107 protein-coding genes, 3 tRNA genes and 2 pseudogenes (2 of these 112 cut by a window edge) are annotated in these 115,343 nt (G+C 41.4%); 43 read left to right on the top strand and 69 right to left on the bottom strand.

The genetic code is table 11. The annotated features are described in order from the left end of the window. The 3 genes from FCN25_RS13395 to slyA form a co-directional block, all read right to left on the bottom strand. Positions 1–335, bottom strand: the 5' portion of a protein-coding gene (locus tag FCN25_RS13395) for a DUF2955 domain-containing protein (RefSeq protein ID WP_137225581.1). It extends 694 nt beyond the left edge of the window; the window shows 335 of its 1,029 coding nt (coding positions 1–335); its start codon is at positions 333–335; its stop codon lies beyond the left edge, outside the window. 170 nt (positions 336–505) lie between these two features. Continuing rightward, positions 506–1,564 (bottom strand): HlyD family secretion protein, encoded by a 1,059-nt coding sequence (locus FCN25_RS13390; protein WP_137225579.1) that lies wholly within the window; start codon positions 1,562–1,564, stop codon positions 506–508. Positions 1,565–1,572: 8 nt separating this feature from the next. Further along, positions 1,573–2,058 carry a transcriptional regulator SlyA gene (gene slyA / locus FCN25_RS13385; RefSeq protein WP_137225577.1) on the bottom strand — a complete coding sequence of 162 codons (486 nt, stop codon included), beginning with the start codon at positions 2,056–2,058 and terminating at the stop codon, positions 1,573–1,575. 468 nt (positions 2,059–2,526) lie between these two features. On the opposite strand from slyA, the gene FCN25_RS13380 reads away from it, so the two are divergent. From FCN25_RS13380 to FCN25_RS13370, 3 genes are all read left to right on the top strand, one after another. Further along, positions 2,527–4,809: a nitric-oxide reductase large subunit gene (locus FCN25_RS13380; protein ID WP_137225575.1), complete on the top strand. Its 2,283-nt coding sequence runs from the start codon at positions 2,527–2,529 to the stop codon at positions 4,807–4,809. A 139-nt stretch (positions 4,810–4,948) separates the two neighbouring features. Then, positions 4,949–6,499 (top strand): nitric oxide reductase transcriptional regulator NorR, encoded by a 1,551-nt coding sequence (gene norR / locus FCN25_RS13375; protein ID WP_137225573.1) that lies wholly within the window; start codon positions 4,949–4,951, stop codon positions 6,497–6,499. Between the two features lie 167 nt (positions 6,500–6,666). Beyond that, positions 6,667–7,581: a L,D-transpeptidase family protein gene (locus FCN25_RS13370; protein ID WP_167496116.1), complete on the top strand. Its 915-nt coding sequence runs from the start codon at positions 6,667–6,669 to the stop codon at positions 7,579–7,581. A gap of 144 nt (positions 7,582–7,725) precedes the next feature. Here the strand turns inward: FCN25_RS13370 and FCN25_RS13365 are convergent, their stop codons facing one another. Further along, positions 7,726–8,484 (bottom strand): polymer-forming cytoskeletal protein, encoded by a 759-nt coding sequence (locus tag FCN25_RS13365; RefSeq protein ID WP_137225569.1) that lies wholly within the window; start codon positions 8,482–8,484, stop codon positions 7,726–7,728. A 99-nt stretch (positions 8,485–8,583) separates the two neighbouring features. On the opposite strand from FCN25_RS13365, the gene zapE reads away from it, so the two are divergent. After that, positions 8,584–9,783, top strand: coding sequence for a cell division protein ZapE (zapE, locus tag FCN25_RS13360; protein ID WP_137225567.1), 1,200 nt, complete (start codon positions 8,584–8,586; stop codon positions 9,781–9,783). A gap of 61 nt (positions 9,784–9,844) precedes the next feature. On the opposite strand, the gene FCN25_RS13355 is transcribed toward zapE, so the two are convergent. Further along, entirely contained in the window at positions 9,845–10,138 is a 294-nt protein-coding gene (locus FCN25_RS13355; protein ID WP_137225565.1) for a DUF3081 family protein, read from the bottom strand. A 191-nt stretch (positions 10,139–10,329) separates the two neighbouring features. Here FCN25_RS13355 and FCN25_RS13350 point away from each other — a divergent pair. After that, positions 10,330–11,282, top strand: a pseudogene (locus tag FCN25_RS13350) (sodium-dependent bicarbonate transport family permease). Positions 11,283–11,418: 136 nt separating this feature from the next. Here the strand turns inward: FCN25_RS13350 and glnE are convergent. After that, positions 11,419–14,268 (bottom strand): bifunctional [glutamate--ammonia ligase]-adenylyl-L-tyrosine phosphorylase/[glutamate--ammonia-ligase] adenylyltransferase, encoded by a 2,850-nt coding sequence (gene glnE / locus FCN25_RS13345; RefSeq protein WP_175405869.1) that lies wholly within the window; start codon positions 14,266–14,268, stop codon positions 11,419–11,421. A 163-nt stretch (positions 14,269–14,431) separates the two neighbouring features. Here glnE and FCN25_RS13340 point away from each other — a divergent pair, with 163 nt between their 5' ends. From FCN25_RS13340 to FCN25_RS13305, 8 genes are all read left to right on the top strand, one after another. After that, entirely contained in the window at positions 14,432–15,394 is a 963-nt protein-coding gene (locus tag FCN25_RS13340; RefSeq protein WP_137227408.1) for a hypothetical protein, read from the top strand. 13 nt (positions 15,395–15,407) lie between these two features. Further along, entirely contained in the window at positions 15,408–16,307 is a 900-nt protein-coding gene (locus FCN25_RS13335) for a DUF350 domain-containing protein (protein ID WP_137225561.1), read from the top strand. Positions 16,308–16,310: 3 nt separating this feature from the next. Further along, positions 16,311–18,071 carry a polyamine aminopropyltransferase gene (locus tag FCN25_RS13330; protein ID WP_137225559.1) on the top strand — a complete coding sequence of 587 codons (1,761 nt, stop codon included), beginning with the start codon at positions 16,311–16,313 and terminating at the stop codon, positions 18,069–18,071. 79 nt (positions 18,072–18,150) lie between these two features. Next, complete coding sequence (locus tag FCN25_RS13325) at positions 18,151–18,564, top strand: YjfI family protein (RefSeq protein ID WP_137225556.1); 414 nt, start codon at positions 18,151–18,153, stop codon at positions 18,562–18,564. Positions 18,565–18,574: 10 nt separating this feature from the next. Then, entirely contained in the window at positions 18,575–19,264 is a 690-nt protein-coding gene (locus tag FCN25_RS13320; protein WP_137225554.1) for a PspA/IM30 family protein, read from the top strand. Positions 19,265–19,270: 6 nt separating this feature from the next. Continuing rightward, entirely contained in the window at positions 19,271–19,924 is a 654-nt protein-coding gene (locus tag FCN25_RS13315) for a hypothetical protein (RefSeq protein ID WP_137225552.1), read from the top strand. Positions 19,925–19,947: 23 nt separating this feature from the next. Further along, positions 19,948–20,283, top strand: coding sequence for a hypothetical protein (locus FCN25_RS13310; RefSeq protein ID WP_137225550.1), 336 nt, complete (start codon positions 19,948–19,950; stop codon positions 20,281–20,283). A 128-nt stretch (positions 20,284–20,411) separates the two neighbouring features. Continuing rightward, a complete protein-coding gene (locus FCN25_RS13305) occupies positions 20,412–21,236 on the top strand; it encodes an ion transporter (protein ID WP_137225548.1) in 825 nt (274 codons plus the stop codon). Between the two features lie 80 nt (positions 21,237–21,316). Here the strand turns inward: FCN25_RS13305 and mrcB are convergent, their stop codons facing one another. The 3 genes from mrcB to FCN25_RS13290 all read right to left on the bottom strand — a co-directional run bounded on the left by mrcB (position 21,317) and on the right by FCN25_RS13290 (position 28,669). Then, complete coding sequence (gene mrcB, locus FCN25_RS13300; RefSeq protein ID WP_137225546.1) at positions 21,317–23,626, bottom strand: penicillin-binding protein 1B; 2,310 nt, start codon at positions 23,624–23,626, stop codon at positions 21,317–21,319. Between the two features lie 68 nt (positions 23,627–23,694). Beyond that, on the bottom strand, positions 23,695–26,241 hold the full coding sequence (gene hrpB, locus FCN25_RS13295; RefSeq protein WP_137227407.1) for an ATP-dependent helicase HrpB: 2,547 nt from the start codon (positions 26,239–26,241) through the stop codon (positions 23,695–23,697). A gap of 166 nt (positions 26,242–26,407) precedes the next feature. Next, positions 26,408–28,669 carry a bifunctional diguanylate cyclase/phosphodiesterase gene (locus FCN25_RS13290; RefSeq protein WP_137225544.1) on the bottom strand — a complete coding sequence of 754 codons (2,262 nt, stop codon included), beginning with the start codon at positions 28,667–28,669 and terminating at the stop codon, positions 26,408–26,410. A gap of 192 nt (positions 28,670–28,861) precedes the next feature. On the opposite strand from FCN25_RS13290, the gene thpR reads away from it, so the two are divergent. After that, positions 28,862–29,410, top strand: a complete 549-nt coding sequence (gene thpR / locus FCN25_RS13285) for an RNA 2',3'-cyclic phosphodiesterase (RefSeq protein ID WP_137225542.1) — start codon at positions 28,862–28,864, stop codon at positions 29,408–29,410. A gap of 53 nt (positions 29,411–29,463) precedes the next feature. On the opposite strand, the gene pepB is transcribed toward thpR, so the two are convergent. Then, complete coding sequence (gene pepB, locus FCN25_RS13280) at positions 29,464–30,738, bottom strand: aminopeptidase PepB (RefSeq protein WP_137225540.1); 1,275 nt, start codon at positions 30,736–30,738, stop codon at positions 29,464–29,466. A gap of 144 nt (positions 30,739–30,882) precedes the next feature. Between pepB and sfsA the strand changes: the two genes are divergently transcribed. The 8 genes from sfsA to FCN25_RS13240 all read left to right on the top strand — a co-directional run bounded on the left by sfsA (position 30,883) and on the right by FCN25_RS13240 (position 37,782). Further along, positions 30,883–31,587 (top strand): DNA/RNA nuclease SfsA, encoded by a 705-nt coding sequence (gene sfsA, locus FCN25_RS13275; RefSeq protein ID WP_137225538.1) that lies wholly within the window; start codon positions 30,883–30,885, stop codon positions 31,585–31,587. A gap of 119 nt (positions 31,588–31,706) precedes the next feature. Next, positions 31,707–32,150 (top strand): RNA polymerase-binding protein DksA, encoded by a 444-nt coding sequence (gene dksA / locus FCN25_RS13270; protein WP_137225536.1) that lies wholly within the window; start codon positions 31,707–31,709, stop codon positions 32,148–32,150. Between the two features lie 139 nt (positions 32,151–32,289). After that, positions 32,290–33,171, top strand: a complete 882-nt coding sequence (gene gluQRS, locus FCN25_RS13265) for a tRNA glutamyl-Q(34) synthetase GluQRS (RefSeq protein ID WP_137225534.1) — start codon at positions 32,290–32,292, stop codon at positions 33,169–33,171. Between the two features lie 240 nt (positions 33,172–33,411). Then, positions 33,412–34,719, top strand: coding sequence for a polynucleotide adenylyltransferase PcnB (gene pcnB, locus FCN25_RS13260; RefSeq protein ID WP_167496117.1), 1,308 nt, complete (start codon positions 33,412–33,414; stop codon positions 34,717–34,719). 2 nt (positions 34,720–34,721) lie between these two features. Continuing rightward, the gene (gene folK, locus FCN25_RS13255; RefSeq protein ID WP_137225530.1) at positions 34,722–35,216 is read left to right on the top strand and encodes a 2-amino-4-hydroxy-6-hydroxymethyldihydropteridine diphosphokinase; all 495 of its coding nucleotides are present in this window, start codon (positions 34,722–34,724) and stop codon (positions 35,214–35,216) included. A gap of 62 nt (positions 35,217–35,278) precedes the next feature. After that, positions 35,279–36,073 (top strand): 3-methyl-2-oxobutanoate hydroxymethyltransferase, encoded by a 795-nt coding sequence (panB, locus tag FCN25_RS13250; RefSeq protein ID WP_137225528.1) that lies wholly within the window; start codon positions 35,279–35,281, stop codon positions 36,071–36,073. 62 nt (positions 36,074–36,135) lie between these two features. Beyond that, positions 36,136–36,990 carry a pantoate--beta-alanine ligase gene (panC, locus tag FCN25_RS13245; RefSeq protein WP_137225526.1) on the top strand — a complete coding sequence of 285 codons (855 nt, stop codon included), beginning with the start codon at positions 36,136–36,138 and terminating at the stop codon, positions 36,988–36,990. 273 nt (positions 36,991–37,263) lie between these two features. Beyond that, complete coding sequence (locus FCN25_RS13240; protein WP_137225524.1) at positions 37,264–37,782, top strand: DUF4124 domain-containing protein; 519 nt, start codon at positions 37,264–37,266, stop codon at positions 37,780–37,782. A gap of 45 nt (positions 37,783–37,827) precedes the next feature. Here FCN25_RS13240 and FCN25_RS13235 read toward each other — a convergent pair whose 3' ends face one another. Then, positions 37,828–38,025 (bottom strand): YheV family putative zinc ribbon protein, encoded by a 198-nt coding sequence (locus FCN25_RS13235; RefSeq protein WP_137225522.1) that lies wholly within the window; start codon positions 38,023–38,025, stop codon positions 37,828–37,830. 177 nt (positions 38,026–38,202) lie between these two features. Between FCN25_RS13235 and FCN25_RS13230 the strand changes: the two genes are divergently transcribed. After that, positions 38,203–40,113 carry an ABC transporter ATP-binding protein gene (locus FCN25_RS13230; protein ID WP_137225520.1) on the top strand — a complete coding sequence of 637 codons (1,911 nt, stop codon included), beginning with the start codon at positions 38,203–38,205 and terminating at the stop codon, positions 40,111–40,113. Between the two features lie 72 nt (positions 40,114–40,185). Continuing rightward, positions 40,186–40,668 carry a TIGR02444 family protein gene (locus tag FCN25_RS13225; protein ID WP_137225518.1) on the top strand — a complete coding sequence of 161 codons (483 nt, stop codon included), beginning with the start codon at positions 40,186–40,188 and terminating at the stop codon, positions 40,666–40,668. A 350-nt stretch (positions 40,669–41,018) separates the two neighbouring features. On the opposite strand, the gene FCN25_RS13220 is transcribed toward FCN25_RS13225, so the two are convergent. Together FCN25_RS13220 and FCN25_RS13215 are read right to left on the bottom strand one after the other, a co-directional pair. Beyond that, entirely contained in the window at positions 41,019–42,608 is a 1,590-nt protein-coding gene (locus tag FCN25_RS13220) for a GMC family oxidoreductase (protein ID WP_137225516.1), read from the bottom strand. Positions 42,609–42,631: 23 nt separating this feature from the next. After that, positions 42,632–43,144: a TAT leader-containing periplasmic protein gene (locus tag FCN25_RS13215; protein ID WP_137225514.1), complete on the bottom strand. Its 513-nt coding sequence runs from the start codon at positions 43,142–43,144 to the stop codon at positions 42,632–42,634. 111 nt (positions 43,145–43,255) lie between these two features. Here FCN25_RS13215 and FCN25_RS13210 point away from each other — a divergent pair, with 111 nt between their 5' ends. The 3 genes from FCN25_RS13210 to FCN25_RS13200 all read left to right on the top strand — a co-directional run bounded on the left by FCN25_RS13210 (position 43,256) and on the right by FCN25_RS13200 (position 45,560). Then, positions 43,256–44,269 (top strand): hydrolase, encoded by a 1,014-nt coding sequence (locus FCN25_RS13210; RefSeq protein ID WP_137225512.1) that lies wholly within the window; start codon positions 43,256–43,258, stop codon positions 44,267–44,269. Between the two features lie 12 nt (positions 44,270–44,281). Continuing rightward, positions 44,282–44,530: a YheU family protein gene (locus FCN25_RS13205; protein WP_137225510.1), complete on the top strand. Its 249-nt coding sequence runs from the start codon at positions 44,282–44,284 to the stop codon at positions 44,528–44,530. Positions 44,531–44,663: 133 nt separating this feature from the next. Beyond that, a complete protein-coding gene (locus FCN25_RS13200) occupies positions 44,664–45,560 on the top strand; it encodes a phosphoribulokinase (protein WP_137225508.1) in 897 nt (298 codons plus the stop codon). Between the two features lie 196 nt (positions 45,561–45,756). On the opposite strand, the gene FCN25_RS13195 is transcribed toward FCN25_RS13200, so the two are convergent. Then, complete coding sequence (locus FCN25_RS13195; RefSeq protein ID WP_137225506.1) at positions 45,757–46,536, bottom strand: tetratricopeptide repeat protein; 780 nt, start codon at positions 46,534–46,536, stop codon at positions 45,757–45,759. Between the two features lie 296 nt (positions 46,537–46,832). Between FCN25_RS13195 and crp the strand changes: the two genes are divergently transcribed. From crp to FCN25_RS13175, 4 genes are all read left to right on the top strand, one after another. Continuing rightward, positions 46,833–47,468: a cAMP-activated global transcriptional regulator CRP gene (gene crp / locus FCN25_RS13190; RefSeq protein ID WP_137225504.1), complete on the top strand. Its 636-nt coding sequence runs from the start codon at positions 46,833–46,835 to the stop codon at positions 47,466–47,468. 117 nt (positions 47,469–47,585) lie between these two features. Then, entirely contained in the window at positions 47,586–47,942 is a 357-nt protein-coding gene (locus FCN25_RS13185; RefSeq protein WP_137225502.1) for a PepSY domain-containing protein, read from the top strand. Beyond that, positions 47,923–48,597, top strand: a complete 675-nt coding sequence (locus tag FCN25_RS13180) for a response regulator transcription factor (protein ID WP_137225500.1) — start codon at positions 47,923–47,925, stop codon at positions 48,595–48,597. The genes FCN25_RS13185 and FCN25_RS13180 overlap by 20 nt, the downstream gene beginning before the upstream one ends. Further along, positions 48,594–49,928: an ATP-binding protein gene (locus FCN25_RS13175; protein ID WP_137225498.1), complete on the top strand. Its 1,335-nt coding sequence runs from the start codon at positions 48,594–48,596 to the stop codon at positions 49,926–49,928. Before FCN25_RS13180 ends, FCN25_RS13175 begins: the two co-directional genes overlap by 4 nt. 70 nt (positions 49,929–49,998) lie before the next feature. On the opposite strand, the gene FCN25_RS13170 is transcribed toward FCN25_RS13175, so the two are convergent. The 25 genes from FCN25_RS13170 to orn all read right to left on the bottom strand — a co-directional run bounded on the left by FCN25_RS13170 (position 49,999) and on the right by orn (position 74,082). Further along, the gene (locus tag FCN25_RS13170) at positions 49,999–50,799 is read right to left on the bottom strand and encodes a DUF1338 domain-containing protein (protein ID WP_137225496.1); all 801 of its coding nucleotides are present in this window, start codon (positions 50,797–50,799) and stop codon (positions 49,999–50,001) included. A 68-nt stretch (positions 50,800–50,867) separates the two neighbouring features. Beyond that, complete coding sequence (gene astD, locus FCN25_RS13165; RefSeq protein ID WP_137225494.1) at positions 50,868–52,328, bottom strand: succinylglutamate-semialdehyde dehydrogenase; 1,461 nt, start codon at positions 52,326–52,328, stop codon at positions 50,868–50,870. Positions 52,329–52,337: 9 nt separating this feature from the next. Continuing rightward, positions 52,338–53,357, bottom strand: a complete 1,020-nt coding sequence (astA, locus tag FCN25_RS13160; protein WP_137225492.1) for an arginine N-succinyltransferase — start codon at positions 53,355–53,357, stop codon at positions 52,338–52,340. A gap of 115 nt (positions 53,358–53,472) precedes the next feature. Continuing rightward, positions 53,473–54,690: an aspartate aminotransferase family protein gene (locus FCN25_RS13155; protein WP_137225490.1), complete on the bottom strand. Its 1,218-nt coding sequence runs from the start codon at positions 54,688–54,690 to the stop codon at positions 53,473–53,475. A gap of 334 nt (positions 54,691–55,024) precedes the next feature. After that, complete coding sequence (locus FCN25_RS13150; protein WP_137225488.1) at positions 55,025–56,167, bottom strand: HDOD domain-containing protein; 1,143 nt, start codon at positions 56,165–56,167, stop codon at positions 55,025–55,027. Between the two features lie 94 nt (positions 56,168–56,261). Continuing rightward, positions 56,262–58,751 (bottom strand): prolyl oligopeptidase family serine peptidase, encoded by a 2,490-nt coding sequence (locus FCN25_RS13145; protein ID WP_137225486.1) that lies wholly within the window; start codon positions 58,749–58,751, stop codon positions 56,262–56,264. A gap of 127 nt (positions 58,752–58,878) precedes the next feature. Beyond that, positions 58,879–59,448, bottom strand: coding sequence for an aminodeoxychorismate/anthranilate synthase component II (locus FCN25_RS13140; protein ID WP_137225484.1), 570 nt, complete (start codon positions 59,446–59,448; stop codon positions 58,879–58,881). 97 nt (positions 59,449–59,545) lie between these two features. Next, entirely contained in the window at positions 59,546–60,016 is a 471-nt protein-coding gene (locus FCN25_RS13135; RefSeq protein ID WP_137225482.1) for a ClpXP protease specificity-enhancing factor, read from the bottom strand. Then, complete coding sequence (gene sspA / locus FCN25_RS13130) at positions 60,016–60,645, bottom strand: stringent starvation protein SspA (protein ID WP_137225480.1); 630 nt, start codon at positions 60,643–60,645, stop codon at positions 60,016–60,018. Before sspA ends, FCN25_RS13135 begins: the two co-directional genes overlap by 1 nt. Positions 60,646–60,741: 96 nt before the next feature. Then, the gene (locus FCN25_RS13125) at positions 60,742–61,440 is read right to left on the bottom strand and encodes a cytochrome c1 (protein WP_137225478.1); all 699 of its coding nucleotides are present in this window, start codon (positions 61,438–61,440) and stop codon (positions 60,742–60,744) included. After that, positions 61,440–62,654 (bottom strand): cytochrome bc complex cytochrome b subunit, encoded by a 1,215-nt coding sequence (locus FCN25_RS13120; protein ID WP_137225476.1) that lies wholly within the window; start codon positions 62,652–62,654, stop codon positions 61,440–61,442. Before FCN25_RS13120 ends, FCN25_RS13125 begins: the two co-directional genes overlap by 1 nt. Beyond that, positions 62,654–63,244, bottom strand: a complete 591-nt coding sequence (gene petA / locus FCN25_RS13115; protein WP_137225474.1) for a ubiquinol-cytochrome c reductase iron-sulfur subunit — start codon at positions 63,242–63,244, stop codon at positions 62,654–62,656. Before petA ends, FCN25_RS13120 begins: the two co-directional genes overlap by 1 nt. Before the next feature lie 409 nt (positions 63,245–63,653). Then, a complete protein-coding gene (gene hflC, locus FCN25_RS13110) occupies positions 63,654–64,538 on the bottom strand; it encodes a protease modulator HflC (RefSeq protein WP_137225472.1) in 885 nt (294 codons plus the stop codon). 2 nt (positions 64,539–64,540) lie between these two features. Continuing rightward, positions 64,541–65,701, bottom strand: a complete 1,161-nt coding sequence (gene hflK, locus FCN25_RS13105) for an FtsH protease activity modulator HflK (protein WP_137225470.1) — start codon at positions 65,699–65,701, stop codon at positions 64,541–64,543. A 33-nt stretch (positions 65,702–65,734) separates the two neighbouring features. Further along, a complete protein-coding gene (gene hflX / locus FCN25_RS13100) occupies positions 65,735–67,042 on the bottom strand; it encodes a ribosome rescue GTPase HflX (protein ID WP_137225468.1) in 1,308 nt (435 codons plus the stop codon). A 20-nt stretch (positions 67,043–67,062) separates the two neighbouring features. Further along, entirely contained in the window at positions 67,063–67,320 is a 258-nt protein-coding gene (gene hfq, locus FCN25_RS13095) for an RNA chaperone Hfq (RefSeq protein ID WP_137225466.1), read from the bottom strand. An 83-nt stretch (positions 67,321–67,403) separates the two neighbouring features. Next, positions 67,404–68,330, bottom strand: coding sequence for a tRNA (adenosine(37)-N6)-dimethylallyltransferase MiaA (gene miaA / locus FCN25_RS13090; protein ID WP_137225464.1), 927 nt, complete (start codon positions 68,328–68,330; stop codon positions 67,404–67,406). Between the two features lies 1 nt (position 68,331). Beyond that, a complete protein-coding gene (mutL, locus tag FCN25_RS13085) occupies positions 68,332–70,179 on the bottom strand; it encodes a DNA mismatch repair endonuclease MutL (protein ID WP_137225462.1) in 1,848 nt (615 codons plus the stop codon). A 1-nt stretch (position 70,180) separates the two neighbouring features. Continuing rightward, on the bottom strand, positions 70,181–71,512 hold the full coding sequence (locus tag FCN25_RS13080) for an N-acetylmuramoyl-L-alanine amidase (protein ID WP_137225460.1): 1,332 nt from the start codon (positions 71,510–71,512) through the stop codon (positions 70,181–70,183). A gap of 7 nt (positions 71,513–71,519) precedes the next feature. After that, positions 71,520–71,978 carry a tRNA (adenosine(37)-N6)-threonylcarbamoyltransferase complex ATPase subunit type 1 TsaE gene (tsaE, locus tag FCN25_RS13075; RefSeq protein WP_137225458.1) on the bottom strand — a complete coding sequence of 153 codons (459 nt, stop codon included), beginning with the start codon at positions 71,976–71,978 and terminating at the stop codon, positions 71,520–71,522. A 172-nt stretch (positions 71,979–72,150) separates the two neighbouring features. Further along, the gene (locus tag FCN25_RS13070) at positions 72,151–72,606 is read right to left on the bottom strand and encodes a hypothetical protein (protein WP_137225456.1); all 456 of its coding nucleotides are present in this window, start codon (positions 72,604–72,606) and stop codon (positions 72,151–72,153) included. Positions 72,607–73,137: 531 nt separating this feature from the next. Next, positions 73,138–73,213: transfer RNA gene (locus tag FCN25_RS13065), tRNA-Gly, on the bottom strand. Positions 73,214–73,236: 23 nt separating this feature from the next. Beyond that, positions 73,237–73,312, bottom strand: a tRNA-Gly gene (locus FCN25_RS13060). Between the two features lie 22 nt (positions 73,313–73,334). Then, positions 73,335–73,410, bottom strand: a tRNA-Gly gene (locus tag FCN25_RS13055). Between the two features lie 126 nt (positions 73,411–73,536). Further along, positions 73,537–74,082 (bottom strand): oligoribonuclease, encoded by a 546-nt coding sequence (gene orn / locus FCN25_RS13050; RefSeq protein ID WP_137225454.1) that lies wholly within the window; start codon positions 74,080–74,082, stop codon positions 73,537–73,539. 112 nt (positions 74,083–74,194) lie between these two features. Between orn and rsgA the strand changes: the two genes are divergently transcribed. The 6 genes and pseudogenes from rsgA (at position 74,195) to FCN25_RS13020 (ending at position 81,587) form a co-directional block, all read left to right on the top strand. Beyond that, positions 74,195–75,256 (top strand): small ribosomal subunit biogenesis GTPase RsgA, encoded by a 1,062-nt coding sequence (gene rsgA / locus FCN25_RS13045; RefSeq protein ID WP_137225452.1) that lies wholly within the window; start codon positions 74,195–74,197, stop codon positions 75,254–75,256. A 79-nt stretch (positions 75,257–75,335) separates the two neighbouring features. Continuing rightward, positions 75,336–76,202 carry an archaetidylserine decarboxylase gene (gene asd, locus FCN25_RS13040; RefSeq protein WP_137225450.1) on the top strand — a complete coding sequence of 289 codons (867 nt, stop codon included), beginning with the start codon at positions 75,336–75,338 and terminating at the stop codon, positions 76,200–76,202. Between the two features lie 5 nt (positions 76,203–76,207). Then, positions 76,208–77,081: pseudogene (locus tag FCN25_RS13035) on the top strand (DMT family transporter). Between the two features lie 48 nt (positions 77,082–77,129). Next, positions 77,130–80,339: a mechanosensitive ion channel domain-containing protein gene (locus FCN25_RS13030; protein ID WP_254693779.1), complete on the top strand. Its 3,210-nt coding sequence runs from the start codon at positions 77,130–77,132 to the stop codon at positions 80,337–80,339. 25 nt (positions 80,340–80,364) lie between these two features. Then, on the top strand, positions 80,365–81,099 hold the full coding sequence (locus FCN25_RS13025) for a glycerophosphodiester phosphodiesterase (protein ID WP_137225446.1): 735 nt from the start codon (positions 80,365–80,367) through the stop codon (positions 81,097–81,099). A gap of 296 nt (positions 81,100–81,395) precedes the next feature. Further along, positions 81,396–81,587, top strand: coding sequence for a bacterioferritin-associated ferredoxin (locus tag FCN25_RS13020; protein WP_137225444.1), 192 nt, complete (start codon positions 81,396–81,398; stop codon positions 81,585–81,587). A 185-nt stretch (positions 81,588–81,772) separates the two neighbouring features. Here the strand turns inward: FCN25_RS13020 and parC are convergent, their stop codons facing one another. The 7 genes from parC to nudF all read right to left on the bottom strand — a co-directional run bounded on the left by parC (position 81,773) and on the right by nudF (position 89,847). Beyond that, complete coding sequence (gene parC, locus FCN25_RS13015) at positions 81,773–84,076, bottom strand: DNA topoisomerase IV subunit A (protein ID WP_137225442.1); 2,304 nt, start codon at positions 84,074–84,076, stop codon at positions 81,773–81,775. Then, positions 84,076–85,170 (bottom strand): sorbosone dehydrogenase family protein, encoded by a 1,095-nt coding sequence (locus FCN25_RS13010; protein ID WP_254693778.1) that lies wholly within the window; start codon positions 85,168–85,170, stop codon positions 84,076–84,078. The genes parC and FCN25_RS13010 overlap by 1 nt, the downstream gene beginning before the upstream one ends. Positions 85,171–85,276: 106 nt before the next feature. Further along, positions 85,277–87,163: a DNA topoisomerase IV subunit B gene (gene parE / locus FCN25_RS13005; RefSeq protein ID WP_137225437.1), complete on the bottom strand. Its 1,887-nt coding sequence runs from the start codon at positions 87,161–87,163 to the stop codon at positions 85,277–85,279. A 70-nt stretch (positions 87,164–87,233) separates the two neighbouring features. After that, positions 87,234–87,806, bottom strand: a complete 573-nt coding sequence (locus FCN25_RS13000) for a YqiA/YcfP family alpha/beta fold hydrolase (RefSeq protein WP_137225435.1) — start codon at positions 87,804–87,806, stop codon at positions 87,234–87,236. A 63-nt stretch (positions 87,807–87,869) separates the two neighbouring features. Then, positions 87,870–88,709, bottom strand: coding sequence for a 3',5'-cyclic-AMP phosphodiesterase (gene cpdA, locus FCN25_RS12995; RefSeq protein WP_137225433.1), 840 nt, complete (start codon positions 88,707–88,709; stop codon positions 87,870–87,872). Positions 88,710–88,744: 35 nt separating this feature from the next. Further along, complete coding sequence (locus FCN25_RS12990; RefSeq protein WP_137225431.1) at positions 88,745–89,182, bottom strand: DUF1249 domain-containing protein; 438 nt, start codon at positions 89,180–89,182, stop codon at positions 88,745–88,747. A gap of 38 nt (positions 89,183–89,220) precedes the next feature. Further along, entirely contained in the window at positions 89,221–89,847 is a 627-nt protein-coding gene (gene nudF / locus FCN25_RS12985) for an ADP-ribose diphosphatase (RefSeq protein WP_137225429.1), read from the bottom strand. A gap of 455 nt (positions 89,848–90,302) precedes the next feature. On the opposite strand from nudF, the gene tolC reads away from it, so the two are divergent. Next, a complete protein-coding gene (tolC, locus tag FCN25_RS12980; protein WP_137225427.1) occupies positions 90,303–91,601 on the top strand; it encodes an outer membrane channel protein TolC in 1,299 nt (432 codons plus the stop codon). 60 nt (positions 91,602–91,661) lie between these two features. On the opposite strand, the gene FCN25_RS12975 is transcribed toward tolC, so the two are convergent. The 3 genes from FCN25_RS12975 to FCN25_RS12965 are packed head-to-tail and all read right to left on the bottom strand — an operon-like array spanning position 91,662 to position 93,871. Next, on the bottom strand, positions 91,662–92,396 hold the full coding sequence (locus tag FCN25_RS12975) for a TIGR04219 family outer membrane beta-barrel protein (protein WP_137227406.1): 735 nt from the start codon (positions 92,394–92,396) through the stop codon (positions 91,662–91,664). 2 nt (positions 92,397–92,398) lie between these two features. Continuing rightward, positions 92,399–93,370: a DUF2333 family protein gene (locus FCN25_RS12970; protein WP_137225425.1), complete on the bottom strand. Its 972-nt coding sequence runs from the start codon at positions 93,368–93,370 to the stop codon at positions 92,399–92,401. Positions 93,371–93,382: 12 nt separating this feature from the next. After that, the gene (locus FCN25_RS12965; RefSeq protein ID WP_137225423.1) at positions 93,383–93,871 is read right to left on the bottom strand and encodes a copper chaperone PCu(A)C; all 489 of its coding nucleotides are present in this window, start codon (positions 93,869–93,871) and stop codon (positions 93,383–93,385) included. Positions 93,872–93,906: 35 nt separating this feature from the next. Here FCN25_RS12965 and FCN25_RS12960 point away from each other — a divergent pair, with 35 nt between their 5' ends. Continuing rightward, complete coding sequence (locus tag FCN25_RS12960) at positions 93,907–94,644, top strand: enoyl-CoA hydratase-related protein (RefSeq protein ID WP_137225421.1); 738 nt, start codon at positions 93,907–93,909, stop codon at positions 94,642–94,644. Positions 94,645–94,714: 70 nt separating this feature from the next. On the opposite strand, the gene FCN25_RS12955 is transcribed toward FCN25_RS12960, so the two are convergent. From FCN25_RS12955 to dusA, 3 genes are all read right to left on the bottom strand, one after another. After that, the gene (locus tag FCN25_RS12955; RefSeq protein ID WP_137225419.1) at positions 94,715–94,915 is read right to left on the bottom strand and encodes a PspC domain-containing protein; all 201 of its coding nucleotides are present in this window, start codon (positions 94,913–94,915) and stop codon (positions 94,715–94,717) included. Between the two features lie 185 nt (positions 94,916–95,100). Then, the gene (locus tag FCN25_RS12950; protein WP_137225417.1) at positions 95,101–95,406 is read right to left on the bottom strand and encodes a hypothetical protein; all 306 of its coding nucleotides are present in this window, start codon (positions 95,404–95,406) and stop codon (positions 95,101–95,103) included. Positions 95,407–95,920: 514 nt separating this feature from the next. Next, positions 95,921–96,955 (bottom strand): tRNA dihydrouridine(20/20a) synthase DusA, encoded by a 1,035-nt coding sequence (gene dusA / locus FCN25_RS12945; protein WP_137225415.1) that lies wholly within the window; start codon positions 96,953–96,955, stop codon positions 95,921–95,923. A 111-nt stretch (positions 96,956–97,066) separates the two neighbouring features. On the opposite strand from dusA, the gene FCN25_RS12940 reads away from it, so the two are divergent. From FCN25_RS12940 to FCN25_RS12930, 3 genes are all read left to right on the top strand, one after another. Beyond that, on the top strand, positions 97,067–98,131 hold the full coding sequence (locus FCN25_RS12940) for a site-specific integrase (protein ID WP_137225413.1): 1,065 nt from the start codon (positions 97,067–97,069) through the stop codon (positions 98,129–98,131). A 141-nt stretch (positions 98,132–98,272) separates the two neighbouring features. Beyond that, entirely contained in the window at positions 98,273–98,566 is a 294-nt protein-coding gene (locus FCN25_RS12935; RefSeq protein WP_137225411.1) for a DUF4258 domain-containing protein, read from the top strand. Positions 98,567–98,645: 79 nt separating this feature from the next. Beyond that, positions 98,646–98,984: a hypothetical protein gene (locus tag FCN25_RS12930; protein WP_217495311.1), complete on the top strand. Its 339-nt coding sequence runs from the start codon at positions 98,646–98,648 to the stop codon at positions 98,982–98,984. Between the two features lie 101 nt (positions 98,985–99,085). On the opposite strand, the gene FCN25_RS12925 is transcribed toward FCN25_RS12930, so the two are convergent. From FCN25_RS12925 to umuD, 3 genes are read right to left on the bottom strand one after another with little or no spacing between them, the layout of a single operon-like run. Then, positions 99,086–99,499 carry a hypothetical protein gene (locus FCN25_RS12925; RefSeq protein ID WP_137225409.1) on the bottom strand — a complete coding sequence of 138 codons (414 nt, stop codon included), beginning with the start codon at positions 99,497–99,499 and terminating at the stop codon, positions 99,086–99,088. Positions 99,500–99,501: 2 nt separating this feature from the next. Continuing rightward, entirely contained in the window at positions 99,502–99,759 is a 258-nt protein-coding gene (locus FCN25_RS12920; protein ID WP_137225407.1) for a hypothetical protein, read from the bottom strand. Positions 99,760–99,802: 43 nt separating this feature from the next. Next, the gene (gene umuD / locus FCN25_RS12915) at positions 99,803–100,210 is read right to left on the bottom strand and encodes a translesion error-prone DNA polymerase V autoproteolytic subunit (protein WP_137225405.1); all 408 of its coding nucleotides are present in this window, start codon (positions 100,208–100,210) and stop codon (positions 99,803–99,805) included. Between the two features lie 150 nt (positions 100,211–100,360). Between umuD and FCN25_RS12910 the strand changes: the two genes are divergently transcribed. Beyond that, a complete protein-coding gene (locus tag FCN25_RS12910; RefSeq protein WP_137225403.1) occupies positions 100,361–101,470 on the top strand; it encodes a hypothetical protein in 1,110 nt (369 codons plus the stop codon). Here FCN25_RS12910 and FCN25_RS12905 read toward each other — a convergent pair. From FCN25_RS12905 to FCN25_RS21170, 14 genes are all read right to left on the bottom strand, one after another. Then, positions 101,467–101,679 (bottom strand): hypothetical protein, encoded by a 213-nt coding sequence (locus FCN25_RS12905; protein ID WP_137225401.1) that lies wholly within the window; start codon positions 101,677–101,679, stop codon positions 101,467–101,469. The genes FCN25_RS12910 and FCN25_RS12905 overlap by 4 nt on opposite strands. A 33-nt stretch (positions 101,680–101,712) precedes the next feature. After that, complete coding sequence (locus tag FCN25_RS12900) at positions 101,713–103,566, bottom strand: hypothetical protein (protein WP_254693642.1); 1,854 nt, start codon at positions 103,564–103,566, stop codon at positions 101,713–101,715. Beyond that, the gene (locus tag FCN25_RS12895; RefSeq protein WP_137225399.1) at positions 103,566–103,874 is read right to left on the bottom strand and encodes a hypothetical protein; all 309 of its coding nucleotides are present in this window, start codon (positions 103,872–103,874) and stop codon (positions 103,566–103,568) included. The genes FCN25_RS12900 and FCN25_RS12895 overlap by 1 nt, the downstream gene beginning before the upstream one ends. 1 nt (position 103,875) lies before the next feature. Then, positions 103,876–104,868, bottom strand: coding sequence for a hypothetical protein (locus FCN25_RS12890; protein ID WP_137225397.1), 993 nt, complete (start codon positions 104,866–104,868; stop codon positions 103,876–103,878). A gap of 78 nt (positions 104,869–104,946) precedes the next feature. After that, positions 104,947–107,385: a hypothetical protein gene (locus FCN25_RS12885; protein WP_137225395.1), complete on the bottom strand. Its 2,439-nt coding sequence runs from the start codon at positions 107,383–107,385 to the stop codon at positions 104,947–104,949. A 34-nt stretch (positions 107,386–107,419) separates the two neighbouring features. After that, a complete protein-coding gene (locus FCN25_RS12880) occupies positions 107,420–107,797 on the bottom strand; it encodes a hypothetical protein (RefSeq protein WP_137225393.1) in 378 nt (125 codons plus the stop codon). A gap of 43 nt (positions 107,798–107,840) precedes the next feature. After that, positions 107,841–111,320, bottom strand: a complete 3,480-nt coding sequence (locus FCN25_RS12875; protein WP_137225391.1) for a tape measure protein — start codon at positions 111,318–111,320, stop codon at positions 107,841–107,843. An 83-nt stretch (positions 111,321–111,403) separates the two neighbouring features. Then, a complete protein-coding gene (locus tag FCN25_RS12870; protein WP_137225389.1) occupies positions 111,404–112,123 on the bottom strand; it encodes a hypothetical protein in 720 nt (239 codons plus the stop codon). Further along, positions 112,120–112,545, bottom strand: coding sequence for a hypothetical protein (locus tag FCN25_RS12865; protein ID WP_137225387.1), 426 nt, complete (start codon positions 112,543–112,545; stop codon positions 112,120–112,122). Before FCN25_RS12865 ends, FCN25_RS12870 begins: the two co-directional genes overlap by 4 nt. 25 nt (positions 112,546–112,570) lie before the next feature. Further along, positions 112,571–113,122: a hypothetical protein gene (locus FCN25_RS12860; RefSeq protein ID WP_137225385.1), complete on the bottom strand. Its 552-nt coding sequence runs from the start codon at positions 113,120–113,122 to the stop codon at positions 112,571–112,573. Between the two features lie 8 nt (positions 113,123–113,130). Next, positions 113,131–113,457 (bottom strand): hypothetical protein, encoded by a 327-nt coding sequence (locus tag FCN25_RS12855; RefSeq protein WP_137225383.1) that lies wholly within the window; start codon positions 113,455–113,457, stop codon positions 113,131–113,133. Continuing rightward, positions 113,450–113,770 carry a DUF2190 family protein gene (locus tag FCN25_RS12850; protein WP_137225381.1) on the bottom strand — a complete coding sequence of 107 codons (321 nt, stop codon included), beginning with the start codon at positions 113,768–113,770 and terminating at the stop codon, positions 113,450–113,452. The genes FCN25_RS12855 and FCN25_RS12850 overlap by 8 nt, the downstream gene beginning before the upstream one ends. 113 nt (positions 113,771–113,883) lie before the next feature. Beyond that, positions 113,884–115,008: a ClpP-like prohead protease/major capsid protein fusion protein gene (locus tag FCN25_RS21175; RefSeq protein WP_368074072.1), complete on the bottom strand. Its 1,125-nt coding sequence runs from the start codon at positions 115,006–115,008 to the stop codon at positions 113,884–113,886. A gap of 59 nt (positions 115,009–115,067) precedes the next feature. Then, a protein-coding gene (locus tag FCN25_RS21170) for a head maturation protease, ClpP-related (RefSeq protein ID WP_254693640.1) crosses the window boundary here: on the bottom strand, positions 115,068–115,343 show its end. The gene runs 600 nt beyond the window's last position; the window shows 276 of its 876 coding nt (coding positions 601–876); the start codon falls outside the window, past its right edge; the stop codon is at positions 115,068–115,070.

The following is a 115,343-nucleotide window of genomic DNA, read 5'->3' as shown; positions in this document are numbered from 1 at the left end:
CCGAATAGAAATAAATTGCCACGCGACATTGCCGCAAACCGATACAAAAAAAGTGCAAAAACAATGGGTAATATCATTCCTGGATGAGAGCCAAATAAACCACCAACAATACCGACTTCAATGCCTGCCATTACTGCCGATGCCAACAATTGTCGCATAGCATGGGCATTCATTACAGGCACCAAACCCAATAACAACATTGGCGTTACGGTAAAAAAGACTCCATTGCTCAAGTCGAAAAACTTACATATTGCAAACCCTAGCGTTGCGCCCGTTGCAATGCGTAAACATTGACGAAAATCATTTGCTGTCAAAGGGCTATGACGTAATAACATCTAAAATACCTACGGCGTTGGAGAAAAAACACACAAAACTAATATTAATATTTTGCTATAGAAGCAGATAAACAACAAAAAGGAAGTCATACATTATTACGGATTGGCAAAATGGTATTTAAATTTAATACCAATTAATCAACAACTAAACGCATATATTAATCATTCATTTAGTATATATAATGCAACACACTCACAGCCTTGATTTGCAGCTTTGCAAGCAAACCAAGCAGAATACTATTTGGCACTAATTGCACGGTTGCACGCGCCCCAGCAGGCAATGTATTGATGGCTTGTTGATCAAGTTCAAGGTGTAAACGTAATCGCTGAGCATCACGCACCCAACGGACAGAATCCTGTGGTGAAGCTAAACGACCGTTAGCTTCAAATTGCCCAGCGCTAACGCCAGCATCTACGGTACTGACTTTAGCAGGATATAAACGCCCAGGTTGACCATCAAAGGTAATATAAGCCGTTGATTGCGGCTTTATGCCTCTTAGGCTTTTTTCTCTAAAGTCAGCAATAATATCCACTTTCTCTGATACTACGGCCAATAACGGCTGGCCAATTGTCGCAAAACTACCGACTTTTAGCTGTAAGTTAGTTACCACACCACTTTGATCTGCACGAATTTGGGTATAAGACAGGTTTAACTCAGCTTGAGCTAAGTGGTTTTGAGCTTGGCGCACTTTTAAATTATCTTTACCATCACGTCCACGACTTACGGTTAATTTAACTAACCGGGCTTTAGCGGCAAGTAAATTTGCCTCCGCTGTTGCTGCATTACTTTCAGTTTGATCTTTTAACTGCTGAGATACGCCCCTAGTAGCATAAAGCGTATCGATACGGGTTGCTTCGCTGCGCTTTTGTTGGGAACTGCTTAGGTTAGCTTTTATATCTGCCTGAGCAGCTACAATGGCAGCATCCAGTTCCGCATTATCTTGTTCTGCCTGTTCTAAGGCTAATGTAGCTTGTTCAACGGCCAGCTCATATGAGGCTGAATCGATTTTAAATAACACATCCCCCTTAGCAACCACTTGGTTATTTTCAACCTCAATCGAAGCAATTTTACCGCTAACTTGTGGGGTTACTTTCGTCACCATTCGTGTCGCCATAGCTTGAGGCGTCATAGGGATAACGGCGTCGGCAAACATAAAATAACCAAATACCAGTACAAACATAAAAATGGATATTTTAACGAGTCGAGCAAATTGTTGGTCTGGAGTCATATTATTTCTCATTCAGGGATTTTGTGGTCTGATTCAGTGTTCTTATGCAGCGCCGAGAGGGCGTTATCACTGATCAGACTAATGATACGTTCAAACTCACTTAATTCTTGGGTGCTAATGCCCGCCAATAAATCACGACGAACTGACATAATGCGACCTTCCATTTGTTTAAGCATGCCGAGACCTTCTGGGGTTAAACACACAATACGGGCACGCTTATCGGTCTCGCAGCAGCGGCGTTGTACATATCCTTGCTCTTCTAGCTGACTAAGGGTGCGCATTAGCGAAGGCAGTTCAATCTCTAAAGCATGAGCAAGCACCTTTTGGCTTACGTTGTCACCTAAACGTAATAGCTTCCATAATGCAGTCCAACGAGGATGAGTGAGACCAAGGGGGATTAATTCTGCATCCGCTGCAGTGCGCCATAAACGATGCAATCGCCCTAAGTTCTCTGCAAGAGAAAGTTCTTTTAATCGTTCTAATTCTTTATTCATAATGGATTGCCACTTACTTAGCATGCTAAGCATTATAACTACTTAGCACGCTAAGTAAATAGTCGAAGCGTGTAAACTTAACCATAAGCCGCAAATTAAACCAACTGCTTAATCGTTAACCCATGAAAAATCCTATAAATAAACTCCATATCAATTGCATAATTCGCTGTAAAAAAATCTTGAAAGATCAACACCCCTTAATACTTAATAGTCGTGATAAACAACCATCGATATAAATGGCCAAGCCTATTATTTAATCAAATGTGATCAACATCACGATAATAGATTGTTATTATGACAACACAGTCTAAATGACAATACTAACACACTGTCATTTTGACTCTGAAATTTAAAAAGAAAAATAAATAACCCTTTAAATAATAATAACTTAAATATTTAAAAATAGTTGGCACGACTTATGTATTGTCAGATTAACTGTATCAAAATGACTTTGCGCTAAGAGGACTCATGAGCAAAAACAAACTTATCGGCATTGCACTACTCATCGTGCTAGTTGCTTCCTTCACTGTATTACTCAGTTTAGGCAGCGGCATATATCGAGAAAAACCGCCTATTCCAACGGCTTTTACTGACACCAGTGGCCAACCTATATTTACCAAAAATGATATTGAACAAGGTCAACTCGTTTGGCGTTCAATGGGTGGTCATCAGTTAGGATCAATTTGGGGACATGGTTCTTATGTTGCACCAGACTGGACCGCTGATTGGTTACATCGTGAAGCTCAAGCTTGGTTGTCGATCACCGCAAACGATCGCTATAACCGCGATTTCACTGAACTCGATTCAGAACAGCAAGCCGGTTTAGAGAAAGGCTTGAGAGATGATATTCGCCATAACACAGTGGTCAAAGGTCCTGGGGATGAAACTCACGTCACACTGTCAAATACCCGAATTGCGGCAATCAATGAAGTGACTAAGCACTATTTATCCTTATTTGGTGATGATCCAGCATTGAGTTCATTACGTGAACAATATGCAATGAAGGAAGGCACGATTACTGATGCTGAACATCGTGAGTTGTTAAATGCTTTCCTCTTTTGGGGAGCTTGGGCTGCGGTAACTGAACGCCCTGGTTATGATTATACTTACACCAATAACTGGCCATACGATCCACAAATCGGCAACGTACCCACTTCTGATAATATTGTTTGGTCAGTATTAAGTCTTGTATCATTGCTTCTTGGTATTGGTATGTTAGCTTGGCATCACGCCACCTGCAAAGAAGAACCATTGCCAGAACCAGCTAAAGGTGACCCATTATTTTTTACTAAACCTACGCCATCACAAAAAGCGGTCGGAAAGTATTTTGTTACAGCAATAGGACTGTTTTTACTGCAAATATTAGTGGGTGGAATTACAGCGCATTACGCGGTTGAAGGCCAAGAGTTTTATGGTTTACCATTATCTGAAATTCTGCCTTATTCAGTTACCCGAACTTGGCATACTCAGCTAGCCGTATTTTGGATTGCCACAGCATGGTTAGGCACAGGATTATATATTGCCCCAGCACTATCAGGGTACGAACCTAAGTATCAACGCTTAGGTGTAAACGTTCTTTGGGTTGCGTTAGTTGTTATCGTTCTGGGTTCTATGGCTGGTGAATGGATTGGGGTACAGCAATACTTTGACCTAGACATGAACTATTTATTCGGACATCAAGGATATGAGTACATTGATTTAGGACGTGTTTGGCAAATATTATTGTTTGTAGGCCTATTAATATGGACAGGGTTAATTACTGCAGCTATGCGCCCAGCATTAAAAGTTAATAGCGACATATTACCGGCAATTTGGATCCTGTATGCCTCGTGTGTGGCTATCGGTCTATTTTATGGTGCAGGCCTATTTATGGGTAAACACTCAAACCTCGCTATAGCTGAATACTGGCGCTGGTGGGTAGTGCACTTATGGGTAGAAGGCTTCTTTGAAACATTTGCAACTGCCGTTATCGCATTAATGTTAGTTCGTTTAGGCCTCATCCGTGCACGCAGTGCCAACGGAGCGGTATTGTTCACAACCGTGGTATTTTTAACTGGCGGCTTAATTGGCACTCTACATCACTTATACTTTACCGGTACCCAAACCTCAGTCATTGCTTGGGGAGCAATATTCTCAGCACTTGAAGTTGTGCCATTAGCATTAATTGGTTTTGAAGCAGTGGAAACCTATCGTTTACGTAAAGCAAGTCCGTGGATGGAGCGTTATCACTGGGTCATTATGTTCTTTGTGGCCACATCTTTCTGGAACTTAATTGGTGCAGGTGTATTAGGTTTCTTAATTAACCCACCAATATCGCTCTATTTTATCCAAGGGTTAAACACTACAGCGACACATTCTCATGGTGCATTTATGGGCGTGTACGGTATGTTAGGCATAGGGCTAATGCTATTCTGTCTGCGTGGCTTAACAGGCGATATGCAATGGAACCATAAATACCTTAAAGGGGCATTCTGGACCTTAAATATTGGCTTAGCCGCAATGCTGTTTATGTCATTACTACCTGTTGGTATCGTGCAGTTTTTTGCGGTCATCGACCACGGTTATTGGTATGCCCGTTCTCCTGCAGTGATCCACAGCGACTTAGTAGAAAGCCTTGTATGGACGCGAATGTTTGGTGACATTATCTTCAGTATCGGTGGGTTGTTGATGGCGTTGTTCTTATTTGACATCATCAAAAAAGCCATTGTTAGCAAAAGCGTTAAAGCAAAACAAGCCACAGCACTAGCGTAATCTAATCGATAAACATGTTTAGATGAATATCACAAAGGGGCCTTCTGGCCCCTTTTGTGCAAACAATTTATCCTTTACCCTTGTTGTTATATTTACACTTGTCATAATGACACCACCTTGTTGTTAATTGGAGTTTGACATGCCATTAAGTCAAGCAGACTTAACTCGTATCGCACTTGATATCACCGCTAATTTATCTAATCGCGATCGCTTTTCGCGCTTATTAACCACGGTAAGAGAAAACCTCCATTGTGATGCTGCTGCTCTATTATCATTTCAAGGTCATCAATTTACCCCTTTGGCGATTGATGGATTGAGTGCTGATGTATTAGGACGCCGCTTTATACTGAGTGAACATCCGCGACTCGAAACCATTGCCCGAGCGGGTGATATTGTCCGTTTCCCTTCCGATAGCGAATTACCCGACCCTTACGATGGTTTAATCCCGAATGTAGATGGTGACTTAAAAGTGCATGCCTGCATCGGCTTACCGTTGTTCGCTAACGAGCAACTCATTGGTGCACTCACCATCGATGCGCTCGATCCACACAAGTTTGATCAATTTACTAATAGTGAACTACGCAGCTTTAGTGCCATTGCCGCTGCGTCATTAAACAATGCGTTACTGATTGATAAGCTTGAAAAACAAGCCAGCAACTTTAACATTCCAGGGACAAAAACATCAGGACTACTGGACCACGAAACAGAAATCATCGGTCAGGCCGATAATTTTTTAGCTCTGCTTAATGAAGTGAATGTGGTTGCGGCAACTGAACTCAATGTATTAATTTTAGGCGAAACAGGTACAGGTAAAGAACTCATTGCCAAAGAAATCCACCTGCATTCTGTCAGAGCAAAAAAGCCGTTGGTTTATTTAAATTGTGCTGCGTTGGCTGAATCTGTAGCTGAAAGTGAGCTCTTTGGTCATGTTAAAGGAGCTTTTACTGGGGCAATTAGCCACCGTAGTGGCAAATTTGAAATGGCAGATAAAGGCACCTTGTTTTTAGATGAGATTGGTGAACTCGCACTTAACTTACAAGCCAAGTTACTGCGAGTGTTGCAATACGGAGATTTACAGAAAGTCGGTGATGATCGCAGCTTAAAAGTCGATGTGCGCATTATTGCCGCAACCAATAAAGATCTCAAAAGCGAAGTATTAGCCGGACGATTTAGAGCCGATTTATACCATCGCTTAAGCGTGTTCCCCATTGTTGTACCACCATTGAGAGAACGCCGAGAAGATATTCATTTGTTAGCAGGCTTCTTTATCGAACGCTATCGTCAACAGTTGCACTTAACGCATTTAGCACTAGAGCCTTCATCACTGCAATTGCTTGAACAATATGATTGGCCTGGTAACGTACGAGAACTAGAACATGCCATCCATCGAGCTGCTGTATTAGCTAAATCACAAACCTCAAAAGAGGGTATGTGTCTGATAAAAAATAGCCATTTTGAATTTGCGCAGACCACAGACACCGTTGCCAGACAAAACAAAAAACCAACGATGAAACAATCTGCAACGTCTTTGCCACAAACAAGCTTACGCGATGCAACCGAGCATTTTCAAAGCCAGTTTATTCAACAAGCATTAGCCCAAACAGATGGTAATTGGGCCGCAACCGCACGTTATCTGCAAATCGACCCGGGTAATTTACATCGGCTTGCTAAACGCTTGGGATTAAAATAGCTAAAGTAAAAAAATTAGTTGAAATATTAGGCGCAATAAGTAACGATGCGCCCTAACCATCTGTACAAATAATCTGTACTAATTATCTGTACAAAATAGTCAAGTTTGGCAAGATATTGTAAGCTGACTAACATAACGCCTGTTTTAGGAATGATATAACCCTCATGATAAATTCGTTACGCTCTACTTTTATTGCAGCGACCGCTATTGTATTAAGTTTTTCGAGTGCTGCTGTTGAATATCGTCTACCTGCTGAAGGCAGTAATTTAGTTGGTGAAAACCAATATTACGTGGTTCCAGAAGGGAAACTCACCTTAGAACAAATTGCATCACAGTTTCAGCTCGGGTTGACTAATTTATTAGAAGCTAACCCTGGTGTTGACCCATTTTTGCCAAAATCAGGTAGCACTTTATTGATCCCTCACCAGTTAATTTTACCGGATACTAAGCGTGAAGGCGTGGTGATTAACTCGGCTGAAATGCGTTTGTATTATTATCCAAAGGGTAAAAATATTGTCGAAGTATTGCCTATTGGTATTGGCCAAATAGGAAAAGACACCCCAGAAAATTGGGTGACTCAAGTATATCGTAAACGCGCAAATCCAACGTGGACACCTACAGTTAACATTCGCAAATCTTACGCGGCTAAAGGGATAACATTACCAGCCGTATGGCCAGCTGGTGCTGATAACCCTATGGGTTTGTTCGCACTTTATGTAGGCAATTTATACGCTGTTCATGGTACTAACGCCACGTTCGGCATAGGGTTACGAGTAAGTTCTGGTTGTGTTCGTTTACGGGATGAAGATATCAAACATTTATTTGAGACCGTACCAGTTGGCACTCGAGTTGAGTTTATCAATAAACCTATCAAGGCCACTGAAGAACCTGATGGCAACCGTTATTTAGAAGTCCATGAGCCACTCTCACGCAACCAAGCAGAATTTGAATCAACAGAGCCAGTGCCATTATCATTCGATAAAAACACCACTCGTTTTGTTGCTCACCCAGACACTGATTCATTTACATTAAAGCGCTTGCTTGAACAACGTTCTGGCATGCCAACTCGCATTAATCCATAACAATATTGTAATGCTTGGATTGCTTCAAACATAACAAAAATGGCTTGGTTAATTAAGTAAATACTGTAATTAACCAAGCCATTTTTTTGATCTGATTTTATCAATAAATTAATGTTTACCCGGCGTCGCGTTCGTCAACTGATTCTATTCAACATCATCACTTATATTCTGGTTATCACCCAAAACTTCACTGGTTTGTGCTAATGCATCTAAATCTTCCATCGCCACGTTAACATCACTTTGACCTGCATTAAGTAATTCTTCGGCTTGCTCTGCAAATGAAGCCTGTTGATCCATTTCCTGCAATAATGCGGCAGCATTTTTTTCAGTCACACTTAATGTTGATTGTGGTAATTGTTGGGCGTTTGCTTGAGTTATATCAGCAAACGTTGGTTGACCGTGATTTAGCATGGAGAGGATTGTCGGTTGCATAAAGATTGCGGTTATAATCACGATAGCAGCTACAGCTACCAAGCTAAATTTACCCCTAGATATTGGCGTTTTCTTATCCGACATTGAAAGAGTTTGATTGTGTTCGGATAAACGTTCGCTATCAACTTGGGGTAACCCAGACGGGTCAGGTCCTTTAGTGCGCATACCGATAAATTGACCGCCATCATAAATTTCCATTTGATGGCTAGATACTTCCCCTTCTACAATACCAGAACTGACAATAGTGAGTTTATTGCAATGTAACTTGCCTTTAAATAAACCAGATACTCGCAACTCTTGACAAAAAACCTCACCTTCAACCACACCACTAGGTTCAATTTTTATTTGATCGGTTGAACTGATTTTACCCTTAGTTTGGCCTGCTATCATTGCTGGACCTTGGATACGCATATCACCATCCAACGCCATATCAACACCAATATAGGTCATGCCCTTATTTTTATTATTCATTTTGGGTCCTTGTTAAGATTAACTCTCAGGGTTAATAGATTGTTATTTTTTATCACAAGAGCTTAAAGGAAATACGTATCATAATAAAGTAAGTCGTTAATGGTATACTACTCAGATCAACAATTTACACTAAGTGCTATGTCACCATTAAAAGCTTACCAACAATGTACTCAACAAAATATTGTTGACGACCCAGCGCAAAAGCAAGCAATACTTGCTCTTGACTCGCTTTATCAGCAATATATATCGGCTAATAAGAATCCTCGAGGCTTATATTTATGGGGAGATGTAGGCCGAGGGAAAACCTTTTTGATGGACTTGTTCTATCAAAGCTTGTGTGGCCAGAGCATATATAGCGCACAGCCTCAAACGGATAAAACCGTATTACGTCTGCACTTTCACCGTTTTATGGCCATGATCCACCAGCAATTAAATCAAACATCGGGGATACGTGATCCTTTAACTCACATTGGTAAGCAGATTGCAGCTAAATATTCTGTTATTTGTTTTGATGAATTTTTTGTTACTGACATCGGTGATGCCATCTTACTTGGGCGATTATTTGACACTTTATTTAAGTCCAATGTTACCTTAGTCGCAACCTCAAATGTACCTATTATCGACTTGTATAAAAACGGTTTACAACGCGATCGTTTTTTACCTACTATCGATCTGCTTCAGCAATATACTCAAACCATTCATTTGAATGGCCAGATTGATCACCGTTTACTCGCTAATACTACAAACTTAACGACAACAGCACCTAGGCCTTGGCTAAAACTACCTTCATCAATAACACCTAAAGCAGTATTTGAACTATTATGTCAACAATACCCGCAGAAAAAGTCGAATATAATAAATCAATCTAATTCGATAGAGATTTGTCAGCGTGATGTTGCCATTGAAAGTCAATATGGTCAGCTTGCTTGGTTTGAATTTTCAGCCCTATGCCAAGGACCTCGTTCAGCGTTAGATTATATCGAACTTGCAGGACAGTTTAGTCATATATTACTCAGTAATGTGCCGACTTTAGGCGGTGAAGTTCGCAGTTGGATTAAAGCTAGAGGTACTGAGGATGGCGCAATAGCCACTACGACTGGTGAACGACAACTGGCATATGCAAGTGAAGACGATCCTACCCGACGCTTTATTAGTTTAGTGGATGAGCTATACGACCAAAAAGTGATGTTAATTCTCAACAGCCAGTGCCGTTTAGAAGAGTTGTATATTGATGGGGCATTACAATTTGAGTTTAGGCGTACTTATAGTCGCCTTGTTGAAATGCAACAATGGGCGTAAACAAGCCTGCAGCACTGAGGTGATCGGCACTGATCAGGCTAATATAAGTATAAGCGTAAATTTACTGAGCTTGATAATTTTCAATATCATTAAAACGACGTAAAAAATTGTCTAGCGCGTCATTGGTCGGATATTCAAACTGATACTTGTTGTGAAAAAATACCGTTAAGCTAGCCTGAGCATCAGACAAGCTAATGGTATAACCGTCATGATCGGTTTGCGCACTCATACCGCACAGCCAATAATCATGATCCAAATGGCCGTCATCATCACTTTCTATGGCGCGCTTCTCGCCATATTGAGTGATTTTATTAAACACTTTTAACGCCCGGTGAATATCAATTTCATTTTTCATATCATGATGCTCTACTATTAATATTTTATGTGTTCATCCAAAGATACTATACGCCGATTGCACTTAATAGATCAGCATAATATTCCTCAATAAAATAATACCGTATTACAGTCTATTTCACTTAAATAATTTCCCTTTGTTAACACAACAAGGCAAAATCGCGATACTTTATAACAGACAGAAGCTATAACATGCCTGATATTGTCATTGCCTTTTTTGCTCTTGGTTTGCTTGCCGGATTGATTAAATCAGATTTAAAAGTTCCTAAAGCCACCTACGAAACCTTGTCTATTTTACTCATGTTGACACTAGGACTTAAAGGCGGAATGGCACTCCATGGTGAAACCAGTCATTTAGCTATCACAGAATTGTTGTCTGTTATCGCACTGGGATTTATTATTCCACTGAGTTTGTACCCACTACTGCGTAAACTCATCAAACTCCCCCAAAAGGAAGCTATTAGTATTGCAGCCCATTATGGCTCAGTCAGTGCGGGCACATTTGCGGTAGTGATGACGATGGTAGAACAGTCTCAATGGCCTTTGCGACCTGAAACAACCTTGTATTTAGTGTTACTCGAACTACCCGCTATTATTATCATGTTGTGGCTACATCGTTACCTTCAAGCAAAAGTCACTGGCAATAGTGAGCACGCTTCAACTGGCAGCGTGTTACACGAGGCTCTAACAAGTCGCGGTGTAGTGTTACTCAGTGGTGGGCTATCATAGGTTGGCTTTATGGCACCAGTGGCATGGCACCATTAACCCCCATGTTACTAGGCGGTTTTAAAACCTTGTTAGCATTGTTCTTATTAGAAATGGGTATCAGTACCGCAAAAGTTTGTTTCCCTATCCCATACAAACAGTGGCGATTATTGTTATTTGCAGCACTCATTCCATTTGTACTGGCTTGGACGGGTATTGGTTTGGGAATATTACTTGATTTACCCTCTGGCAGCATTTTAGTGCTTGCGGGACTCACTGCGAGTGCATCTTATATCGCAGCACCTGCAGCAATTAAAGCCGCTATTCCAGATGCAAATATCGGTTTGGCCATGTTGGCGTCACTCGGAATAACATTTCCGATTAACGTATTAATTGGTTTACCAATATATCAGTGGTGGATAGAGCAAATACTCAGCTAAATAGTGAATAATCATCTTGAAAATAGATAACATACATCGAATCTCAGATCGGACTTAACCTACTGATGTGTTGAATTAAATAAATTCAACACATCAGTAAACATTTCACTAACTAACAGTGTTTAAATGAACCCAGTTAAACCGCTAAAATCTCATTATAAATTTCAATAACGCTATCAGTTTTTGGTTGCACACTTTGTACCGGTAATTTGCTGGGCAACTGTTGTAATGTCAACTCATGGCTCTCGTCTCGCAGCCAACAGTAAGTTTGGGTTAAATGTTGGGCCTGCATTATTGGCAACAATTCTAATTCGGCTAACACTTCAAAAATACGCACGTTATCAGACCAAATGGTTAACTCATGATATTCATGGGCATAAGCTAACACTAAATATTGTGCAATAAATTCAATATCAGCAATCCCACCGGCACTCTGTTTTAAATCAAATAGTCCTGAGTTTACATTCAGTAAATGTTCACGCATTTTAATCCGCATGTCTCTGACATCTTTGGCGAGTTCGACTTTATTACGTTCTTTTTGCAATATTTGCGCACGTAATTCACTAAAACGTCCTGCCAGCGAATAATCACCAAATACAAAACGAGCACGCACTAAAGCTTGATGTTCCCACGTCCACGCTTCTTGTTGTAAATAGGTGCCAAAGTGTTCAATTTCACTCACCAACAAACCAGAAGCTCCGGACGGACGTAAACGCATGTCCACTTCATATAACTCACCAGACGTTGTACGGGTGGCAAATAAATGCACCACACGCTGAGCAAGCTTCAAATAAAAATGACTATTATCGATAGGGCGTTCACCATCGGTGGTACCTGAGCCTGTATGCCCGTGTAAAAAAACCAAATCTAAATCAGAACCATACCCCAGCTCAATACCACCAAGTTTACCGTAACCAATTACCGCAAACCCCATATTGCTAGGACTCGTCCCCTCAGGAATACCATGGCGAGATGCAGTCTGATGCCAAGCTTGTAGCACCACTTGTTCGATAATGGCTTCGGCTAAAAAGGTTAAATGATCACTTACCTGCATCACAGGTAACACGCCCGTCACATCTGCAGCAGCAATCTTAAGCTGCTGAGATAATTTAAACTGCCGCAGTGCTTCCATTTGCTGTTCCATGTCATCTTCTGGCACGCGTAATAAGTACTGGCGTAGTTCACTAGGGTAATCATCAATAGAAGTAATGTCATACAGCTGCGATGGATCAATTAACTCATCCAACAACATCGGAAAGTTTGCCAGTTCACGGGCAATCCATGGACTTGCACAACATAAACTGACTAATTGTTGCCTCGCGCCCGGATTTTCACATAAAAGCTCTAAATAAGTTGTTCGAGTTAAGATTTTATCCAGTACTTTAGCAACAGGCCTAAACGCTTGGCTTGGTTTGGTTTGGCTAACAAGCTCTTCGAGGAGTTTAGGCATTAACTTATCTAAAGTTTCACGCCCTCGTGGCCCAATAGAACGTTTTGATACAGTTTTATGCCACTCACTTAATAGCGGCCATAATTCGATATCATCGATTTGTTGCTCTTGCAGTAATGCGTTAGCGTCTTCATCTTGCTGCACATTCCAAAATAAAGATGTCCAATGATCATTGTTTTCATGGCTATCATCACCACCAACAGTGTCATTAAAGTGACCATGAATAGTGGCCATTGCCGAATTGATTCTGTCGCGAAGTTCAGCTTCGTTGTCAACGTCTAATGGATAACATAAACGTTGCCAATCAAGTTCATTGTTAGGCAAGGTTTGTGTTTGTTTATCGTCAATGGCTTGTAATAAATTTTCAACTCGACGCAATAGAATGTAACTGTGCTTAAGTTCATCAACGGCTAAATATTCCAATTGACCTAAGCTGTACAAGGTATCAATGGCACCGAATAAACTCTGCTGACGCAATGCAGGCTCTCGTCCACCACGAATAAGCTGAAAACTTTGCACCACGAATTCGACTTCGCGGATCCCGCCAGCGCCAAGTTTAATATTGTCCGTTAAATGCCGACGCCTAACCTCTTGCGCGATCAGTTGCTTCATTTTACGCAGTGATTCAATGGCAGAAAAATCAATATAACGACGATAAACAAACGGCCGTAATAGATCATGTAATTCGTCACAATAGCCAGACCAAGGGCCAAGCACACGCGCCTTGACCATGGCATAACGTTCCCAATCACGACCTTGCTCTTGGTAATAGTCTTCTAAACCACTAAAGCTGACCACCAAAGGACCACTTTCACCATATGGACGTAAGCGCATGTCAACACGGAATACAAATCCATCAACCGTCACTTGGTCGAGTAAATTAACCAAACGCTGACCCATGCGAATAAAGAATTGTTGGTTGTCTTGAGTTCGTCGACCGCCGACGGTTTCACCATGCTCAGGAAAGGTAAAAATCAAATCAATATCAGATGAAAAATTAAGTTCACGTCCGCCTAACTTTCCCATACCTAAAATCAATAAAGGTTGTGGCTTACCTTCAGCGCTCGTCGGTGTGCCGTATTGCTGACTCATGTCTTGATATAACCAATCTCGCCCAGCAATCACTAATGCTTCAGCCAATGCAGATAAGTCGAGCAGAGATTCTTCAACTGGGGTGTAATTTAAAAAATCCCGCCACGCTAAACGCACCATTTGCAGATTACGATAACGTCTTAAAGCTGATTTAACTTGCTCTTCTTGAGTCAACTCTTGCAATAATGCATGTAACTCAAGGTCAAACTCACTGCGCACCACATCATCCAACAAGCCATTAAATAGCTGAACAATCCATTCAGGATGCCGACAAAGTTGCTCGCCCATGTAATAACTCAAGCTAAACACGATCTTTAACTCTTGTTGTTGCATGACTGTCAGTGCCGTTGTAGCTTCCGGCCAAACGTCACAGAGTCTTAACCAGTAACGATCTGCGCTGTCTAGCATGGCTACAGATAATACCTTGTCACCTTGGTTTTGCATGGCAATAATGACCCCTAAAGAAAATGAGTGTTGGACATATTATGTCAAGAGTGATATATCTATCGATTAGTCTAATGATCAGATTAATATCATTGACACTAAGATTACTATAACCTGTGTCATATTGAATTAGCACATGAAAAATCTACATTTTGGAGAAAACATGGTAGGTCACCTCCCCCGTGTACTCACATTGATGACGGTATTGATTGTCGCACTAACCCTTAGCGGTTGTGGTGACGAGAGGCCGGAACAAATTGCTCAGTACCAACAACTGACCCAACAACGCCTTAATCTGTTGGCTAGTTCGCTCAACGATAACCAGTTACGTAATGCCACTTTACTCAAACAATACACCAGTATTTTGGCTAAACGCCAACCTGACTTAACGCCATTATTGGAAGAGTTGGCTAAAGATGCCAGCACTGAAGGTCCAATGTTTCAGTCGTTAACTCGTCGTTATAAAGACTTAAGTAACAGCGCGAACTTTATTGATTTAGATCAGCAATTAGCCGAAGCACAGAATGTGTATCAAGCGGCTGACACCAGTTTATATAACGATATGTTATCTGATCCAGTTAACGTAGTTGCAGACATGTCTAAAGGGCAACTTGCTCGTGTTAACGCTATTAGCCGTGAAGCTGAAGCGCTAGCAAATGGTACTGATGGCAGTGGCGCCGGTAGCCAGCTTGTGGGTAATCCGGCATATGGTAGCTGGCAAAATAACTCAAGCGGTACGTCCATCTGGGCTTGGTATGGCATGTATGCGATGTTTTCTAATTTCACCCGCCCTATAGGGTACGACCGTTGGTCTGGAAACCGTGGTTACAGTTATTATAATGATGTGGGACGTTATCGTTACACTTCACCAAAGCAAGCAACTTCGCAAGCCAAAACCTTTGAACAAACCAAGAAACGTTTTAACAGCCAAGGGAAACGTTTTGATAGCCCTTATGCTAAAACACGAACCGGTTCGACTAGCTTATCACGTCAAAGTGCGAGTACTCCCAAAGCCAGCAGTACCACTCAGAGCGCGAGTCGAAAATTCCGTTCGAGCTATTCAAAAGACAGCAGTTTCCGTAACTCAAGCAGCCGCACTAGTCGCGGTGTTCGCCGTGGAAAATAGGTAAGGACTCACTATGACATTTTTTCAAGAATATGGGTTAACTCAAGATCTGGCGATTATTCTAGCCATTGATTTAACCATCGCTATCGTTTTACTGGCGCTAATGCGTTACTTGCAGGGCTGGAGCATTAAAGTCAACAGCAGTGCAGAGCTCGCTGAGCGTGACAATTTTGCATTTGGTATTAGTACCGCTGGTGCTGTTGCGGCATTAGGTATTGTGCTCACGGGTGCTATTACCGGCGAAGCAGCACCATCGTATTTAACCGAAGCTATCGGTATGTCGGCTTACGGCTTATTTGGTTTAGTGTTAATCAAATTAGGCCGATTTTTGCATGATAAAATCGCCTTAAATGAATTTGCTAAAAACGCTGAAATCCTTAAAGGTAATGTGTCTGTTGCCGTAGTAGATGCCGCAGCAGCTATAGCCACAGCCATTATTATCCGCGCTGTATTAATGTGGGCCGAAGATATTACCCTAGATACCTTTATTGCCATTTTTAGTGCCTTTCTAATCTCACAACTCATGCTAGTGATACTCACTCGATTACGAGAAAAACGTTATGCTCAACGTAATCAAGGTGCCTCAATGCAACAAGCATTAACCCAAGGTCAAACGGCATTAGCATTACGTCACAGTGGTTACATGATAGCCATGGCGTTAAGTTTTAATGCAGCAAGTCATTTCATTGTTTATAACCCAACCGCCCATCTAAGCAACATTCTTGGTTGGTGTGTATTTTCATTGATCATGTTGGCAGTGTTATCGTTATTAATCACTTTAGTGAAAAAACTGGTGTTGGCGGGTATTAATCTTGCTGACGAAGTTGAAAAACAACAAAACATTGGTATTGCAGCCGTAGAAATGGCGATTAGTATTGCCGTTGCCCTTATTCTCACGGCGTTAATGGCTTAATTTATGACAACACCTTTGCTCGATGAAGTTCCTACTAGCACAACGCAGGGGGACTCGCAGCAAAGTCCTCTCACATCCCGTCAAGTATCGTGGTTTGATGATGCCTTATTACTCGGCATCATGGCCTCGCTGGCGGGATGTGGTCTTATTTATGAATACTTATTATCTCACTATGCAGGCCGAATTCTCGGCGCGCTAGAAGCTGCCATTTACACCATGATTGGTTTAATGATTGTGTCAATGGGTGTGGGGGCATTTGCCGCCCGAAAAATAAAATGCGCATTCACCGGCTTTGCCATGCTCGAATTAACCGTGGCACTGTGTGGCTCATTTGCCATTATTGTTACCGCTGCTGTGATTGGGTTTGGTCAACAACTGCCATTAGCCATCGCCAATACACTGGGCCTGCCACCCGATCATTTACCTAATGGTGGCTTTATTGCTAGCCTGCAAACCCTGAGTGAATACTTGCCTTACGTTTGGGGAGTATTACTTGGGTTAATGATTGGTATGGAAATTCCGCTTATCGCCCGCGTTCGGCAATCCTTATCTGAAGCGCACTTACTGCATAATGCCGGCACCATATATGGTGCCGATTACATTGGTGCAGGTATAGGTGCCGCTATCTGGGTCGGTTTTATGCTGGCCATAGATATTCAATTAGCGGCCGCACTCACCGCCAGTGTTAACTTGCTCGCTGGACTGGTATTTATTTGGCGTTTTTGGTCAAAAATAAACCATGTCAAATTGTTGTTGATTGGCCATATTATTGCCAGTGTAGTCATTGGTGTTTTAGCGGTTAAAGGCCCTAGCTGGGAACAGCATTTTAATAACCTATTGTATAAAGATCATGTGGTCTATGCCAAAGCGACACGTTTCCAGCAGCTCAACTTTACTGAGCGATTACGTGGTGGCGGGCTACCTCCTGTTTATAATTTATATATCAACGGTCGTTTGCAATTTTCTAGCAACGACGAGCATATCTATCACAGCTTTTTAGTTCATCCAACATTGGCTGCCAGCGCACGTCACGATAACGTGTTAATCATTGGCGGAGGTGATGGTCTAGGGCTAAAGCAAGTACTCAAATGGCAACCTAAAACCGTTACCTTAATGGATTTAGATCAAGATTTGTTGGCATTATTTAAATCGCCACCGGCTGATATGCCACAACGTTTAAGCGATGCATTACTGGCGTTAAACGGCGATGCCTTGAATGACCCACGCTTAACCTTAATGGTCGACGATGCATTTAACGGCGTCGATAAACTTATTAAAACGGGCCAAATGTTTGATGCCATCATTGTGGATTTGCCCGACCCAAGCCACCCAGATTTAAACAAACTGTATTCAGATTTATTTTATCGCAAACTCAATGAATTACTCAGTGCAGATGGGGTGATCACGGTGCAATCAACCTCTCCTTATCATGCCAAAAAAGCATTTATCTCGGTTGGCAAAACACTCGCTGCTGCAGGTTTTAATGTCAAACAGTATCACCATAATGTCCCTAGCTTTGGTGAGTGGGGTTGGAGTATCGGCAGTAAAATGGGTAAAAACCCACAACAACGATTGGCCGCTATTGATCAAATGCCAGTACCAGATGACTGGCTTACACCAGGGCTTATCCACGCTTCATTTGAGTTTCCAAAGAATTTTTATACCGATATAGACAAGATTAAGGTGAACGAAATTGGTTCATTACAGCTGTATTACTACCACTTAGCTGCTTGGTCAGAAAATGAAGTCATTAATCTTTTTTAATTGGATTAATTAGCACTTGACATAATATGTCTAAATGCTATCTTTACTCACAGACATAATATGTCAATTAAGGGCACATATGAATATCCATACCATTGCAAATCACCTCAACGGACAATGCGATCAAAGCAAAACCGGTTTTCAGTTTGATTGTTATCTGATTGATGGTGACGTTGAAGTGTTGCAAGTCAATATTGTCGGCCGAGAAGAAATTCCGGTATTTGTATCAGTAACTGACAACCAAATATTGTGTATCAGTTATCTGTGGGGCGAAAACGAAGTAAACCAAGATCGCCGCGCTGAAATGTTTGAGACCATGTTAGAGCTCAACATTCCCATGCCATTATCATCATTTGCAAAAATTGATGATAAATACGTGGTTTACGGTGCATTGTCTGTGCTGTCAAGCATGGAAGAGATTGAACAAGAATTAGCCGTACTGTCAGACAACTGTCTGGAAGTTATCGATGAACTCGTCGAATTTTTAAACTAAGGAGCCAATTATGGGCATTCTAAACAAGATTCTTACCGCGTTTCGTGGTGGTGCAACAGAAGTTGGCCAAAATATTGTTGATGCAAACTCAACTCGAATTTTTGAGCAAGAAATTCGTGATGCAGAAAAACATTTAACTAAAGCCAAGCGTGAACTAACTGACGTGATGGCTAAAGAAATGCAAGCTAGCCGCGAAATTGATCGCTTAAAACGCAGTGTTGCTGAGCACGAAGGTTATGTGACCCAAGCGCTAGATAAAGGTAATGAAGCATTAGCTATCGAAATTGCTGAAAAAATTGCCCAGTTAGATGAAGAGTTAGCCGAGCAACAAACTGCCAATGACAGCTTTAGTTCACATGCTGTGCGTTTAAAAGATTTAGTGAAAAAGACCGAGCGTCAGTTAAATGATTATCAACGTCAATTAACTATGGTCAAAACCACTGAAAGCGTACAAAAAGCCACTGCGACTATCACAGACTCATTTGCGTCAAGCAACTCAAAACTGCTTAATGCTAAAGATTCACTTGAGCGTATTAAAGCCCGTCAACAGCAATTTGATGATCGCTTAAAAGCGTCAGAGACTTTAGCTGAAGAAAACAGTGATAAGTCATTACATGCCAAACTTGCTGAAGCAGGTATTGGTGAGCAAAAGTCGAACGCTAATGCCGTGTTAGATCGCATTAAAGCACGTAAAGGCTAAGCGGTTATGGGATTTCTTAGCGGCCTATTCGGCAAAAAAGAGGCCCCGAAGCGCCAGCTTGACCATCCTAACAAACTGCTCAAGGGTGATATGATCACCCTTGATGACAGTTTTGCTTTGCCTACGCAATTGCGTGGGCAACAGCTTAAGGTTGAAGCTGTTCATACTTATGAATACCAGCGCTCGCAGCTTTGTGAATTCTTATTACGTGGCCATAGCGGCACCGCAATCTACTTATCCTACGTGCAAGAAGACGAATCTTACCTCAGTATTTCAATGAAAATTAATCGCGCTGTGGTTGAACAATTGTTTGATCTTGACGCATTTGCTGAAATATTTGAAGAGCCTGGCAAAGCCACACTCTCAGTGAAAGCCCTTCCAAGTGAATTAAGCACAGAATTGGATAAATGGCTTAGTGATGAATATCATCAAGTCGAATTTGCAAGTTTTGGCTACTTCCATCGTCAAGATTTTCGAGGCTTAACACCTCCGCAAAATGACGATGATGCACATGGCGAAGGCTTTGAAGGTTATAGTTTGGTGAATGCTGATGACTCTCACGCTGTGGATATAGAAGTTTATGAAAGTGGCGACACTGAAGTAATGCTAACGTTATATCGTCCATTGACCGATATTAGAGAGTACTGGCCAGCAAGCTGATACAGGTAGGAGATAATTTTCTAATGAGCTCAGGCAAACCATTACCAGAGACATGGCTTAAAAACCAACAAGCGGCAAAAGCGACTCAAGTGGCTTTTGATTTGGATGAGAAACTTCAATACTCTATCCGCAAAGCCGCATTAGATAAAGGTGTTAGCCCTTCAGACCAAATCCGAACCATACTCGGATTGTCAGTATCTAAACGCCCTAAGCGCCCCCGTTTGACCGTATCGTTAAATGCTGAAGATTACGTCATTTTAGCGCAAAAATACGGCTTAGAAAGTGAATCTCAGCTGGAAATCAAAAAGCGTGTTCTAGATGATTTAGTTAATTTCGTAGACACTAAATTAACCAAATAAATATGCTTAACGATTCATTTCAGTAATTAAAAAACGCACTAGGCTCCTGTCTTGTGCGTTTTTTGTTATGATAAAGTTCATCATTTAATAAAGCCTATTGGCTAACCAACGTAAGCGGACTTAACTACATGCTCGAATCAAAACGTTGGTCTATCAAAAACGTCGAAGCCCCTAGCCCATTTGAACTTGCGATGATGGTACTATCGTTAGTCTCTGTGGTAATTGTTCTTACTATGACTTTCGGCCATTTCGATACCGAAACCAACAAGATTTTACTGTATATCGACAGCTCGATATGCGTCATTTTCATGATCAATTTTTTTTATGGCTTATTCAAAGCTCGCAATAAAACCTATTACTTAAGACATCATTGGATTGATTTTGTTGCCAGCATCCCAGCCATTGAAGCACTACGTATAGCACGGGTATTTCAAATATTAAGAGTGATCCGCCTTATCCGCATGAGCCGGTCATTAATAATCCCATTATTACGCCAACGAAAACAGACTACATTAGCCAGTTTATTGGTGGCAATGGTGCTCATTCTTGCGGCTGCTTCAGTACTTATTTTATTAGTAGAAAGCGCAGAGCCTAACGCCAATATCCAAACCGCTGAACAAGCTATTTGGTGGGCTCTCGTCACTATCTCAACTGTCGGTTACGGTGACTTCTATCCCGTCAGTACTATCGGTCATGTCATTGGTGGTTTGGTCATTATCAGTGGTGTCAGCTTTTTTGGGGTTATTTCGGGTTATATGGCTTCAGTATTTGTGGCGCCAGATGAACAAGAACGTAGTGAAGCACAAGAGGCTCAAGCGGCACATAAAGAACACATTAATAATCAGCTGACTCAAGCACTCGAACAAATGCAGCAAAACCAGCTTAAAATGGAACAAAACCAACAACAAATGCTGGATGAAATTGCCAAATTAAGACAACAACAAGATAAATAATCATCAAACTAAACCGAAAAACAGCTCAATAAAAAGCCCAAGATAATCTATATCTTGGGCTTTTTATTAGCATCCATTAACTAATTACCCACTAACTTTTGCCACCAAGACAAAGATTCACCGCAATTTTTTGCGGGTCTATAGCTGCTATCTAGCGCTGGCAGACCAATGATATTGTCACAATTGCCTTGCTTAGCCGCACCAGTGGTGCGATCAAAATAACCATTAATAACTCCATTAACAGGGATCATACGTAAACTCAGTGGTGGGCGTTGTTGCAAAAATGCTTGATACACAGCCATTGCTCCACTACTACCGTACAAACCCGTTTTACTATTATCATCTTGGCCTACCCAAATGGCCGCTACGTTACGTTCATCAAAACCGGCAAACCATGAATCACGACTGTCATTACTGGTACCCGTTTTACCCGCCAAACGCACCCCAGGAAAAGCGGCACCTAAACGCTTAGCTGTGCCATTACGTACCACTTGATTCATCGCATATTGGATTAAATAATCTGTCGCAGGATTGATCGCTTGGGATCCAGCCGCACGACTCACATCCAAAGCTTGATTTTTACTATCCAACACAGCGGTAATAGAGGTTAATTTACGGTAACGACCTCCATCAGCCAAAGTTTGGTAAACCTGCGCTACCATCAATGGCGAACCATTCACGGCACCTAGCAACATAGATGGATAAGGTGAAATATCATCAGCCCAACCCGATTTTTGTAGTGTAGAAGCAACATTACTAACACCAACGGCTAAACCGACATTAACTGTGGGGACATTCATCGAATCTTTAAATGCAGTAAGCAGAGGCACTTGACCACTGAATTTCTTGTCAAAGTTCTTTGGTGACCATGTTTTACCTTGTTCATTTTTTAATGTTATCGGCTTATCTTCAACAGGTGTAGCCAAGGTGAATTTATCACTTTGGTTTAATGCGCTGGCATATACAAAAGGTTTAATTAAAGAACCGATTGGGCGACGAATTTCAACGGCACGGTTAAATCCTTCATAACCGGGTACTTTATCGCCAACCATGGCCGCAATACCACCGCTGTACTTGTCGGTAACAACCATACCAACCTGAATATTTTTAGCGCGTTTATTTAACGAAGCCATCGTAGATGTCACCGCTTTTTCTGCTGCTTCCTGGGCCATAGGATCTAGCGTGGTATACACCTTAACGCCCGATTGTTGCAGTAACGAATCTCCATAACGATCACGGAGCTCTTGTTTCACAACAGCAAAAAATGCGGGTAATTTTTGATGCACTGATTTTTTTGCACTACGTAAGCCGATAGGCGACTCTGCAGCGGCCTTATATTGCGCAACAGTAAGCTTATCATTTTCCATTAATATGCGTAAAACGAGGTCTCGTCGTTCTTGAGCTCGTTCAGGGTAGCGCCACGGATTGTAATAAGATGGCCCTTTAATTACCGCCACCAAAAGGGCTTGCTGCGATACCGTTAACTCACCCACAGGACGGCCAAAATAAAACTGTGAGGCTAAGCCCATGCCGTGTACACCACGAGACTTATCTTGCCCCATGTACACTTCATTTAGGTAAGCTTCTAAAATCTCATCCTTGCTGTAACGAAAATCAATAATCAGCGCCATTAATGCTTCGCGTACTTTGCGAACAATAGAGCGCTCACTGCTTAAAAAGAAGTTTTTAGCTAATTGCTGGGTCAACGTTGAACCACCCTGCACAGTACGGCCAGCAGTAATATTGACCATTGCCGCGCGGGCAATGGCTAAGGGATTAACCCCAAAATGGTCATAAAAACTACGATCTTCCACTAAAATGAGTGCATCCATAATAATGGCTGGGATCTCAGGACTTGGAACAAATAAACGATCTTCTCCGTCGCCAGCAACAATGCGGTCGAGTAATACAGGCTCTAGATGGAATACCGCCAATTCACGCTTATCAGACATGCGAGTCACTGAACTCACCCCTTCAGAGTCAAAGCTAATCATTACGCGTTGCTCAGCTTGATTGCCTTCGGGATGTAAAAAAGGACGACGCCATAATTCAATACGAGTACTTGAAGCCGAAAACTCGCCAACTTGCCTTGGGTTAGCCACTTTTCGGTAACCAAGCAGTTTCAACTCTGCCATTAATTGAGGATGGTTAATTGCCGCACCTGGGTATAGCGCCATTGAACGACTAAACACTTGAGCAGGTAAATGCCACTTTTGACCTTCAAATTTTTGCGCAATAATTTGGTCTAAATAAATCGCATAAAAACTGACCACGGCGGCACCCACAATGGCTAATTTCCACGTGAGTGACCAGATTTTACGCCACAATGATGAACCACGCTTTTTTGCTGTGGCCGAAGACTTTTTAGTTTTTCTGGTTTTTTTTGTCATAACTGATTGATTCGTTTTCCATATAATCCTGAAATATGTACATATAGCTAATAAATGCTATCGCTTATCTACACGCCAGGCGTTTTCTTTTTAGTATATTTGGTTGCTACTGTGTTCACAGGATCATCTGGCCATAAATGCCTTGGATACCGACCGCGCATTTCTTTTTTTACTTCCATATAAGGACCTTGCCAAAAACTGGCTAAATCAGCTGTGGCTGCTAATGGTCTTTGTGCTGGCGATAATAGCTCCATTGTTACCGTCATTTTGCCGTGTAATATGGTCGGGCTTTGCGCTAAGCCTAACGCTTCTTGCAATCGTACACTTAATAAAGCTCGTCCTTGTTGTTCGGCGTTATGATAAAAATGCCCATCAACATCTAATGGCATCTGGTAACGAATAGGGGCACGAGTACCTGTTGCCATAGGCCAATGTGTCGGCACTAATTGTTCTAATAGCTGTTGTTGTTGCCAGTTGAGTAAGTTTTTCACCAACCCATAAGCACCAACCTTAGTTAACGCGGCCAGTGAGCGAATGTTATCTAAATAGGGCCCAAGCCAATCTTCTAGTGTCGCTAATAAATGCTCATCGGTTAAGCAAGGCCAATCATGCTCTGGTGTAAAATGACGTGCTAATTCAACCCTATATTGTAACTGGATTAATTTGTCATCACGATTAAGAATTGTTAACCCTTTAATGCGGACCTGTTCCAATAATGCGGCGGTAATTTGTGCGGGCTCTGGTGTAATTCCAGTATCGGTTTTAATAATAACCTCACCGATTTTTGTATGTTTTTCAGCAAAAAACCGCCCTTTTGCTTCATCCCAACCACCGTGAATGTGAGTAGTTACTAACGAAGCAAGCTCTGCCGTAAATAAGCGTTCATCCAATTTGGTAGCAAGGTACACTTGGCCGGCATTACGCCCTTGAGTTTCTTGAAAGTCAGCGACCACTAACCAAGGTTCATGAGCCAAACTATCATCGGCATTGATCACCACACCAGTACCATTACTCAATAAAAAGCCTTCATGACCACGGGCTTTGGCAATACGATCTGGGTAAGCAAGTGCTAACAAATAACTAATATCACGTGTGGATGCATTACGTATTGCTTCATTGACCTGTCCCGATATCGCCAAGGATTGCTGCCATTGTCTTACTTGTTGTTTAATCTGTCCCTGCAAAGCCTCGGTCAAATAATGATGAATATCAGCGCCTTTTTTCGGTAATCCACGGGCTTCAATAATGCCTGCTAAAACGCATGCTAACAGACAAAGCTGTGGCTGATTGTCTTGCAAAGCAAGTTGTTTAGCTTTAAGCAGCATATGCGCTAAGCGCGGATGGCAACCTAATGCATAAGCCTCTCGACCAAGTGGTGTTAACTTATGTTGCTGGTCAATTAATTCCAATTGAATGAGTAACCGCCAAGCAACTTGTTCATGGATCTGCGGCGGTGGTGTGAGCAGCGATAATTCGGCAAATGATTTAGCCCCCCAATTGGCACAATCAAGCGCCATTGCAGTGAGCTCTGCTTGAGTGATTTCGGGTTCATCAACGTTACGCATTCGCCCTTGCTCTTCTTGGCTCCACAAACGCACGCAATAACCAGCTGCTAAACGCCCTGCACGGCCACTACGCTGAATTGCCGAGGCTTGGCTAATACGCTTAAGCCCTAAGCGTGTCACGCCGGTTTTAGGGTTAAAACTCGCTTCACGTCGATAACCACTGTCTATGACAAGGGTAATACCTTCAATCGTTAAACTTGATTCTGCCACATTGGTCGCGAGGACGATTTTACGTTTACCCGGTTCTGCTGCGCGAATGGCGAGATCTTGCTCCGCTGACGACAAGTCGCCATACATAGGACAAATAAGCCATGATGCATCCAAACGCTGAGCTAATAGTCCGGCTAATTTACGGATCTCACCTTTACCAGGTAAAAATGCGAGCACACTACCTTGCTGATATGGCGTTAGATTGGAGTCTGAAATGGTATCGATGATCACACGAGACATGTGCGTTAGCCACATCTGTTGACTTGGACAAGGTTGATAAGCAATCTCAACGGCAAAACTACGGCCATCGCTGTGTATTTTCGCAGCATCAGGCATCAAGGTGTCTAGTGGCAAACCCGACAAGGTGGCTGACATAGCAATAATGTGTAAATCGTCACGTAATGATTGCTGTACTTCCAATGCTAAAGCCAAGCCTAAATCGGTAGGGAGGTGACGCTCGTGAATTTCATCGAAAATAATCACATCAATCCCACTCAGTTCAGGATCTTGCTGGATCATTCGGGTCAAAATACCTTCAGTCACTATTTCTAAACGAGTATTTGCGCTGACTTTTGACTCGCCGCGCACACGAAAACCCACCAGTTGCCCAACAGATTGTCCCAATTGTTTAGCGATAAATTGTGCAACATTTCTGGCGGCGACTCGACGAGGTTCAAGCATCAGAATTTTGCCACTAATTTCAGGCCAAGCTAACATGGCCAATGGCAATGCCGTTGATTTACCCGCGCCGGTAGGTGCTTCAAGAATAATCTGTGAATGGGTGGCAAACTGCTCGCGTAATGCGTTGAGCACCGCGTGAATAGGTAATTTAGTGGTCATCAATGATTCTATTTGCGGCAATGCTTGTTTTGAGGTCAAGGATATTAACTTTTACGGCAATTTTCTAAGGTTCATTCTACCCACAATTGCACCGAAGTGTCATTAACTGCCGGTTTTACGAGTCAATTAATCATCTTTGACCATCAGATCACTTTATTGACTCAATTTATGTTAACCAGGGTGTCCGTAAACCACTCTGTAATTCTGCTAATCGAGTCGGCTTATTAATGGCATAACCCTGGACATAATCGACACCAATATTTTTCAGGTATACACCAATTTCGGTGTTTTCCACAAACTCTGCAATCACTTCAAAGTCCATGTCTTTACCAAGCTGACAAATGGCTGAAACAATGGCTTTATCACTGCGGTTTTCACATAAATTCACCACAAATTGGCCATCAATTTTAACATAATCTACGTCAAGGCATTTCAAATAAGCAAAGCTGGAAAAACCAGAACCAAAATCATCTAAAGCAATTTTACACCCAAAAGGTTCCAGTAAATCGATTAATCCTGTGGCTTGATCTAACTGGCTTACCGCGGCTGTTTCGGTAATTTCAAAACATAATTTACTTACCAGCTCAGGTTCAACCATTAAACGCATTTCGAGCCAATTCATAAATTCTTTATCCGCAAGCGACATAGCTGATAAATTTACCGACACCATAGAAAGTTGCTTCCAGATGGCTAAATTATTGCCACCCCACTTCAATAAATGGTCAATGACCCATTTATCGACTCGTGGCGCTAAGTTATAACGTTCGGCTGCAGGTAAAAATACACCTGGTGATATATATTGGCCATCGCTTTGTACCATACGCAGCAAGATTTCCATGTGAATACCAGTCTCGGGTTTATCTAGCGGCTCAATTAATTGATAAAATAATTCAAACTGATTTAAGGCTAACGCTCCTGTAATATCAACAGAAGCAAGCATTTGGTTATACATGAAGTGCATTTGTGGGTCTTCAGGATTATAAAAATGCCAACAATTGCGACCTTTTTCTTTGGCTAATCGGCAAGCTGCATCCGCTTTACTCATAACGCCATAAATATCAGGATCAGCATAATCTACCTTGGCGATCCCAATACTGGCACTGATATTATGCTTAATACCTTTCCAAATAAATTCATGGTCAAATAATTGCTGACAAATCCGTTTAGCCACTTGTTGTGATGATGACATATCTGAGTAATGCATCAATAATCCAAACTCATCGCCGCCTAAACGTGCAACAACATCACCTTTACGCAGTAATTGTTTTAATCGTGTCGCCACTTGTTGTAGCAGTATGTCACCAGCTTGATGTCCGCTTAAATCATTCACAACCTGAAATTGATCTAAATCGATAAACGCTATACAAGCAGGTACTTGATCTTCTTCATGTAATAGTTCTTCAAGCATGTTTTCAAACTGCAACCGATTGGGTAATCCAGTTAACACATCATAATTTGAATGAAACGACAATTCATCGGTAAGTCGGTAACGCTCAGTCACATCTTCAATCATTAACAATAACTGCTGTTGCTGATTAAGAGCCTGACAAAAACTAAACTTATACCACTTAATTTGAACACCATTTCGTAGCGGCACTTCACACCAAGCTTGGCGTAAAATCCCTTCACGAACAATATGCAATGTATCAAGTAGCAGTGGATGATCGTCTTCACGTAATAAGTTAAATAAACTCTGCCCTATGGTTATAGGTAAACTATGTTTGCTCACCCCATTTTGCAATACCACATTATCGTGTAAATCAATTAGCGCACATGGCATAGGCAATAATTGAAATAACTCTTGATACTGCTTATTTTTGTTATCAAATAGCACTGCTAAACGTCGTAACTCTAATGAAGACGCTAGTTGATATGCAGTGTCTTCAAGTAAATTGAGTACAAATTGACATGGATCGTCATACTGATTGGCCAATGGATTATTATCTGATGCACACAAGGTCCCAAGTACAACCTTAACATTACCCACCTGTAATACTGAGCTCAATCCAAGATGTTTACAGTCAATATCAAGGTCATCAAATATCTCTAAAAGCGGGATTAATATTGGATTGTCGGCAGCGATTAACTCTTGTTCGGCTAAAGAAGCATAAATAATAGGTTGATGATTGCAGAGTATGGATTCAAATAAAGGAAAGTTATCTTGAAGCTGTTGATTAAAAAGTGGTTCTGATGTGGATGATGCACCAAAATAACTGACACATTGTTGTTCAGTGGTATCGATTATATCACTATCAACTGCGAATAATTTATCATATTGACTAGTCAACACAAATGCAGCAGTGCATTCCATTCTTTTGCAAACTAATTGCAGAGCCTGATTAAGCAGTGATAACACCGAAGTATTATTGCCTTCAATAGGTCCATCTGTAAAAACGCTTTTCAATAGTTGCTGTGTACTATTGGTCATTCATCAACTCAGTCAAGGTTAGCAATTCAATTTGCTGGGAGTAAAGTCACTTATCACATGGAGCTTATCGCTAAAGATAAGTACCATATTGGTTAAATAGTTAACTGATAATGTGATAAATTTTTACATTAAGTGCTATTAATAATCTATTCACGCTTATGTTTCAACCCAACTGATCACAGGCTCAACCGAATGCAATCATGTCCATCAACAAGATTATTTGTGGGCTTTAGTCTAGATGAACCACAAACACAACAAATATTACATTTACAACAATCACTTAAACATAAAACAGACACTAACTCCGCAATGGTTTTAGCACACAATTTACATCTAACATTAGGCTTTTTCGGTTCAGTAGATCCGACCAGTTACGCTGATATTCTTACCGCTATAGAACAAATGCCAAAGACCAAATTTAGCCAAACTATCGATACCTTAGATTGGTGGCAAGCTGCAAAAACAATCTGCTTAAAAGGACAGGCCTGTGCATCATTGCACACTATGGCTGATGCCGTTAGGAGAATTGCAGATATTCACCAACTCGCAAAAAATCAATATGACTATATTCCACATATTAGTCTATTTCGCGGGGTGACATCGGTATCACTGCCAAAAACTAAACCGAACATTCAACTCACCATTGCACCGAGCCATTTACATTTATATCAATCGACTCGTCAGCACAATAATGCTCATTATACGATATTAAAAAGTTGGCCTTTAAAGCTCAAAGAATAAAAAAAACCGCCGTCACATAAGGTGAACGACGGCTTTGTCACGCTCAAAAATAATTAGTCTTTCAATAACTCAGCTATCGTCAATACGCCATGAGTTGTGGCACCTGCGCCCCACAATGGTGATGCAGATGATTCAAATGCAGCCGCTAAATCAACATGCAACCAATTTGCTTCTGGCGACACAAAACGCCATAAGAACCCAGCAGCATTTGATGCACCACCAGCGCCACCGCCTTTGGTTGGTCGGCTGTTAGCTGTATCTGCATAAGCTGATGGACACATATCCTTATGCCAAGCATCTAACGGCAACGGCCATACATTCTCAGATACTGCAGCTGCGCTCTTTTGAGCTAATTGTAATGTTGCCATTTGTGGTGAAAAAATCGCATTATAATTTGAACCCACCGCCATCACCGCTGCACCAGTTAATGTTGCTGCGTCAATAATTAAGCCAGCACCCGTTTCTGACGCGGCTTGTAAACCATCTGCCAGTACTAAACGCCCTTCAGCGTCAGTATTAACCACTTCAACCGTAGTACCATTTTTATACGTTAAAATGTCACCTAATTTAAAGGCTCGGCCGCTGATTAGATTTTCCGCACAACAAAGGAATAGCTTAACGCGTTTATTTAACCCCTCCTTCATCGCCAATCCCAACGCTGCAGTAACAGTCGCTGCGCCGCCCATGTCGCATTTCATTGCTAACATGCCTTCTGACGACTTCAAGCTATAACCGCCAGAGTCAAATGTAATGCCTTTACCCACTAAAGCCACAGATACAGGTGCATCAGCGCCTAATGGATTAAAGTCGAGCTCTAACAACGCAGGAGGACGTTCACTACCACGACCAACAGCATGAATACCGACCCATTTTTTCTCTAATAATTCTTGGCCTTCAACAATAGTAAAACTGACATGGTCGCCACCAATATTTTTTAACCAAGACGCAGCTTGATTGGCCAAAGACAACGGCGATAATTCTTCAGGGGTATCATTAATTAATTTACGGGCAAACTGGGCTGCTACAGCACGATGGTTCAACGTCTCTTTGTCAGCATCACTGCCACACCAGTCCACTTGATATCCAGCTTTAGCCGTAGCAAAACCTTGCGCAAATGCCCACTGTGAATGCAAATTCCATAAACCACCCTCTAGCTGCACATCATTGATGCCTTGAGTGCGAATTTTTCTTGCGGCCATTTGCACTTGTCGCAGATCATCGCCACCGGATAAATGGATCGTCGCCTGAGTACCTTGATAAGTGACATCAGCTTTACCCCAATGTTCTGCAGGGGCTTCGGTGGTGAGAGTAACGGTCATAATATTCATAATAATCCCTTTTAGTAAGCCTAATAACATCAATACTCGTGTTTAATCACGAGTCAATGGCAGTAGTGTAGACAAAACATAATCGATAAACCAAGCTAAAGTTTGTTAGCATTGTTGTAAATCAACTCATCAAATGAGTCATCGATGCAATTTACTCCCAAATTAGAATCCGGTGTATTAATTAAACGTTATAAACGCTTTCTTGCTGATATTGAACTGCCTAATGGGCAAGAAATCACCATTCATTGCCCTAATACTGGTTCAATGAAAAACTGTTTATTTCCAGGAGAAAAAGTATGGTTTTCCACCTCAGATAATCCCAAACGTAAATATGCCCACACTTGGGAATTAATGCAGACGGATCAGCAACAACTTATCGGGATTAATACCGGACGAGCCAATGCACTTGCAGAAGAAGCCATTAATCGACAAGTGATACCTGAGCTACTAGGTTATGACAACCTAAAACGTGAAGTGAAATACGGCAATGAAAACAGCCGCATCGATATTTTACTCACTAGCCAAAACCAACCAGACTGCTATATTGAAGTGAAGAGTTGTACCTTACTAGAACAACAGATGGGCTATTTCCCAGATGCTGTGACCACTCGAGGACAAAAGCACCTACGAGAGCTGATGCACATGGTCGCATTAGGACACCGTGCAGTATTATTATTTGTGGTGCAACACAGCGGCATAGAGTGCGTAAAACCCGCACGACATATCGATCCACAGTATGCCGATTTATTTCAACAAGCAGTATTGGAGGGGGTTGAAGTGTTAGCATATAAAACTGAACTTTCACCATTAGAAAGTCAGATAACGACCTCATGTAAAGTGATGGCGTAAATCAAAGAAAAAGTGAAAATAAAAAGTAAAAAATTTGCCACGCTGTAGAGTTTCTGTTATAGATAGCGGCCGTAAATTTAAGACGCCCTTAAAACGCAAATTATTACAGGAGATGCGTTATGCCTCAAGGCACGAAAAAACTTGGCGTACTCGCTATCGCTGGTGTAGATCCTTACCAGGAATCAGCTGGTGAAGAGTATATGAATCCCAAGCAACGTGGTCACTTTAAGTTGATCCTCGAAGCATGGCGTAACCAATTGCGTGAAGAAGTCGACCGTACGTTAACTCACATGCAAGATGAAGCTGCAAACTTTCCTGATCCTGTAGACCGTGCAGCACAAGAAGAAGAATTCAGCTTGGAATTACGTGCACGTGATAGAGAACGTAAACTGATCAAAAAGATTGAAAAGACGTTACAACTAATCGAAGAAGATGATTTTGGTTACTGTAATTCATGTGGTGTCGAAATTGGCATCCGTCGTCTTGAAGCTCGTCCTACTGCCGATCAGTGTATCGACTGTAAGACCCTAGCTGAAATCAAAGAAAAACAAATGGCGGGTTAATCCGTTATCAAAAAGAGCGAGATTATCTCGCTCTTTTGTTTTCTTTATTTAACCGACTTAACAACATCGTTGTTTTACCACCCTATGGTGTGGTGACAAAAGCAATGCTGTATTAGTGACCCCAAAGCATCACCAAACCATGAGTACTACTTCCTATATCGGACGTTTTGCGCCATCCCCATCAGGCCCGCTTCATTTTGGTTCACTCATTGCTGCATTAGGCAGTTATCTTCGCGCGCACAGTCAGCAAGGCCAATGGTTAGTTCGCATAGAAGACATTGATCCCCCACGTGAAGTTACCGGTGCAAGTGATAACATCCTTAGAACACTTGATGCCTATGGCTTACATTGGCATGGCACCGTTTTATTTCAACACCAACGACATCAGGCCTATCAAAACCAAATTGATGCACTTATCGCCAGTGACGATGCTTATTACTGTCAATGTAGCCGAAAAATCATTCAAACCAGCGGTGGTGTATACGATGGCCGTTGCGGTCGGCATCAACCTAGACTGACACACGGCGCGATTCGAATTCGTAATCGGGTTAAAACAGATAGTTTTGTTGATCAAATTCAAGGCCATGTGATTGTTGATAAACACTTTGCTGAAGAAGACTTTATTATTAAACGTAGCGATGGTTTATATGCATATCAACTCGCTGTTGTGCTCGATGATGCCTATCAAGGTATCACTGAAGTTGTCAGAGGTTGTGATTTACTTGAATCCAGTTGCCGACAAATAAGCATGTTTTCACAACTGGGATTGGCTCAACCTAGTTGGCTACATTTACCGTTAGCCTGTACCGAAAAAAGCTTTAAATTATCAAAACAAAATCATGCCCCCGCCATCGATATAATCAAGCCACAGGCGAGTATAAATGCCGCACTAGCCTTCTTGGGCCAGCAAACCGTTGATTATGATTCGGTAGAGGTGATGCTTGAACAAGCCATAGAACAATTTAATATAAGCACTATTCCGGCAAAAAAAGAAATTGTCTTATCGGCGAGAAATAGCTAGCAATCGTTACCATTCAGTATAAGTTATGGCATTAAACCTTTTTAGCACTACGGCATGTATACTCATTCGATTACATTTAATGTATTATACCCGCCAGATTTTTAATCAAATTATTCTAGCATTCCGAGGTGTATTATTTTTCGCCGTATTAGCCAATTCTGCAAACAGCTATTTGAAACCAACAAAGTAGCTCCAGTGCTTGAAGAGTCCATTCAAGAAGATGGCTTGCGTCTGGATATTATCTCCAGAGATGGCCACTCAGTTTCACGTCGTCAAATTAGTGAAAACGCACTAAAAGTACTCTACCGTCTTAATAAATCAGGCTATAAAGCCTATTTAGTGGGTGGTGGTGTCCGCGATATCCTTTTAGGACTTGAACCAAAAGATTTTGACGTCGTCACCAACGCTACCCCAGAAGACATTAAGCGATTATTTCGTAACTGTCGTTTAGTTGGACGTCGCTTTAGATTGGCACACATCGTTTTTGGTCGTGACGTCATCGAAGTAGCCACCTTCCGCGGTCACCACAGTGAAAGCGACGATAAGGTGTCTAAGTCTAATGCTGAAGGGCGTTTATTACGCGACAACGTTTACGGTGGGATTGATGAAGATGCGGAACGTCGTGACTTTACCATTAATGCTCTTTACTACGACATTAATGACTATTCTATTCGCAGTTATGGCGGTGGTATAAACGACCTCAATGCTCGCACAATTAAGCTCATTGGCGATCCAGAAACTCGCTACCGCGAAGATCCGGTGCGTATGCTCCGAGCCGTTCGTTTTGCCACTAAACTTGATATGCAAATCGACGCAGTTACCGCTGACCCCATCAAAGCACTGGCACCATTATTAAGCGATATCCCTGCGGCACGCATGTACGAAGAAGTATTAAAACTCTTCTTTGCCGGTAAAGCAGAAGCCAATTATCAGATGATGCTACGCTTTGGTTTATTCACGCCCTTGTTTCCACAAGTCGGCGAGCTTATCGAAGAATCACCAAAAGGCCATACAGCTAAAATGCTGCAAGCCGTTATGCGCAACACAGATATTCGTGTCAGCGAAGATAAATCAGTCACACCAGCATTCTTTTTCGCGGCCATATTATGGTACCCAATTAAACAACGCGCCGACGATATCGCCATTGAAAGTGGTCTAACGCATTACGACGCACATGTTGCAGCAATGGGCGATGTACTTGAACAACAATGCCGGACCATTAGTTTGCCACGCAGATTTAGCACCCCAGCACGAGACATTTGGCAGCTGCAACTGCGCTTAGAGCGCAGTCAAGGTACACGTGCTTTTAAACTGTTAGAGCACCCTAAATTTAGAGCTGCTTATGATTTACTATTATTACGCGGTGAAGCTGAAGCGGGTAATACCGCCAAGATAGCCGAGTGGTGGAAAGCGTTTGTTGAAGCCGATGAAACTGACCGCAGCGACATAGCGAAAAGCATCAAAGGCAGTAATACTCGCAACAGAAATGCACCACAACGTAAACGACGCCGTAAACCTGTGGCTAAAGCGAAACCAGAAGCTGAGTAATAATGCAGGCAACTCAAGTTTATGTGGCTTTGGGGGCTAATTTAGCCAACCCAACACAACAATTAGATGATGCTGTCGACGCACTTAAAAGATTAGCCTTAGACGGTTCGTTAAGTGTGTCTAGTTACTATCGTTCCAAGCCAATGGGTGACGTTGTACAGCCTGATTACGTTAATGCAGTAGCAGGTTTTATAACAAGCTTACAGCCTGTTGAGTTACTTGATGCATTGCAAGCCATTGAGCAGCAACATGGTCGGGTTAGAATCGAACACTGGGGTCCACGGACCTTAGATTTAGATTTATTATTGTATGGTCAACAACACATAAATGAACCACGGCTTACAGTGCCTCATTACGGCATGAAGCAACGCAGTTTTGTATTAGTGCCATTAGCAGATATTGCTCCAACGCTAACACTGCCTTGCAACACCAGTCTTGAAAGCCTTATTAGTGTAGCAATGCGCGATGAATTGCAAAAACTTATCGATTTAAGTTGATCTTAACAGACAGAACATTAAGCTCAACTTTTAGTATTTCAATATTGTTTTAAGAGTCTACTATGTCAAAAGTCACCGGTTCGACCCTAATCAAGTTCAAACAAGAAGCTAAAAAGTTCACCGCATTAACGGCCTATGATGCCAGTTTTGCCAGCGCATTTGACAGCGAAGGTGTTGATGTACTTTTAGTTGGCGATTCTCTGGGTATGGTACTGCAAGGCCATGACGATACCTTACCAGTAACCATTGCCGATATTGCCTACCACACAGCTTGTGTTAAACGCGGTGTTGCGCGTGCATTACTTATCGCAGACATGCCATTTATGAGCTATAGCACCCCTGAGCAAACCATGACAAACGCTGCAACACTCATGCAAGCGGGTGCCAGTATGGTTAAATTAGAAGGGGGACATTGGTTACTTGAAAGCGTAAAAATGTTAACTGAACGCGGCATACCAGTATGTGCGCACTTGGGGTTAACCCCACAATCAGTCAACGTATTTGGCGGATTTAAAGTACAAGGCCGCGATGCCGACAACGCTCAACGTATACTAGATGAAGCTAAAGCATTACAAGCCGCTGGTGCGCAATTATTAGTGGTTGAATGTATTCCTGCTCCACTTGCTAAAGCCATCACTGAAGCATTAACGATCCCGGTTATTGGTATTGGTGCAGGTGCCGACACTGATGGACAAATTCTGGTAATGCATGATGTTTTAGGGATTTCCAGTGGTTATATTCCGCGTTTTTCTAAAAACTATCTCAAGCAAACTGGTGAAATCCGTTCTGCGATCAGAGCCTACATTGATGAAGTTGCAAACGGAACTTTCCCTGCTGAAGAACATACATTTAATTAATCATTAACTTTGAATGTACATCAAATAACGACGTTGTTTTATTATTAAGGCTCCAACAGAAAATGATTACCACCACTGCTATTTCAACCATTCGCGAACATGTTAATGCTTGGCGTCGTAACGGCGAAACAGTTGCCTTTGTACCAACAATGGGCAACTTACATCAAGGTCACATTGCATTAGTGAATGAAGCCCAAAAGCATGCAGATCATGTGGTTGTATCTATTTTTGTTAACCCACTGCAATTTAGTGCCAACGAAGACTTAGACGGTTACCCACGGTCACTCGCACAAGATAGCGACAAGTTGATGGCTGCCGGAACAGCAATACTGTTCACTCCGACACCAGAGATGATTTACCCTAAAGGTTTAGCACAACAAACATTTGTTGAAGTACCTGATATTGGCAATGAATTATGTGGTGCCAGCCGCCCAGGTCATTTTCGTGGTGTGGCAACTATTGTCACCAAACTGTTTAATATTGTTCAGCCTGATATCGCTTTATTCGGCCGTAAAGACTTTCAACAATTGATGATCATCAAAACCATGGTTGAAGATTTATCGATGCCAATTAAAATAATTGGCGTTGAGACGATTCGCGAACAATCTGGTCTGGCAATGAGTTCACGTAACGGTTATTTAACTGCTGATGAAAAAAACTCTGCAGTAACATTAAAACAGGCACTAGATAATATTATTAGCGCTATTCAACACGGTGAAGCAATACAAGACGCTATCTTAAAAGCCGAAAAAAAGCTGGTTAATGCTGGCTTTACCCCAGATTATCTCGAAGTGAGAAATGCCAATACATTACGTCAAATCACCGCTACAGACAGCGAACTCGTTGTTATTGCCGCCGCGTATCTAGGCAAGGCTCGTTTAATCGATAATGTGTCATTTAAACGTCACTTGAGTTAATACCCACTTAACACAGCAACTTTTATCGACTTAAGCTGATAAATAATAAACAAAGATTTGGTTATTATTTTAAATTCCTATTGTCAATATACTGGCTTTATCGATAAATTTGCGTCATATTTAATCAATACTACTAATGTAATACCATTATTGCCAAAGCCAACTAAACAGAATAATCAGTTGTTAGACTTTAGGGATTATAGATAAGGGTTAGTATTTATAATCTAACGCTCTGATATCGAAAATAGTGATAACAAAAGGATGTGTGGCCGTATGGCAAAAAGACTATTATTGATGGTACTGACCATGAGCGCTTTTACTGCTCAAGCCAATACTATTTACAAATGCATGATGGATGAAAAAGTCGTTTTCAGCCAAACTGTTTGTCCGCAAGAATATAGCCAACATAAAATTGAATACCAATTAGGTATTACCACCGAAATCGACTCTGACAAGCGCGAACTCAAAGAAGATCCATTAACAGCATTGCTTAATAACCAAACTCTTTCGAAACAGAAATTGTTGAAATTGCTTGATGGCGAAATTTATCGCTTAAAGCAAGAAAACAGCTATTTTGAAATATTACGCGCCAGTGAACTGCAAAAGCTCGATCGTAAACGTTACTGGCAGACCAAGCCCAAAGACGATCCCAGTTATGCTTTAGAGCTACAACAGGTGACCAAACGCTTTGATGATCTAAATAAACATAATACAGATTTCATCAGCATATTAGAGCAGCAGAGAACAAAGATCGCTACCGAAACGCCACCCGATAACGATATAAATAATTAGCCTCACTCACCATACCTGCTGAGGTATATTTCAGTTAAATATGTTTTAGTCTGGTTTAAATACCCCAATCATACTGCCACTGGTCTTTTGAGGCGCTTTAATATCAGTTTGCTGCTCACGATAATCACATTCAGTGCATTCAACAGTTTCAATACCATTTTCTTTAAACAATAAAATACTGTCTTTAGCACCGCATTTAGGGCATTTAGCGCCGGCGACAAAACGCTTTTTAATTTTGGTCATGACTTACTCGACTTAGTGGTTACTGACTGAGATGTTTACTCAAGGAGGTAATTTATCTACTTTATGTGCCTATTTTGCCATGATTAGCCCACATGAGTCCCGTGATTGTGGGAAATAAATCGTATATGCGATATTATCTGCACCATTATTCTATTCTCAAATATCAAGTTGTAATTAATGATCAACATTAGCCAAGCTCAGTTAATTCGCGGCAGTAAAACCTTACTCGATGAAACCTCACTGACGATTTATCCCGGACATAAGGTTGGCCTTGTTGGGGCCAATGGTACCGGTAAATCATCACTGCTTGCCTTGATTTTGGGTCATTTGCATCTTGATAAAGGTGAATTCAGCTTCCCTGCAGGTTGGCAAGTTGCCTCAGTAGCTCAAGAAACACCAGCGTTAGATGTCTCCGCATTAGAATACGTTATTGATGGCGATATTGAATACCGTCAACTTGAAGCCGAGTTAGACAAAGCTCAAACCGATAATAACGGTAATGCCATTGCACTTATTCATGGCAAAATTGATGCTATTGGCGGTTATGCCATTCACGCTCGAGCAGGCGCGTTATTAGCCGGCCTAGGGTTTAAGGATGTAGACCAACGCAATCCAGTCAAAAGCTTCTCTGGGGGCTGGCGAATGCGCCTCAACTTAGCCCAAGCCTTGTTATGCCGCTCCGATCTATTATTACTCGATGAGCCAACCAACCACTTAGACTTAGATACTATGTATTGGCTAGAAGGTTGGATAAAATCTTATCAAGGTACGCTTATTTTAATTAGTCACGATCGTGACTTTATTGATGGCATTGTCGGTGAAATTGTTCATGTCGAAAATCACAAATTAAATTATTACAAAGGCAATTACTCTTCTTTTGAACGTGTGCGTGCAGAACGTATGGCACAACAACAAGTGGCCTTTGAGCGTCAACAGAAAGAACGTTCACATATGCAGTCATTTGTTGACCGATTTCGCTATAAAGCCAGTAAAGCTAAACAAGCACAAAGCCGCTTAAAAGCCCTCGAACGCATGGCTGAGTTATTGCCATCACAAGTAGACAATCCATTTCAAATGGCCTTTAGGAAACCTGAAGCCTTACCAAATCCACTAATAGTGATGGAAAATGTCTCTATTGGTTATGAAGATAAAATCATCCTCAAACAAGTTGAGTTAAATCTGGTTCCAGGCGCGCGAATCGGTCTATTGGGCAGAAACGGTGCGGGTAAATCGACACTTATTAAACTGTTATCAGGTCAATTACAGGCCAAAACGGGTAAATACCAACCTAACCCAGGGTTAAACATTGGTTATTTTGCTCAGCACCAAGTTGAATTTTTAAGTCTTGATGATACCCCAATGCAACACTTGGTCAGACTTGCGCCGCCTAATGCTAGCGAGCAAGAATTACGTAGCTTTTTAGGTGGATTTGGCTTTAATGGTGATATGGCTTTGTCGCCCGTACGACCTTTTTCTGGCGGCGAAAAAGCCCGCCTAGTATTAGCATTAGTCGTTTGGCAGCGCCCTAACCTATTGTTACTCGATGAACCCACCAACCATTTAGATTTAGAAATGCGCCACGCGCTCACTATGGCATTGCAAAGCTTTGAAGGCGCAATGGTTATTGTGTCCCATGACCGTCACTTATTACGCTTAAGTTGTAGTGACTATTACTTAGTAGATCAAGGCGCTGTGACACCTTTTGACGGCGACTTAGATGATTATCATCAATGGTTGCTAGATGCCGCAAAATTGGCCCAAGCCAACAATAAAACGGATACAGCCACCAGCGGTAACACGGTTGATAAAAAGCAGCAAAAAAGAATGGCCGCTGAACTACGCCAACAAGTTTCACCTCTGAAAAAACAACAAATAAAGTTAGAGACCCAACAACAGAAAATTAGTAAAAAATTAGCCGAATTAGAAATTGAATTAGCCGATGGCAGCTTATACGAAGCAGAAAACAAGGCTAAAATGACTAATGTTCTCAACGAACGCACCACGCTGACGCAAAGCATGGATGAAAGCGAAATGAATTGGTTAGAGATTCAAGAACAGATTGAAGTTATTGAACAGAATTTTCAATAACAAATTGATTCATATTGATTTATTATTAATTATAGTGTCTATTAATAACATCGACACAGTAAAGGAAATGGTATGTCGCATTCTATTCATCACCAAATGTTTAGTCACACAATTTGGCATCATTGCGAGCAAAGTTATTCAATTAATCCTGAATTTTACATACGCTTACAAGACAGTTACCAAGTAAATATTAACATTTTATTATTAGCCCAATACCTTGATCAACAACATTACGTTTTGATGCAGCAGCACTGGGAAACATTAACCAGTGTAGTGGAAAAATGGGAAGCGAATGTGTTACAACCTTATCGACGATTACGTCGGATCACTAAGGTTCACTTAGCCAACGACGAGTATCAGAAAATGCTCGATGTTGAGTTAATTATGGAACGAAAATCTCAAAATATGCTGTTGCAAAAGTTGAATTTACTGGATGGTGAAACGGTTAACTCCGATCATTGTGGGCCTAGCAATATACAACACTACCTGAGCTTATTCGGCTTAGATGAAGCTATTATGACTGAGTTAAATCCGCAAGGTGTTATTAGTTTGTAATACACCATCACCGTTTATCCAGCAATTGTCCACAGTCCATTAGAGTCACAGTAACATCCACCCATAATGGTATTTTAAGACGATAAAATGGCTATCATTATTAGTTAATCTACAACATTAATTAACAAGTGGTTATGGAAAAATATAGCAGATACAGGCTATAAAGAATGGAGTTGCTTTCTGGCTCACAAGCGCTACCAAGATGACGGAGAAATAACTAACCATTCATCATTATGCTAGTCACATACATAATCAGTATTGGGACAAATGAGCTACCTATCTAATACCGACACATCCTCCTCAGTATCACTTGATATACCGACCATAGCCAGTATATCAAGTTAATTGAGTTAACTAGCTTGAGTTAGCTTCTCAGCTAATGCAGTCGCATTTCGTGCGACAATCCCATAAATAGACAATTGAGGGTTAGCCCCCAAACTGGTGGGAAATACCGAACCATCCATGACCGATAAATTTTCAAGATAATGAGAATGACCAAAGCCATCGACCATTGAAAGGGTTTTATCTTCACCCATTGCACAACCTCCCATCACATGGGCTGAGGCGACAATGGTTTTTAATAAACCTAAATCTGCGTTATTAATCGCCTGCTTCGCTTCACCCCACGAATTAAGAAAAGCCAAGCCATCATGCATTGGTAACACCTTTTTAGCGCCGGCAGCAAACTGCAGTTCCGCCATAGACAAAAATGCTCTGCGTGCACCATCCCAAAAACCTTGGTTTAACGGATAATCTAACGCAAAAGTGGTGTCGGTTAACCTTACCTGTCCACCAGGACATTGTTGATTGAAACCATCACGAATAAGCGCAATGGTGACCTGCATTTGGTTAAAATTAGCCATTAACTGTGCGTGGCTCACACCATAACCAATGGTTTTAGATGCGATCAGCACTGGATGTACAGGCGCAACTTCAAGCTTATAACCTAGATCGCCACTTGCACCATCACGCCAAACAAATTCATCTGAGTATATGGACTGCGGCGCACCACTGTGACCATTAATTTGTTCCGCAAAAATTCCGCCCGATAGCAATGACGGATGTAAAAACGTTTTACCTAATTGCTTATGCGGATCAGGGGTATTTGAACGCATTAAAATCGTCGGCGTATGAATAGCCCCTGCACTTAAAATATAATGCTTAGCGGTGAAGGTAATCTTAACTGACGTTGGTGCTAAACCTTCTGTTAATGCCTGAGCCGTTAAGCCAACAACTTGATCGCCTTTATGTTCAAGTTTGATTACCTTAGCCCGAGAAATCAGCGTTGCACCTTTATCTAATGCGGCAGGTATGGTGGTCACTAGCATTGATTGTTTGGCGTTAACAGGACACCCCATGCCGCAGTAACCGGTATTCCAACATCCTTTTACATTGCGTTTAATAACGGTGTAATCCCAACCTAACTTTTCGCAACCCTCTCGCAAAGCACCGTTATTACGGTTGGGCTCAAATTGCCACTGCTCAATATTGAGCCTCTGTTCCATTAGCTCAAACCAAGGTAGTAAATCTTGCGAAGACAAACCTTTTACCGACTTTTCTTGTTGCCAATAAGCTAAGGTTTGCTCGGGTGTTCTGATGGATGTGGTCCAATTGACTGTTGTTGAACCGCCCACAGTTCGGCCTTGAAATATACCCACGCCTTTATCTGCGGTTTTCATCGCCGCCGCTTGTTGGTACAAATTAGGATAAGCGTGACGTTCTTCCATATCAAAGTGAGTTGATGATTTAAGCGATCCACCTTCAATCATAATCACTTTTAAACCCGCTTCAGTGAGTATCTCTGCAGCGGTACCGCCACCTGCTCCAGTACCAACAATAACTACATCAGCGTCAAAGTGACGATCCATTTCTAAGGTACTGGCATCAATATGATGCCAGCCTGAGCTTAATCCGGTGATAATAGGATCAATAATGGCCAAGGGAGAGCTCCTTACATAAGGGATTAATGCGCGTTATGCACCAAAAAAGTGGGCTTTACATAGCGTAAATTGCCCCAATGTTCCGGACAGGCATAGTAACTTGCCATTATCAATTCACGTAATCCGTTATAAGCGGTTGTTAACATGTCCAAATAGTTATGACGCCAAAACTCTAACATGTCGATCAATTGCTGTGGTTCACGCATTAACAGCGGTGTCATACTGCCACTTAGCAACAATAAGCCAAAGCGTCCTTCAAGCAACTCCAGCAATTCCATCAACTCTTGTTGTTGCTCAATGGGTAAATGAGTTATTGATTGCGAAATCGCATCTAAAGTGCGATTAATCGCAATCTCTTTGTGGCTAGGCACTTCAGGTAATGCACCATCTAAGAACACTGGGATCAGTACACTAAACAAGACTCGGTGATGAATATCATCCATCGAATTGGTGACACTTGGCGAATACAAGTTAACACCTAGCGCGAGTGCCGCAGTTCCGAAAAAAGCACCAGTAATAAAGGATCGTCGCTTCATTTACTTCCCTTTGAGTTTATTGTTGTCAGTATTTTTTATGTGGTAAAGTGGCACGACAAACATTTAAAAATACGTTTAAATTTCACAAACAATTGTAGAATTATTCCATTTATGAAAAAGCTGTTTACTCCGCCTTGGTGGGCTGCAAGTCCACATATCCAAACGATTCTACCATTGCTTTTCAAAGTAGCCAGACCAACAACATTTAGACAGCGACAAGAGTTACCTGACGGCGATTTCATCGATTTAGATTGGTTAGGCCAAGCTCAAAATGGTGAGCCTATCTTAGTGATTATTCATGGCCTTGAAGGTAACACAGAATCACATTATGCACGCAGAATGCTCATTGAAGCAAAAAAAGCCAAATTGTCTGCTGTTGTTCATCATCATCGAGGCTGCTCTGGTGAGCCAAATCGCCTAGCTCGCAGTTATCATAGCGGCGATGTTAACGATTTTGCATTTACCCTAGCACAACTAAAACACTATTATCCTGATTCACCTCTATATGCCGTTGGTTACAGTTTGGGCGGCAATGTATTGGCAAAATACCAAGGTAGCACCGAACGACACAGCCTACTTGAACGGGCTGTTGTGGTGTCTGCACCGCTCAAGTTAGCAGCATGTGCCAAACGCTTAGAAAGTGGCTTTTCAACTCACTATCAGCGATTCTTAATAAAGCGCTTACAACAGAAAATGCTCGATAAAATTAATACCCCAGAGTTGGCCGAGCAAATGCCTATCAGTAAAAGTCAGCTGAAAAAACTGGATACATTTTACTTGTTCGACGATAAAGTCACCGCGCCATTACACGGCTTTACTGACGTCAATGATTACTATCAGCAATCTAGTGGCCTTGCTTATTTACAACATATTACTAAGCCCACATTAGTGATCCACGCCAAAGATGATCCCTTTATGACTGATGATGTCATCCCAAATCAAGAGCAATTATCACCCATGGTTGAATATGAATTGCATGATTTTGGCGGGCATGTCGGGTTTATTGAAGGTGGATGGCCTTGGAAACCACGTTTTTACCTCGAACATCGTATTCTGGAGTTTATTCAACTTGCTGGAGCTACAGTATCAGAGTACGCCCCTCCATCTTCCCAGCGAGATCTTTAATAGGAATACACCATGCTTGTGCCATATGAAGCTTTACTGTCATTACCCCAAGAAACGCTGCAAGGTATCATAAAAGAATATTTATTATCGCAACTTGAAGACGGCAGTTTTAGTGATGCCGATCAGCAACAATTAGCTAGAGCAATGGAACAATGTAAGCTCGCACTAAAAAAAGGTGAGCTAGTGGTTGAGTTTAGTGAGGAGGATGAGTCTATTGCGATACGACAACGCGAACATATTTCGCGTCCATCTGCCGACTAGTCGCAATAAAAAATGATATTATTTCGACAAAATAATCACATTGTTACCTCTGAATAATTGACCGACGGGTGATAATTACCGTATAACTAGTGACTCGATTTTTTACGTCCACAACATTACCTAGGCAAATAACATGTCAGCAAAACACCCTATTATTGCTGTAACTGGTTCATCCGGTGCTGGCACAACAACGACAACTACTGCCTTTACTCATATTTTTAGACAGCTAGGTATTACTGCAGCATTCGTTGAAGGTGACAGTTTTCATAATTTCACTCGCGCAGAAATGGAAGTATTAATTAGAAAGTCACAGGCTGAAAATCGTAATTTAAGTTATTTTGGTCCCGAAGCGAATAACTTCAAAAAACTCGAAGAATGTTTTACCAGTTACGGTGACACAGGTAATGGTCAGACTCGCAGTTATTTACATACGTTCGACGAAGCCGTTCCATTCAACCAAATGCCAGGTACGTTCACCCAGTGGCGTGATTTACCTGAAAATACCGATATGCTGTATTACGAAGGACTACACGGTGGTGTGGTAACAGAAGACGCTGATGTGGCTAAACATATCGATCTTTTGATCGGCATGGTTCCGATAGTCAATTTAGAATGGATCCAGAAAATTATTCGCGATACCAATGATAGGGGTCATAGTCGTGAAAAAGTAATGGGTTCAATTGTGCGCAGCATGGACGATTATATTAAACACATGACGCCACAATTCTCACGTACACATATTAACTTTCAACGGGTTCCCACCGTAGATACCTCTAATCCTTTTAGTGCAAAAGACATTCCGAGCTTAGATGAAAGCTTTGTTGTAATCCGCTTTCGCGGTATTAACAATGTTGATTTCCCTTATTACCTTAATATGATCCAAGGCTCATTTATGTCACGGGTCAATACACTGGTTGTGCCCGGAGGTAAAATGTCATTAGCGATGGAATTAATTTTGACTCCATTAATTAAAGACTTAATGGATAAACGTATCGAGTTGCAAAGTCTAGATGATATTAAGCTCGATTAAGCTTGATTTAAGTCAGAAAGACTAAGATAACCGCATCGTGATTTCAGGCGAAATAACGACAGTTGATGTGTTTAAAGTACTAATCCCCCTTCTCGATCTGTTAGTGCATTAAGCACATCAACGCAATCCAATACCCCGATACTCAAGCCAATATCAACTTTAATACCGTTAAGTGAACCTTAGCGTTTTATTGGCACTACATGAGTGGAATAATTTCTCGATAAGCTTGATTATTTTGGTACTGCTTCAAGCGTAAAATAAATTCATCACTGCGCGCAATCTCCGGTTTATTTCTCAACGCATCAATCGCTTTTTTCTGAGCATCAATAGCAGAAGTAAAATCACCTATTTCTGCATAGGCTGCAGCAAGGTTATCTAATACCGTTGGGTCATTTTGATTATGTTCAAGTAATTTTAACGAAATCGACAGCGCACGTGATCCATCACGATATTGAGCTTCAGGACATGTGGCTAATATCCAAGCTATATTACCCATTGATATTGCATCACCTGCAGCACTAAACTGCTCCATCGCTTTACCACAATTACGTATAACACCATCGCCACCAGCAGAATAAATAAACCCTAAACGAAAATGAGCCCATTTATCTCCTTGCTCAGTCATTTGCAGATACCATTTTTCTGCCAATGCTAAATCTCGTGGAAATAATTTACCTTCAAAAGATAAGTCTGCTAATGTTTGTTGCGCTTTGATATTTTGCTGCTGCGCGGCAAGATTAACCCAACTTAGCCCTTGTTTAGTATCTTGAGCAACATATCGCCCCGAAAGGTTCATTAACCCTAATAAAAATTGGGCATCTGCATCACCCTGCTTGGCTTTAATCTGAATATGAACCAGTTTAGTCGCTGCCAGAGATTGGCTCGAAGGGGGAATAACAAACGCATTAACAGGCAAACTTAGTCCACTCAATAGAGCAACACACACAATAACCCCGATTTGACTAAGTTTTTTCACGCAGACCTCGACAACTATTTATTATACTGATTAAATAACATTAGCTAACTCATGCAACCAATACAATAGACAAATAACATTAGCTATAATTCAATCTCAGTGATAATTAAACAAATTTACAAAAAAAGTCGACTTTCATCACAAACAAAATAAAATTAATCTAAAATTTAACAAGTTAATATACACTACGCACATCTTTAAATACGATCTCTATCAAAGTTTTCATCGTTTCAATAACGTAGAATCCTTAATTAGACATTACTTACTTTCATTTTTAATCAATCGAGGAATATCATATGGCTCTGATTGGTAAGCCAAAACCTGACCCAACATTAGAATGGTTTCTTTCACATTGTCACATTCATAAGTACCCAGCAAAAAGCACGTTAATTCACGCTGGCGAAGATTCTGATACTTTATATTATATCGTTAAAGGTTCGGTCGCAGTATTGATCAAAGATGAAGAAGGTAAAGAAATGATCCTTTCTTATCTGAATCAAGGCGACTTTATCGGTGAGCTTGGATTATTTGAAGAGCAATCTGAACGTACCGCTTGGGTTCGTGCTAAGCAAGCATGTGAAATTGCAGAAATTTCTTATAAGAAGTTTAAGCAACTCATTCAGGTAAATCCTGAGATCCTGATGAAACTTTCGGCGCAAATGGCCTATCGTTTACACAGTACTAGCCAAAAAGTAGGCGACTTAGCGTTTCTTGATGTCGCTGGCCGTATTGCACAAACGCTATTACACCTTGCCAAACAACCAGATGCGATGACACATCCTGACGGCATGCAAATTAAGATCACTCGTCAAGAGATTGGTCAAATTGTCGGTTGTTCACGTGAAACTGTTGGCCGTATTTTGAAGATGCTTGAAGAACAGAATTTGATCCAAGCACACGGTAAAACAATAGTGGTTTACGGCACACGCTAAATACGACTAAAGCTAAATGTTCAAACCTTGATCATAAAAGCTTCAGCTTGATTTAAGCCAAGATACTTAAAGTGGTGTTCATACTCTGAACGCCACTTTTTTTATTTTGGAGCGACCATGAATAGCTTGTTTTCTATAGCCATAAGCAGCTTAATGGCCATCACCATTAATCAACAAGAGATTCCTGTAAAAGAATTCCCTCTAGATCATGACAACGTCCAAAAATTAGTATCTTCTGGTAATATACCTTCATTAGATGATTATTTAGCGTGGGTGTCACAATATTGTGATGGTCACTTAATCGATGCGCAGCTATATCAAGATAAAGATAAAGACAACTGGCGCTATGATCTGCAATTTAAACTAACACATGGGCATGTTATTAATCTGCAATTAGATGCAGCCAATGGCATACAGGATTCATTGAATCAATTACCGAGCGAATGTACTAAACATGAAACTGTTACTCGTTGAAGATAATCCATTACTCGTTGCCGAACTTGAAAAACAACTCAAGCAAGCTGGTTATATTACAGATGTCACAGACAAAGCTATTGAAGCAGATTATTTGATCAAAGAAACCGATTATGACTGTGTCATTTTAGATATAGGTTTACCAGACGGCAATGGCTTGTCACTGCTCACTCAATGGCGAGACCGCGGCATCACAACCCCGGTAATCATGTTGACGGCCCGAAGCCAGTGGCACCAAAAGGTTGAAGGCTTTAATGCTGGTGCTGATGATTACTTAGGTAAACCCTTTCACACTCAAGAGCTACTAGCGCGAATTCAAGCCCTTATTCACCGAGCTCATGGGCGAATTAATTCTTCCTCCAAACAATTATGCTATGCCGGGGTTAATTTAGACGAAAACGAGCAAAAAGTGACCGTCAATGAACACGTATATGAATTAACATCCATGGAGTTTAGATTACTGAAAATTTTCTTAATGTCGCCTAAAAAGCTGCTATCTAAACAGCAACTTACAGAGAAGCTTTATCAATTTGATGATGAAAAGGAAAGTAATGTTGTTGAAGTTTACGTAACTCATTTACGTAAAAAGCTCGGTAAAACGGCCATCGAAACCCGTCGTGGCCAGGGTTATATTTTTCATGGCATTATTGAATGATCTCGATTCGTTTTAAATTGAGCTTATGGCTCAGTGGATTAGTCATCATTGCCACCCTCATAGGCTTATTTTTGTTTGAGTCAATGCTGCGAGATGCGTTTCACGACTCGATTATTAACCGTCTAGAAGAAGATTTAGAACACATTATTATCGCCACCCGACTTGATGAGGGTGAGTTGGTTATCGACCAAAGCCAATTATCCAGTTTCTACCGACCCGCCTATTCAGGACGATACTTTCAATTAAATTTACCTGACCGTACTATTCGCTCTCGCTCATTATGGGATGCAGAATTACAAATTGAGCCATTACAAGCGCAACAGAAGCGAGCTTGGCAAGCAAAAGGGCCTAGAAATAATGATATGCAGCTGTTATCCATTGGCATTGGAGCACCAAATAGTCACAACACAGCCACACTCACCGTTGCCCAGGATTTAAGCATTGGCCGACGAGTGTTTAGCGAAGTATTTGGTACTAAACTAGCAATCAATATTGGCATGTTATTGGCCATGATTACCGGTATTTTTATCATCTTACGTCAATCATTTAAACCGGTAAATCAAATCCAAGGTACGCTGGCTAAATTGCGCGAAGGTGAAATAGCCTCGTTAACAATCTCACAAATTCCAGCAGAAATTCGCCCGCTAGCAGAAACCTATAACGAGCTATTAGACTACACAGCCAAACAAATTGAACGCAGTCGCAATAACCTAGGCAATTTAAGTCATGGCTTAAAAACCCCATTAGCGGTGATGCAGCAGCAAGTAGAAGCGCTCGGACTCAGCCATCCTGATGCTGCAAGCGCAATGCAACAGCAATTAGATTTAGTTCATAAAATGATTGAACGTAAATTGGCAGCTGCACGGATCACCGGAGACATGTTACCCGCGGCGCAACTTGCAGTACCCAAGGATTTCGATGGATTAATCCAAACCCTTCATAAAGTGCATCACCAACGGGTTATTAATTGCAGCATCATTAATCCACAACAGATTAGTCGTATTCCGATTCATCGCGAAGATGGCATGGAATTATTTGGTAACCTACTCGATAACGCTTTCAAATGGGCACTAACACAGGTTAATGTCAGCATAGATTATTTACCTTCTGGTGGTATTCTTGTACAGATTGAAGATGATGGTAAAGGTGTAGAACAACAACAAATTGCATTACTCACCTCCCGAGGCACCCGATTAGATGAAGCGACAATGGGCCACGGATTGGGCTTATCGATTGTTAAGGAGATATGCGACCAATATGGCTTCGTATTGCAATTTAGTCGTAGCAAGTCATTACAAGGGCTTAATGTCAGCATTTTGATAAACCCATGACCTTGGTATTCTATTCAGCTAATCGCACTCCATTTCGCCAATAGTCGACTACTCAGCCAATACTATTTTGTTACATCATTGCATTGGTGCTTTCAAAAATCTTGTCGGCTGATGCCGCAACAAAGCCAGTATAAAGCTGACCATTATCCATTGGATAACGACGGGCGAATTCGTAGAAACAACTAGGAATTTCAGCATCACCATCAGTAAACTTTACCATCACTTTATCAGCCATGGTAGAAGACTGCTCTAGCAATACTTCTGGCGAGCCTTTAATTTCACCACCTGAAGCATTTAAGACAAAACCAGCATCTTTCAAAGCTTGGTTAACGTCTTCAATGCGTTCAAACTGAGGCAGATCATTAATAGAAACGGTAAAGTGATTAGCACGATATCCTAATGCTGCAACCCATGCTGCGTACTCACTCTCGGCAAGCAATGATTGGTAGGTCGCTTTATCTAAATCCCAATGACGCCCAGAATAAATAAAATTATCTGCCGTGGTTGCCGCAACATCCACTTGTTCAATTAAACCATGAATGCTCTTTTGCAACTCAGGGCTAAATTCTTCTACTAACAACTCAGAGATAAACACCTTCGGCTGCTTTGGATCCGGATGCTCAAAGTGCTTGGCTATCAGTTTTTTCTGTTCAAACTTATAATCGCCACTATCGACATAACCGATAGAAGTGAAATGCTTAGCCAATACGCTTAAATTCACCTTAGCGATATTAAAGGTACGCAAGGCGATATGGTCATTGATGATTGGCGCGCCATGACCTAATAGTTGATGAATTTTCGCTGCTGAAGGCGTCATCTGAATGTAGTCTTGCCATAAGGCAGCAAACAAAGCATTTACGTCAGTATGCATGGTTAAATCCTTCTAAAATAATGTTGGCAACTTCTGTCACCAACATGATCACCCGATAAACTTATCAGTTAAATTGATAAACCTGGGCTTAAAGTAGCAGGTAAGCTTACTGAATCGGCTTCCATTGAAGCGACTGGGTAAGCGCAGTAATCAGCAGCATAAAATGCACTTGCACGATGATTACCCGATGCGCCAACACCACCAAATGGTGCTGCGCCTGACGCGCCAGTGATTTGCTTATTCCAATTAACAATACCAGCACGAATACGCGCTAAAAAGTAATCGTAATCTTCTCTACTATCTGCTAATAAACCTGCTGATAAACCATAACGAGTCGCATTAGCTAAATGAATCGCTTGATCAAAATCGCGGTAACGAACTAACTGCAATAATGGGCCAAAATATTCTTCATCTGGTAATTCAGCGACTTTAGTGACATCAATTAAGCCTGGAGATACTAAACCAGTACCGGCTTCAATTTGCGCCAACTCAACTAAAGAAACGCCACCTAATGACTGAAGCGTCGCCTGAGCGGCAACCATGCCACGCGCTGCAGTTTCAGAAATCATCGAGCCCATAAATGGCTGTGGTTGCGCGTTCCAAGCTCCAACTTTGATTTGCTTAACCGCACTAACTAACTCTGCAATTAACGCATCGCCTTGAGCGCCTTCTTCAATATATAAACGACGGGCACAAGTACAACGCTGCCCAGACGAGATATAAGCAGACTGAATAATGTCATGTACCGCAGCTTTAGTATCGGTAACGCCTTTAACGATAAGCGGATTATTGCCGCCCATTTCTAAGGCTAAAATTTTACCCGGATGCCCCGCATATTGTTGATGTAAAATATGCCCAGTACGAGAACTACCGGTAAAAAATAAACCGTCAATTTGCGGGTGTGATGCTAATGCTTTACCTGTTTCGACTTCACCTTGCACTAAGTTAACCACACCTTGTGGTAAACCGGCTTTGTCCCAACACTTCAACATTAACTCAGCCACTTTAGGTGTTAGCTCTGATGGCTTAAATACCACAGTATTACCGGCAAGTAATGCTGGCACTATGTGTCCATTGGGTAAGTGTCCTGGGAAGTTATATGGGCCAAATACCGCAACTACACCATGAGGCTTATGGCGCAGCACGGCGCGTCCTGCAGGTAAATCATTCGTTTCAGTACCGGTACGTTTGTCGTGAGCTTTTGCTGACAATGCTATCTTGCCAATCATAGCGCCCACTTCAGTGGCCGTTTCCCACTGTGGCTTACCAGTTTCTTGAGCGATGGTTTCTGCTATCTCGGCTTTATTAGCTTCTAGTTGTGCGCGATAAGCTTCAACAATGGTTAAGCGGGCTTCATATCCCAACATAAACCAATCAAACTGCGCCGCACGAGCGGCATCAACCGCCGCATTCACTTGAATAGCGGTCGCGGTGTTACCTTGCCAAATTACGTCACCATTGGCAGGGTTTTTTGAGTTAATTTCATGACCTTCGCCAGCTAACCACTGACCTTGAATATATTGTGTCATTTCTTGCTCCTACATTGCTAAAACACGAATTTGCTCACCTTCAGCAACCATAAGAGCGGTCGCGATTTCAGGGCTAAGCACAACATTATCGTGTTCATCAGAGACCAACAATTTAGCCGCCGATGCACGATAATCAGCAAGCGAGGTGTTGGAAATAATAAAGTGGTGATCGCCATGTGGCATTTTGCCAATACTGACCGTGAGCAAACGACTCTTTTTTACTGAGCGAATATCACCGATTGAACATTCAACCGTTGGACCACCATCAAAAATATCGACATAGTTGCGGAATTTAAACCCTTCCGCCTCCAGTAAACGTAATGCTGGCTTGGTATTCTTATGGACTTCACCAATCACTTTTTGAGCTTTTTTAGGCAACATACACACGTAAACAGGGTTACGTGGCATCATTTCTGCCATAAAAGATTTCTTACCTAAACCGGATAAGTAATCGGCTTCAACAAAATCGATGCCTAAAAAATGATGTTGTAACCATTCATAAAAAGGTGAGTCACCATGTTCATCACTCACACCACGCATCTCGGCAATCACAGTTTTCCCGAAGCGTTCAGGATGTTGAGCCAATAATAAAAAACGCGATCGCGACAGCATGCGACCATTATTACCTTTACGATAACCGTCTTTTAAAAACAGAGTGCACACTTCTGCTGCACCTGTGTAGTCATGGCACAATGTCAGGGTTTCAACTTCATTGCGGACAGAGATTTGTTGAGAATGATAGACTTCTGTACCTAATCGATAATGATAAAAAGCATCGTTCATACCGACAGCAGCTTCAATACCACAAGTACCGACAACTTCACCGGTTTTCATATCTTCAAGCACCATCAAATACCCTTCATCGAAAGGTTTATCTACATGCTTAGTGAAAGATGCTTCTGCCCTAGCAATCTTTGAACGCAGTAACTCTTCGTTAACTGGTAAAGATGTAAAACCGTGGCCTGACTCAACTGCGATAACATAAAGTGCATCGTAATCACTTGCACGGATAGGACGTATGATTAACATCTTAATCTCCTCATTGCGCCACAAAAGAACTGCGCAGGAAATCTTTCCGCGCATATTCACTTTGTTGGCGAACCCAAACAAATAAGTGCAAGCTTGGCTAGCACTTATTTGTTAATTAACCCGCTACCACTTTTGCAACTGCACGTTCAAAACGCAGTAAGCCTTCAGCGATATCAGCTTCTGGGATAACCAATGAAGGAGCAAAACGCACTACGTTTGCGCCGGCCATCAAACTCATTAAGCCTTCTGCGATAGAAGCAACCAAAAACTCACGACTACGACCTTCATATTGTTCATTTAATACCGCGCCAATTAATAATCCTTTACCGCGCACCTCACTAAACACATGATATTTGGCATTAATTGCCGCTAAACCATCACGGAATAGCTGTTCACGATGCTTAACACCGTCTAATACTTCTTTGGTGTTTACCACGTCCATTACCGCATTCGCTACAGCACAAGCTAGTGGGTTACCGCCATAAGTTGAACCATGAGTACCAATTTTAAGATGTTCAGCAACTTTAGCAGTTGTTAACATTGCAGCAATAGGAAAACCACCACCTAACGCTTTAGCGCTAGTTAAAATATCTGGCACAATATCAGTACCCATGTAAGCAAATAGCTCACCAGTACGGCCTACACCTGTTTGTACTTCGTCAAAAATCACTAGTGCGTCGTGCTTATCGGCTAAACGACGTACCGCTTTTAAGAACTCAGGATCACCATTGATAATTCCGCCTTCACCTTGAAGAGGTTCAAGCATAATGGCGCAAGTTTTGTCTGAAATTACCGCTTCAAGTGCAGCGATATCATTAAATGGCACATGCGTAATACTTTGTGGCTTAGGGCCAAAACCGTCAGAATAAGCAGCTTGTCCGCCAACCGTTACAGTAAAGAATGTACGACCATGGAAAGCTTTATCAAATGCGATGATTTGATCTTTATCTGCACCATGGTTATCAAGTGCATAACGGCGAGCCAATTTTAATGCAGCTTCGTTCGCTTCAGCCCCTGAGTTGGCAAAATAGACACGTTCAGCAAATGTGGCATTAACTAATTTTGTGGCTAATTCGAGTGCTGGCTCGTTGGTCATGACGTTTGATAGATGCCATAACTTTTCGCCCTGCTCTTTTAATGCAGACACTAAAGCTGGATGACAATGACCTAAACAATTTACTGCAATGCCACCTGCAAAATCGATGAATTCTTTACCTTCTTGATCCCACACTCGGCTACCAGCACCACGAACAGGAATAACTGCAGCGGGCGCATAATTAGGCACCATAACTTTATCAAATTGACCACGGGTTAAATTCATTTCTACACTCATTGCATTTTATCCTTCAGGTTGTAAACGGCTTAGAAGCCGCTGTTTCCGCTGTTTGCTTTATATTCTGTAAGTGCGTTAGCGGAAGTTTGTATAATTTATGCGACATTATTAGCGAAAATGTGATCAAAATACCAGTTCAGTAAAATTAACTTCTGCAGGCTTGATTGGCATTATGCATAAAGATTGAAAAATATGACTAAAACAAGCGTTTATCAGGGGGGTATTGAACATAAATAGTCATAAAAAAAGTTACCCCACCGCCATTTGTGTAACTATTCATTAAAAGTGAATAAATACACGTTTTTAACATTTGCCATTACGATAAAAATCGTACTTAAAGTAAATCTAATTTACGAAAGTTTTGCCCTTTTAGCCGTATTAATTCTTGCTCTGAAAATTGATAATAATCAAACATGATTCGTTTTTCTTGTGGATCGATTTGTTGTTGCTCTTCTAGTAGAAGCACTTTGGCATAACAACTTGCCTTAGCCACCATGGCAGCATCCACAGACAACTCTGTAAAATGGTAGTTTTGATCTAATTCTTTTAACACCTGAGTAATCGGTGAATCATCAAATTTAAGTAAACTTAACAGTTGCCAATTTAAACAATGGCTATGCTGCATTACTTGCTCTAATACCGCTTGAGCAGGAAAGTCCGTAGCCAGAATAGCATCGTACACTTGTTTATCTCGACCGTGACTGGCTTCACTTAGCCAAGTCCCCTTGATTTTATCAAAAATATGGCCACTTTGGCTGAGTATAATAGAGGAAGCAAATTGGTACATTAAGGCACAGATATACACCAAGTTCGGGTCTTTATTTTGTAACTTAGCTAAGGCTTTCGCTGCGATGGCACTTATCATGCTGTACCGCCATAACTTACGGGTGACCCAAAATAAGTTTGCATTATCTGAAGGTAGCCAGTGACGTAGACAAAAATAGGGGATCAGTAAGCGCAAATTTTCAATACCAATATAGTTTAAACCCAACTTAATATCAGTGACTCGAACATCGGCATGGTTAGGGCGAAGGTGAACAGACGTTGGATTATTGATTAAATTTATTAAATCTCGTGATAGCCAGCTAATACTTTCTATAATCGGTCGTAAGCGGTTGATATTAACATCCGGCTCTAATAACAGCTCAAGCAGTAAAATTTGGCTTTCACGGCTTCCCGATGTATCTAAAATCATTTGTGGATAAGTTAAGGTATTTTCAATTGTACAGTTAACCGTATTCGTTAATTGAGCCGATACATCGAGATACACACTATTTTCGTTAGTTTGCTTCTCAATGCGCCGCTTTAATGCTTTACGCTCAATATCAAGCTTATTAGCGTTATCTTCTAGCTCCAGGTTCAATTCATCAGGCATAGCACAAGCTTTGTGCTTACCGACAATCAGTTGGTTATAGAGACGGCGTTCAATCTCGATAACTTTACCTGGTCTAACTCCACCCGCTATTGATATTGCCACTTATGTTGCCTTTTGCTGTTTCAATCACTTAATAATAAAAATTAAGGCTTCTCAAAGGAAGCCTTAATACCTATTTTTTTGAACCTAACGCTGACTATTTCAGTTCTTGTTCAAACAACTTATAAATCCGACGGTATTGATCTAACCAACTTGAAGGTTGCTTAAATCCATGTGGCTCAACTGGGTAGATAGCCGTTTCAAACATCGGTTTTTCTAACTCTATCAAGCGCTGCACCATACGGACACTATCTTGGAAAAATACATTGTCATCTAACACACCACTCATGATCAGCAATGGTTTTTGTAACCCTTGAGCATGTTCTATTGGTGAGCTACGCTCATAGGCAATAGGATCAACGTCAGGCGTATTTAAAATATTAGACGTATATGGGGCATTATAATGTGCCCAATCTGCTACTGGGCGTAATGCGGCCCCTGCTTGAAATAACTCAGGCTCATTAAATAGCGCCATAAAGGTGAGGAATCCACCATATGAACCACCATAGGTACCAACACGTTTGTTATTAACATTAGCATTTTTAGCCATCCAAGCCACACCATCTTTTAAATCTTCAACTTCGGGATGACCCATATTACGATAAATGGATGTACGCCAATCACGCCCATAGCCTTTTGAACCACGATAATCCATGTCCATCACCACATAACCTTGTTGGGTAAGTAGGTTATTAAACATAAACTCTCGGAAATAACCCGAAAATCCATAATGGGCATTTTGTAAATAACCCGCACCATGATTAAACACTACAGCAGGATATTTATCAGCTTGCTCAGCATCGTACCCTTGCGGCAAATAAACTCGAGCATAGATTTGTCCCGCACCATGGCTTGACGGAATCGTGACTATCTGCGGAGCTTGCCAAGGGTATTGTGTAAACTCTGGACTTGTGTAGTTAGTTAACTGGGTTATTTCCCCGCCAATAGGCTGAACATATAACTCATCTGGGTGTAGGGTCGATGAGGCAGTCAACAGCAGTGATTGTCCATCAGGACTTAAACTGTAATCCAATGTGCCTAACCACTGAGTCAATTGCTCTGTTTTACCATTAGCAATCTCAACACGGTAAACATTGTAACTACCGGGATGGTCCTTATTGGCACGATAATAAAGGTATTTAGCATCTGGGGATAAGGTCACACTATCAACCACATATTGACCATTAGTTAAAGCGGTTACTTCACCGGCGGCAGTTTTGGTATATAACTGTGAAAAACCAGACTCTTCAGATAAGTAGTACATGCTATCTGTACCCGCTATCCAACCAAATTGGTTATAATTATAGTTAACCCAGGCGTCGTCATGTAGACGGTGTTCGGTTATCAGTTTACCTTTTTTTAAATCAACACTCGCAATCCAACGATCTTTATTATCAACAGCTTCAAGCATTATCAATAGTTTGTCGTCGGTACTATTCCACTGGATAGCACTTTGGTTCCATTCCCAATCCTGTATTAATTGGATTAAACGCGGCGATTTTTCACTTTTATATGTTTTGCCTTCCGCTTTAGCATTTTCAGCTTTAACACTCGCTAACACATCTTGATCAAAACCGGTTAATCCTTCAATAGTAATGTCTTTTTTACTGTGTTCTACAAGGTCAAGTAATACTAATCGTTGACCAGGGAATACATCTTCAGCAACACGTGAACGCGCCGGTACAGGCTCGACATAACCATCTTGGCCTAAATAGTTAGGCATAATGTCGTGTTCTGAGCGCCAATCATAATTCTTATCGGTTAACGCTAATACTACGTAGCGTCCATCTGGCGACAAACTCATTTCAGAAACAACTTCGGCATCGCCTAAATACCAAGGTCTAGCTGAAAAAGTGGGGTCTTCTTTAGCCAACGAATCTCGATACTCATCTCGAGCAAGGCTGTTCTCATGTTGCATGGCAACATATTGAGTGAGTCTCTGTTGTTGCTTGGCAATAAAACTACTTGGCTCAGCAATACCTTTGGGTTCGTTGGCCATTTGAATAGCAGCAATTTGTTCTATTAACCCACTAGAATTGTGTAGACGGAAAATATTATTACCTTGCCAAAAAGCAAGGTCTCCATCGTTTAGGAAACTTACGCCATTAATCGGATCATTTTGTCGGGTAATTTGCTTTATCTCACCGCTTGATAAGTCTTTTACAAATACGTTGCCTTGATAAATATAGGCTTTTTGAGTCTTTGCCTGATTGAATACACCATTGCGCTGATCGGCGAGGTGCAACTGATTGAGCGCAAGTTTGTTTGCTGCAGGCTGACTGATGGCTTGCTGATAAAAATCACGGACCGGAGATTGATGTGCTTGGCGGCTAAAATAAACTGACTGACTGTCATCACTCCAATAGGCGCCTTGAGCAAATATTCCCATCCAATCTGGATTGGCCATAATTTGATTAAGTGTCAACGGCTGTTGCGCTTTTGGAGGTTGTGCTAATGGCGCGGTCAATGTTTTTGCACTCGGCGTTGCGATAACCATTGTATCGTCATGTTTGGCCGTGGCAGCACAGCCACTTATCATTGCCAAAGAAAGTGCGCTCACCGCAAAGTTTCGCATAAAGCTTGTCATGGTTATCCCTTTTATTATTTTAAGCGTTATTTATAGCACAAATAGACGCGAGAATTTAGCCAGATTAGTTGCAGAAGTTGTAACAGAATAAATAATAATGAACTTGAATAAGTACTCTTTCTATAGGTTATAAATGCAAGAAGTTATCCAGTAGTTCATGACCTTGTTGGGTCAAAATAGATTCAGGATGAAACTGAACGCTGAATATACGTAACTTATTATGACTCATTGCCATAATTTCACGACCGTGAATAGGATCATCAAACCAAGCATCAAGTGTAAACTCATTTGGCACCTGGTGAACCAACAAAGAATGGTAGCGAGTGACTTGCAGAGGTAAAGCCAATTGCGTAAACAATCCCTGTTGATTATGTTCAATCAAACTGGTTTTACCATGCATAACCCGTTTGGCACGCACAACCTCAACACCATAAACTTGGGCTATCGCTTGATGGCCCAAACACACACCCAAAATGGGAATTTTACCCGCAAAATACTTAATGGCAGCAAGCGAAATACCGGCTTCATTTGGTGTACATGGGCCTGGAGAAATTATTAAATGCGTGGGAGCGAGCTTTTCAATTTGTTCAATGGTGATTTCATCATTACGTTTTACCAAAACTTCTTGTCCAAGAGTCTGAAAATACTGGACTAAGTTAAACGTAAAAGAATCATAATTATCAATCATCAACAACATTATGGTTTCCATTTCCGCTATAAACGTTTGTAATAGATCAATTTTAGATTAAAAAAAACCAGCCTTGCGACTGGTTTTATGTAATGACCACTAACCGCTATTTCACCACAGTTAAATGGTTTTTACGCTTAGCTTTATCATCAGGACTGGTTGATTTAGGCGATGACGGTACTGTTGATGTATCATCAACAGACTTCATTGACGGTGGGACAGATGATAACTCATCTTGTTCACTTTCAATCATATACGCATCTTCCATATCAAATACCGTACCAGCACCGTTTTCACGAGCATATATCGCCACGATAGATGACATTGGTAAATACACATTTTGTGGTACACCACCAAAACGTGCATTAAATTCGACAGAATCATTAGTCATATGAAGATTAGCCACAGCTCCAGTAGCAATATTCAAGACGATTTGACCGTCTTTGACAAATTGCTGTGGAACTTGCGTACCATTAACAAATGCATCCACTACTACGTGTGGCGTCAAATGGTTATCCATCAACCACTCATAGTAAGCGCGCAACAAATATGGACGATTAGGTGTTATTGGTTTCATTACATGCCCATGCGCATTTCGCGCTCAGCCTCAGTTAACGATGCCTTAAATGATTCACGTTCAAAAATACGTGTCATGTAAGCACTGATATCTTTAGTTGTACGAGGATCCAAGTGAATACCTAAAACCGGTAGACGCCATAATAATGGGCCTAAATAGCAATCAGATAAACCAAATTCTTCGCTCATGAAGTACGGCATTTCAGCAAATACTGGTGCTAAAGCAATTAAACTTTCAGTTAATTCTTTACGCGCTGCATCAGCTTTTTCACCTTTACGGATACGCTCAACAAGCGAATACCAATCGGTGTCAATTCTGTGCATCATTAAACGGCTTTGGCCACGTGATACTGGGTATACAGGCATTAGTGGAGGATGTGGAAAACGTTCATCCAAATATTCCATAATAATACGTGATTCGTATAATACTAGTTCACGATCGACTAAAGTCGGTACTGAATTGTATGGATTTACTTCAAGTAAATCTTCAGGCATTTCACTTGGGTCAACCTGTAAAACATCAACGGTAACCCCTTTTTCAGCCAATACGATACGTACTTGGTGACTATATAAATCATCGGCACCAGAAAAAAGTGTCATGATAGAGCGCTTGTTGGCAGCAACAGCCATTGATACCCTCCAGAATCTTAAAAAAAACAAAACAAACGAGGGGCTAAGCCCCCCGTTTACAATATGCGGATAATGTATAATAACCGTTATTGATAGCTAGTGTACATCTTTCCAGTATTCTTTCTTCAATAAATAAGCAATGATGAAGAAAATAAACAAGAATCCAAGTACCCACCAACCTAAAGCTTCACGTTCTAATTGAACTGGTTCAGCCGAATAAACTAAGAACCCCGTGATATCACGAACCGCTTGGTCATATTCTTCTGCATTCATAGTCCCGCCAGTAGTGACATAACTTCCATCTGCTTGTTCTACTGCAAGACCTTGTAAGTCTTGTAAAACATGCGGCATACCCACTGAAGGGAATACATGGTTATTGACACCAAATGGACGAGTCTCGTCTGCATAGAAACCTTTTAGGTAAGAAAATACCCAATCAGCGCCACGTACACGAGCAACCAACGTTAAATCAGGAGGCGCAGCGCCAAACCATTTAGCCGCATCTGGAGTAGGAATAGCGTTTTCCATCAAATCACCGATTTTAGCATCGGTGAACATGTACTTATTACGCATATCATCTGTAGAGATGCCTAAATCAGTTGCAACACGCTCATAGCGTTGGTATTGAGTGCTGTGACAACCAGAGCAATAATGTTGAAACAAATCAACACCACGCTCTAATGACGCATTATCATGCAAGTCAACGTTAGCACTTTCTAAGTGAACATTATGTCCACTCGCTGCCATTGCGAGAGATGGCAGCAATGTAACTAATGCAATTAATAACTTTTTCATTAGTGTGTCACCCTCGTTGGTACTTCTTTTGTTTTCTCATTTTTACTGTAGAACCATAAGGCTACAAAGAAAGCAAAATAAGTGAAAGTACAAATACGTGCCAAAATAGTTAACTCAGGCGTTGCAGGAACCACACCTAAATAACCTAAAATAATGAACGACACAGTGAATTGTGCAATGTTGATCTTGTGGATCATGCTGCGGTAGCGAATAGACTTCACTTTACAACGGTCGAGCCAAGGCAGAACAAACAACACTGCAATAGAAAGACCCATACCAATAACACCCACTAACTTATCTGGGATAGCACGTAAAATGGCATAAAAAGGTGTGAAGTACCAAACCGGCGCAATGTGTTCAGGGGTCTTCATTGAGTTAGCCGCTTCAAAATTTGGCTTTTCAAGGAAGTAACCGCCGCCTTCAGGCATAAAGAACAACACATAACAGAACACGATTAAGAAACCTGCTACACCCATAATATCTTTTACGGTGTAATAAGGGTGGAATGGAATACCATCAATAGGCCATCCGTTCTCATCTTTGTTCTTTTTAATCTCAACACCATCTGGGTTATTCGAACCAACTTCATGCAAGGCAATAAGGTGCAAGAACACCAACACAACCAATACAAGCGGTAGCGCAATAACATGTAATGCGAAGAAGCGGTTTAGCGTTGCGCCAGAAATAACGTAATCACCACGGATCCACAATGTTAGGTCATCACCAATAACGGGAATGGCACCAAACAAAGAAATAATTACCTGTGCGCCCCAGTAAGACATTTGTCCCCAAGGCAGTAAGTAACCCATGAATGCTTCAGCCATCAGCACAAGGAATATCAACATACCAAATAGCCATAATAGCTCTCTTGGTTTTTGATAAGAACCGTAAATTAGTCCACGGAACATGTGCATATAGATCACAAAGAAAAACGCCGATGCACCGGTAGAGTGCATATAACGTAGTAACCAACCGTAATCAACATCACGCATGATGTACTCAACAGAGGCAAAGGCGCCTTCTGCTGTAGGTACGTAATTCATGGTTAACCAAATACCTGTCAGTAATTGGTTAACTAATACTAAAAGCGCTAATGAACCAAAGAAATACCAAAAGTTAAAGTTCTTTGGTGTTGCATACTGACCCACGTGACGATTATACGTAACCGTCATTGGGATGCGTGCATCAATCCAATCAATAATATTCTTAACCATTACGCCGCTCCTGTATCATCACCGATGATTACATTAACATCATCGATATATTTGTGCGGTGGGATCACTAAGTTTAGAGGTGCTGGAACACCCTGGAATACACGACCAGCCATGTCAAATTTAGAACCATGACAAGGACAGAAGAAACCAGATGTTACACCTTCAACCTGTTCACCGAATGAATCAGGCAGATAGGTTGGAGAACAACCTAAGTGCGTACAAATACCCACAGCAATGAAGAATTCAGGCTTAATAGAACGCGCAGGATTAGTTGCATATTCTGGTTGCTGCATCTCTTCTGAAGCAGGATCGCGCAATTGGCTGTCTAATGTTTTAAGATTATTGAGTACAGCTTCTGTACGACGCACTACCCAAACCGGTTTTCCGCGCCATTCGACACGAATTAACTGACCTGGTTCTACTTTACTAATATTTACTTCGACCGGCGCACCTGCAGCTTTCGCCTTGGCGCTCGGATTCCATGACTTGATGAAAGGAACCGCTACAGCGACGGCACCAGCACCACCTACTACGGCGGTTGCGGCTGTCAGGAATCTGCGACGTCCGGTATCGACTGGCGCATTGCTCATCCACTTATCTCCCAGAGGGTGTTGGAATTTTTATATTTCAATACTTTAGCGACCAAAATGGTAAAACGCTAAATTCATAGTTTGAGGCGGTGCTCATTATAGCGAAAAATTAGAACTAGATCATAGTGAAAACACACATCTATGTTGAGGATATTAACATTTTTTTCAAAATTGCATAATAATCAACCACTTTTTAACAATTAGTGGCCACTTAATTAGCAAAAAAATACTATAAATCCATTTAGAACAATAAATTATTAAATATTAATAATGAAAAACAGTTCAAATAATTACAGTTATTATTGATCAACTGTTTTTTAGAAAACTGAATTCATACTCGTTGAATTGAATTACAGGCACAAAAAAGCTCGGCAAATACCGAGCTTTTTTAGACAAACAAATATTAGCGTTATTTACCGCTAGATGATTTCATATATTTAAAGAAATCACCTTCAGGCTCTAACACCATAATGTCACTTTTGCCGGCAAAACTTTCTTTATAGGCTTCTAAACTACGTAAAAAACTATAAAACTCAGGATCTTTACTGTAAGTATCAGCATAAATCTTTGCCGCAAGTGCATCACCTTCACCTCGAACGGTAAGGGCTTTACGTTCAGCTTCAGCAATCTTAACCGTCACATTGGCATCAATGGTCGCACGGATAATTTCAGCTTGTTCTTTACCTTGCGCACGATGCTCTTTCGCCACAGCTTGACGTTCAGCACGCATACGTTGATAAATACTGTTACTGACGTTAGCAGGTAAATTAATTTGCTTAACGCGAACATCAACCACTTCAATACCGAGGTTCTCAGCACTTTCAGATGCATTTTCTAATGCGTCCGTTTGCAATTCATCGCGTTTACCAGAAACAATTTCCTTGATAGTACGACGACCAAACTCAGTACGTAAATCGTTATTGATTTTGGCTTGCAACAAGCTTTCTGCATTGGCTTTAATACCGCCATTAGTAGAAAGATAGTACTTTTCAAAATCTCTAATACGCCATTTTACATATGAGTCGACCATTAAGTCTTTCTTTTCAGAAGTCACAAAACGATCCGCAGCACCATCCAATGTTTGGATACGAGCATCCAAATATCGAACTTTATCAACAACAGGCAATTTGAAGTGTAAACCAGGCGCGAATACTCTTGTTTTGACACCATCGTCTTGTTTAAGAACCTTACCGAAACGGGCTACAATTGCACGCTCGCCTTCGTTTACCACCATTAAAGATGAAAAACCAATTCCTAATATGACCACCAAAATGATCAGAGCAAATCTACCCATAATTAGTTCCTCCCTTGACGAAGACGATCTTCGCGGCTGAGACGACCATCAGTCGACATGCTAGTTATTGGAGTGTTAACACCAATAGTTGATACTGAATTGACGTGTGGATCGACCTCTGGTGTGGCTTGATTACGTAAACTCTTAGAAGAATCTATCAACTTATCCAAAGGTAAATACATCAAATTACCGCTATTCTTGGTATCAATGAGTACTTTATTGGTATCAGCCAACACTGACTGCATCGCATCAATATACAAACGATTACGGGTCACATCAGGTGCGGCTTTATACTCAGGTAATAATTTCTCAAATCGAGAAACTTTACCTTTCGCTTCAAGAACCTCACGCTGTTTATAAGCACTAGCTTGTTGTGACATTCGTTCAACTGTACCACGCGCTTTGGGTTCGATTTCGCGAGCATAAGCTTCCGCTTCACGAATAAAGCGCTGTTCATCTTCCTGAGCAGAGATTGCATCATCAAATGCATCTTTGACTTCTTCAGGAGGGCGAGCGGGTAAAAAGTTAACATCGCGAATTTGTAAGCCTATTTTATACGGCTCAATAATACGCTCTAACTCAGTCCAAGTATCACGGCGAATAGCGTCACGCCCAGTGGTTAAAATGTCATCCATGCGATTGTGACCAATCACATAACGCAATGCACTGTCGGTTGCTTCACGCAAACTTGAGTTGGCATCTACCGAGCTGAATAAGTACGAATACGCGTCAGATACACTATATTGAACCACGAGTTCAACTTTGACGACGTTTTCATCAGAGGTCAGCATACTGCCTGAAGCAGGAACTGAACGGAACGTTTCCACGTCAACAGTAGTCACTTCATCAATAAAAGTGGCTTTCCAATGTAAACCGGAACTCACTTCACCAATATGTTGACCAAAACGGAGTAACACTCCACGCTCAGCTTCTTTGACCGTGTATAAACCAGACAATGCCCAAATAATTAGGGCAATAACGGCAATCACAATCAATAATGATGAATTAAATGGTTGACCTGAGGCGCCACTGCCCCCCTTGCCACCAAAACGTTTTGATAGGTTACGAAATACTTCGTCGAGATCTGGTGGCCCTTTATCATTACCACCTTTATTTCCCCAAGGGTCTTTGTTTCCCTTGTTACCGGGCTCATTCCAAGCCATTTAGCACTCCATAATTGGATGAAATAAATGAGATTAACAAGTGACTTCTACTTCTGAAGGTTCAAAAATAAATGCCTCTAATTCCCCCTGACTCTGTTTAGCTAATCGGCGCCAATTGGCATCCGATAAACGAACAGACAAAATACAGTTCCCCAGATCGTCATACTCTTTCTGCTGTATTGCATCCAGTCGATAAAACTGGCCAAGATAATGTCCTGCTGATGCAGGTATTTTCAATGTAAGCTCGCGAATCACTTCACCGATTAATTCGGTTATAGCATTAAGCAGCAAATCAAATCCAATGCGTTTTTGCGCAGAGACCCAAACCCTCTCAGGTTTACCGTCTTCACCGTAATCGATACGGGGCGCGAAATCTTCAAGTAAATCAATTTTATTACATACTACTAATTGTGGGATTTCATCTGCATCAATTTCTTTAAGTACAAGTTGTACTTGGTCAAAATTTTCTGTCATATTTTCATCTGCACAATCAACAACATGTAAAAGAATCTCAGCTTGTCGAGTTTCTTGTAATGTGGCTTTAAAGGCCGCGACTAAGTCATGAGGTAAATGACGAATAAACCCCACTGTATCAGCTAAAATTACCGCACCATCTGGTAACGATAATTTACGCAGTGTTGGGTCTAGTGTTGCGAACAACTGATCGGCAGCATAAACGTCCGATGACGTTAGCGAATTAAATAATGTCGATTTGCCCGCATTAGTATAACCCACTAAAGACACAGTCGATAAATCACTGCGCTTACGAGCTCGGCGACTTTGTTCACGTTGCTTATCAACTTTATCAAGGCGGCGGTTAATGTTCTTAATCCGGCCTCGTAATAAACGTCGGTCTGTTTCAAGCTGAGTTTCACCCGGCCCGCGCATCCCGATACCACCCTTTTGTCGCTCTAAATGAGTCCAACCACGAATTAGGCGTGTCGACATGTGGCGCAATTGCGCTAGCTCCACTTGCAACTTACCTTCATGTGTTCTCGCTCGTTGAGCAAAAATATCAAGGATCAACGTAGTTCGATCTAACACTCGACACTGACATATTACTTCAAGGTTACGCTCTTGAGCAGGACTTAATGCATGATTAAAAATCACCACATTGGCTTCAGTAGCGGCAACCATAGCAGCAAGTTCTTCTGCTTTGCCTGTACCAATAAAAAACTTACGATCCGGTGAGCGTCGACTACCAGTAATCACCCCTACAGAGCGAGCACCAGCAGATTCAACTAACAACTGTAATTCAGTAAGATCTTCTCGACGATCTTCGTCAGAAAAGTCTATATGAACTAATACAGCTGTTTCACCTGCTTCATAACGATCAAACAAAAAGTATATTCCTTTTCAAATTATTCAGTGTCACTTTCTTCATCATGAGCAGTGCCCTGATGATTAGTAACATTAAATGGGCGTGCTGGTACTACTGTTGAAATAGCATGCTTATAAACCATTTGGCTTACAGTATTTTTCAACAAGATAACAAATTGATCAAATGATTCAACCTGGCCTTGTAATTTAATACCATTCACTAAATAAATAGAGACTGGTACACGCTCTCGACGCAAAGCGTTCAAAAATGGGTCTTGTAAAGATTGCCCCTTAGCCATTTTCAATTTCCTTTTTTATTTTAAAATATGTTGAATTAAGTTTTATTGTTTAGTTTTAGTATTATACAGCAACGGCTAATAAGCTAGCGGCTTTGTCGCATAAGTGTAACTAAATTCCCTTCTACACCACTTTCAAGCCATTGTAAATCTGGCCAACTCCTCAACCATGTTAATTGACGTTTGGCCAATTGCCTAGTGGCTGCGGTAGCTTTTTCGACCATAGTATTATGATCAAATTCATTATCTAGGTACTGCCAACACTGTCTGTAACCAACACAACGCATAGATGGTAGCTCTAAATGCAAATCATCACGGGCTTTTAAACGCGCAACCTCTTCGATAAGACCTTGTTCTAACATGATATTAAAACGTTTACCGATTAATTCATGTAATACTTTTCGATCGTTTGGTGCAATTGCAAATTGCACCACATCATACGGCAAAGCAACAGACTTAGTTTGTGTCAATTCAGTCATTGTTTTGCCACTGATCCGATAAACCTCTAATGCCCGTGACAATCGTTGTGGATCATTCGGATGAATTCTAGCCCCAGCAACAGGGTCAATGTTACACAATTCTTGATGTAGTACGTCCCAACCGTCTATTTCTGCTTGAGCTAATATTTGCTGTCTAATACCTTCATCTGCACTGGGTAAAGGTGATAATCCCTCTAACAATGCCTTAAAATACATCATGGTGCCACCTACTAATAAAGGGGTCTTACCACGACTAATGATATCTTCAATAGCTAATAGTGCATCTAAGCGAAAATCTGCTGCTGAATAACTTTCGCTGGGATCAAGAATATTAATCAATTTATGCGGAGCCATTTCCAGCTCTTCAGCACTGGGTTTAGCAGACCCTATATCCATATCACGGTAGATTAATGCTGAATCTACCGAGATAATTTCGCAATTATGTTTGGTCGCCATTTCAATGGCTAGTGCCGTTTTGCCTGAGGCAGTAGGCCCCATTAAAAAAATCACTTTCGGCTTATCGACACTGTTCACGTTAATTATCTTTCATCCATTTTTGCCAAGGCAATGTGTGCTCTTGGTCATAACAAGTTTGTTTTATTTCATCATCCAGCAAACAAAATTGCTGCCATAAAGATTGTACAGGCTCAAATTTCGCTAAACTTTGTTGTGCAAGCCACTCTACAATAGCACTTTCTGCAGGTTGCTCTAATTGTATCCATTCCAATAGTTCCGGAACAACAATTGCAATTTGGCTTTCCCTCAAATATGGGGGCACTTTTTTAATAATCAACTGCTGGAAGCGAATTGTTAACTCAATACCCATTTGACGCAGTAGTTGCTCACGTATGGTTAAGGTGTCTTTCCAATCCAAATCAGCAGCAATCGAAACGGGCATAAGTAAGGGTTGCGACACTAGACCATTAGCTAATTTTGTTTGTATTTCTACTTTTTTGACCGTGAACAAAACTGTTTTTATCGGCAGTAATGATAACTTCTCATCTTTACACATTACCCAATACTCACCGGCTAATAACGCTGGCATGGCAAGCTGAGTTACCTCTTCACTGACATATGACACTGCAGTATTTGGGGTATGCAATAACTGTCCATAATTGGCAATGGCAGTTTTCGTCTCGCCTGAAGAAGGCTTTTTATCATAACTTGGCTTAATTGCAGCTGAATAACCTCCAGATAAGCCATTATTCTTTCCAGGTACATGCATCGAACCATAAGGGCTAACGCTGTTAATAGCCTTACTCGGTTCTTGATTAAGTATCAAAACAGCTTCTGCGGTGTCGATGATATTCGTATCATGCAGCAAACTTGACTCTGTGTGCATTGGCGCAGAATTTTGCTGAGGCTGTAACGCTTCAGATAACGGCAAAACAGGCATTTCTACTAATGCAGACTGTACCGCTTGTAGAATAAAGTCATGCACATAACGAGATTGATGAAAACGTACTTCATGCTTGGCTGGATGTACATTGACATCAACTTGATGTGGATCAAGTGATAACATCAGCACATAGCCCGGCTGGTGTTCAATGCCATATTCGGCAAAAGCTTGTTTCACTGCATGGTTAACCAATCGGTCTCTAATTAAACGCCCATTGACATAAAAAAAGTTGGTATCCGTGATGACTGAGTCCTGTGGTGACTGCAGATAACCCGTTAATAATAAATCATCATGTTCGCAAGTAATGCTCAACGCTTGTTCAGCAAAAGCTCGACCACAAATTTGCGCCAAGCGTTGTTGAGTTTGAATATCGGTATTTGCAGGCCGATACTGGCGCACTAATTTACCATTGTGTGTCAGAGTAAAATGAATATCGCTGCGCACCATGGCAATCCGTTTTAACCACTCATCAATATGGGTAAATTCGGTTTTGTCGCTTTTTAAGAAACGGCGTCTGGCGGGTGTATTAAAAAATAAATCCACCACTTCAATACTCGAGCCTTGTGGGTGCGCAGCTGGAGTCACTTTTACGTCCATTTGCGAGCCTTCAGCATAGGCCTGCCAGGCTTCAGATTGTTCAGCCGTTTTTGAGGTTAATGTGAGTCGCGACACTGAGCTGATACTGGCTAGAGCTTCACCTCGAAACCCAAAGCTTAAAATAGCTTCTAGGTCGTCTAGGGTATGAACTTTTGAAGTAGCATGGCGCGATAAAGCCAGCGCTAACTCACCTTTAGCAATACCCGCACCGTTATCACGGATACGAATAAGTTTGCTACCGCCTTTATCGATATCAATATCGACTCGCGTTGCACCGGCATCAAGACTGTTCTCTACTAGCTCTTTAACCACAGATGCAGGCCGCTCTACCACCTCGCCTGCTGCGATTTGGTTAGCAAGTTGTGGAGGTAACAGTTCTATCGCCATATTAAGCCCTTGGTATCACAAGTTTTTGACCAACACGCACAACATCATTCTTTAAATTGTTAGCACGTTTAATACTGCTTACCGATACGCTATAGCGTTGCGCAATAACCGATAGTGACTCACCACGTTTTACACTGTGTTTAATGTTAGATTGTTTGGCCATCAAAGAATCAGCAGGCGGATTACTTTCAAAATAGCGTAATACGCCTTTATAAATTGCATTGGCAAGCTTTTCTTGATGATTGCCATTAGATAACAGCCGTTCTTCGTTTGGGTTTGAGATAAAACCGGTTTCAACCAAAATAGACGGAATATCTGGCGATTTGAGCACAGCAAAGCTTGCAGATTCAGGATTTCTTTTATGCAAGTGAGTAATGGTTCTTAAATCGCGTAAAATGTCGCCCGCAATTGAATGGCTAATGGCCATAGAACTGTTCATCGACATATCGAGCAATGTCATTGCAAGGTATTGTTCACTATCGGTATTTTGAATAATCTCACCAGCGCCACCTAACAATTCTGAGTGTTTCTCTTTTTGCTCTAACCAACGACCAATCTCACTGTTGGCTCGTCGCATTGACAGCACCCAAACAGAAGCACCATTAGGTTGTGGAGAAGTAAAGGCATCAGCATGGATAGATATCAGTAAATCAGCTTTACTGTTTCGGGCGAGCTCAGAGCGTTTATTCAAATTAACGAAATAATCACCACTGCGAGTCATAACAGCACGCATGCCTGAAATCGAATTAATTTTACGGGCCAAGCGCTTAGCAATTTCAAGCACGACACGCTTTTCATGTATGCCTGACGGCCCTATAGAACCAGGATCTTCACCACCATGCCCTGCATCAATGGCTACAACGATATCCCGGGATGACTGATTTGCAGAGCGACGAACAGATTGCTGCACGGCAGATGAACCACCAGCGGAGTCTTCTAAGTCAACCACAAGGCGGTTTCCATACGGTGCAGTCGGTGGCAAAGTAAATAAACTCGATTTTACTGGTTTAGTTAAATCCATCACCAGACGCAAAACGCCTTTTTTAGGAGGAGAGCTAAAACGTATCTTTTTAATGATTTTACTGTTATTAGCAATTTTATCTAAATTGATTTTTGCGCCAGTATCTTGAATATCCACCACCAAACGATGAGGTCCAGTGAGGCTAAAACTGTCATATTTAGGAGATTGAGTTAAATCAAATACCACTCGAGTCGATTCTGGGGCAGCCCAAATTCGCACACTATCAAGTTGATTAGCCGCCCAAACAATATTAGGCAACAAAAACAATAGTATGAAAAGCACAGGGGTGAAAAACGTATTTTTTAAAGTCATTATTATTTTATTTTATATTATTTATAATTGCCTGCCCTGCAGGGGATAAGGCTTGTAATTCAATTTGTCTTTGAGATTCTTTATAACGCAAATGCAAATGTATGTCAGCCTTAGGGAGTAACCCATGGCCATTATCAGGCCATTCAACCAGACAGACACTTCTGTCTGTAAAGTAATCTCGGATCCCCATAAACTCTAGTTCCTCGGGATCAGCTAATCGATATAGATCAAAATGAAAGACATCCATATCACTAAACTCATAAGGTTCAACCAAAGTATAAGTTGGGCTCTTTACTGTCCCTTGGTGTCCTAAACTTTGAATAATCCCCCTGCTTAACGTTGTTTTGCCTGCCCCCAAATCACCGGTAAGATAAATAGTTAGTGGCGGCACAATCCACTGCGCAATTTGTTGCCCTAGAGCTACAGTAGCTTGTTCATTTTCAAGGGTTTTGAGCAGCAATGTCATGTGAAAAGTCAGCTTCCATAAAAAAGAGTTACAAGAAAGCTAAATATACCAGAAGTTACCGAGGAACTCCCACTGTTCTAGTGGTTATTTTTTGTTAATAAAAAAACCAGCTACTGGGGATAGCTGGCAAACTTACACTTCAGGAAGATAAATCAGAATTTCAATGTGCCGTTTAAATGTCATCCATACGAAGTGTGCTAAGAACTAAACGGTGTTGTTGAGTTTTTGTCACTCGTACTAAATCCATTAATGTATTTTTAATTTCTTCTGTTGGACTGCTCATTGCGGTTTTTTCAACTAACGCAATAAGACGGTTTTCTAGATCAAGATGTAATTCGAGCACAGCCTCTTCATCCATATTGGCAGGTAACATTGTCTCCGCGCAGCGCTTGCTGAAGTCTTCGAAAGTAATGTCCTTATACCAAGTATTTAATATTCTTAATGGTGCACCTTCAATATAGCGCTCTAACGTTTCATATGTATGCCGTTGATGTTGTTGAAAATAATCCAACATCATTTTCACTCTAGAAGAGTCTGCATTATTATCTAAACGCTTATATAACTTTTCCATATCAAGATGACAATTAGCAACATAATCAAGTAGCTCACTTAGCTGTTGGAACCGCATAACACTCAACCTCGTTTAATGCCCAAACATCTTAGGAAAATATTTCTTAAGGTGATTATCAAAGATTACAGCAGTAAATGATTTGAACCAGATCATGTTTTACTTCACCAATATGCTCTTACTTTAGAGATCCATGAAGAAGTGAGTACTAGATCACTTATTTGTTGATTGCAAAACGATTTGCTCAAACACAAATGGTGCAAATTTATTACAATAATAAGGTTCAGGCTGAATTAGACTCGGATTGATGGCCATTAAAAAATGTAGATCGAGCTATACGTTTCTCAATAATGGTTCGAACGGATGATCATATACGATGTCTAGATTGAAAAAGATAGGTATCGTATTTCCTAAAAACGTAGCTGAGCTTAGTGACACAAAGGTAATTAATGGAGGATTTAACAAGAGGAAATGATTTAGAGCGACGTTTCTTTATAAATAAAAAGTGGTTCGAACTGATGACCGCTTTATGACCTCTAGCTTGAACTTGGCAAGCAAAAAAGTATCGTATTTCAAACTAGGGAAGTGATTTGGAGCGACATATCAGGTTCGAACTGATGACCTATACCTTGGCAAGGTATCGCTCTACCAACTGAGCTAATGTCGCGTATCAAAAATCATGTAGAAAATTGGAGCGACATATCAGGTTCGAACTGATGACCTATACCTTGGCAAGGTATCGCTCTACCAACTGAGCTAATGTCGCATTACAAAATCATGCTGAAATTTGGAGCGACATATCAGGTTCGAACTGATGACCTATACCTTGGCAAGGTATCGCTCTACCAACTGAGCTAATGTCGCGTACTTTCAAATTTCATTACAACTTTCTATGACTCAGAGTTTGGCGCTCTGTAGAAAGTTGAGGCCGCATTATAGATAAATTTTACTATGCTGCAACCCCCTTTTTAAAGAAAATTGTTCAATTGGTTAAATTTTAAATACTTCTTTGCGATAAAACTGCATTTCAGCAATAGACTCTTTAATATCTTCTAAAGCTTGGTGGGTATTTTTCTTACTAAAGCCATTCATGGTTTCAGGGCTCCAACGACGAACCAATTCCTTGATGGTACTAACATCAATATTACGATAATGAAAATATTCTTCAAGTTCCAACATGTATTTATTCAAAAATCGACGATCTTGACCAATACTATTACCGCACATTGGCGATGCGCCTTTAGGTACATACTGAGCTAAAAAGGTAATCGTTAGTTCAATTGCATCTTGTTCAGAACATTTACTCGCACGAACTCGGTCCACTAAGCCAGACTCTCCATGATGCTTTTGGTTCCAATCATCCATCCCAGCTAGCACATCATCGGTTTGATAAATGGCTAGAACAGGGCCCTGGGCAATGATATTAAGTTCTTGGTCGGTCACCAAGGTTGCAATTTCAATGACTCGATCAACTGCTGGTTCTAAGCCTGTCATTTCTAAATCAACCCAAATTAGGTTATTCGCATCAACAGCCATTTATGCCGCCTTATGTTATCTGTCGCCTAAATTCAGGCATTTTTATAAAAGAGTGTGTATCATACTGTTTTTTTGACACACAAAAAAACACCTATTTAATGAAGATAAGCCAGTGAGTAAAAAGAAACCCCTAAGCCAAGGCCAATTACGCCGAATGCGAGCGAATCAAACCAAGCGATTAAAGCGTGGTGACGATGACACTCAAAATGCTGAATTACAGGATAACCTCTTAGGCCCTGAGCAAGCTGGAGTGGTTATTTCTCGCTTTGGCCAACATGCCGACATCGAAACTGCAGACGGAATTGTCTCACGGTGTAATATTCGCCGCGCAGTGACTAGTTTAGTCACTGGTGATAAAGTGGTGGTCCGATTAGCGACAGAAGTCCAATCTGGCTCCAGTATCGGTGGCATTGTCATAGCCGTTCATCCCCGAACATCTTCGTTAACTCGACCAGATTTATACGACGGCGTAAAAATTATTGCAGCCAACATCGATCAAATCTTAATTGTGTCATCGGTGTTACCCAGCTTTACCACCCAAATAATTGACCGATATTTAGTGGCATCTGAAGATACCGATATTCCACCGATCATCATTCTCAATAAAATTGATTTATTAGATGATACTAATCGTGATGAAATCGAACGAGCTCTAACACGTTACCAAGATATTGGTTATCCCGTTTATAGAGTCAGTAGCCATACGGGCGAAGGTGTTGAAAATATAAAAGAGTTGCTCAATAACAAAGTCAGTGTTTTTGCTGGTCAGTCTGGCGTGGGGAAATCGTCCTTAATTAATGCCTTAATGCCAGAAGCAGAATTGTTAATTGGCGATGTATCCGATAACTCAGGTTTGGGCCAACATACAACAACCACAGCCAAGTTACTGCATTTTGTCAGCGGCGGTGATTTAATTGATTCACCGGGTATACGTGAATTTGCTTTATGGCACTTAGACGCCATCAGGGTTGGTTGGTGTTTTATTGAATTTAGAAAGTTTTTAGGAACATGTAAGTTTCGCGATTGTAAGCATGGCGATGACCCAGGTTGTGCTTTACAACAAGCATTAGCTGATGGAAAAATTACTCAAGATCGCTTTAGTAATTATCAGCGTATTATTGCCAGTTTAGATGAGCAACGTCATGCTCGGCATTTCCGTGCAATTGATGAATAATATTCATTACAGATAGAAGCCTGTAGAATCTATAGCATTAAGTTTATAGTTCAACCAGATTAGAGAAAGGAGAAATACATTGGACTCAATTAAAATTGCTTTGCAATACATGCTGCCAAAACACTTTCTATCACGCTTAGTCGGTAAGTTTGCTGAAGCTGAAGCAGGCGCGATCACCACGGCGGGGATTAAGTGGTTTATCAAAAAATACAAAATTGATATGTCAGAAGCATTGCAGTCTGAGCCAGAAGCTTATAAAACATTCAATGCATTTTTTACTCGAGCGTTAAAACCTGAACTCAGACCATTGTGCCAAGACACCAATATTATGGTGCACCCTGTTGATGGCGCTGTAAGTCAATGCGGCCCAATTGAAGCTGGCAATATTTTCCAAGCCAAAGGTCACAGTTATACCTCTGAAGCATTATTAGGTGGTAATAAGGCTGATGCGGCACGCTTTGATAGTGGCGACTTTGCAACCATTTACTTGGCGCCCAAAGATTACCACCGCATCCATATGCCAATTACCGGTACATTATCAAAAATGACATACGTGCCAGGTGATTTGTTCTCAGTGAATCCACTCACCGCGCAAAATGTGCCAGGACTGTTTGCCCGTAATGAACGTGTCGTCGCAATATTTGAAACCCAAGCAGGCCCGCTTGCGATGGTACTAGTCGGTGCAACCATTGTTGCCAGCATTGAAACTATATGGTCTGGTACAGTTACCCCACCAGGCGGTAAGCAAGTCTTTAGCTGGGATTATCCAACAACAGGGCCAGAAGCATTAACCCTAGAAAAAGGCGCCGAAATGGGTCGCTTTAAGTTAGGAAGCACGGTAGTGATGTTATTTGCCCAAGATGCCATTGATACATTTGCTGATGGCGTCGAACCAGGTGAAACTACGCGCATGGGTCAACCTTTCGCGAAACTCTCCCAACAGTAATTAATATGACGGTAACTAAACCCCACTCTGGGTTAGTTGAATTACATTTAGCCGTACTACTTTTTGGTGGTACGACTTTATTTTCTAAACTTATTCCTCTTAGCGCTCTTAACATTACCTTTTTACGCTGTATTATCGCCGCCATCGTGCTCGCCATAATCATTAAAACCACCAAACGCCCACTTAGATTACAACGTCAGCCAAGATTATTGGGAGGCCTTAGCGTTAGGGACGTTAGTTTGCCTACATTGGGTAACCTACTTTGCTTCCATGCAGTTATCTTCTGTCGCCATTGGCATGATTGCTTTTTTTACGTATCCCGTCATGACAGTGTTAATCGAACCCTTGATCAATAAAACTCAAATAAAGCTACTTGATGTGATATCCGGTATGACGGTATTAATAGGGGTGATACTGTTGATCCCTGAAGCCAACTTAGATAATGACATTACCTTAGGTATTATAGTGGGTATCATTTCAACAGCATTATTTACTGCCAGAAACTTACCCCATAAACGGGTGGTTTCGCATTACAGTGGACCCCATGCGATGTTTTATCAAACCTTAATCACTTTTTACTGTTAAGCCCTTGGCAAGATGTGTCTCCCCCAAGATATTAGCCAAACGACTTAGGGATTGATTCTGTTACTGGGCGTGGCATTCACAGCTTTACCCCATGCATTATTTGCTACCGCACTGCGTTATTTAAGCGCCAAAACAGTTGGGTTAGTGTCATGTTTACAGCCGTTTTACGGTGCAGTGCTAACGCTATTAGTCTTAGATGAACAGCTAACAATCCGAACCATTATTGGTGGAACAATTATTGTGGCAACGGCTTTATTTGAAACTCAACAAAGTCATCAAAAAAAGCGAGCATAATCACGTAAATTTGCTAACATGGCCGGACTCCAACTTGAGCCAAATATTATGTTTCGTTTAGCGTGTTTATTCCTATGTTTCCTTATCGTTAATACACTGTCGATTCCTGTATTAGCCAATACCCCTCTGACTTTAGATAAACGTTTAGGGCTTAATAGCCAACTCGAAAATCAACCACTTGATATACAATCTCAAATTGCAGAACTTGAAAGCAGCATTGAAAAGCTGCAAATAGAACAGCAAACCTATACCAATATTGAACGCTCTAACAACGAAACCAAGCTATTGCTTACAGGGCAACTTCGTGAAGCTCAGGTAGCATTAAATCTCGATACGGATATCGCGCTCGATCAGCAAGCTTCAATGGCTTATTTTCGTCTATCGGAGTTAAAAGAAACTGAGTCGAGCCTAAATCAGCAGTTACGTGTAATTTCACAACGCCAAACACAATTACCGCAGTTAATTACTCAAGCCGAAAATGCCTTAACTCAGCATAATAAAACCCAACAAGTGCCAATTGATACTCCATTGGGTAAACGTAATAATCTTCAGTCTGCACTGCTAACACAACAAATTGAGACCTTACAAGCTGAACGCTTAGCTAACCCTAAGCAATTAGAAATTACTCAGCTTCAACAACAACTCAATAGATTATCTTTAGAACAACAAGAAGACTTTATTGAGCTTATTAACAAATACAATATTGCGTCTCGTCAGCAACAAACCGCAGATACCATAGCCAACAATTTAATTGATACCCAAGAGCTAGCCGACCCGTGGTCGCTAGAATTAAGTAAATTAAATCAGCGCTATGCAACACAATTACAAACACTGACAAGCAAAATCAAAGCAGCAATAGAGAAACAACAACGAGTTGAAAAGCGCTATCAATCACAAAATGCACAACTTTCAAATGTTCTTGAACAAATCACTTGGGTTAAAACCAATTCAGCATTCGGTGATCGTTTCTTGCAAATGCTGCAATCATTACCTAAGCCACCCAATCTTGATAAATTGCAAACAGAATTAGCGGATGCGCGACTAGAACGCTATCAATTAGAACAGCAACAAGCATTAAATAGTCAACAGCTCGATGACAGCGAAACTTTTTCAGAAACGCAAAACAAGTTACTGCAATCACAACAGATACTGATAGAGCAATTGCTGCAGAGTTATGATCAATATTTAGCTGAATTTGCTAAATTGCGTATTGGCTATGAACAATTAAATCAATTACATGACACATTAAAAAATACCCTTAACGAACATTTATTTTGGGTACCTAACGCTCCTAGTATTGGCGCATTATGGTTAATTGATTTAAGCCACAGTAGTGTTTGGTTACTGCAATCAAATCAGTGGCAGTCATTACAACAAGCTTGGTCAGAACAAAGTAATTATTGGGCCTGGTGGGGCATTTTATTGTTGTGCTGTTTAATAGCACAAGACATGCTGACACCTAAGTTCAATAAAGCGCTTAATCGTTATGCTGTGTTTGTGGGCAATGTGACGCAAGATAAATTTAAGTACACCATCAAAACGCTCATAATCAGTTTAGTGTATGCCTTGATAAAACCCTTACCGTTAATAGTCGCAGGGATTATTTTCTCAAGTTCAGAGCAAAATATGGTTCATGCTGTGGGCGTCGGCATTTTAGCCATTGGTGTGTGTTTTCTGATTTACCAATTCTTTTTCTTATTAACCCTAGATAAAGGGATTTTAATTAGTCATTTCAGACGACCGAAAAAAATTGTCAAACAAGCACAACAGACTATGGCTTCATTTGTACTGGTATCAGCACCGTTAATTGGCTTAATGGGCTTTACCGAGGCTTTAGATACTTCATTAGTACGCAACAGTATTGGCCGTGGTGCATTTATCATTTTCTGTATTTTGTTGTGCCGACTGTATAAAGATATCATGTTACTTATTGGCCAATATCGTAAAAATAAGCCTAGTGCCACTAACATGGCGATTATTCAACAAGCAGTATGGATAATCCTGATCGTCACCCCTATTTTTAGTGCCATTTTAGCGGGTATCGGCTACTACTTCACGGCTTTTCAACTTCTATTACAGCTACAGATATCGGTATTATTAGGTTTGGGCTTCTTACTTACCTATCAGTTAATTAAACGTTGGATGCTGATTGAGCGCCGCTTAATCGCGTTTGACCGCGCCAAAGCCAAGCGTGCAGAACGTTTAGCACAACGTGAAAAAGGCGAATTACACAACAATGAACCGATAGAAACCTACGAAGAACCCATTGTTGATTTAGAAACGATTTCTAGCCAATCACTGGGCTTGGTCAGATCAATTTTGATTCTAGCCTTTTTCGCCAGTTTATTAGGCATATTGGCGCAAACGCATACTGCGGTATTCACGTTTTTAGACGGTATTACCTTATGGACCACCAATAGCAATATAAATGGCATTGAGCAACAAGTGCCCATTACATTAAAGTCGATTTTATTTGGGTTCATGTTAGTTGGTTTCACGTTAGTAATTGCTAAAAACCTCCCTGGCTTGCTAGAACTTACCTTATTGCAGAGATTAGATTTATCGCCAGGAACCGGTTTTGCCATCACTACCGTTAGCAGTTATTTAGTGGTGTTTTTTGGCATACTGCTTGGGTTTTCGACCCTTGGCATGGAATGGTCAAAATTACAGTGGCTCGTTGCGGCGCTCTCTGTGGGTTTGGGCTTTGGCTTACAAGAAATTTTTGCTAACTTTATTTCTGGTTTAATCATTTTATTTGAAAAACCCATTCGTATTGGCGATACCGTCACTATCCGCGATCTCTCAGGAACGGTCAGTAAAATCCAAATCAGAGCCACTACGATTGTAGACTGGGATCGCAAAGAAATTATTGTGCCTAACAAAGCTTTTATTACTGAACAATTGGTTAACTGGTCGTTGTCCGATCAGATCACTCGTGTGATCGTGAATGTATCGGTATCTCGTGATGCTGACCCTGCTAAAGTTGAAATGTTACTTCATCAAGCCGTGCGAGAATGTGACTTATCATTAGCCATCCCAGAACCTGAAGTATGGTTTGCAGGCTTTGGTCAACATACACAAGATTATGAAATTCGTTCGTATGCCAAAGACATGTCCGCTCGTTGGCCTTTACGTCACAACTTACATAAACTTATTACTAAAAAGCTTAAAGAAAATAATGTCGAACTTGCTTATCCACAAATGGAAATTCACATTAATCAGTCATCTAAAGAAGATACTGGCTTATATAAAGGTTAATAGGAATATTAATTAAGGACTCCTAATGCTCGTTTTTGCTCACCGCGGCGCTAGCGGTTATGAACCAGAAAACACCTTAGTCGCTATGGATAAAGCCCTCGACTTGGGTGTGAATGCTATTGAACTGGATGTACATTGCGTAGAGGATGAATTAGTGGTGTTTCACGATCGCCGCTTAGAAGGTAAATCTACCGGTACAGGGCTAATACACTTAACCACCAAAGCAAAACTGGCTCAATGTACCATTGGTGGACAAGCGATTCCTACGCTGTGGCAAGTACTCGAACGGGTAAGTACTAAAAGCAAAGGCTTGTGCACCGTTAATATTGAATTAAAAGGGATTGGCTGCGTACAGTCCTTTATTAGTTTATACCCTCAAGCTCTCAAACTGCTTCACTTTACTCCTGAACAGCTATTAATATCGTCATTTAACCACCCTGATTTAGCTCAAATAAAACGAGCTTTGCCAAGAGCGGTTATCTCCCCGTTAATATCGGGTGTACCGTTAGATCTAGCTCAAATCGTGACGACACTGAATGCTTATTCAATTAATCTTGATGTGAGTTTTGTTAATCAAGCGATTGTTGATGATGCCCACCAACGAGGTGGTAAAGTATTTGTATTTACCGTTGATAATGCTGATGATATTAAGGCATTAAAAACGATGGGTGTAGATGGTATATTCAGTAATTATCCAGACAAAGCCATGGAGGCAACAATGATGCCGATAACAACGGATTACAATGGATGGTTTGGGTAAATAATTTAAATATTGAAGCTGAGGGCCTGCACAACTTACATTGTTATTGCATAGTCATAATGATTGAAGTGCTGCCTAGCTGCCAATACTTTCAGAATTATCTCAATTCGGCTATTTGGTCGCTAAAATTAAGATGACAGCCCCCTTTTTTCTTCATCAAAAAATGAGATAGATCAAACTGTAATAAAAATGATCGCCATAATCGATAAAAAGTTATTGCTAATGATAACGGTTTTCATTTAGAATAAGATTACTTTCTTAGCTCAACCTATTTTTGAATGAAGAGGCTTTCTATAATGTACGTTTGTCTTTGTCATGCCATCACTGATACTCAAATTAAAGCTGCCGTAAGCCAAGGTGATTGCTCACTTGCTGACGTGAAAAAGCGTTTGGGAGTTGCTGATCAATGTGGTAAATGTGCGCGAATGGCAACTAACATCATTCAGACTCAGCTAGAGTACGAACCTAATTTCTATGAAGTGGCTTAACCTAGCCTCTTGTTAATAAAAAAAGCTGCTCATGTGAGCAGCTTTTTTTGCTCATTTTTTATCGGCTTACCAGCCCAACACCATCTGGACAAGTAAGCACATCGTAAAGATATTCACACAATATTAACGTTAAAAATAATATTGGTGCAATCGCATAGAATCACAATCACACCCTAGATAAACAATTAATCTAACGTATCAGTAGAATCATCTACAGCTGACTCGCTGTCGTCGTAAACACCATCGACATCAACACTATCAACCCGTTGCAAGCCTCTTGGCAGTTTAGCTCCCCGACGCCCGCGTTCACCTCTATAATGCTCTAGATCGCTTGGTTTCAAGGTTAATTTACGTTTACCCGCCCATAAAGTAACAGATGCATCTTGAGGTACCACACTTAGGTGCAATAATATTTCCTCACGATTTTTAGCCCGATCTGTCGGAATACCAATGATTTTATTGCCTTTACCTTTTGATAACTGCGGTAAAGCATCAAGATTAAACATTAACATGCGACCCTCTGAGGTGATCGCTAATAAAGATTGATCTGCGGCTTTGTTAATTAATTTGGGTGACAACACAAGTGCATTTGTTGGCAAGTTTAGCAGCGCCTTACCCGCTTTATTACGGCTGATCAAATCAGGATAAGCACAAATAAACCCATAACCAGCATCGGTTGCCAACAAGAAAAATTGCTCATCGGCACCCATTAATACATGTTGCATAGTCGCGCCTGGCGCCATATTAAAGCGTGTGGTAATAGGTTCACCTTGGCTTCGTGCCGACGGTAATGTGTGGCTGTCTGTCGCAAATGCGCGGCCAGTGGAGTCAATAAATACCGCAGCTTGATTACTCTTACCAATGGCGCTGCATAAGTAACTGTCTCCCGACTTGTACGACAAGCCCTCAACATCAACATCATGACCTTTAGCACAACGTACCCAGCCTTTATCTGACAACACTACAGTGACAGACTCTGTTGGGGTTAATTCTTGCTCAGTCAGTGCTTTGGCATCAATACGTTCAATAATAGGTGAACGACGATTATCACCATAATTATCGCCATCTTGGATCAATTCTTTCTTTACCAAGGTTTTTAAACGACGGTCTGAGCTTAATAACAATTCTAATTTGTCACGTTCTGCGGCTAACTCGTCTTGCTCGGCTTTGATCTTAAATTCTTCAAGCTTAGCTAGATGACGTAATTTTAATTCTAAAATGGATTCAGCTTGTTTATCAGACAAGTTAAACCGTGACATCAATTCGGCTTTCGGTTCATCGTTAAAACGAATAATTTCGATCACTTCGTCAATATTTAAAAAAGCTACCATTAGGGCTTCTAAAATGTGTAAACGAGCTAACACTTTATCAAGCCTATACTGCAAGCGACGTGTAACGGTTGTCATACGGAACTCTAACCATTCAGTTAGCAGCGTTTTTAAACCTTTAACTTGTGGACGGCCATCGAGCCCCAATACGTTTAGATTCACTCGGAAGCTTTTTTCAAGATCTGTCGTGGCAAATAAATGGGTCATTAATTGATCACAATCAATACGATTTGACCGAGGCACAATCACTAACCGAACGGGATTTTCATGATCAGACTCATCACGTAAATCAGACACCATCGGCAATTTTTTTGCCTGCATTTGATTGGCGATTTGCTCTAAAATTTTACCGCTACTGGCTTGATGCGGTAATGACGTGATAAGGATCTCGCCCTGCTCTTCACGATAAACAGCACGCATTTTAATTGAACCACGCCCAGTATCATAAATCCGCTCAATATCTGCTTTTGGGGTAATAATTTCGGCTTCTGTTGGATAATCAGGACCAGGTACTAACTCCATTAATCGCGCTAAATCTGTTTTAGGGTTATCAATAAGCTCAACACAGGCTGACACTAACTCACGAACGTTATGTGGTGGAATGTCTGTTGCCATACCCACAGCTATACCGGTAATACCATTAAGCAAAATATGCGGTAATCGTGCTGGTAAGGTTTTAGGTTCCTTCATGGTGCCATCAAAGTTAGGGCTCCAGTCGACGGTACCTTGACCTAATTCCGACAGTAACACTTCAGAGAATTTTGATAATCTGGCTTCGGTATAACGCATTGCCGCAAATGACTTAGGATCATCTGGCGCCCCCCAGTTACCTTGACCATCGACGAGTGGATATCGATAAGAAAATGGCTGCGCCATTAACACCATGGCTTCATAACATGCGCTATCACCATGTGGATGATACTTACCTAAAACGTCACCGACAGTACGGGCAGATTTTTTATGTTTAGATTGTGCAGATAAGCCTAATTCGCTCATGGCATAAATAATACGGCGTTGGACGGGTTTTAAGCCATCGCCAATATGCGGTAAGGCACGATCCATAATCACGTACATGGAATAATTTAAATAAGCCTCTTCGGTAAAGCGCCTTAGCGGCATTTGCTCTACCCCATCAAGACTTAATTCAATCGCATCACTCATTATTTCATTTCCTGTGATTGTTCAGGTGCGTTATAAAACAGACGGTAAATATTACCTTTTAGGTCATCTGAAATGTACATAGCACCATCTGGCGCATTAATAACATCAAACGGACGTGCAACCGGAAACTCTCCATCTAAAAAGCTCACCACGGTTTCACGTTTAATAACCTTTTCATCTTTAATATCAAGCATCACAATTTGATAGCCGACTTTACTTGAGCGGTTCCACGAGCCATTTTCGGCCACAAAAAGCTGTTGATGATAGCGTTGAGGAAATTGCTCACCCCGATAAAAACTTAATCCCGTTGGCGCAACATGTGCTGGTAGTTCAAATTCGGGAACCGTAATATTTAAGTTTTCGGGTTTATCATATGCAGGTTCAACCACATCGGTGCCATGCAAATAAGGAAAACCAAAATGGCTACCTTTAATGTCTACACGATTAATCTCATCTGCAGGAATATTATCACCCATCCAATTACGGCCTAAATCAGCAAACCATAATTTGTTAGTTACAGGTGACCAATCAAAACCGGTAACGCTTCTCAACCCAAAAGCAATTTGTTCACTGGCACCGGTATCGACATTTATAGCCAAAATATTGCCAAATGGCATCGGGGATTCACAGACATTACATGGTGAGCCAATAGCAACATACAGACGTCCGTCAGGGCCAAAGCGCATAGAACGAGTGTATTTTTTATCTAAACTGGGTAAATTAGAATAGACTTCACGCGCTCGACCAGGTCTACGTAATCGAGATTCAATCTCATCAAAACGAATAATGCGATCATCCTCGGTAACGTATAGCGAGCCGTTGTGGAAAGCGACAGCCTCAGGATAATCAAGGCCTTTGGCGATAAGGTAACGCTTATCGACTTGTCCATTTTGATCACTATCGATTAGCGCATACACGGTGCCACTTTTTTGTGAACCAACAAATAAAGTACCGTTATCGCCCACGGTCATTTGCTTAATATCACCTAAATCAGAAGCATATAAGCTTAAACCAAAGCCTTTTGTTACCGTAATTATCACAGATTGTGCTGCTGAAGCAAAAATCGGAAACAAGCCTAAAAAGAGTATTCCCATAAAGGCTAATTTACCGTTATGGTTAACGTAGGATCGCAATCTAATATACTGCATGCTAATTATTCTTTGCCTTATGTTATTTATTTTTATTGGCATTAAAACTCAACTAAAGTAACGCTAAGTCACCTTTGCTTTCTAACCAGCTCTTACGATCCGGAGCACGCTTTTTGGCTAGTAACATATCCATTAATGCCACAGTCTCATCTGCATCATCAATGGTTAATTGTACTAAGCGTCGTGTATTCGGATCCATGGTGGTTTCACGCAATTGCAAGGGGTTCATTTCACCCAGACCTTTAAAGCGAGTCACTTGCACTTTACCTTTCTTATTTTCTGCTGCTATACGATCTAAAATTCCGGATTTTTCGGCCTCATCCAAAGCATAAAAAACTTCTTTACCGACATCAATACGAAATAGTGGCGGCATAGCAATATAGATATGCCCATGATTCACCAATACGCGATAATGCTTTAAAAACAACGCACACAATAGTGTCGCAATATGTAGTCCATCAGAATCCGCATCGGCTAAAATACAAATTTTACCATAACGTAATTCTGAAATATCTTCACTGTCAGGATCGCAACCAATCGCAATCGAAATATTATGCACCTCTTGCGAGCCTAACACTTGTGAGGCATCTACTTCCCACGTATTTAAAATTTTGCCTCTTAATGGCATAATCGCTTGAAATTCTCGGTCTCGAGCTTGTTTGGCACTACCACCAGCAGAGTCACCTTCCACTAAAAATAATTCACCACGCATAGGGTCTTGGCCACTACAATCCGTTAACTTGCCTGGTAGTGCAGGGCCTGAGGTGACTTTTTTACGCGCGACTTTCTTGGCTGCTTTTAAGCGACGCAGTGCATTACCAATACACAGTTCTGCCAACTGCTCGGCTAATTCTGTATTGGAATTTAACCATAAAGAAAATGCATCTCGTGCAATGCCTGCCACAAATGCAGAACTTTGACGACTAGAGAGTTTTTCTTTGGTTTGCCCAGAAAATTGTGGGTCTTGCATTTTTATCGATAAGATAAACGCTGCACGATCCCAAATGTCATCGGGCGATAATTTAATTCCTCGAGGAACAAGATTACGGAATTCACAAAACTCACGCATAGACTCAAGTAAACCTTGTCTAAAGCCATTGACATGAGTACCACCTAATGGAGTTGGTATTAAGTTGACGTAGCTTTCACTTAAACTGTCACCACCTTCAGGTAACCAAGTAATCGCCCATTCAGCGGCTTCTAACTTGCCTTTAAAACTGCCAACAAACGGCTCTTCTGGTAATAAAACCGAGTCTTTTATGGCTTCTTTAAGGTAATCGGTTAAGCCACTTTCATAGAACCACTCATGTACTTCACCATTTTGCTTATTGGTAAATTTGATCCGCAAACCAGGACATAATACCGCTTTCGCCCGTAGGATATAAATTAACTTACTGACAGAAAAATTGGGTGAATCAAAATAACTGGTATCGGGCCAAAAATGCACTCGAGTCCCGGTATTACGACGTCCACATGTACCCGTAACAACCAACTCTTCAACTTTGAAGCCGTTTTCAAATGCCATGTCATACACTTGAGCATCTCGGCGAACCGTAATTTCTACTCGGGTGGATAAGGCGTTAACAACTGAAATACCTACGCCATGTAAACCACCTGAAAACTGGTAGTTTTCATTGGAAAACTTACCACCTGCATGCAGTTTAGTTAGAATAAGTTCAACTCCAGGAATGCCTTCTTCTGGATGAATATCCACAGGCATACCACGGCCATCGTCGGTCACTTCTAGGGAGTTGTCAGCATGGAGTACAACGTCAATTTTAGTCGCGTGCCCCGCCAATGCTTCATCAACACTATTATCAATGACTTCTTGCCCAAGATGGTTAGGTCTAGAAGTATCGGTATACATGCCTGGACGGCGTTTTACCGGGTCAAGTCCATTGAGGACCTCAATAGCATCAGAAGTATATTGGTTGGTCATAATCCACACATTTGGAGTTAAATAGAGCCAAAGTTAGCCCAAATTGATCGTTGTTTGTAACGGTATAAAGTTACAGCTGAATAAATTTACATATTTTGTCTAATTGTTGTTCATAGCCGACAAAACTGTGGTCGCCTTTCGGCTCTAAATGTAATTCACAGCTATGGTACTTATGTAGCGCTTGCCGATAATCTAACACTTCGTCACCAGTTTGCAACAGCACAAGAAAACGATCTGGATGTCGGATCACATGAGTATTAAACGTAGCGACATCATTTTGATGTATCGGCAACACCTGATAATGTTCGTTAGTATAAGGATTATATTGGGGTCCGATAAACTGTTCAAATAATTCGAACGGTTTTACCGCAGGATTCACCAAAACGGCTTTTCCACCATACATTTCAGCTAAATAACTCGCAAAATAACCGCCTAATGATGAACCGATAAAGCGTAATACCTGCCCTTGCTGTTTAGCTTGTTCAGTAATGTTGCACAATAATGTCATTGCTGCGATGGGTGAAGAAGGTAATTGTGGTTGGTAAAAATCGACTTGTGGATAATGTTGCTGAATATAGTGTGCGGTTTGAACGGCCTTGTCTGACCGCGGAGAGCTATTAAAACCATGTATATAAAGCAGCATATTCCCTCGCGAGACGATTAAGTAGCACTAAACGTCCCTTACAAAATAAGATGACGCGCTAAACTAGTATCCGCTGGCCTCATTATCAGGTGCAAATCGATTTCCTGGCACACGGTACACGTTAGTACGAATGCTACCATCGCATGCCAACTCCAGCAAACGATAACCGGGTTGAAGATTATCTAATGCAAAATACGATGAAGCTGGTTTGAACTGAATGCAGGTTGATGGCGTCGCCATTAATGGAATAGGACCATGCGCTCCAAAATGAACATTATCCACTTGTTGATGTACATGCCCCCAAAGAACTCCTTTCACTTGCGGATAGCGACTTGTTCGTTGCAAAAAGTCTTCACCATTCATCATGCAATGCTGATCTAACCAAGCACACTGCATTAATATAGGATTATGATGCATCACTAACAACACATGCTTATTCGGTTCATCCTTAATTGCAGCATCTATCAAGGCAAACTGTTGTTCGCCCATATAGCCGCCAGGCTTACCTCGAACAGTAGAATCAAGCATGAGTATCAACCAATTACCAATAATGACTCTTTGTTGGCCAAAGATCTGCTCACCTTGCATACGCAAGCTCATCAACCTTGGGTCATCATGATTACCGGGTAGATAGTGGCAAGGCAGATTTAACATCTCAATTTTTTCAACAAAGTGTTGATAGGACTCAGGGGAGTAATCTTGACTAATATCGCCAGTTGCCAACAAAATATTAGCGGGATATTGGGTTGCGATGAACGTATTCAGAACAGCTTGGAGACTTTGTGCCGTATTCACACCCAGTAATTGACCTTCAGGATCGGCAAAAAGATGCGGATCGGTCACTTGGACTAATCGCACGGGTTCATTTTCAGCAATAGAATAATGGACTGCTTCTTTAAGCACTAAAAATTCCTAACCTGGTATAAATAATAAAAAAGCTATGATTGGTAAGTCACACTCAGAGACCCAATCTTCAACAGCTCTTCAAGGAATGCATTCACCTGAAATTTTTCATCGCTATGATGCATATGTATATTCGGGTAATCATACACGGGCTTTAAACGATAAATCTGTTGGCTAGTTAACACTTCTGCTAATTGTGCATCATGATAGACACGGACAATTACTTTGGGAGATTTAAAAAAATGTCCATTTGGGATTGGACGTGATATTTCAACTAACTGAGTATACTTAGTATTTTCAATTAGATTAATTGACAACATTCCGAATTTGCCATTAATTTTCCAAGGTTCGTTAACATTGATTTGCTCGGGTAACCATTTTAAAATATGCGCATAATTTCGACCACAGACAGCTAAAAAATCACTGACATTAGGTTGGTATTTTTGCTTTTTATTTAGGATAAACTTTGCCACTCAATCATTCCTACCTTACTCATTATCACATTCAATAACTAAAGTGTGTCACGAATTTTTTGGTAATTTAGCATCAACCATTGGATGCCTAATACCGTCGCGGCATTATCGATACGACCATTATTAATCCATTCATAAGCTTGTTGCCTGCTCACTACATGTACACGAATATCTTCATTTTCATGTTCAAGACCATGTATTCCGCCGGCATTGGTTGTATCAACATGCCCCAAAAACAAGTAAAAACGCTCAGTTGTGCCACCAGGACTAGACAAGTAACTGTTTATATAGGTTAAATCCAATAAACTTAATCCAGTCTCTTCGGCTAATTCACGTTCAGCGACTTGTTCAGGTAATTCGCCGGGCGCTATCATACCTGCCACCAATTCAAGAAGCCAGATTGATTTAGTAGTTACTAATGCAGGAACCCTAATTTGTTCGATTAACACGACCTCATCACGAACCGGATCATAAGGCACCACCACCACGGCATTGCCTCTTTCAAAAACTTCGCGAGTCACCTCGCCACTCCAACCACCTTTAAACAATTTATGCTTAAAGGTGTATTCTTCTAACTGGAAAAAACCTTTATACAACACTTTCTTGGATATCAAACAGAAACCGGAGTCAGCATCAAAGGTTGTTATAGTGGGTTGCTCAGACATATTTATCCTTGTCGATTAAAACGTAAACAGTATACTCATTTTAGCAGTTCAAATTAGCATAATTAATAACGAAGTATTTGGCACTACACATGCAAAAGTCAGCTGAAAAAAATAAAATCTGTTACACTTCAAATTTGACTTGAAAATGAAAAAATCACTACTATTAAGTAAAATTATAAGTAATGTAATGAATAAGTAGTGTAACAAATGCAGTAAACACTTTAGTGGTTAACCATTAATGTCAGCAGTAATAATGCAGTAAGCCATTAGATATCGATATTGAATAACGATATCATCTTAAAATACTGGGCATACTCATTAAACAAGTAAGCTAACACTGATTGCCGCGTTAATATTGAAAAAATGATAATTCATTAATTTAACGAAGATCATGAACAAATTTATTAGTTAATCAACACCTCATTTTACCGAGGAATTGTCTAAAAGGGCAGCAAATGAAATTCAAAATTGGTTCATTATACGCAGCACTAGCATTTGCTATTGCAGCACCAGCATCGCAAGCTGATGATTTACTTCAAATTTATCAGCAAGCACTCACTAGCGACCCTATTGTTTTACAAGCTAAAGCACAACGTGATGCATTATATGAAAGCATTGAAGAAAACCGTGCGCCGTTACTGCCAACAATCAGTGCCAACGTAGGTTATGCAAAAGCATGGAATGACCCTTTAAATGACACCGACGGATATACTGGTGGTGTGGCCTTAAGCCAAGTTATTTATGATCATAGCGCATGGGTTGGTTTAGACCTTGCAGAAATGGCAGCATCACAAGCTGATTCTATTTATGCATCAACATTACAGTCGCTTATTACTCGTGTCACTACCGCGTATTTTAATGTATTAACGGCTAAAGATAACTACGAATTCCAAGGTGCTGAAAAAGCAGCAATTGAACGTCAGCTTGAACAAACTAAGCAACGGTTTGCTGTAGGTTTAACCGCTATTACTGATGTTCATGAAGCACAAGCTCAATATGACTTAGCCTCTGCAGTAGAAATTCTAGCACTAAATACCTTAGACAATAGCTATGAAGCGTTACGCGAAATTACCGGAATAGATCATAAGTCGATAAATATTCTTGATACTAACCGTTTTTCAGCAGGAAAGCCTTCACCGGCCTTATCATCTGATTGGTTAAAAATGGCCGAAGCCAATAGCATCGATTTAATGACACAGCGTATCGGAAAAGATATAGCCAACGAGACCATTAGTTTATACAAAGCTGGTCATATGCCTTCACTTAACTTTAGTGCGGGTTATAACAAAGGCCAAGACCAAACTCCGGGCCCTGACTATGACAATACCAACATTGGCGTAACCTTGAGCATTCCTATTTTTGAAGGTTTTGCTGTTACATCACAGGTTAAGCAGGCACAATTTGCGTATGTTGAAGCAAGCGAGAAGCTAGAACAAACTCATCGTAGTGTGACCAAAAATATACGTAACAACTTTAACAATGTTAATGCGTCTATCAGCTCAATCAAAGCCTATGAGCAGTCAGTTATTTCATCTGAAAGTGCGTTAAAAGCGACTCAAGCTGGATTTGAAGTGGGTACTCGTACTATTGTTGACGTATTAAACCGTACTCGTGATTTATACGATTCAAAGCGTCAACTATCTGAAGCCCGCTATGGCTATATCAATTCTATTTTAGCGCTGAAACAGGCGGCAGGTACGTTAAACGAAGATGATATCATCTCAATTAACAATGGATTAATTACTCAACAGTAATGATTCTTCGCCCACAAAAAAACCGCCATTTGGCGGTTTTTTCATTCACAATATGCGGTGTTAGAAAACTAATTCAACGCCAGCAAATGCACCTTTAAAACTTGTATTTTGTGATACATCAGAAAAGCTGCTCACATCAAAGTTAAACTCACGGTAACCAACACGGATAGAAGTATCAACAGCTAATCCATCAAACTGCCACCCTAAACCAGCACCATAGTCATATACGTTAGATTCATCTATGCCTAACAACACATCAGCAAAACCAAACAAACCTAAACCAACCATGCCAACTTGCGCACTGGCATAACCCATCACAACGCCGCTGTCGATATCCACTTCTTCAGGATGACCAGCATCATTAACACGTAATGAGCCGCTCATTAACTTGTATGCAGCGCCTAAATCAACTGACACTAAATCATTATCAAGAATTTCGTAGTACAACATAAAGTCTGTATTATTTAAGTCATTGGTAACTGATACATCGCCAGAAAAATAGTTACCATTAAAGGTAAAGTCAGCGTTACTAATGTCCGAACTCGATTCGAGCGAATTCTGACGAATTTTAACATTCGGTACAAACGGAAGTGGATGCTCAATAGCAAACCATATACTGCCTTGTGCTGAATCATCATCAAAACTGTGAGCAACACCGCTATCATCATTAAATGAATTTGTAGTGTCGGCCTGCCAATAATCAGCGCCGACTTTAAAACCTAATACAGTTGCCGCATGAGCCGATGACATACTTAAAAGGCCCACGACAGCTGTGGCAAGAAGAGTCTTTTTCATCATTATCCCTGTGAGAGTAAATTAGTTAAATCAATTACCGCGGCATTTGCACGCGAAATATAATTAGCCATCACCAACGAGTGATTAGCGACTAAACCAAAACCATTTCCATTAAGAACCAAAGGGCTCCAAACTGTTTGCTGAGTAGCTTCAAGTTCACGAATAATTTGACGTAAACTGACCTCAGCGTTTTTCTTTTCTAAAACGTCGGCAAAATCAATTTCAATTGCTCGCATAAAATTCAATAATGCCCAAGCAGAACCACGGCTTTCATAAAATACATCGTCAATTTTCCACCAGCCAGTTTTAATTTCATTACTTGATAAACCAGGTGTAGATTGACGCGCAGAGTTATCACCTGCTAAATCAGTATTTAATCGTTCTTGGCCCACACTGGCAGATAAATGTTGCGACATACTGCCTAAGCGTTTCTGAACTTCTTTCAACCATTCATTAAGATTATCTGCACGAGCATAAAACTGAGCATTATTGTTGTTAGCATCACTGATTTTAGCACGATAAAGTTTCAATAATTTAATCGCATCGCGATACTCACCTTCAGCACTTGGCACCAACCAACTAGTATGACCAATGTTTAGTTTAGAATGTGCAGCGAGTAAATCAGCATCAGCAGTCGACTGCGACTGTGAACGGCTAAACTCTTTACGCATCGTTAATGCTAAATCACGTACTTGCTCTAGTGCCCCAAACTCAAATGCAGGCATATTATCCATCATTACCGACGGAGGCATAATATCATTTGATAGCCAACCACCTGGTTTATCCAGCAAGGTTTCCATGGTGGTAATAAGTGACGTTGTGGTCGCATAACCCACAATGACGTTACCGTTATCGGCTTGCGACGATACCGGTTTAATGGGATCGGGTTCAATACTCCACCACACACTCACAAAGTAAAGTACTAAAAAAAGCACCCCAACCACGCTTAAAATTTTATTCCTTGTTATTTGCATCAATATTGCTCCTTAATGATGGTGATGATGCTCTGCATGTTCATCATGATCAGTACCGGCTTGTTTAAGCACCATAAGCTCAATCATAAGATGCTGACCATCTTCAAAAATTAATTCTAAAGGGACTTTATCATTAACAGCCAATGGTGCGGTTAACGACAATAACATCACATGATTGCCCGTAGGTTGAAGCGTTAACGAACCGTGAGACGGTATTATAAACCCTTCAACTTGACGCATTTTAACCATGCCATCTTCTTCAACAATGGTATGTAACTGCGCTACTTTTGCCGCACTTGTCTTCACTTCAACTAACTTAACATCGCTGTTGTTATGATTTTCTAACGTAAAATAAGCGGCAGTATTAGGCACACTCGCAGGCATAGCTCTAACATGTCCATCAACCAAAACAACATTAGCACTGGCCGCGAATGATATTGATGATAACACTAAAAAGTTAAACAGATGTTTGAATATTGCTTTCAATGTCTTAAACTCCATGTAATGTCACTCGCATTCACTTAAGGAAGCTACGAATGAGTTATATTCAGGTAAGAGATGATCAAGGCGTGCGTATCATCAGTTTTAATCGTCCAGAAAAGCGCAATGCCTTTAATCTAGAAATGTATCAGCAATTCACAGAATACCTGATCCAAGGTGAAGCCGACAATGATATTCGTGCCTTTATGTTTCACGGTACCGAAAACTGCTTTAGCTCTGGCAATGATATCGTCGATTTTCTACAAAGTGGTGCGTTAGATGATAATCATCCAACCGTTAAATTCTTGTTTTGTTTATTAGATCTTAAAAAGCCTGTAGTGGCTGCAGTAACCGGAGCCGCGGTGGGAATAGGGACAACATTGCTGTTGCACTGTGACTTAGTATACGCCGACAATAGGGCAAAATTCCAAATGCCTTTTGTGAATTTAGCTCTGGTACCAGAAGCCGCTTCAAGCATATTGTTACCATTAATCGTGGGTCAACAAAAAGCGGCTGAACTTATTTTACTTGGCGAAGCCTTTGATGCAGAGATGGCTGAAAAATTAACCATTATTAACCGCGTGGTTGCCCAAGACGAGCTCATTAGCTTCAGTCTAGCGCAAGCAAAAAAATTGGCAGCTCTACCACCGTTATCTATGCAAGCATCAAAACGGCTTTTACGTCATAACCTAGCAGAAGTTAAAGCTCAGATGAAATTAGAAATAGTTGAATTTTCTAAACGCTTACAAAGTGATGAAGCAAAACAACGCTTCCAAGCTTTCTTAAAAAAATAGTGACATACATCAATGTAACCTGTCTACGGGGTAATCAATGTTCCCCCGCTTATCCATTACTGGGCAAGCCTTAAAATCGAGATGTTTTTTGGCTCATCACCACGGCAATCACAAAGTATGCAAGTAAACTAATACTTGGATTGGTTAGCACTAGCCCAACCGTTACCACACGAGTCCAAAGTAATGACCAACCGTATTGTTTCGCTAATTTAGCCGATACGCCACACACGATTCGAGTTTCATCTTGTAATCTATTGATTAAACAGTTCATATTACCCTCTAATATTTAATAAAATTTATTCTAAAAAAAAGCAATGATTTAAGATTAAGCTTGGTCATTAATGCTTGGCCATAACAGCCAGCTGACTAACATCGCACACAATCCAAAACTGATAACTGGCAATAACAATAACGACATTAATGGCAGCACCAAGCCTATATTCATCGCCCAATCCATTACTTATTCTCAGCAGCTACTGTGGTACTTATTTGTGGTTGTTCAAAGCTAGCAAACTCTAGTGCCGAATTAATTTCAAAAACTTGTTCAGCTATTTGGGTTTGCAACGACAGCATTAACTCTTGCTTCACATTTGAAATCATCTCTTGGCTCGCTTGCGTCATATTCTGCTCTAGTGCAGCGACCGTATTAGAGATTGAAATTTCATCTGCTTGTGCCGAAACACTGGCGGTAACCAATAATGCAGCTGCAATTGATAATTGAACACTACGGCAAATCACGTTGGTTGAAGTTAATGTAGACATAATGGCATCCTTTCTTGTGTTGGTTATTGGCAACTAAACACCCGTCTAGTTGATTACACAATAGGTATTACAAGCTACGTGCCAACTTTAACAATCAACTATAACCATATAATTAACATGATAAATTTATTAATTTTAGTTTATATAATTGAACTTATTAGTCGAGCAAAAAACCAACAGATAGTAAAATTCACCATATCATTGGTGAAAATGACCAGCCGTTTTTGTTATCTATGATAGAAATGACAAAAAATAGAAATATACAGTGAAATATCACCGAGCTTGGGGAGGATGATTGAATGAATATCATATTCACTCATTACATAAGCGAATACTTAAATAGCGACTATTTAACCCGTTAAGTATTTTCAAAGAGAGTAATGCAGGGCATAAACTCAAAAAACGCCAAATAAAAAGCACTTATTATTAAGTGCTTTTATATGGTATCTGAGTGTTCAACACAGCGAGGCTTAACTGTAGATCTGCCGCTATCGAGATATATTAAGATAGCGACTTAATGGCATTCATCATTGGCCAGTGCTTCTGCATCGACAAACTCAGCGGCTTTTAGTACAACCCTAATATCAGCATTGGGTTTATGGGCATTTTCACTTAAATGACGACGCCAACCACGCGAACCCGGTAATCCTTGGAATAAACCAATCATATGGCGGGTAATGTGATTTAAACGACCACCTTGGGCTAAATGAGCTTCAATATATGGCAACATTTGTTCAATCACTTGCTGACGAGTGATCACCACTGTATCGAGTCCACACAACTGTTGATCAACTTGTGCCAACATATATGGGTTTTGGTAAGCTTCACGCCCCACCATCACCCCATCTAGCTGGGCTAAATGCAACTTAGATTCTTCAAGGGTTTTAATGCCACCGTTAATGCTAATATTCAAGTGCAGATAATCACGCTTTAACTGATAAACTCGATCATAATCTAGCGGCGGAATTTCACGATTCTCTTTCGGACTTAACCCTTGTAACCAAGCTTTACGCGCATGAATAGTAAATGCACTACAACCTTGAGCGCTCACGGTTTCAATAAAATCAGTTAAAAATAGATAACTGTCTTGCTCGTCAATTCCAATACGGGTTTTAACTGTAATGGGAATATCAGTGACCTGTTTCATCGCATCAACACATTGCGCCACAAGCGCAGGCTCAGCCATTAAACATGCACCAAAACGACCATTTTGCACTCTATCAGATGGACACCCGACATTGAGGTTCACTTCATCATAACCACGTTCAGCAGCCAACTTGGCACACGCCGCTAAATCAACAACATTAGAGCCTCCCAACTGTAACGCCACTGGATGCTCTTGTTCGTTATAAGCTAAATAGTCACCCTTACCTTGCAATATGGCGCCCGTTGTCACCATCTCGGTATACAGCAATGCCTTACTCGACATTAAGCGAGCAAAGTAACGATAATGACGGTCGGTCCAATCCAGCATGGGCGCTATGGAAAAGGTGCGATCTACCGTATCTATTGGTGTAGCTAGCTTTGGTTCGGTTTTAGCTGAATTCATCACTCTCACATTTTGAGTTATTTTTACACATTTTAAGACGTTTTTAGTTGCATGGGGAACCAATAGGGAACCATAATGCATTGGACAAATGGAAATGGGGAACCCGAGATTATGGCGTCTTATAGCATTCAAAAACGAGACAAAGCTGATGGTACAAGTAAGTACCGTTGCTTAATCCGCGTAAAGAAAAAAGGCAAAATATTATACACGGAGCAAAGAACTTTTACCAAAAAGTTAACTGCTGATACTTGGGGAAAAGAAAGAGTTGTTGAAATTGAAAAAAACGGATTTGGAGATCAAGAGTCTGATATTCCAACGTTAGGCGAGGTAATAATCAAAGCCTTAAACGACCCCAATATTGACAATATAATTGGCCGATCTAAACGGTTTTGTCTAAAGCTACTTTGCGACTGTGAAATTTCAAAGTTGTTAATAAACAAAATTAAACCACAGAACATTATAGAACACTGCCAAAGTAGAAAAGCATCAGGAACTGGTCCATCAACCATTTCGATTGATGTTAGCGTTATTCGATGGGTTCTCAGAATAGCTAAATCTAATTTTGGCTATGATGTGTCACAAGCAGCAATAATAGAAGCTTACGATGCTCTCTACACCCAAGGCCTGATAGCTAAGTCAGCTCGTCGTTCGCGTAGGCCAACGACAATTGAGATTGAAAAATTAAAAGTAGGATTGCAGGAACGAAGCAATAAACGCACAGCGCATATTCCTTATGTCGATTTGCTCGATTTCTCTATTTTAAGTTGCATGCGAGTTGGTGAGGTATGCCGTATAAGATGGGATGATGTTGATGAAACACAAAAAGCAGTGATTGTTCGTGACCGAAAGGATCCGCGCAAAAAGGCTGGTAATCACATGCTGGTGCCACTATTAGGTGGGGCGTGGGAATTATTACAGAAACAACCACGTAAGGACGATAGGGTATTTCCCTATAATGAAAGGTCTGTGTCTGCTGGATTTCAGCGGGTTAGAACTAAATTAGGTATTGAAGATTTGCATTATCATGACCTACGTCGTGAAGGTGCTAGCAGGCTATTTGAAAAAGGTTACAACATTGATGAAGTGGCACAAGTAACTGGTCATAGAAACATTAATACTCTATGGCAGGTATACACAGAACTATTCCCCAAACGACTGCATGATAAAGACAAATAGAATTACCCCTTAATGTAGTATTGAAATTAATTTCACTTAACAAAGCTTGTAAATTGCAGAATTTGTATATACGATTTGTATATACAAACTAATCAGGCATCTGTATAGTTCGCGGCCTATAACTACACAAGGAGAGTGTTCTTGGAAATATCCATATCAAGGAAGGTTAAAGACAAGCTACGCGATAGACATCAAGTAGCAGATAATGAAATATTTGAATGCTTTTTTAATAGAACACACGTTTTTTTGATAGACACAAGGGAAGAGCATTTGACTGACCCGGTGACTAAATGGTTTATCTCAAGTACAGACTTAGGTAGGCAATTAAAAGTATGTTTTATCGAGAAAAACGGTGTCATTGAAATAAAAACGGCTTACGAGCCAACTGCAAGTAAGGCTGCCGATTTATACTATAAACTTGCTAAGCAATGTTAATTTCTGTTTAAAGTTACAATTACATACTCTTATTTAAATAATTTAATCAGATAATAGCAATAGAAATAGGAATGAAATTATGAATGAAATGACTCCTAAAATAGAAGGTTCTACAGAGAATTGGGAAAATGAGCTTCTTGGTAATGACGAGCAATTTGCAGCGATTGCAGAGGACGTAACCTCTGAGTCGGTTGATGATATGCTTGCCTTGCAAATGATATCTATCAGATTACAAAAATCGATGATTCAAGATTTAAAGGACATCGCAAAAGCCAATAAGCTTGGAGGTTATCAACCTCTAATAAGACGAATATTGGAAAGATTTGTTGAAGCCGAAATGAAATCGATTGCCAGAGAAGCAATGGCAAATGACCATGGAATTGAAGTTTCATATGAGAAAGAACGTGCGATTGCATGATAAAAATCCCAAGTAAAAAAAGCCCTTAATTAAGGGCTTTTTATTTATCTAACTTTACTTCCGCTATATCTACTGAAACTTATAACTCATTAATCTTACTTCTAATTGATATTTAGTTTTCTATAAACAACTTCAAATTTTCTGCGTTGTTCACTTCTGTATTCAACGCATTCAACCATGTGTTCGTCGCTGGTGTAGGTTTCACAGTCTGGGCGAGGCTTATAAATTTTTAGCCAGGCTTCCTGTTTGAGTTTGTCATCTTCTGCTTTTTTGATAGCCCGTTGCTTTCTGTTTTGTTCAGCAATGATTTGTTGCTTACGCTGCTCAATTTTTTCTTGTTTTGATAGTTGAACATTACGAAGCTGGATAGCCTGTTTGGCTTTGACTTCCATCAATGCTTCTTGAATTTGCATCTTAGCTTCATGTTCAAAGTATGCCGTAAATGCTAAAAAACCCAATCCCATGACCGCATACGCCAAGAGGATACCTAGCGCGATTTGTATAATTAATTTCATCGTTAATACTGCTGTTTAAACATACACCATTGGTTTAACTCTTCATCAAACCACATACTTAACCCTTCGACTTCTGCTTGTGTCATTGCATCAACATCGATTTTCAAATCAAAATCTGTGAGATCATCAACACATTCAGTTTGTAAGCTGTAAAACACTACAGTAATAACATAGGACATTGGAATAGCTAAAATAAAACAAATTAATAGTCGTTTTGGCCCAACGTTGAATTTTTTCAAGTAATTAGTTAACCCATTCATTCATGATGTCCTTATTCATTTGGGCTGTTGGGCTGTTGGGCTGTCAACGCTGACCAAAAAAATTTGATGGGCGGTGGCAACGTATCGACTTAGATACTACGCCTTCAAGGGTAAACATTTCGTTGCTAGTGATCGCTACAGGTTCGTTATCTTTGTTTGCTGAAAGTAACAACCTATTATTTAAGTCTAGTATCTTACAAACGAATTCACCATTGAAGCAAGCCACGATCACGTCAAGGTTTTTAACCGTTAAATGCCTATCAACAACCAATATGTCACCATCGAAAATACCGACGCCTTGCATAGAGTCGCCTTTAGCTTGAACAATGAAGGTGGCACTTGGATGTTCAATCAATATTTCATCAAGGTTCAACGATTGTTGTAAGTACTCAGCTGCAGGGCTTTCAAAACCTGTGATACCTGCACTGGCATAGATTGGGATAAATTTCATGCTGACAACCACTGTTTAAACATACAGTTATTTTAATCGTCATATCGATAAAAGCAATCTTTAATGCGCAGACTAATTGTAGACTGATTTTAGGTTTTAAGAATAGAATGGGGAGTGCTTAGGTAGCCTATTGATGAATAAGGAAGTTTGATGAGTAATGGAAATAAAAATGATGATTGGCTAAAAGGGATGAAGTCGTTGCTGATTATAACATCTATTATTTCTCTTGGTTTAATCGGCTTTTATGCCTTTTACACAAGAGGCATAATCTCAAGTAAACAAAGTGATTGGGCAGCTTTTGGGTCGTTCTTATCTGGAGTATTTTCTTTCTTTGGGGCTATTGGCACAGTCGGAGTTATGATATTAGCAATCAAACAATTTAAGGTTCAACAAGCCCAAATAGATGACCAGAATAAAAGGCAAGATGATTTCGAGTCAAGACAACAGAAAAAATGGGATAAAGAAAATGAAATGCTTAACTTTCAAAAGTTTTTACTACATAAAACTGAGTTTAAAAAACTAATTAAAGACATTGAGTCATCTGATGATTTCCCATTTGAAATAAAAAACATAGACAAATTGTATGCTTTAATGTTTGCTAAGAATTCATTTGAAGAAACGAGTTATGCATATCAGCCTCAAGATGAACTAGATTTTTTTGATATGTGTAAACACCGTTTAGATGAAGCAATTAGATTTAACTACCGGCCTATGGATAATACTCCACAAGCAGCATTTAGAGAAATAAAAAAGTTTAGAGACTATCTGTTTTGTGAGGGAAAAAATAGGCAGTGTGTAGGTGATATTTTGATAGACAATCGTAGCTCAGGAATCAATGTATTTGAACAAGATAAAACCTTTAAACAACTACTTTCTCTAATTCAGAGGCTTCAAGACTTTTGTGGCAATACTTTGCCTATTCAACCTACTTACCCTGGCCATAAGACTTCAAATAATCTTGAAAACTATGCTCTATCTTCACAGTGCGAATTCAGTTCTGCATTTAAACCATTCCAAGGATTAAAAGAGCTAATAGAATTGCAACGTGAAGCAAAAAATCACTTCACTGATGGGTTTAATATCAATGTGTCTCAACTAGAAAACAAAGATTATATAGAAAAAATTATTGAAGATTTTCAACATGGGATAACTGTTTTTAATTCTGATGAAGGAAATCCTAATGAACTAGAGTGGAAACTTAAGGCCTTCAAAGCTAAAGTTTCTAACGCCTATAAAATTCCAGTAACGTGGCATACCTAAACCTCTATCTCTACAAACGCCAAATCAGGTGCAGTCCCTAGCACTCTGCCGTCTTGAACGTAGATGTGATCGCCAATACTACCAGAACCGATGACTCGTTGAGTATGGTTGCTGGCAGTGCTGGCGGTGACGGTGCCATCGGTGTTTACCGCGTTAATAGTCATGATGGTACGCGGGGCGCTTAAGCTTTGTTGTAACTGCTTTAACATTACGACTCCTTATGCTGGTTTTGATACAACAGCTTATGCAACGTGGCGAACGACGGTGATGGTTTGCTCTACATCGATGTCGCCAGTGTCGCTAACCGATGCACTGATCGTCACCGAATCGCAAGTACCTTTGAACACATCTACACCTTCACGAATACCAATCAACATACCAGGTGTTGCAGGTGGCAAGTCAGCCATGATGGGTAAACTCATATTGATATTAAGCTTGTTGCCCGTGTCGGCCAGTGCGTTGGTACCGGCTGTTCGGGCTGCTTGGTTATCAACAATCAATTGGGCGCTGATGTCATCGGCGGCAATATTGCCTGCGGTACCAGCACGTTTTACTTTTGCACTAATGCCCTGCTGCTCACCCCGAAGCCAAACCACATTGCACTCGGTACCGATTTCTTTTGACTCACTGTAACTGGTGATCACAGCATCGTGCACTGTTAAGTCTGGTGTTACACCATCCATTAACCACGGCACTGTTGGCCAACGTGGGACCACGGTTAATGCTTTAGTTTCATCATTAGATAACAGCATACAACCCAATTGGGCAACGGCTTCTTGCACTGCATCGATGGGTGATTTATTGCCAACACTGAACGCACCTGCAGGTACGTTAAAATCAACGATGCCATTAAGCGCAATTGTCCAACCTGTGAATTGCAGCATGTCAGTGAGTAACCCGGCAAAACTGCGTGATGTTGCATTGGTATAACTGATCGGCAATACATACGGCGTGGCCAGTTCGGCGCTGCGGCTGCGGCCGGTTCCTCGGTATGTTTCATTGCCAAACACTTTACTTACACTGGTTTGTTCAACCAAGATAAAGAACTCATAGCCGTTAATGCCGACTTTAAGAAGTTGGTTTTCAGCACGGCTGGCATCGATGCGGCTTGAAAAATCGATACTCACCGAACTGGCCCACTGGCCACGGCTGCGGCTGATACTGATATTACTGATCACAATCGGTACGTCATCAGATACACGCACACACGTAATGGTTGGCTGCATTAAATAATACCTGCGCAGTTGAGGTTCAATGGGGGTTTCAAAATCAAGGCTGGGTAAACTTGGGTTGGCGTCAACTAAACCACCACCGTCGTCAAAGTAGCAATAGTTTGCTGACGCGGTAAAACGCAGCTGTAATGGGTTGGTTGAATTGGCCCAAGGTTCGCTAAATCGAATAATCACTTTGCCAGTAGGTGGTCGATATCGGGTTGAACAAATCCAACTGGCGGTATGTGGTCCCCAAGCAACGCTTGGTTGTATTAGTCTGACATTGCCATAGCGGTAAGCCGTGGTGATATCGTTAACTAATGCTGCACCATCACACCAATTGATATTGGCTTGGAACGTATTCAGCCTTGGTGCTACTTGCCAATCGACAGACATAACCGCGTTGTGTTGATTAGGTACCAACCACAACAATGTGTTGTATTGCTCAACACTAGGCGCAACAAACCATTGCCAGTTTATGGTTAACTCAGTTAACGCATTGCCAGCATAATGCACTACTGTTATGCGTTGAGTTAGTGGTTTATTTTGCCACTTGAATATTACATAGTTGTCTGTTGCTGGATTTGATAACACACCCAACTGAACTTGATTACCAAGTTGCTTGCTGGCATTCATAAGTTGATAGTCATTGACCACAATTAAGAGAGGTTGCCAGGTGATACCCAAATCAATACCCAAAGACGGCGGCCGAATCGGTGGCTCTGGTGCCACCTCAGCTTCGAACCGAATCGTTATTGGTGATGTACGATTGACTATAGGTTTATCAAAACGGATTATTACACCAATAAAAACAGGCTTATTAAATGTAATAATAGTTGGGGATACTGAATTATCCCAAGGCGTAGAAAACCTTAACTCCAACATTATATCGATCTTAAATTAATTGATTCGCAAGAAATCCCATCCATAATGGCAGCATTAAATTCATTATCATTATCAAAAATAACCACGGCTACTGTATCTGTAGTTGAGTAAGATGCAGGTAACATGATGGATAGAGTATTACTGTAGATTAAATCACTTTTGAAAATAACATTAAGTGAGGTTTTATCTATAACTGCCATAAATTCAGCATCTTGGTCACAATTAACATCTAATTTTGAGCGATATAAAGGTGTTATTTTATCAAGAAGATCAACGTATATATTTGATTTGGTAAAATCGAAACTCATATTACCATTCCTCTAAATTAATAAAACTATTACACCCACCACCGCCACAACGTAGCATCATGTGCTGCTGACCATTTATAGTCACCTCTGGGTATGGATAATCATCATTGCCATTTCTACCGAAATAACGATTGATAATACCCGGAACAATACCCCGCATAACTGGTGATATTTCTGATAATTTCCAAGGGGAGCCAACCCTATCAGAACCTGCCGAATGTACTGATTTAGCAAACAATCTGATAATTAGCGGTGAATAAACATCCATAGTTGGAGACGTTGTCGCTTCCTCTGTTACTGATGATATGGATATTGAATTATCTATCATTATCGTGTAACTATTAGGGTTATTTATGTTGTCAGCATCATAAATTTGTAAGCAATCTACCTGTGATTGTGAGTAAGTTAAATTACCAAAATAATTAGGCCATGCTTGTGATGTTTTTCCTGTTGTTGTACTCGATAAAGCGGTTAGTCTATCGGAAAATAATATGAACCGACCAGCATCTGATGATACTAATGGAGTATAATCACCTGCAAAAAAACCGCTCTCATTAAATTGAACCCAACCACCCATTTTACTGGTAGCTTTACCAACAAGAAGTATGAAAGCGTGCTCTGTTCCAATTAATGTCCAAACTGTAGTTGATGGTGGTGGTGTCATAGTATTCATGTAACCAAGACCATCTAATGAGTCTAAGCTGATAAATGACTTAGCACTTTGTAACCATAAAGAATTATTGTTTGCATCTGTGCCATTGTAAGACTTCACGATAAAGCAGTTACCTGATGCACCTTTACTAACATCATTCTTAAACGCAATACGATTTAATGAGTCATCTCGATCAAGTAATAACCAACCTAAGCTAGCTTTACTACCATAACCATCGACTAGACATTTTTGTAATACATTCAATATTTCGCTTGGTTTTCCTGATGCAACTTGTGGAGAACCTACGTCTGTAGATTTGTAAACTGTTACTGGTAATCCCATGATTTTTCCCTCACGCGAAAGCGGTACCGACATTGCTGCCAGCACTCATTCGAAAAATAGTTTTTAATTAAAAAGTCATTAAGCTTCGTTACCGCGAAACGCTAATACAGCGCGGTCGGTGTTGATTTGGCTGTGGCCCGCTTGCACTGTGCGAATTGGCATAACGGGTTTTGCGCTGGCAACTGTGGCAAAGCGAATCGCTTCGCCCGGGTTCCACCCTCCACCGAACGCACCGGAGCGAATCACAAAGTAAGGTTGATTGGTTAGCGAGTTAATCGGGGCAAAGTCGTTTACCGTGTCGCCTGTGGCAATTTGGCCAATACGCTTACCGACACAACGGAACCCTGTGGTAGAGATAAACACCAAGGCCCAATCTTCATTCACTGCTGCAGCGTTAGTGACTTCAATTGGGTAATCAACTGTGTTTAACGTACCTTGGGCTGCCTCACCGTCTAGGTCCCAATTGTTAGCCCAGCTGGTCATGTCGCGCACTTTGCCGACTCGCGCTTGTAAGTCACCGAGTATTTGCACACTGGCCACACTTGAACCTATTGGATATTCACGCGACAACGCCGCAGAAATAGTGACGGTATTGGTGTTCACTGCCGTGACTAACGCTAACTCGCTAATGGTGTCACTTAAAATAAACGGCGCAGTAAAGCCGCTAAAGTCACTGTTTAAGGTAACGGTACCGGCGGCATTATCAACTGTAAAATGGTCACTGGTTGCGGTCCACAAGCTGGCACCATTTGCATCGGTAATATCAACAAAGTTACTGCCCGTGCGAATAGTAATCACCGAACCATTGCTTGGGCTAACGACGTTTTGATAGTCAGTGTGCGACACGGCAATTGTGCCCCAAGCACGGTAAATATCGACTATGCCTGCATTGGGGATCCGCAGTGGGTTTAGGCCATAAATATCAGCAGGCGGTAGATTGCGCACTTGCTCTGTAATGTCATACCGTAAAGTGCTTAACTTAACGTCTTGAGTAAACGACAACTGCACCAGGTTATTAACAATACTGCCGCTAATGCCTGTGCCTGTTACCGTGCCGTTACTGTCGCAGCTGGCGCTGATTAACACATCGCCCACGGTAAACACTTGCACGTAAAAGGTATCTAACAATGCATCGCTTGCATTCAATACGAACGTAGCCACATTGGCAGATTCTGGCGCAATGACTAAGCCAACATACTCAAGATTAGATATACCATTCTCAAGCGTTATGCTGCCTGTTTGATAGTCCACAATGGCTGCACGTATTTCTTCTCGAACAACAAGCGACCCAACACTCGAAACAACTGTGATGTATAAAGCACCATCACGTTCAACAAATTGATACTTGCTGCTTTGATAATAAACAGTACCTGTTAACGTATTTGGTACCAATTCGCGATCGACAGGAAACTCATCAACATTGTCATAGTTTTGATAGGACACCCCAGAAATATATTGCAACGACACAGGAGTATTAAGATCAGGCTTGCGCGATAAGGTCACACTTACTGTGTCACTACTTACAACCACAATGGCATCGTCACTGCCATATTGAATGCCGCCCGATGTGTAACTGGTGATTGGGGTGTAATCTATTGCCGTGTTATCGCCTTGCAACACATCGACCAGCGCGAACTGATAGCTTTGCGCCGTTGTCGCATTTTGCGTAACCGTTTTACGCACTATGTCACCGTCGCTAATGGCCTGCCCCGTTTTAACTTGCTCGCTCAACACCACTGGCAACAAGTTTTGTTGTACTGCGGCAACGGCTAGATTCTTGTTGCTACTCGCGGCAGTTAACTTACTCACGCCGTGAAACGTTAACGGGCTGGCTTCGTTGGTTAATCGCAGTTTAGTGCAGTTAGATGTTGAATTAATCGTAACGTTATATTCAGGTGTCGCAAAATCGATTGGTGGGTCAAATACAATATTGCCTTCACTGTTACCTGGTGCATTAGTATCGGTCACCATGCAGTAATGTATCTTGCGCGGCCAGTCGGCATCTTCAACGCCTGGGTACTCAACAGCAATCGCAATCACTTGGCCAACACGCAAACTGGTAGTTTTGCGATATTCTTTGCCGTCAAAGATGTATGTTGACTGTAAATACTCGCGGCTAAAGCTGTTTTGATTAGGTAAGAAGCCTGGTGCGCCTTGACGGATTAATGATCCTGCAGTCACCGACGACTCTAATATTTCTTTCATTTCGACCATGCGGTCTTCGTCATCGAATGCATCGGCCTCAACCAATAACATAGACACGAGCGGGTCGGTGGGTGGCTGACTAATAAACACATGAGCATCAAGCAAGGTGCCTGTGTCTGCGGTGTCTAACGCTGGATAGCATTTAACAATATCGAGTGATGATTGCGCGTGGTCGATATCAGAAATAGCAGTAAACAACTCATTCAACTTGCCGGACTCGACGGCGTTACGGGTGCGCTGTCCACCTGCATCGTCACTGGTACCCAACAGTTCGGGTTTAAATATCTTTAAATTATTACGGGTAATGCTCATGGGCCACCTGTGTTTATCAATAAGCGAGAAAGAGTTACAGCGTTAAAAATCGTAATACCACGTTCGTCAGTAACGGATAACCGCCCAATAGGTCGTCAACATCATCACCCGTGATCACACTGGTCTGGGTGTTATCCCACATCACATTAATGTCACTGCCGTCATGGTTTATCGTAAATTCGGTGAGTGTATTTGCTGCGTGGGCTTGCAGTTGTTCAAACTCACTGCGGAGCATCCAACCGTTTTTACTGCCAAGCTCTAACGTAATGCCTGCGGGTATGACTGTTTGTTGAATATGCGGGGCACCGTTAAGGGCCCGTTTCATATTGGCCGATACTCGCTGGGTGTTATTGCGGTTAAGCCAGTGCAATGGCTCGGTCAACACAATGGTGTCGATAGTGGTGTTATACATAGCGCCTCCTACTCTTTAATGTGCCTAACGTTGCCAAGCCAAACTAACCACCTACCGATTGCAGGCGCTTAATTTCAGCCACCAATTCATTCACAATGCTGCGCTTGGCTTGCGCATCAAATGTGCTGTTACCCACTTGCAGCTGCAATACCACAGTGTCGCTGCTGGTTGCGGCGGCAGTTGGGGTCGTGCTTGACTGGGTTTGAGTGGTCACATTGGTTTGCACCGAACTGGCTGCAGTGGTTTGTTGTTTAGCGGTTGCAGCATCGCTAATGGCTTGCTTTTCGCTAGCGTCTTGCTGGGCTTTTATTTCGGCGGTGCGGTAAGCGTAAACTTTGTTTAGCGTTTTTTCGGCTTCTTTCAATTGAGTGATTAACGACTTGTCGCCTGTTGTTTCTGCGGCGGCTAACTGGGCTTTAATATCTGCAAGCTCTTGCTGATAGCGGCGCTTTTCGATTTCGTCTTGACGACCTAAGTAGCCGTCTAGTTCATCTTGCAAGGTATCAAGTGTTGATTGAGCACTGTCGCGCAACGAGTCCATGCTTGATTTAGCTGAATCAATAGCGCTGCGCAGCACACCCAAGTCTTGATCATTCATCAAGTTCATTGAGTTAGCCGCACGTTCGGCGCTATTGATTAAACCAAGGTTGCCACTTTCGGCAGCATTGAGTGCATCAACCATTTTTAACAGTTCGATGCGCTGACCATAATAGGCTACTTGCGCTTGCTTACCTGCAATTTCGGCGTTACGGGCAAAATTACTAATGCCGGTAAAATCGATTGACTTAGCTTGCACATCGAGCAGATCACCAATCTCACCACGTAGATTTTTGTAAACCTGAATGGTTTTTTCTAGCTCACTGCTTGAGTCGGTTAACTGTCGTTGGCCATAAAGTATCGACTTAAAGTAAGCCACTGCACCGGTGCTTAGTTCAGCAACTTCAGCTGTAACACTTTTCAAATAATCGGTAAAAAACTGAGCCACACTTGCAAGTGCAGATCCTGCTTGCTGCGAACTTTTAACAACCACTCCCATGGTATTTTCCATGGTAGTGCCAATGCCTTCGTTCGCGTTTTTAACTTGTTTATCTGTCTCTTCGCTGTCATTGCCTAAGCCAACTTGCACATCTCTCAAACGACGATATTGTTCTATTAGTGAATCAATATTATCAGCTAACCCAAGGTTGGCCGCTTGTTGGCGAATGCTGGCCTCAACTTGCTTATCACCGGCAACGGCGGCTTTTATCGATGCTTCAGCGTATTTTAAAAATGCCTGGTTAAGTTCATTGGTAGATGCAACACCATCAGCAGCACCTTGTTTAACTTCTTCATACGTCGCTTTGGCTGCTGCGGCCTGTTCGCGTAATACCGTGACAGTGGTAATGCCAGCTTTAGACATTGCCAGCTCAAACTCTTTGATTTTGGCAGTTTGTTCGTCGGTAGCATCACCTTGGTTTTGCTGTGCATCTACCACTTTTTCAGCGGCATCAGTCTGCACTTTAGCGCTTTTAGTCGCTGCCTCGCCTGCAGCTTTATAAGCAGTAGTAGTGGATTTTTCGACTCCATCAGACATTTGTTGCCAAGCTGCATCAATATCTTTGCTGTCTTGCTCAATTTGCTGTTTGTAACCTTCAGCAATCGCTTTAACTGCGCCAGACGCCTGCCGAATTGAGGCTGCTAATTCATCACCACCTAGTTTTTCAATCATAAATGCATAAGCATCAATGACAGTTGCGAACGATGACGTAGCAACCAATGCAATCGCAGATAACCCTGCGGTAATACTGTTCCAAACAAGTTTAAGTGAACCGCTTATGAAGTTTAACGCCCGAGCAAAGGCGGCAATATTCTCAAGTGTTGCGGTAATGCTGGCGCCACCATCGCGGATCATGGTGGTAAAAAAGTCGCTAATGTCTTGCGCGGCCTGTTTGATTTGGCCGTTTTTATTCAGTTCATCAAACTTATCATTTAACGATTGAATAAAATCAACCGCTACCTGGTACGCACCAGAATCAGCAATAATGGTTTTAAACTCGGTCCATTTGTTGGACATCAAGTTAACTTGACCACTTAAGCGTTCAAGGCTTTTAGATGCTTGGCCATTGGCTTGCTTGCCCATTTCGGTAAACAGCTGCTGCATAACATCGCGGCCAAGCTGCCCCGCTTCACTCATCTTTTGCAATTGAACTGCATTTTTACCGGTGACTTGTTCGAGTAAGTCCCAAACAGGTATACCCCGTTCAACTAATTGCAGTATTTCTTCACCCTGCAGTTTTTGTTTAGCCCATGCTTGGCCAACACCAAGAATAATACCCTCAAGCTTTTCTTGGCTGCCACCTAACTTAGCGTTGTAATCGACCATGGCTTGTAAGCTGCCATTCATTGGGTCGATGCCGAATGTTTTTAACGATGCAAAGGCTTGTTTAGCCGAATCTAAACGGGTGCCGGTATTGTTAGCAAAATCTTTAATCCATTGGGTTGCCTGCTCACCACTGGCAATACTGCCCATCATGGCAGTCATTTGCGCACTGAACGCCGCAGCGTCATCGCCGGCTGTCAGTACCGACTTTAGGCTTTCCCACAGTTTATCAACACCAATATAGGCACCGGCCATTGCAACCAGTGACGCAGTCGCGCTTTTGATGCTTCCACCAAAATCACTGGCATCTTTTTTAGACTCGACCAGTAATTTATTGTGCTTAGCAAGCTTGGTGTTAACGCCACCTAATGCGGTCTCGGCTGCGGCTTGCTGTTGCTTTAAGTCTTTACTGGCATCTGCAAGGTTGTCCATGCTGATACCGGCATTTTTTAAGCTGGCGGTATTTTTATCGAGTTCGGTTTTGTTTTTGTTTAGGCCAGTGGCCAGTTTATTTAATTCACTGCGGGCGGTTTTTACATTTAAGGTGTATTCCGCTTTGGTGCGACTGGCTGCATCTGTTGCGGTAGTCGCTTGGAGCAGTTCGCGACGCTGGGCATCTAATGCTGTGGCTAATTCTTTAGCACTGTTTTTAGCGCTGGTTTGCTCGTTGGTTAATTGTTGTAAATCAGTAGTGGCTTTATTGAGTGCCGCGGCTTGCTCTTTACTGGCCGTGGCACCTTGTTGCTGCTCGGTACTGAGTTTTTCAACTTCAACACGGGCTTGTTGTAATTCGGTTTCGTATTTAACTAATGCAGCTTGGGCTTGGTTATATTCCTGTTCTAATTCGTTGGTAGTGCCCTGCGCTTGGTTTTGCGCAGCTTCAAGTTGCTTTAATTCTTTGGCTGCTGCTTTTTGTTGCGCGACTAACTTATCAAGCGCAATAGAATTATCCTTGTACGCCTTTTCACCCTTGGCAATTGATGCGGTTAGATCATCAATCGAGTTGGCTGCGGCTTGTAAATCTTCTAGCTCTTTTAAGCGCGCATTTAAAATTTCGCTTTCTGCCGCTAATTCGGCCACAGCCTTTTCTGACTTCTTGGCTTCGCTCGAAAATAAATCTTTTCCCTGAATGATCAGGTTAATGACTTGGTCTTTAAAACTCATACATCACCAAATTAACGTTACAAAACAAAATAAAAAACCCACATCAATTAATTAAAATGATGTGGGTTGATTGGGGGTATCGTTTACGCTGCGCTACGCACAAAGAACTTAGACTTACCAGTAGCAACAATACTGCTGTCGGCAAGTACGCCGCCTTCGATGTCGAATGAACCGAAGTCGTCGCCAATTAAGTCTAGGCCCGATGTTGGGGTAGGTTTCCAGCGGTAAAACTTAAGCACGCTTGCCTTACCCGTCACGTCGTTAATACCGTCAACGACCACCTTCACTTCTTCGCCAGACTCAACCAGCGCTTGCAGCGCATTACCGGCTTTACTGGTGTAAGTGACTTTAAGTGATTCACCTGCAGTAATGGCACCCGAACTTAATGCGCGAATACCCGCAGCACTGACAATGTAATCGTCATTCACATCGTAAGTCGTACTGCCTGTACTATCGGTAACCACCACCGGAATCTCGGTATCAATCATTTTAGCCGTGTCGGCTAGGCCATCTAGCGCCGCAACAATCGGTTCGGCGGTCACTTCTGCTGCAGTTAACACATCAATTTTACCGCGCAGTGCTAACGCTAAGTTGGCGTTGCTAAAGTCGTTTAGTGTCATGGATAAGTTAACCGATTTAACCACGGTGATTTCAGCAGCATTACCGCCACCACCGCGATAGTTCGGCTGCTCTTTGGTTTCTTGCTCGATTGAGATATTCACGCCACTGGCGTTACCCACATCGCGGCCGTTGACATACACGATGCCCGAACCGATGTAGCTCTCTACTACTGTCTCGCTCATAGTTTTTCTCCGAATGGTACTGTATGAATTAAGGTTAAAGTGATGACCGCTAATCCATGTTTTTCATGGGCTTCGGGCATAATGTATTTACACGCCTCTGACTCTTTAAACGTAATAGCTTTGGGTAGCCATGACGGTTTTTCGGTATTACGTTCGTCTTTAAAGAATGCGCAGCGAATGTCGCGAACCAAATTGATTAGCTCAGCTGTGGGAGTGGTCGATTTGCTTAAGTTGATACCGGCAACAACTTGCAATGCGAGATCGTCGCGGTAAGGGTTGATGCCGTTTTTAGCGCCGAATAAATCGGTATAAGGTTGCAAAAAAATAAACTGTGATTCTCTTGCAAGGCCTTGGGCATAAAAGCCTTCGCGCACCACTGCACCGTCAACCAATGCAAGTCGGTTTAAAATGGTTTGGATCATGGGGAACCTCTAAACAGGAATGTAACTACTTAGCGTATTGGCCATATTTTTTACGCAGATGGGCGATAATGGGTGGCTGTAAATCGTCACGCATATACCCAAAGCTGCCTGCCACTGAAGGGCCGTATAACGCTTTTTGTCCATTCAAGCTGCGCCAAGAGTTGTCACCCTTTTTGCGACTGAACATTAATTGATTGCCGTTGCGACCTATGACGGTAAACGCACCACTAAACAACACAGGCTTATTGCGAATAACGTTTATGCTAAAGCCACCGGCTACCCTTGCCGAACGCTTCCCCACCTTGTAACGTGGACTTGCAAAACGGGTTAACGATGATGCACGCATCCTTGCGCTAACCGACGCGGTTAGGGTTTTTGGGTTAATGCTGACACTGAAATGTTGTTCAACATACGACTTAGACTTAAAGCCGTACTTGTTAAATATGGCGTCCACTGCCAGTTGTTGACCAAATTTAGCCGCATCATCTATGGCACTATTAATGGCGGGTGATTGCGCATCACGCATGCGTTTAAGCTCGCGATCAACCGCGTCAAAGCCTGTACTGTTTAATGCCATAACAACACCTACATTTGTAAATACACATAGGTCACACAAACCGAATCGGTGCTAACCCGTTGGGTTAACCGGCACTCGGTAGCATCTATAGTGAATACATCGCCAGAACTAATATCACCCTCACTCAGTAGAAACTCAGCACGCATGATTAACTCTGGCATGTACTCATTAGACGATGCGGCGATCTCACTGCCGTTATCGTCTAATGATACTAAACGAGTGTAGGATGCTGCCCCATTGTTTGGGGCAAACTCGCACGGGTCTGCCAATTTACGGAACAGCCGCGCTATTTTGGCATTTACTCGGTCAGCAAATACCGATGCCAAGCTAGGCATTGATTTTTACCCAAACAGTAAGGCTTGGGTTACCTGCTGCCGCCCAAGCTTTACCCGCTAAGGTGTTGCCCGATGCCGTTGAGGTAATGGTGCCATCTGCTTTAAGGTAAACTTGCGCGCCTTGGCCAATGTCATCGGCTTCGACTTTAGGCAGTTCATACACACCTTCGGCTGCACCCACACCAGGTTCACCAACTGCGACCGCACCCAAAGACACGACAACTACTTTACCCAACAATACTGGCTCACCACTGGCGACAGCCGCAGTGGCGATAAAGTCGATGGTATTACCATCTGATACACAATTTTTCATAATTCATTCCCGATAAGAATTGCTGATTGTTAAAAGCCGGACATTAAAAAGGCCGCTACTTAATAAAAGTTAGCGGCCCTTTTGTTGCAAAAGGCATGAGGTTTACGATTGAGTTACACACCCGTTGATTTAACTAACCCACGGTGATCAAGCGGTGCTACACCGGCATCAATACGCACTTTGGTTGCAACACCGTCAATGGTGAAACCTTGTTGCTGTTCAATGTAAGGCGTGTCGATACCATCAAGGTAAGCCACTTCAATGGTGTCGCGCCCTTTACCAGCGCCAAGGAACCATTGTTTATCGCTGCTATCATCTAAACGAGGCTCAGCAATGACTTCAGCAAAGTTTTGGATAGGGTTAGCAATACCCGCATTAACATCGGCGCCTTTAACTGAACTAGATTTGATGATCTGATTCATTGTGGTTTCGAGCCCTACAGGGCACAACACAAATTCAGGACGAATATTTAAACTACGATTACCCGATTTTTGCTTACGCATTAACATGCGGTTAGCATCAAGTGCCGCTACGCTTGGCGCACCAGAACCTAAGTTACCGTGGTCGGCATGGAACAAGGCTTTTCCGTCTGCCATTTTTGGGTTTTGCGTAAGAACCGCATAAACCAAATCACCAATGGTGCCTTTAGCTGCAAAGCCCATTTTCATTGGAATGTCAGTTAGCATGCTCATATCATCATTGATAATTGCTTGGCGAGTAATAGAGAAAAGCTCACCATAGGTAGCTAAGGCAATTTGTTGTGCATGATCACCAACTGTCACGTACTTATACTCAGCACCTTCGCGCACTTGACGCAAGCTGTTGAAGTCACCTAAACCAACACGTTGGGCAATTTTAAAATCACCTAACTGACCTTTTTTGGTCCAGCGTTCAAAGGTTTCTTCTGCGGTTTCCCAACCCATTAATACTGACTTATTAGCGATATCTAACAAGATGTTGCCAAAGTCAGATGATGAATGAGTAAACGCTAACCCCACCATTTGCAAAGGGTTCATGCCAGACACCCCAATACCACGATCCGTTAATGAGGCACGGGCAAGATCGCGCAAGTTATAACTAGCATAAGCATTTGATGCCTCACGCTCTGCGTGCCCTGCACGGGTTAATAGCTGAGCACGAATTGAGTCGCCAACGATGTTACCGTTGCTCGAGTGAATCGTCGTGCGAGGCAACACAGCACACGGCGTGGTGTTTTCACCCAACTTAGCCAAAATCATATCTTTGGCTTTATCTGCGTCAATATCATCATTGGCAATACAGCTGTTTTTTAACTCCGCTAGTAGGGGAAGAAGCTAAATGCAGCGTTAATACCGTCGATACGCGCCTTGTTCATTGCCTTAGCCGCAGCTTGAATATCAGCTTGCGACGGTGCCGCGGGTGCTGGTACCGATGCGGCTGGGGTATTGACGGCTGGCGCAGGCGTATTAGTTGCACCAGGTACATTACCCTGTGGTGCAAACAGGTTTTTTAGAGCTTCAGGCATATTAGTAAAGTCCTTGAGTCTTTTTGAGTTAAGCGAAGCCGCCATTTGCAGCGGTTCAGTGAGGGTGTT

The sequence above is a fragment of the Shewanella sp. MEBiC00475 genome (assembly GCF_005234075.1).
In the GTDB taxonomy this organism is placed as follows: domain Bacteria; phylum Pseudomonadota; class Gammaproteobacteria; order Enterobacterales; family Shewanellaceae; genus Shewanella; species Shewanella polaris.
This window is presented reverse-complemented; position numbering and strand designations above follow the sequence as displayed.

Coding starts and splice junctions, on each gene's coding strand:
- FCN25_RS13390 (WP_137225579.1), bottom strand. CDS start 1,564: ATGACTCCAGACCAACAATTTGCTCGACTCGTTAAAATATCCATTTTT.
- slyA (WP_137225577.1), bottom strand. CDS start 2,058: ATGAATAAAGAATTAGAACGATTAAAAGAACTTTCTCTTGCAGAGAAC.
- FCN25_RS13380 (WP_137225575.1), top strand. CDS start 2,527: ATGAGCAAAAACAAACTTATCGGCATTGCACTACTCATCGTGCTAGTT.
- norR (WP_137225573.1), top strand. CDS start 4,949: ATGCCATTAAGTCAAGCAGACTTAACTCGTATCGCACTTGATATCACC.
- FCN25_RS13365 (WP_137225569.1), bottom strand. CDS start 8,484: ATGAATAATAAAAATAAGGGCATGACCTATATTGGTGTTGATATGGCG.
- zapE (WP_137225567.1), top strand. CDS start 8,584: ATGGTATACTACTCAGATCAACAATTTACACTAAGTGCTATGTCACCA.
- FCN25_RS13355 (WP_137225565.1), bottom strand. CDS start 10,138: ATGAAAAATGAAATTGATATTCACCGGGCGTTAAAAGTGTTTAATAAA.
- glnE (WP_175405869.1), bottom strand. CDS start 14,268: ATGCAAAACCAAGGTGACAAGGTATTATCTGTAGCCATGCTAGACAGC.
- FCN25_RS13340 (WP_137227408.1), top strand. CDS start 14,432: ATGGTAGGTCACCTCCCCCGTGTACTCACATTGATGACGGTATTGATT.
- FCN25_RS13335 (WP_137225561.1), top strand. CDS start 15,408: ATGACATTTTTTCAAGAATATGGGTTAACTCAAGATCTGGCGATTATT.
- FCN25_RS13330 (WP_137225559.1), top strand. CDS start 16,311: ATGACAACACCTTTGCTCGATGAAGTTCCTACTAGCACAACGCAGGGG.
- FCN25_RS13325 (WP_137225556.1), top strand. CDS start 18,151: ATGAATATCCATACCATTGCAAATCACCTCAACGGACAATGCGATCAA.
- FCN25_RS13320 (WP_137225554.1), top strand. CDS start 18,575: ATGGGCATTCTAAACAAGATTCTTACCGCGTTTCGTGGTGGTGCAACA.
- FCN25_RS13315 (WP_137225552.1), top strand. CDS start 19,271: ATGGGATTTCTTAGCGGCCTATTCGGCAAAAAAGAGGCCCCGAAGCGC.
- FCN25_RS13310 (WP_137225550.1), top strand. CDS start 19,948: ATGAGCTCAGGCAAACCATTACCAGAGACATGGCTTAAAAACCAACAA.
- FCN25_RS13305 (WP_137225548.1), top strand. CDS start 20,412: ATGCTCGAATCAAAACGTTGGTCTATCAAAAACGTCGAAGCCCCTAGC.
- mrcB (WP_137225546.1), bottom strand. CDS start 23,626: ATGACAAAAAAAACCAGAAAAACTAAAAAGTCTTCGGCCACAGCAAAA.
- hrpB (WP_137227407.1), bottom strand. CDS start 26,241: ATGACCACTAAATTACCTATTCACGCGGTGCTCAACGCATTACGCGAG.
- FCN25_RS13290 (WP_137225544.1), bottom strand. CDS start 28,669: ATGACCAATAGTACACAGCAACTATTGAAAAGCGTTTTTACAGATGGA.
- thpR (WP_137225542.1), top strand. CDS start 28,862: ATGCAATCATGTCCATCAACAAGATTATTTGTGGGCTTTAGTCTAGAT.
- pepB (WP_137225540.1), bottom strand. CDS start 30,738: ATGAATATTATGACCGTTACTCTCACCACCGAAGCCCCTGCAGAACAT.
- sfsA (WP_137225538.1), top strand. CDS start 30,883: ATGCAATTTACTCCCAAATTAGAATCCGGTGTATTAATTAAACGTTAT.
- dksA (WP_137225536.1), top strand. CDS start 31,707: ATGCCTCAAGGCACGAAAAAACTTGGCGTACTCGCTATCGCTGGTGTA.
- gluQRS (WP_137225534.1), top strand. CDS start 32,290: ATGAGTACTACTTCCTATATCGGACGTTTTGCGCCATCCCCATCAGGC.
- folK (WP_137225530.1), top strand. CDS start 34,722: ATGCAGGCAACTCAAGTTTATGTGGCTTTGGGGGCTAATTTAGCCAAC.
- panB (WP_137225528.1), top strand. CDS start 35,279: ATGTCAAAAGTCACCGGTTCGACCCTAATCAAGTTCAAACAAGAAGCT.
- panC (WP_137225526.1), top strand. CDS start 36,136: ATGATTACCACCACTGCTATTTCAACCATTCGCGAACATGTTAATGCT.
- FCN25_RS13240 (WP_137225524.1), top strand. CDS start 37,264: ATGGCAAAAAGACTATTATTGATGGTACTGACCATGAGCGCTTTTACT.
- FCN25_RS13235 (WP_137225522.1), bottom strand. CDS start 38,025: ATGACCAAAATTAAAAAGCGTTTTGTCGCCGGCGCTAAATGCCCTAAA.
- FCN25_RS13230 (WP_137225520.1), top strand. CDS start 38,203: ATGATCAACATTAGCCAAGCTCAGTTAATTCGCGGCAGTAAAACCTTA.
- FCN25_RS13225 (WP_137225518.1), top strand. CDS start 40,186: ATGTCGCATTCTATTCATCACCAAATGTTTAGTCACACAATTTGGCAT.
- FCN25_RS13215 (WP_137225514.1), bottom strand. CDS start 43,144: ATGAAGCGACGATCCTTTATTACTGGTGCTTTTTTCGGAACTGCGGCA.
- FCN25_RS13210 (WP_137225512.1), top strand. CDS start 43,256: ATGAAAAAGCTGTTTACTCCGCCTTGGTGGGCTGCAAGTCCACATATC.
- FCN25_RS13205 (WP_137225510.1), top strand. CDS start 44,282: ATGCTTGTGCCATATGAAGCTTTACTGTCATTACCCCAAGAAACGCTG.
- FCN25_RS13200 (WP_137225508.1), top strand. CDS start 44,664: ATGTCAGCAAAACACCCTATTATTGCTGTAACTGGTTCATCCGGTGCT.
- crp (WP_137225504.1), top strand. CDS start 46,833: ATGGCTCTGATTGGTAAGCCAAAACCTGACCCAACATTAGAATGGTTT.
- FCN25_RS13185 (WP_137225502.1), top strand. CDS start 47,586: ATGAATAGCTTGTTTTCTATAGCCATAAGCAGCTTAATGGCCATCACC.
- FCN25_RS13180 (WP_137225500.1), top strand. CDS start 47,923: ATGAAACTGTTACTCGTTGAAGATAATCCATTACTCGTTGCCGAACTT.
- FCN25_RS13175 (WP_137225498.1), top strand. CDS start 48,594: ATGATCTCGATTCGTTTTAAATTGAGCTTATGGCTCAGTGGATTAGTC.
- FCN25_RS13170 (WP_137225496.1), bottom strand. CDS start 50,799: ATGCATACTGACGTAAATGCTTTGTTTGCTGCCTTATGGCAAGACTAC.
- astD (WP_137225494.1), bottom strand. CDS start 52,328: ATGACACAATATATTCAAGGTCAGTGGTTAGCTGGCGAAGGTCATGAA.
- astA (WP_137225492.1), bottom strand. CDS start 53,357: ATGTTAATCATACGTCCTATCCGTGCAAGTGATTACGATGCACTTTAT.
- FCN25_RS13155 (WP_137225490.1), bottom strand. CDS start 54,690: ATGAGTGTAGAAATGAATTTAACCCGTGGTCAATTTGATAAAGTTATG.
- FCN25_RS13145 (WP_137225486.1), bottom strand. CDS start 58,751: ATGACAAGCTTTATGCGAAACTTTGCGGTGAGCGCACTTTCTTTGGCA.
- FCN25_RS13140 (WP_137225484.1), bottom strand. CDS start 59,448: ATGTTGTTGATGATTGATAATTATGATTCTTTTACGTTTAACTTAGTC.
- FCN25_RS13135 (WP_137225482.1), bottom strand. CDS start 60,016: ATGAAACCAATAACACCTAATCGTCCATATTTGTTGCGCGCTTACTAT.
- sspA (WP_137225480.1), bottom strand. CDS start 60,645: ATGGCTGTTGCTGCCAACAAGCGCTCTATCATGACACTTTTTTCTGGT.
- FCN25_RS13125 (WP_137225478.1), bottom strand. CDS start 61,440: ATGAAAAAGTTATTAATTGCATTAGTTACATTGCTGCCATCTCTCGCA.
- FCN25_RS13120 (WP_137225476.1), bottom strand. CDS start 62,654: ATGGTTAAGAATATTATTGATTGGATTGATGCACGCATCCCAATGACG.
- petA (WP_137225474.1), bottom strand. CDS start 63,244: ATGAGCAATGCGCCAGTCGATACCGGACGTCGCAGATTCCTGACAGCC.
- hflC (WP_137225472.1), bottom strand. CDS start 64,538: ATGGGTAGATTTGCTCTGATCATTTTGGTGGTCATATTAGGAATTGGT.
- hflK (WP_137225470.1), bottom strand. CDS start 65,701: ATGGCTTGGAATGAGCCCGGTAACAAGGGAAACAAAGACCCTTGGGGA.
- hfq (WP_137225466.1), bottom strand. CDS start 67,320: ATGGCTAAGGGGCAATCTTTACAAGACCCATTTTTGAACGCTTTGCGT.
- mutL (WP_137225462.1), bottom strand. CDS start 70,179: ATGGCGATAGAACTGTTACCTCCACAACTTGCTAACCAAATCGCAGCA.
- FCN25_RS13080 (WP_137225460.1), bottom strand. CDS start 71,512: ATGACTTTAAAAAATACGTTTTTCACCCCTGTGCTTTTCATACTATTG.
- tsaE (WP_137225458.1), bottom strand. CDS start 71,978: ATGACATTGCTGCTCAAAACCCTTGAAAATGAACAAGCTACTGTAGCT.
- FCN25_RS13070 (WP_137225456.1), bottom strand. CDS start 72,606: ATGCGGTTCCAACAGCTAAGTGAGCTACTTGATTATGTTGCTAATTGT.
- orn (WP_137225454.1), bottom strand. CDS start 74,082: ATGGCTGTTGATGCGAATAACCTAATTTGGGTTGATTTAGAAATGACA.
- FCN25_RS13030 (WP_254693779.1), top strand. CDS start 77,130: ATGTTTCGTTTAGCGTGTTTATTCCTATGTTTCCTTATCGTTAATACA.
- FCN25_RS13025 (WP_137225446.1), top strand. CDS start 80,365: ATGCTCGTTTTTGCTCACCGCGGCGCTAGCGGTTATGAACCAGAAAAC.
- FCN25_RS13020 (WP_137225444.1), top strand. CDS start 81,396: ATGTACGTTTGTCTTTGTCATGCCATCACTGATACTCAAATTAAAGCT.
- parC (WP_137225442.1), bottom strand. CDS start 84,076: ATGAGTGATGCGATTGAATTAAGTCTTGATGGGGTAGAGCAAATGCCG.
- FCN25_RS13010 (WP_254693778.1), bottom strand. CDS start 85,170: ATGGGAATACTCTTTTTAGGCTTGTTTCCGATTTTTGCTTCAGCAGCA.
- parE (WP_137225437.1), bottom strand. CDS start 87,163: ATGACCAACCAATATACTTCTGATGCTATTGAGGTCCTCAATGGACTT.
- FCN25_RS13000 (WP_137225435.1), bottom strand. CDS start 87,806: ATGCTGCTTTATATACATGGTTTTAATAGCTCTCCGCGGTCAGACAAG.
- nudF (WP_137225429.1), bottom strand. CDS start 89,847: ATGTCTGAGCAACCCACTATAACAACCTTTGATGCTGACTCCGGTTTC.
- tolC (WP_137225427.1), top strand. CDS start 90,303: ATGAAATTCAAAATTGGTTCATTATACGCAGCACTAGCATTTGCTATT.
- FCN25_RS12975 (WP_137227406.1), bottom strand. CDS start 92,396: ATGAAAAAGACTCTTCTTGCCACAGCTGTCGTGGGCCTTTTAAGTATG.
- FCN25_RS12970 (WP_137225425.1), bottom strand. CDS start 93,370: ATGCAAATAACAAGGAATAAAATTTTAAGCGTGGTTGGGGTGCTTTTT.
- FCN25_RS12965 (WP_137225423.1), bottom strand. CDS start 93,871: ATGGAGTTTAAGACATTGAAAGCAATATTCAAACATCTGTTTAACTTT.
- FCN25_RS12960 (WP_137225421.1), top strand. CDS start 93,907: ATGAGTTATATTCAGGTAAGAGATGATCAAGGCGTGCGTATCATCAGT.
- FCN25_RS12955 (WP_137225419.1), bottom strand. CDS start 94,915: ATGAACTGTTTAATCAATAGATTACAAGATGAAACTCGAATCGTGTGT.
- FCN25_RS12950 (WP_137225417.1), bottom strand. CDS start 95,406: ATGTCTACATTAACTTCAACCAACGTGATTTGCCGTAGTGTTCAATTA.
- dusA (WP_137225415.1), bottom strand. CDS start 96,955: ATGAATTCAGCTAAAACCGAACCAAAGCTAGCTACACCAATAGATACG.
- FCN25_RS12940 (WP_137225413.1), top strand. CDS start 97,067: ATGGCGTCTTATAGCATTCAAAAACGAGACAAAGCTGATGGTACAAGT.
- FCN25_RS12930 (WP_217495311.1), top strand. CDS start 98,646: ATGAATGAAATGACTCCTAAAATAGAAGGTTCTACAGAGAATTGGGAA.
- FCN25_RS12925 (WP_137225409.1), bottom strand. CDS start 99,499: ATGAAATTAATTATACAAATCGCGCTAGGTATCCTCTTGGCGTATGCG.
- FCN25_RS12920 (WP_137225407.1), bottom strand. CDS start 99,759: ATGAATGGGTTAACTAATTACTTGAAAAAATTCAACGTTGGGCCAAAA.
- umuD (WP_137225405.1), bottom strand. CDS start 100,210: ATGAAATTTATCCCAATCTATGCCAGTGCAGGTATCACAGGTTTTGAA.
- FCN25_RS12910 (WP_137225403.1), top strand. CDS start 100,361: ATGAGTAATGGAAATAAAAATGATGATTGGCTAAAAGGGATGAAGTCG.
- FCN25_RS12905 (WP_137225401.1), bottom strand. CDS start 101,679: ATGTTAAAGCAGTTACAACAAAGCTTAAGCGCCCCGCGTACCATCATG.
- FCN25_RS12900 (WP_254693642.1), bottom strand. CDS start 103,566: ATGTTGGAGTTAAGGTTTTCTACGCCTTGGGATAATTCAGTATCCCCA.
- FCN25_RS12895 (WP_137225399.1), bottom strand. CDS start 103,874: ATGAGTTTCGATTTTACCAAATCAAATATATACGTTGATCTTCTTGAT.
- FCN25_RS12890 (WP_137225397.1), bottom strand. CDS start 104,868: ATGGGATTACCAGTAACAGTTTACAAATCTACAGACGTAGGTTCTCCA.
- FCN25_RS12885 (WP_137225395.1), bottom strand. CDS start 107,385: ATGAGCATTACCCGTAATAATTTAAAGATATTTAAACCCGAACTGTTG.
- FCN25_RS12880 (WP_137225393.1), bottom strand. CDS start 107,797: ATGTATAACACCACTATCGACACCATTGTGTTGACCGAGCCATTGCAC.
- FCN25_RS12875 (WP_137225391.1), bottom strand. CDS start 111,320: ATGAGTTTTAAAGACCAAGTCATTAACCTGATCATTCAGGGAAAAGAT.
- FCN25_RS12870 (WP_137225389.1), bottom strand. CDS start 112,123: ATGAGCGAGACAGTAGTAGAGAGCTACATCGGTTCGGGCATCGTGTAT.
- FCN25_RS12865 (WP_137225387.1), bottom strand. CDS start 112,545: ATGATCCAAACCATTTTAAACCGACTTGCATTGGTTGACGGTGCAGTG.
- FCN25_RS12860 (WP_137225385.1), bottom strand. CDS start 113,122: ATGGCATTAAACAGTACAGGCTTTGACGCGGTTGATCGCGAGCTTAAA.
- FCN25_RS12855 (WP_137225383.1), bottom strand. CDS start 113,457: ATGCCTAGCTTGGCATCGGTATTTGCTGACCGAGTAAATGCCAAAATA.
- FCN25_RS12850 (WP_137225381.1), bottom strand. CDS start 113,770: ATGAAAAATTGTGTATCAGATGGTAATACCATCGACTTTATCGCCACT.
- FCN25_RS21175 (WP_368074072.1), bottom strand. CDS start 115,008: ATGATTTTGGCTAAGTTGGGTGAAAACACCACGCCGTGTGCTGTGTTG.